Genomic DNA, 114122 nt, shown 5'->3' on the forward strand with positions numbered 1-114122 from the left:
TGTAGAAAAAACATCGTTTTCTCTACAAGCTGAGCACTTGCTATGACAGGTGCTGTTTAGCTACATTTATTTCACTGCTGTAAGAGCTGCATGCTCGACAGCTGCTGCTACCGCATGATGGACTTTTGAATCAAGCGGCTGAGGGACCACATCACCTTGTTTTGTGCAAGCTGCGATAGCCTCTGCTGCTGCGACAAGCATATCATGATTAATTTCCCTGCTTTTTGCATTAAGCGCTCCTCTAAAAATTCCCGGAAAACCGAGTACATTATTGACAGAACGCCCGTCAGCTGCATATGCGGCGCCAGCCTGCAGTGCGGCCTCCGGCTCAATTTCCGGCTTCGGATTCGATAAAGCCAAAATCACTTGACCAGAACGTACAAATGCCGGTTTTATTAAACCTGGAACGCCCGTTGTAGCAATGACAATATCACATGTTTTCATGAGCTCCTCAATACTGGAAACTGCCTGTCCGCCGTATTGTTCGAGACGGTTCATTGCTGACTCTGATTTGTCTGTTCCGTATACAGCATTCACACCATAAGCCATGAACATCCGGCAGATGGCCACGCCTGCTGCGCCAAGGCCGATTTGCCCCACTTTCGCTTCCTTCAGGTCAACCCCCGCACTCCTGCATGCCGAGATGGCAGCTGCCAGCGTCACTACAGCTGTACCATGCTGGTCATCGTGCATAACAGGAATGTTCAGCTCCTCTTTTAGGCGATCCTCGATTTCAAAACAATGCGGCGAACCGATATCCTCAAGAAGGATGCCGCTAAAGCCCGGAGAAATATGTTTTACTGTTTTGATGATTTCTTCAGGATCACTCGTATCAAGCAGTATCGGAATGCCGCTAATACCCGCCAGCTGATCAAACAAAGCAGCCTTTCCTTCCATGACAGGCATGCCAGCCACAGAGCCGATATTTCCAAGGCCTAAAATTGCGGTTCCATCTGTTACAATTGCAACAGAATTGCTGATCGTTGTATAAATAGAAGCTTTTTCAGGTTCTTTTTCGATCAGTCGGCACACGTCTGCAACACCTGGTGTATAGACACGTCCCAGCTCTGCCAGTGAACGGATCGGCATTTTGCTTTTCATTTGAATTTTTCCGCCTTCATGTGCGGACAGGACTTCATCAGATACGGTGTGAAGCCTGATCCCTTCTCCGAGTGCCTGTACAGCCGCGATCACTTCCTGAAGCTGTTCTTCATTCTCCACTTGAACGGTAATATTCCGCATTGTGTAATTGGGTCCGACTTTTACCGTCTCCACTTCACCAATATCTCCGCCCAGAAGGCCGATTGCCGTAGCCACCCTTCCAAGATTTCCGGGAACCGAAGGCGTTTCGATCATCAGTGTCCGAATCATGTGTTTCGCTATCATTCAGTGATCCTCCCCTATTAGCCTAGTTTTTCGGCTTTAACTGTATTGTTTTTCGTATACCATATAAATTTTCCTGTATAACCATAGATAATTGCAAGACCTATTGCTACAAAACTGAGCCACATAAACGGCAGATAAGAGAAGGTAGAAACACCTAAAATACCAGCCATGTAAATCCCATTATCAGACCAAGGAACCATCCCCGAAGTCAATGTTCCCCCGACCTCTGAGTTACGTGATAACACTCTTCTGTCCAGATGTAAGCGATCATAGCTGTCTTCCATAATTTTCGGAGTCAAAATAAGGGATACATACATCGCACAGCCGAAGATGTTTGCTAAAAACGCTACGATCAGCGTAGATAATGTGACATTGCCGGCTGAAGTTAATTTCTTTTCAAACGTTGAAACAATGACTTTTAACACGCCGAGTTTCTCAAGCAGACCGCCAAAACCAAGGCCAAAGATAATAACGACAAGAGAATCAAGCATACCGACAATTCCACCGCGGTTTAACAAGCCGTTCAAAAATTCAACATCAGTTTTAATAGAGAAGCCGTTGTACGCAGTTGCAATCGCATGGGCAATATCCATTCCTTGGAAAACAACAGCCCAGATTGCACCGAGTAAAGCGCCAATTACGATAACCGGCATAGATGGCTTTTTCATCGCCAATAAGACTATGACGACAACTGCCGGGATCAGCATCCAAATATGAATGTCAAACGTGTTTTGCAAAGATGATTTTAAGAATTCAACTTTATCAAGATCGATATTTTTCCCGCCGTACATAAATCCAACAACTGTAAAGAGTATAGCTGTAATGACATAAGCAGGTATTGATAAATAAAGCATTGCTCTCACGTGAGCCAATACATCGACTTTTGATAGTGAAGAAGCTAGAACTGTACTGTCAGACAGCGGAGACAGCTTGTCCCCGAAATAAGCACCTGAAAGAATAGCTCCCGCTACAAGAGGAAGCGGAATGCCTAAACCCTCTCCAATTGCGATCATGGCAATGCCGGCAGTTCCGACTGTTCCCCATGACGTTCCTGTTGCCACAGACATAATGGAACAAATAATTAACGTTGCCAGTAAAAAGATACTTGGGTGAATAAATTCCAGTCCGTAATAAATCAAAGTCGGCACAACGCCTCCGGCAATCCATGTTCCGATGAGCGCACCAACTGAAACGAGAATCAGTACGGCTTCAAGGCCATTTGATATCCCATGTACAATCGCATTTTGCAAATCTTTATAAGAATAACCGAGTCTTATACCTAAAAGCATTGCAATAAACCATGAAACAAAAAGCGCCAGCTGTATCGGCAAGTCGAGAAAGACTGTAAACGATAGAACAAGTGCTAAAAATACTCCTAGTACAATAATAATTTCAAATAGTGTTGGCAATCTTACATCCTTCAAAAGAAGTCCCCCTTCATGTAAAAGCTAAAACGCTTTCAATATATAGTGCAACACGTATACTATACTTCCTCATCCCTATGTTGTAAACAGCTTATTCATCCGACTATTCGGAGATGAATAAGCTGCATTTCGCACAAATTTTATTTTTCTAATAGTTCTTTCCCTGCGATACCTGGTTTGGTCATCTCATATGGGTTTAAAATAATATCCAATTCTTCTTCAGTCAGCACATCATGCTGCAGACAAAGGTCACGGACTGATTGGCCTGTCATAATCGCTTCCCGGGCAATTCTGGCTGCCGCTTCATACCCAAGATGCGGATTGACTGCAGTGATCACTCCAGCGCTTTTTTCTACATATTGCTTCAACCGCTTTTCGTTAGCTTCGATGCCTTTTAAGCAATGATCAGTGAACGAACGGAAGCCGTTGTTCATGATGCTGATGGATTGAAGCAAATTAAAGACAAGCACGGGCTCCATGACGTTCAACTCAAGCTGGCCGGCTTCTGAAGCAAGGCAGATTGTATTGTCGTTTCCGATAACCTGGAACGCAATTTGGTTGATCAGCTCCGCCATAACCGGATTGACTTTCCCCGGCATAATAGATGAACCCGGCTGACGTGCAGGCAGAGAAATTTCCGCAAGCCCGGCGCGCGGTCCCGACGCCATTAAGCGCAGGTCGTTTGCGATCTTCGACATGTTCATCATGCAGACTTTTAATGAAGCTGATACCTCTGTATAGGCATCTGTATTTTGTGTCGCATCAACAAGATGATCAGCGCCGACAAGAGGAAGCCCGCTAATATCAGCAAGGTGCTTTACTACCTGTTTGATATATTCAGGATCAGCGTTCAGCCCTGTACCAACAGCAGTTGCGCCCATGTTGACTTCATACAGGTGCTGGCGCGATTGCTTGATTCGTTTGATATCACGCTCGAGAACACGGCTGTAAGCTTCGAATTCCTGGCCAAGACGGATCGGAACCGCATCTTGAAGGTGTGTCCGGCCCATTTTAATAACAGAGTCAAACTCCTGTGCTTTTTGCTTAAACACACTATGCATATCTTCCATTGTTTTCAGCAGTTTTTCCAAGAGCTTCAATGTGGAAATATGAATAGCAGTCGGGAACACATCGTTCGTAGACTGTGACATGTTCACATGTGTGTTTGGACTTAAATGGATATAATCTCCCTTTTTATGGCCCATGATTTCAAGCGCCCGGTTTCCGATAACCTCATTCGCGTTCATGTTCATAGAAGTTCCGGCACCGCCCTGAATCGGATCGACGATAAACTGATCGTGCCACTTGCCTTCCAGAATCTCGTCAGCGGCTTGTACGATAGCTTGGCCAATTCCTTCATACAGCCGTTTCACGTCCATGTTGGCAAGAGCCGCGGCTTTTTTTACAATCGCCAGTGCGTTAATCATTTCCTCATGGATTTTGTATCCTGTGATCGGGAAATTTTCAGAAGCACGGAGCGTCTGAATTCCGTAATAAACATCTGCTTCAATTTGTTTTTCCCCAAGGAAGTCTTTTTCCACGCGATATTCTTTTTGGCCGTTTAACATAATCTTTAACCTTCTTTCTCTTTGCTGGTTATCGTTTTTACATTTTACAGGACAACGTCATCAGCTATCGGCGTTTCCATAATTCTCTTGACGACAGGAAGATCCGAAGACTGACCTAGCGCCCACATCAATTTTGGCACAATTGCTTCTGTGTTCATATTTCTTGATCGGATAATTAAGTCTTGGTTGACTCTGCGGCCAACTTCGTAAATGCTCATGTCTTCGCCTTCTTCAAGACATTGAGTCGTAATGACGACGACAATGCCGCTTTCGATCAGCTCATTCACTTTTGACAAAATGTCCCTGCCTTCAAACGGCACCCCTCCGCTGCCATAACTCTCAATGACAATCCCTTTATACAAGCTTTTAAGGGCATCAAACATTTCGGGCTTTAAGCCTGGATGCAGCTTCAGCAGACATACATCTGTGCATAGTGAAGTGTCAACTGTGAAGGTGTCGTTCTCAGGTTCCGTTACTTGTTTGTTGTATTCGATCCCGTCTTCATTGATAAAAGCGATATATGGGTAATTGATGCTTTCAAATGCGTCGTAGCTTTTCGTTCTTAATTTGATCGCACGCGTTCCCTGAATGACTCTGCCGTCAAATACAACATAAACGCCGCCCACGCCTTCACAGGCAAATCGAATGGCATCTGTAATATTTTTTTTAGCATCGGTTTTTTGGAACGTGATCGGAATCTGCGAGCCGGTGATGACAATCGGCTTTTTGGCATGCTGCAGCATATACGATAGTGCGGCAGATGTATAGGCCATTGTATCTGTACCGTGAGTAATAACAAACCCGTCATAGGCATCATAATTTTCCTTAACGGCTTCCGCTATTTCCACCCAGTATTCAGGCTGCATATTGGTGCTGTCTATATTCATAAGCGACTGAGTTTCCATTGTGTAATCGTTATCAAGTTTTGATACGTAACTTAATAATTCATCAGCCTTGACTCCGGGAGCCAGCCCATTTTCCCCTTCAACTGAAGCAATCGTTCCCCCAGTTGTCAACATCAATAATTTTTTCATACCATGCACCTCTTCACTGTATCTAAAGATGGGTTGCGAGAAGGTATTCGCTTTTCGCATACTTTTAATGCAATTATAGACACGGAAAATAAAATACGCAAGACATTATTATTCAATTCGCGTACACTTCCTAATACCTATATGATATAATCAGCTCAAGGTGAAAAAGGAGCGGAAGTTCATGAATCTAGATCGTTTAACTGAATTGAGAAAAAAGAAAAATTGGTCGCTTCAATATACAGCTGACCTTCTCGGTATCGCAAAAAGCACATATGCCGGCTACGAGTCAGGCTACCGACGGCCTTCACTTGAAGCGCTTGCCATGCTGGCTGACCTCTTTGACACAACCTGCGATGAACTTTTAGGCCGCGAGAAACAAAAGCAGACTGCTCCTCAGGCCATAGAATTGGCCACGTGGAGCAGCCTTGACTTTACCATTTCTGTTGATGGCCAGCCGCTGAGTGAAGATGAAATCATCCAGCTGATTACCTTTATACGCACAAAAAGAAAAGTACAGGAGGAACTGAGTTAATCATTAGCTCACGGTTTAATTTTACCGTAGGTTCCTCCTCCTCCGGCTTTCAATTCCAGTTTTCCGGATCTCGCTTTTACGATAAGCGCCGCGGTTTTCGGCGGGACAACGCGAGCCAAATCTTCTTCTGCAGCCTCGTGAAGAACAGCCATTTCTGTTCCGAAGGCTTTTTTTAGTTTGTCCAGCGTTTTCGGGCCTACACCCGGAACAAATTGCAGCGGGATCTGATGTACATATCGCGGACGCGGGACGCGAACTCCAAACTGATCACTCAATTCATGCAATCTTTCGCTGACTCCCTTGGTAAATCTGGCATTTCCGCAATTCGCGCACGCTGTTTCCCCGCTCACAGCAGGCTCTCCGCACGCTTCGCAAGCCGTCTGATAATATTTCCCCAATAACGGGTCCAAGCCGTAATTTGCGATAATTTCCCTGTCATCTTGTCCCTTTAATGCAAGAGCAAATTCAGTAAAATCAGCTGACTGCACATATAGTTCATTATATTCTCTGCCGATTTTCCCCAACGAATGCGCATCAGAATTTGTTAAAAAAGGATACGGATTCAATTCAGAAACGTGTGATGCCATGTCTGTATCACAGCTTAATCCAAGCTCCACCGCGTCTATCATAGATGGATCAAAAACCTCAGTTAAGCTTGATTTAACCCCTTTTCCATATAAGCTTTTATGCGGCGTAAAGATATGGGCGGGGATAAACAGGCCGCCCATTCCCTGCACTTTTTTTTGCAGGTTTAAGCCCGTTTCATAAATCCGCTGCGAGCTTAAATGAATATTTTTCAGCCGGGCTGACAGCCAGTTTGAAAACTGCTTCATAGCAGCCAGCGTCGGCATAAATACGAGCACATGGATCGGTCCGCTGCAGGCTTCATCATAAATCTCCAGCTCGCTCCCCAATAAAAGAGTCGTGCTGCGATAACGGATTCCTCCCCCGTCAAGCTCGCGATATTTTCCAGATGAAATGCCTTCCTCAAGCTCTAGAATGACTTCCGGAGAATGACAGTCGATAATGCCGAGGAGTTCAATTCCTTTATGTTCACTGGCTTCAACCAAAATTCTGTCCAGCGTTAATGTTTTGGCGCCTGTTATTTTGACAGCCCTTCCTGTAAAGGTCCGGCCGATATGAATGTGCAAATCCGCGTAAATCTTTTTCATTTTTGTGCTTGGAGCGCTTCTTTCAGCTGAAGATACTGAATCGCGTAGGCTGTTTTAGCATCGTATACTTCACGCGATTCAACCAGCTTTAGCGCATCTTCAAGCGTCACCTCCATCACTTCAACAAACTCGTCCTCATCAAGCTCCCGTTTTTCTTCAAGCACAGAAAGCTCCTCAGCAAGAAAAACGTGAACGATTTCATCTGCAAATCCGGGTGATGTATAAAACGCAGTTATTTTTGTCAGTTTTTTTGCTGTATAACCGGTTTCCTCTTCAAGTTCCCGAAGTGCCGTATACTCCGGCTCCTCACCTTTTTCAAGCTTACCGGCCGGAATTTCAACGATCGTCCGCTCAAGCGGCTTACGGAATTGTTTGACCATGATGATTTTCCTTTCATCTGTAACGGCTAGTACCGCTACAGCTCCAGGGTGTTTCACAATTTCACGTTTACTGGCTCTGCCGTTTGGCAGCTCTACTTCCTCGACATAAAGATCAATGACTTTACCCGAAAAGATCTGTTCTTTGGCAATTGTTTTTTCTTCTAATGATTTCATTTCTTCATCTCCCGTTCTGTCTCTATATGATGCCCCATACATTTTATCATACTAGAGCAAAAGGGGGCTTCTTCGTGAAAGTGCACCGCATGCCAAAAGGTGTTGTCTTAGTCGGAAAAGCATGGGAAATTCGGGCGAAGTTAAAAGAGTATGGACGCACATTTCAATATGTGAAAGATTGGATCTCAAAGCCATAAAAGTTGAAACTTTAGCTCCTTTATATTACGGTCAATACAAAGCCTAAAAAAGGAGTGTGCACATGAGAAAGCGCAAATTGGGTACATCTGATTTAGACATTAGCGAAGTCGGACTCGGCTGTATGTCTCTTGGAACTGAAAAAAACAAAGCATTGTCCATTCTGGATGAAGCGATCGAGCTTGGCATCAACTATTTGGACACAGCGGATTTGTATGACCGAGGACGCAATGAAGAAATTGTCGGTGATGCGATCCAAAACAGACGCCAGGATATTATCCTGGCAACAAAAGCGGGAAACCGTTGGGATGACGGAAGCGAGGGCTGGTATTGGGACCCTTCAAAAGCTTACATAAAAGAGGCGGTAAAAAAGAGCCTTACACGGCTGAAAACAGATTATATCGACCTTTATCAGCTTCACGGCGGCACGATAGAGGACAACATTGATGAAACGATTGAAGCGTTTGAGGAATTAAAACAAGAAGGTGTCATCCGCTACTACGGCATTTCTTCCATCCGCCCGAATGTGATGAAAGAATATGTAAAAAAATCAAACATCGTCAGCATTATGATGCAATTCAGCCTGTTTGACAGACGCCCTGAGGAATGGCTCCCGCTTTTAGAAGAACATCAAATCAGCGTAGTCGCCAGAGGTCCTGTTGCCAAAGGGCTCTTAACTGAAAAACCGCTTGATCAAGCTTCAGGCAGCATGAAACAAAACGGGTACTTGTCCTATTCATTCGAGGAACTGACAAATGCCCGCAAGGCAATGGACGAAGTGGCTCCCGATCTTTCCATGACAGAAAAGTCGCTGCAGTATCTGCTAGCACAGCCGGCTGTCGCTTCAGTGATTACAGGCGCCAGTAAGATTGAGCAGTTACGGGAAAATATTCAGGCAGCAAATGCACGGCGTTTAACCGAAGAGGAAATCAAAGCGCTCCAATCTCATACGAAACAAGACATTTACAAAGCTCATCGCTCATAGCAGAAAAACCAGCACCTGGACGGGTGCTGGTTTATTTATATTGATGCCAATCCATTTGGCTTTCATTTAGGAGTTCTTCAAAGCTCTTATTTTTTTCGATCTCTTTTTTCTTTCTGATCTGTTCTGCTTTTTCTCTTTCCTGCCTCTTTTCATCCTCTTCCTTCAATTGGCTCTTCATCTCCATAAGCTTTGCTTTGATATCGGATTGAAGGCCGTCTTTTAGCTGGTGCTTATCAGCGGATTTTTGTTTTTTCATGCAGACTTCCCCCATGTTTGGTTTTGAAGCCAGTTTATCACGGAGCATATACACTGAACAAGCAGACTCTCTTCTGATCACTTTCTCAGCGGAGCAGTGTTTAGGTATAATGATTTTAAACACGAATTACCTATATTTAGTTGAAAGGTGCTGTGACTTGTTGAAGAAAATCTTTTTGGCCATTGGCGCTCTCGTAACAGCTGTCATCGCAATCGGAATTGTTTTTTCGAATATGATTCTATTCATCAAGAGAAAAACGGATGAAGACATTATCAAAAGAGAGACAGACGACGGACATGATGTGTTTGAATCATTTGAACAAATGGAGAAAACCGCTTTTGTGATACCCTCCGCTTACGGGTACGACATAAAAGGATACCATGTTGCACCGCATGACACACCAAATACCATCATCATCTGCCACGGGGTGACGATGAATGTACTGAATTCTCTTAAGTATATGCATTTATTTTTAGATCTCGGCTGGAATGTGCTCATTTATGACCACCGCCGGCATGGCCAAAGCGGCGGAAAGACGACCAGCTACGGGTTTTACGAAAAGGATGATCTCAATAAGGTTGTCAGCTGGCTCAAAAACAAAACAAATCATCGCGGATTGATCGGAATTCACGGTGAGTCGATGGGAGCTGTGACCGCCCTGCTTTACGCTGGTGCACACTGTAGCGATGGCGCTGATTTTTATATTGCCGATTGTCCGTTCGCATGTTTTGATGAACAGCTTGCCTACCGGCTGAGAGCGGAATACAGGCTCCCGTCTTGGCCCCTGCTTCCTATCGCCGACTTCTTTTTGAAGCTGAGAGGCGGCTATCGCGCACGCGAAGTATCTCCGCTTGCTGTCATTGATAAAATCGAAAAGCCGGTCCTCTTTATTCACAGTAAGGATGATGACTACATTCCTGTTTCTTCAACCGAGCGGCTTTATGAAAAGAAACGCGGGCCGAAAGCGCTGTACATTGCCGAGAACGGTGAACACGCCATGTCATATACCAAAAATCGGGATACGTACCGAAAAACGGTACAGGAGTTTTTAGACAACATGAATGATTCAACAGAATAAAAAAGCGAAAGGCCTCTTCGGCTCTTTCGCTTTTTTATGTTACAGAACGTCGGTAATGCCATCCATATTTTCTCTGATCCATTCAATCGCAAGATCTATCGTTGTAAACTCCTGCGTCTCAAAGGTCATTTCATCCTGCAATAGCCAGACATCTTTCTTGATGGACTCTGCTCCTCCAATTGACCAGTGAAGCAAGGTATAGGGATGGTTTTGATTCAGGAAGGATACCCACGTTTTATTTTGTGCTGTGTTCTTCATTGCCTTCAGCTTTTGTTCCACGTTTCGCGTCTCCTACTTTACTAATATGCTCATTCTGGGGCTGAGCATTTCAGCCGGGCTTTTCAGCGCCAATGTTTTGGCTTTTTCATTGTAATCGATCGTCATTTGATCGTCAAAAAACACTTTTTGCGACGATTGGATATACAGCGGAATGCCGTTCGTTTCCAGCTGCTCGCACTGTCCCGTTAATTCTTCTGCCAGCCAGATTGTCGGGACACCGCTTACCGCGCAGCCGCATCCTTCTGCATCGTAACGAAGCTGGGCTTTTTTCCCCGGGTTGGCATCAAACGCCTGCTGCAGTGCCTGTTTTGCTGCATCTGTCACATGTATGTTCATAAGGTGAAACCCCCGTTTTCATCATTTTCGCTATTGTAGCATACAACACTGCCATTCGCATTGTTTCTGCCTTTTTTCCACCGCTTCGCATTTTCTTCTGCAGTCTTGATCCACTCATCTTTCCCTTGTATGTACTGATTGATGCTGTCAGGATGCTGGGCCGCCAGCCGTTTTTTGAGAACGGCGTATTCCTTCGCTATGTTTGGATGAGCTCTGAGATAATCTCTGAATAACAGATGCCTTTCGATAGCAGGGTTTCCCTGTTCGTACATATGGACATGATGAGTGCGTTTATTTCCGCCCTTTTGGAAATAACGCCTGCCCGCTATGCCGTTCTCACCTTTTGGTATATAGCCGTTAGCCTTCATTTGTTCATCAAATTGGCTCACGGCTTCAATGCTTCTGACTTCAATTAACATATCAATGATTGGCTTCGCTGCCATGTTCGGTATTGATGTGCTTCCGATGTGATGAACAGCGATAATCTCTGGCCCGAACACCAGCTTCAGCCGTTCTTTTTCTTCATCGAAACATTCTGCCCATTTTTCGTTGTAGAGAATGACCTCAACTTTTCTTTTCGGATACAAATGAAAGACCGACAGCAATAGACCCTGCGCTGCTTTGACGGTTTCTGCCTTTTGGAATCCGGCCTGTGTATAGAGTGACACGGCCGGGATATTGTTCTCGGCTGTGACTACTTCGATTTTCTCAGCGTCTTCATTATGATCAATGACAAATTGCAGAAGTGATCGTCCAATTCCTTTTCTGAAACCGTCAGGATGCACAACAAGCCTGCAAATGGTGAGATGATGCATGTTTTTCTCATATGAAATGACACCGATCAGCTTGCCGTTTTCCCGATATCCCGCAAACCGTTCATGAGATGCTTGAACATCCTCCACCTTCTCTTGTAAAGCGGGAATACCGTCAAAACCGATAATCTCTGTTTCCTTTATGTAGGCGGGGATCTGTACGGCTAAAATCTCATGCGCTATAGCGTCTTCCTTATGCTGGAGAAATTCAATCATTCGTGTTCCTCCTGAAACAGCCGCTGTCTGTCGACTTTTGTGACGCGGACTGCATACGACTTGTACCAAACGCTTTTTCCTTTTTCTTTTGCCGCTTGATGTTCAATGTGATGCCTCCAATGGTTAATTGCGTCCATACTGTCCCAATAGGAAACTGTGATGCCCCTTCCATCCGCTTCACGTACGCTTTCCACGCCTAAAAATCCAGGCTGATCCGCCGCAAGCGATACCATCCGCTCCGCTGTTTCTCCATATCCTGTGTCATTTTCGCTTTTAACAGAAGAAAAAATGACTGCATAGTAAGGAGGCTCAGGTGTTTTTGATAAAAAATCCATCATATTTCCCCCTCATATGTTTTTGACAAACAGTACCCTGTCTTGGCCCGGGCCATCATAGTTTGCAAACACTGAGATGCCATTTACCGTCTTGGTGCCCTTTTCAATATCAAACCCCAATTTTGTGTGATATGCGATTGATACCTTATTCACAGGTGAAGTGACGCACTTTACCCGGGTGCAGCCTCTTTGTTTTACTGTTTCGATAAATACATCATACAATTGTTTCCCAATTTGCATTTTTCTGAAATCTGGATGCACACCGGAAAAATGAATGTACGCCGTTTCAGGATCCGATTGCGATTGAAATCCGATTAAAAATCCCGTCATGCTGTTATGTTCGGATGTAATAAAGCTTGTGTCCTGAAAATGCTCAAAAAATAGTCTAGGCAATTTTTCTTTCAGCTGTCTGCCGCCCCACCATTCATTCAGTACAGACGTTACCATTTCATAATCTGAAGACGTGATTGTTCGAATATCCATTACGGTTTGATCTCCCTCCGTCTGGCAAAACGAATGTCAGCTCTTTTTCTCACAATATAAAAATTATATTTTGCCTGGCTGGAATTGTAAATGCCTTCTTTCCTTTATCATACGTTTCCAGACTGCCGAGGGAACAATGTTTGATCATTTTAAACCTATTTCTCCCCCAAGCAGGAGGAGAAACTTTACAACACAATATCAAGCACTTGATCAAGTTTCAGCTTATAAAGCTGATCCTCGTCTCCTTTTATCCATACTGCTTTTTCAAACTCTTCATACCGGCAGATTTTCCCGGTGCAGCGGACAATCTCACCGTCCTGAAAGCAGCTGACAGTGATATCCTGAGCGAACTCCATCGCGGCGCAAAGCGTTTGATTCATCTCTTCCAGCTTATCGGGGTCAAGGATCGGCTTTTGCAGCTTCTGTTTAAGTCGCTTTCTCTCCAGCAGGCTTTGCTTATGTTCCGGCAGAAACATCCTGCTCCCTTCCCACAGCAGGTTGCCCCTTTTTAAATGGTCGTTCATTTATAATGCCCCCCTATTTTAGCCGCACGTTCAAATGCCTGGCCTGCCGCTGTCAGTGACGCCGCCCTGATGATTGCTGTGTCGCCGAATCGATTTTTAATGCCGTCCATCACATAGCCTAGGCTCATTTTCTTTGCATAATCCTGAAATAAATTGAGCTGCCATATGTCATCAGATGAGAGCTGAGACAGATTGACACCGAGACGGCGGACGGGTTTCCCGTCCCAAAATGTAAGAAACAGCCGGCGTACAGCCTCATATACATCCTGCGTAGAATTAGTCGGCTCTGCCAGCTTCACTTGCCGGTTGAAGCCCGTCGGCCAATCAAAATCAGCACCCCGGCAGCTCACTGACACTGTCTGTCCCATGACCCCGGCGTTTCGGCTTCGCCTGCACACTTCTTCACTCAGCTCAAGCAATACGACCTTGATTTCTTTGTCAAAGTGTTCGTAGTCTCTCGGGAGAGTCATTCCATGGCCTATCGCCTTTTGCCCGTCCAGAGACGAAGTTGACACAGGGGAATAGTCGATTCCGTTTGCCGTCATCCACAGCACGTGGCCGTTAATGCCCCATTTCTTTTTTAAAAGATCGAGCGGAAAAGCCGCGAGCCCGCCGATCGTGCTGATGCCCATTCGATTTAAATGATGCTTCATGCGGCTCCCGACACCAAACATGCTGCCCACCGGGAGCGGCCACATTTCGGTTTTCATATTTTCTTTCGTTAAGGTAAAAATACCGTTTTTATTCTTTTTGGCAAAATTGTCACACGCAATTTTGGCCAGCGCTTTGTTAGGGCCGATTCCGACCCGTGCATAAACGCCGATCTCCCGCATGATTCTGCCCTGAATGCTTTTCGCGATCTCCATCGGCGTCCCAAACAGCTTCTGGCTGCCTGTAATGTCCATGAACTGTTCATCGATAGAATACGGCTCCACAAGGTCTGTATACTCCTCGAGAATGGCCGTAATTTGCAGTGATACATCAATATACCGTTGCATACGCGGCCGGAGCACAACAGCCTCAGGACACTTTTCCTGCGCCTCCCACAGCCGTGAAGCATTTACCACACCCTTTTGTTTCGCCAGCGGGCAGGCAGCCAATACGACTCCGCCCCTTTTTTCAGGGTCACCCGAAACAATGACGGGCCTATTTTTCAAATGTGGATTTTCCGCTTTCTCTACAGATGCATAAAACGATTGCATGTCAACGAGAAAAATCACTTTTTCTTTCATCATACACACCTCTAAAAAGAACTTATGTTCGTTTTTCATTATATGCGAAAGTATGTTCGTTTTATACTGGTAAATGATTCTTGTCTGACAGAAAATATGATCCAAGGGTTTGAGAGAAGAAAAACATTTAGTAGAATAAAAGCGAAGCATAAGGATAGGAGAGTCATGATGGAGAAATTTGTCGAAAAAATGATGGGACAGGCATTGCGTCAATACGGCAGAAACGTTGCTATAGATCCGTTAAGCCCGTATGAAAAACAAAGCCTGAAAGCGGCTCTACAAGAGAGACGGAATGAAGAACCGGATGAGGATTTGCATGCGCATATAGAAGATATCATTTATGACTATGTCACAAACCAAGGCCTGTTCTCTTAAACGCATGACTGTCAGTTCGTTCAGCCGCTGATGCGGCTTCCCTTTGAAAACACCGCCCGAAACAAATAAACAGTTTCAGGCTTACAGAAAAAAGCAGGATTTTCTCACGCTCCATAGATTCATATGGCCTGGCATAAAATTTCCCTCAATGTTCGCGTAAAACGGAATAAGCTGTCCATGATCACGCGTATACACTTTTTCTAAGAGATGTGCTCTCTTGTTCTGTCATGCGGTCCATCGGTTTTCAGCTTACATCTTGATCTCATAGCCGGTTTCACTGCCGATATGATCTACGTCCTGGCGGCTTAAACTAACACACTCTCACTGACCAATCGCTTTGCTTTTCATCGGACATCCCGTCATTTTCCTTCTTCAATTTCAAGATGTAAACTCCGTCAGCCACACGCATCCTCAACGCATAGTATATTGCCATCAATACAATCAGGCATACTACATGTCAAAAACGAAATATTTTGAATGATCTATTGGAGAAGGAAATTTTTTCATATATGATAGACAGGAGAGAATATAATTCATGAAGAAATGGAAAGATATCCACCCGATCAGCTGGACAATTATAATCGGAACCATTTTCGGCAGAATGGCAACATCGATGAGCATTCCTTTTTTAGCGATTTATTTGACAGCCGTCCAAGGCGCATCAGCTTCCTATGCAGGGCTGGTCATTGCCGCGAGCTCATCAGTCGGCATCCTCGCAAGCTTTTACGGCGGATATATCTCAGATAAATTCGGCAGAAAAAACATGATGCTTGTATCGATTTTTGGATGGATGCTGGTATTTGCAGGCTTTGCGGCGGCATCTCATCTCTGGGTGTTTTTTGTAGTTAACGCATTAAACGGTCTTTGCAAATCACTGTTTGAGCCCGCTTCAAAGGCCTTGCTGTCTGATATGACAGAAGAAAAAACGAGACTGCTAGTTTTTAATTTACGCTATGCAGCTATTAATATCGGCGTTGTCTTCGGACCTGTGCTTGGCCTATATTTCGGCTCATCGCAATCGACTACGCCCTTTTTGGTGCCTGCAGTCATTTACGGACTATACGGAATTGTGCTTGCCCTCCAATTTAAAAAACATCCATCCTTATCAGCACCAGCCCAGTCCCGAAATATGAGCGTGCGGGAAGCGTTTATGATCACGCAAAAGGATTATCTTTTTACCATTGCTTTGGTCGGCATTACGCTATGCACCTTCGGCTACTCACAATTGAGTTCCACATTCCCTCAGTATATGGCGCAGAGCCCCTTGATCGGCAATGGAACGAAGCTGTATGGGCTGATGCTGACATTAAACGCAATCGTTGTGTTGGCGACGCAATTTCCCATTGTCCATTTTGCAAAACGGTTTTCGCCGCTTTGTTCTCTGATGCTCGGTAATGTGATGGTTAGTATCAGCATGGCCATTTTCACCGTATCGCACGGTGTTCCATCTATTGTGATGATTGTCATCACATTTACAATCGGCGAAGTTCTTTTGTTCTCTATGATGGATTTGTATGTAGACCAGATTGCAAAACCAGGATTAAAAGGCACTTATTTCGGGGCAATCGGTTTTTCACAGCTCGGAAACGTCATCGGCCCTTGGGTCGGGGGGATATGTATAGACCTGTTTGGCGCTGGCCGGCCGATTTATATTTTTTCTGTCCTGAGCGGCATTACCCTGCTCGGCCTGCCATTTTTAGCGTTCGCCTATCGGCAAATGAAAACAGAGACCACAAAACACCGTTCCCGTCTGGAAAAGCCGCTTTACATAAAAAACGGAAGAGAATGAATCTCTCCCGCAAACACGAGGTGAAGAACATGAATATAGGTGATGTAATGTTTCAGCTGTTTGTATTTATTATATTTGCTGCTGTCGTCTTTGCGGCTGTTACAGGCTTCAAGTATGCGAAAAACCGAAAGGCGCAGCTGGATCGCATTGAGAAAAAGCTGAACAGCCTGTCCGAAGATCACGATTAACAGCTTGGGGCAACGAGCTCTACCTTAATCCGGTCTGGATCCTCACAAAAGACTGCATAATGCCCGTCTCCTCCGGCAAAAGGATGCCTGTCTCGGTACAACACACGATAACCTTTTGCCGTCAATTTTTCAGTCATCTGATCGACTTGAAGCTTGGATTCAGCATGAAATGCGAGATGGTTCAGACCGACTCGGCATCTATGGTATTTCGGCTCTAGAAATGGCTCTTTCGCCTGCACAATCACTAGGTAAAAACGATCTTTCTTCCAGCTGATGCCTGAGCTCCATTTTTGATACTCTTTATAGCCAAGTTCTTTTAAGAACCAGCCCCAAAACCGCCTAGACGCCTCCAAATCAGAGACATACAGTTCGATATGATGCACAATTTCATACCCTCCTTACCAGCACTTCCTCGACCTTATGCCCGTCTCCCTTACGCAAAATGAGATCTGACCTGAATTTAGTCGGCAAAATATTTTCATATAAATTCGGCCGGTTGACACTCTCCCAAATCGAGGCTGCCATCTCGTCAGCCTCCTGATCGGACAAGTCTTTAAATTTATGAAAATATGAATCAGGATTTTGAAAAGCAGTTTCCCGAAGCAGGCGAAAACGCTCTAAATACCAAGTGAAAATCCGGCTTTCCTCCGCATCCACATAAATCGAAAAATCAAAGAAATCGGAAACAAAAATACGCGGGTTTTCCCGGTCATCCTCCAAGGTGGGCGACTGAAGGACATTAATACCTTCAATAATCACAATATCCGCCTGTTCTACAACCTCGAACACACCTTCCTCGCGGTCATAGGTTAGATGGGAATACACCGGGGCCTTTACGCTGTCCTTTCCTGATTTTAAGTCATTCAAAAATTCGAGCAGCGCCTTTACATCATAGCTTTCAGGAAACCCTTTTCTAGACATCATATTTTTCTTTTTCAGCTCGGCAGTAGGAAATAAAAAACCATCTGTCGTGATAAGGCTCACTTTTGGACGGTCAGGCAAACGCGAAAGCAGCTTCTGCAAGATCCGCGCCGTCGTGCTTTTTCCGACTGCGACACTGCCGGCAATGCCGATAATAAACGGAATTTTAGCTGAATGTGGGTGCTTCAGAAAAACATTGACATGCTTATTGCGTTCAGCCGCAGACTTGACATGCAAATGAAGCAAGCGAACAAGCGGAATATAGATCGTTTCCACTTCTTCAACAGATAGATAATCATTCAATCCTTCCACAGCTTTTGCCTCTTCTTCAGATACAGCAATCGACAAATGCCCCCCAAAACCAGACCAAGACTCCCGATTGTGCTGTGTATATAAAGTATGTAAGTTAAGTTCTTTATTTTTCACTGTTTACACCTGACTCTCTGTAGGTTAAAACCCTTACAAAGATTGTAACGGAAAACCTTTTCACTGTCTGCTTATTTTTCATTTCGTTTTTTTAGCAAATCAGCACCAATTCGGTTATACGCAGCCATTTCATCTTTTGGAACCATGCTTCCTCCCGTTCCCCAGACGACATGTACGGCATGTTCCATCTTATATTTCTGACCATAGCGCCTTCCCTCTTCTGTCGAAAAAAGCTGAACCGGCCCGAACATGCCGGCAAGAGCAGAGGGCTCTAAATATTTATTTTCAGATACAGCCAGCATATGAAGCAAAGTATAAAGCGTATTGTCCTCTACCGTATAACAGCCGCTCAGAAGCGGTTCAATCAGCTTGCCGACAAATCCTGACGGCCTCCCTACGGCAAGTCCGTCAGCAGCCGTCTGATTATCCAGGCCGATATCCTGGACGGAGATCTTCTCGTGAAGTCCTGAATAAAGCCCTAACAGCATACAAGGTGAATGAGTTGGTTCTGCGAAAAACACATGAACATCATCTCCGTATAAAAGCTTCAGCCCAAATGCTACACCGCCCGGTCCTCCGCCGACGCCGCACGGCAGATACACAAACAAAGGCGTCTCAAGACTTGGCTTTATATTCATACAGTCAAGCTGTGTTTTTAATCGGCTTGCAGCAACAGCATATCCTAAGAACAGCTGACGAGAATGTTCATCATCAATAAAATAACAGAATGGATCTTGTTCCGCCTGCCGTCTCCCTTCGTTCACCGCTTCGCTGTAATCTGTTTCGTACTCCATAACAGTGACTCCCTTTTGGCGGAGGAGATCCTTTTTCCACTGCTTAGCATCGGCGGACATATGCACTGTCACGCGAAACCCGAGTGCCGCGCCGATGATGCCGATGCTTAAACCTAGATTTCCTGTCGAACCGACAGCAATCGAATAGCGGGAGAAAAACCCGGTAAATCGCTCTTCCTGTAAGATACGGTAATCATCGGTTTCCTGAAGCATTCCTTCTTGAAGCGCTAGATTTTCAGCATGCTTTAACACTTCATAAATCCCGCCCCTCGCTTTAATCGATCCTGAAATCGGAAGCTCATGGTCGCACTTTAAAAGCCATCTTCCCGGAAATGGCTGCTGATATGCCGCTTCCAGCTTTTCCTTCATATGCTGCACCTCAAAAAGCGGAGACTCGATGATTCCTTTAGCGCCTTTCGTCTCAGGAAACACCTCGGCAATGTAAGGTGCAAACCGCCGCATTCTTTTTTCCGCTTCCGCTATCTCGGTTGCCCACTCATCTGCACGGGGTAATGGCCCCTCTTTCTTGCCTGAATTTGCCCAGAATACAGGCTCTGCATCAATCAGTTTCTGAATAAACGGATCTTTAAGCAGAGCATGAAGGACTTCTGAATGAACTGACATTCAACAATCTCTCCCTTCCACTATCAAAAACTGCCTCGTGAGAAACAAGCCACTCCACCACAGGCAGTTCCATCATTATTTTTTCATGAGCGCGCGTCCTGCCAGCTTTTCTACAAGAGCTGGAAACAGCTGATACAGCTTAGTGCCGGCATTCATTAAACGCGGAAGATTGATCTCCCGCTTTTTCGTAAAAATTGCAGCTGTAATTTGAGCTGCCACGTCATCAGGATCAAGCATCCAGCGGCCGACATTTTTGGCGTAGTCCCCGCCTTTATCAGCAATGGAAAAAAAGTCCGTCTGAATCGGTCCCGGGTTGACTGTCGTCACATAAATGCCGGTTCCCGAAAGCTCCATCCGCAAAGCGTTTGAGTAACCTAACACGGCATGTTTGGTCGCGGAATACAGGCTAGACTTCGGTGTTGCGATTTTCCCCGCTTGAGAGGCGATATTGATGATATGGCCCTTTTTTTGCTCAAGCATTTGCGGAAGCACCGCTTTTGTACAGGCGATCAGGCCGAAGACATTCACATCAAACATCGCTTTCATGTCATCCAATGTAGAGTCTAAAACCGTTTCAAATATACCGAAGCCCGCATTGTTAATCAGTACATCAACCGAGCCGATCTGATCGCGGACCCGGGCGATATCCTCTAGGCGGCCGATATCCAGAGGAAAAATCTCACATTGTCCGCTCCATTCCTCGGTTATTTTCCTTTTGATTTCTATCAAACGATCCTCGCGTCTAGCCGACAGCAGGACATGGGCTCCTTCAGCCGCGCATAAATATGCGATTCTTTCACCAAGCCCTCCTGAAGCGCCGGTTATCCAAATCCTTTTTCCCGCTATATGTTTCACCCATTTCACCTCTTCATTGTTTTAAAGTATGCGGTATTTCCTTCCCAATATGACGTGATGGCTTCTTCAGCCTCCAACACATCAAGGTGACCTGCCGTTTCTGACATCGTTAAAAACAATTCCTTTTCATATACAGCAGGAAAAAGCTGCTGACAGACCTGAAAAGCGGTCATCGGCTTTTCATCCAGCATGCGACGCACATCCTCCGTCCTGTTCCTCTGCTTGTCAAAACGCTTCTCAATCAGCGCTTGTACACTGGTGATAGGCTCGCCGTGACCAGGAAATACGATTGTTGGATCAAGTTGAGACAGCCTTCGCAATGACCGCTGATAATCCACTAAAGGCTTTGACCTGACGTCTCCCGTTTTCGGCGCTTCCAAAATCGGATTAGACGAGCTGTTGGCCAGCAGTAGATCGCCGCCAAGCATCCTTCCGCTTTTTTCATGGAACAGAACGATATGCGATTCAGCATGTCCAGGCATCTCCAACACAGACCAGCCCTCAAGCCCATCTATGCCCATACCTTCTCTGATTGATTTTGTCAGAGATCTCGTACAGGAAAATGCGTACGCTGATCGAATCAGCTTTTCCGCCTTCCCCGTATCAAATGGAACGCCTAATTCAGGCAGCAGCTTTTGAAAAAAACGTTTTTGCCAATCCATAAAGGCTTGATTTCGGCTGATATAAGGTTCGTTGAATGCATGCCCAATCACTTCGATTTCATCTGAAAAGACATCAAGCAAGCCTGCATGATCAGCATGATGGTGAGTCAGTACAATCTGCTCGATATCTGACATTTTCACATTTACAGCGGCAAGCTGCTCTTGTAAGGCTCTGGCAGCCTCTTTTGTATTCGGTCCGGCATCGATAAGTGTCAGTGCATCACCTTTTACGAGGTAAACGATAACATCGCCAACAGCAAACGGCGTCGGGACGCGGATCGCAATTACATCTTCAGTTGTCATCCTTTCGCTCCTTGTCTTCATTCATTATTCATATTTTAGCTTTTTCTCGGTCTTGTGTCATTATTGCAGAATGAGAACAAACCTTTTTGAAAAAGCTATTGACATTAGCTTATCCGCCATTGCATAATGAACAACAAACTAAAACGAGAACCATTGGAACGCTATGACGAGGAATAGTATACAAGGCAATGGCCTAAGAGAGCGATACCCCCGGCTGAAAGGTGTTGCGGCCCGCTTGTTTGTAGAACCTGCCCTCAAGTCGCGGTTAGGAAAACCTAAACGTTTCCCGCGTTACGGGATTTGAGCTGAGCACAATTTGTGCTAATGAGGGTGGTACCGCGAACCTTTTCGTCCTTTACGTGATGAAAAGGTTTTTTGTTGTTCTGATAGAAGGAGGATATCAATGAAAAAGATAGGATTTGTCGGCGCCGGGTCAATGGCAGAAGCAATGATCAACGGCATTTTGCAAAGCGGCATCACAAAACCAGAACATATCTATATTACAAATCGCTCAAATGACGAGCGCCTGATTGAATTAAAGGAAACGTACGGCGTGCGTCCATGCAGAGATAAAAATGAGTTTTTCACTCACACCGATATCATTATCCTCGCTTTCAAACCGAAAGACGCGGCGGAAAGCATCGACAGCATCCGGCCGTATATCAAGGACCAGCTTGTAATTTCAGTACTTGCAGGCCTTACCATTGAAACCATTCAGCATTATTTTGGCAGAAAGCTCGCGGTCATTCGCGTCATGCCTAATACATCAGCGGCAATCAGAAAATCAGCAACCGGATTTTCCGTAAGCACGGAAGCAAGCAAGAATGATATTATTGCCGCAAAAGCTCTATTGGAAACAATCGGTGATGCAACACTGGTTGAGGAGCGGCATCTTGACGCTGTCACTGCAATCGCAGGCAGCGGCCCGGCCTACGTGTATCGTTATATTGAGGCGATGGAAAAAGCGGCACAAAAAGTAGGATTAGATAAAGAAACGGCAAAAGCACTCATTTTGCAGACAATGGCAGGGGCAACAGATATGCTCCTTCAAAGCGGCAAACAGCCGGAAAAGCTGCGTAAAGAAATCACCAGTCCTGGGGGCACTACAGAGGCAGGTCTTCGCGCTTTACAGGACTCCCGCTTTGAAGAAGCAATTATTCACTGTATTGAAGAAACAGCTAAACGGAGCGCAGAAATCAAAGAACAGTTTGCCGGTGCCGCCTTAGAGAGACATTCTTAGATGTAAGACAGAAACAGAAGGCACAGTGCCTTCTGTTTTTTATTTTTCCCGCAACAGCTGGCCGGCAGATTCTGATTGCTTTAATAGCGCGGAGATCGTAAATGAAAGCAAATCGGGAAGCACTTCAAAGGAATAAGGCATATACAATCTTTCCGTCCATTTATGCGGGTCTTTACCAGCCGGACCGACATTTAAAACCGGGACATATAAAGCCTGATTTTTACCGCTTGGCAATGAATATCCTCTGTTAAAGAGCGGCATATTGCTTGTGTATGCATCAACCTCCTGCTTTTCCAGCTGAAGATAACTCAAGTCCGAAAGTCCGGGGAAGTACTGAACCTCCCGTAATGCAATGCCGTATCGCTCAGCCGCATAATGCTTTAACTGATCTGCTGTATTTCTGATCAATTGATCATCCTTTGAAGAAACAGCTGGATAAAGCGGCGGACTATAAAACAGAACGATGAGCGGCGCATCCTCCTTACAAAGCGAAGCAAGCTCAGAAACAATTTTCGTCGAAAAATCCCTGTCTCCAAGCTCCCCCCTGTTAGCAAAGGCATAATTTAGAGCCCGCTCTGTTTCCGAGATCCCCGCACGCTTTTTTGCACGCGAGACCAACTCATCAAATGTCAAAACAGTGACGTCCCGCTCAATCGGCTGAAATGGCGCAAATTGTTGAAAATCCTGTGTTTTCTTCCGAACGTTCGACATGATTTTCTCCGCCGCCTGTTCTGCTGTTTTAAGCAGCATCTGATGCAGCTCACTAGCTGAGCGTTTCATTGACAGCACATTAAATAATGTGACAGCTGTATGCGGTGTCTGGACTGAATATGCCTCTTTCAAGTCCTTTTGCATTAAGTTTACCGGCGGCGGAGTGACCTCGCCATCAACCTTTTCGCAATAATCAGCATTCAGTTCAAGCAAACGGTTAATCTCAGATACCATTAAATTTGCGTTTAGGCCTGAAAACGGCTCTCCAACATGTGTCTCAATCCCCTTGCAGAAAAAACCCGCAAGCACCTTGCCAATGCTTCCTGTATAAAAATATTGCTGCTGATCGCCGGGAAATTTTTCAAACATCGGTTCGGCATTCAGGCAAGCGGTTAATGTGATATCATGCTTTTTCTCCATTTCCTTCAATGCAGGAATCGCTTCAATCATGCCTCTAGAATTCACTTCCTCGTCCGGAACCGTTATCAACAGCAGATTGCCCTCAAAATGTCCGTTCATTGCCCTCTCCAGCATCGACAGTTGAACACAAAGCCCCGCTTTCATATCCATCGTCCCTCTTCCGAACAGCCAGTCTCCGCTTTCGGCATCTCTTCTCACACGTTCCGGGAGCAGCTCTTTTTTCTCTAAAAAGGAGCTCAAAAGCTCAGCAGGCTTGCAAGCCATATGTTTAAATTCGCCGTAATCTTCTATGTCAACGACATCAAAATGACTCAGCAGAAGCACTGTCTTTTTGACATTCTTCTTTTTGACTAGAGCCGTAAGAAAAGATCTGCCATCGTCCATCGGATGAAGTGTTACATCATCAGGGTGCTTTTGAAAATAGGGCTTGTCCTTCAAAATAAAATAAAGATACTCTGCAAGTGCTGCCTCGCCCTTTGAACCGGTGATGCTTTCGTATTGCACAAGAGAAGTTAAAAGTGCCAGCAATTCGTCCTTCGTCTGCCAATTCATTGATTCCGCCCCTCCTATGAATAAAAATGCTTCTATACTGAAAAATAAACTGATTTCTCGTCTATTATACAGAAATGTTTGACAAAAGCGGTTCTTTTGAGCAGTTTATATGACGGGAAAGAAATGACTTGATATAATCAATCTCTAAAAACCTTACGGGAGGCGAAAGAAATGGCCAGAAAATTATTTACACCTATTACAATTAAAGATATGACGTTAAAAAACCGCATTGTCATGTCGCCAATGTGCATGTATTCTTCTCATGAAAAGGACGGAAAATTAACACCGTTCCACATGGCACATTACATATCGCGCGCAATCGGCCAGGTCGGACTGATTATTGTAGAGGCGTCAGCGGTTAACCCTCAAGGACGAATCACTGACCAAGACTTAGGCATTTGGAGCGACGAGCATATTGAAGGCTTTGCAAAACTGACTGAGCAGGTCAAAGAACAAGGTTCAAAAATCGGCATTCAGCTTGCCCATGCCGGACGTAAAGCTGAGCTTGAAGGAGATATCTTCGCTCCATCGGCGATTGCGTTTGACGAACAATCAGCAACACCTGTAGAAATGTCAGCAGAAAAAGTAAAAGAAACAGTTCAGGAGTTCAAGCAAGCGGCTGCCCGCGCAAAAGAAGCCGGCTTTGATGTGATTGAAATTCATGCGGCGCACGGATATTTAATTCATGAATTTTTGTCTCCGCTTTCCAACCATCGCACAGATGAATACGGCGGCTCACCTGAAAACCGCTATCGTTTCTTGAGAGAGATCATTGATGAAGTCAAACAAGTATGGGACGGTCCTTTATTTGTCCGTGTATCTGCTTCTGACTACACTGATAAAGGCTTAGACATTGCCGATCACATCGGTTTTGCAAAATGGATGAAGGAGCAGGGTGTTGACTTAATTGACTGCAGCTCAGGCGCCCTTGTTCACGCAGACATTAACGTATTCCCTGGCTATCAAGTCAGCTTCGCTGAGAAAATCCGTGAACAGGCGGACATGGCTACTGGTGCCGTCGGCATGATTACAGACGGTTCAATGGCTGAAGAAATTCTGCAAAACGGACGTGCCGACCTCATCTTTATCGGCAGAGAGCTTTTGCGGGATCCATTCTTTGCAAGAACTGCTGCGAAACAGCTCAATACAGAGATTCCGGCCCCTGTTCAATACGAAAGAGGCTGGTAATGCCCATAAGAGATATCCTGTTGAGGATATCTCTTTTTTTATTTTTAGAGAAACGATCGGCTAAGGTTCTCCGTCTCCCTAGTAGAACCAATTAGAGGAGATGACTCCAATGAAATCAGCTTGGATGGAAAAGACATATACAATTGACGGATGTGCGTTTCATACACAGCACCGGAAAGGATCAAGCGGTGTAACGATTGTCTTTGAGGCCGGCTATGGTACTTCTTCTGAGACGTGGAAACCATTAATGGCGGACATTGATGATGAATTTGGCATTTTCACATATGATCGGGCAGGCATAGGAAAAAGCGGGCAAAGCAGAGCTAAACGAACAGCTGATCAACAAGTGAAAGAATTGGAGAGTTTGCTTAAAGCAGCTGATGTAAAACCTCCTTATTTGGCTGTTTCACACTCATACGGAGCTGTCATCACCGGTTTATGGGCCTGCAAAAACAAGTATGATATTATCGGCATGGTCCTTCTTGACCCAGCTTTAGGCGATTGCGCCAGCTTTACCTTTATACCCGAAGAAATGCACAAATCACATACGAGAAAGATGATGCTTGAGGGCACACATGCAGAGTTTTCAAAAAGTCTGCAGGAGCTCAAAAAGCGGCAAGTCCACTTAGGAAACATGCCTCTTCTTGTGTTGTCATCAGGTGAACGGACTGAGAAATTCGCTGCTGAACAGGAGTGGCAAAACTTGCACAGCAGCATATTGTCTCTATCTAACCAAAGCGGCTGGATTCAAGCTAAAAACAGCTCCCACAACATCCATCATGATGAACCTCATATCGTTCACTTGGCTATTTATGACGTATGGTGCGCAGCGTGCCAGCAGGCCGCTCCTCTTTACCAGGCAGTCAATTAACGTAAAAAAAGACCGGGCCGTAAGGGATTCCCGGTCTTTTATATTATTTTGTTTCACGGTGAAGGGTATATTTCTTTAAACGCGGTGAATATTTTTTCAGCTCCAAACGGTCTGGATTGGTGCGTTTATTTTTTGTTGTGATGTAATTTCGGTCTCCCGTTTCAGTGCAGGCTAAAGTAACATTTACTCTCATAATTAACATCTCCTTATAAAGCGTAATGATTACGTTTTATTATACAACGTCATCATTAATTGTCAAATAAGAGCTCTGCCTTCAGCCTCGCGGGACGTTTACCTCTAAGAAATCATATGCCGCCACGCTATTGGGGAAAACGTCAACCGCTTCTTTTTGAAGCTCCAAAGAAGCATCTCCCTGATATCTTGCGCTGATATGGGTTAAAATGAGCTGCTTCGCTCTTGCTTCTTTCGCTGTTACAGCCGCTTGTTCCGTTGTACTGTGATAATAATCATAAGCAAGTTTACGGTCTTCCTTAGCAAAGGTTGCTTCATGAACAAGCACATCACAATCCCTCGCAAGCTCTTTTAGTTTGTCACTTACTCTCGTATCACCGGAGAACACAACAGATCTTCCCTTTTTAGGAGGCTCCAGAAAATCATTCCCATTGATGATTCGTCCGTCTTCAAGCGTTACCGTTTCGCCTTTTTTGATTTTCTGATATACAGGTCCGGGCGGGATGTTCATTTCTTTTAATACATCAGCCTTCAAGGAACCCGGTACGTCTTTTTCCTGCACACGGTACCCAAAAGCTTCTACTCCATGAATAACAGATACCGCTGTGACAATAAACTGATCGTCTTCAAACACGATTCCTTCTTCAATTTCTTGTATCGCAAGCGGATATGTCAAATGGGTTTTCGTAACGGCAAGGCTTGTTTCAATAAACGCCTTGATCCCTTTAGGTCCGTACACTGTCAGCTCGTCCTCTCCGCCTTGAAAGGAACGGCTCCCCAGAAGCCCCGGAAGTCCGTATACATGATCGCCGTGCATGTGTGTAATAAAGATTTTCTCTATTTTACGAGGTTTAATCGTTGTATGTAAAATTTGATGCTGTGTGGCTTCCCCGCAGTCAAAAAGCCATACCGAACGCCTTTCTTCAAGCAATTTTAATGCCACCGACGTTACATTTCTCGCCTTGGCGGGAATGCCGGCTCCTGTCCCTAAAAAAAGTAATTCCACGTTTCCTTCCTCCTACTAGAACCAGATACCTACAAGAATACAGGATCGAGCGCAAAATGTGAATCTTGCCTCTGAAAAGAACAATCCTTTCGGGCTAGAAACATTTTTTCAGCATTCTGCTTAAAAAAGGGCTTAAATGTTTGCTTTCGTTGAATTTTAGATTTAAAATGAAGGAAATATACGGGGTGTACTAAAATAAAGCTTCGAATAAAGTGAGGTACTTTTAGTGAAAACAAACCAACAACCAAAAGCAGTAATTGTCATATTCGGTGCAACTGGAGATTTAGCAAAACGAAAATTGTATCCGTCTATTCACCGTTTATATCAAAACGGACAAATCGGAGAAGAGTTTGCAGTGGTAGGAGTTGGAAGAAGACCTTGGTCTAATGAGGATCTTCGCCAAACTGTTAAAACATCCATTTCCTCAGCTGCAGATAAGCATATAGATGATTTCACGTCTCATTTTTACTATCACCCGTTTGACGTGACAAACCCTGGCTCTTATCAAGAGCTTAACGTATTGCTTAACCAGCTGGAAGATACATATCAAATTCCTAACAACAGAATGTTCTACTTGGCAATGGCTCCTGAATTCTTTGGAACGATTGCAAAAACATTAAAATCAGAGGGTGTAACAGCTACAACCGGCTGGTCCCGCCTTGTCATCGAAAAACCGTTCGGCCATGATCTGCCAAGCGCACAGGCATTGAATAAAGAAATCCGCGAAGCATTTACGGAAGATCAAATTTACAGAATCGACCATTATCTAGGCAAACAAATGGTTCAGAACATTGAAGTGATTCGATTTGCCAATGCGATTTTCGAACCGCTTTGGACAAACCGCTACATTTCAAACATTCAAATCACATCTAGCGAATCACTAGGCGTTGAAGACCGCGCAAGATATTACGAAAAATCAGGCGCCCTTCGCGACATGGTGCAAAACCATATTATGCAGATGGTTGCCCTTCTTGCAATGGAGCCGCCGATCAAATTGAACACAGAAGAAATCCGCAGCGAAAAAGTGAAGGTGCTAAGAGCACTGCGTCCTATTGCAAAAGATGAAGTGGATGAATACTTTGTGCGCGGACAATATCAAGCCGGTGAAATTGACGGTGTGCCTGTTCCTTCTTATACAGAAGAAGATAATGTCGCTCCTGACTCCAATACAGAAACCTTTGTTGCCGGCAAGCTCTTGATTGACAACTTCAGATGGGCTGGTGTTCCATTCTATATCCGTACCGGAAAACGAATGAAAGAAAAGTCCACAAAAATTGTCGTTCAATTTAAGGACATTCCGATGAACCTGTACTACGGCAATGAAAACAACATGAATCCGAACTTGCTTGTCATTCATATTCAGCCTGACGAAGGCATTACGCTTTACTTAAATGCTAAAAAGCTTGGCGGAGCAGCACACGCGCAGCCAATCAAACTCGATTATTGCAGCAATTGCAATGACGAGTTGAACACCCCTGAAGCATATGAAAAACTTATTCACGACTGTCTTCTTGGCGATGCAACAAACTTTGCACACTGGGATGAAGTTGCCCTTTCTTGGAGCTTTGTCGACTCCATTTCTGAAACATGGGCAGCAAACAAAACCTTATCTCCTAACTACGAATCAGGCTCAATGGGACCAAAAGAATCAGATGATCTTTTGGCGAAAGACGGCTTGCACTGGTGGAATATATAAGTAAGAAAAAAGCCGAAAATGCTCACAAGCATTTTCGGCTTTTTTCAGCTATCACAGAGGTATAGCACTCTCTTTAATAACAAAACCCCCAAAGCTCTAAAGCTTCGGGGGTTTCTATTGATTACTTCATCCATTCAGTATGGAAGATGCCTTCTTTGTCGGTACGCTCATATGTATGAGCGCCAAAGTAGTCGCGCTGTGCTTGGATTAAGTTTGCAGGCAGTACGGCTGTGCGGTAGCTGTCATAGTAGGCTAATGCGCTTGAGAATGATGGCACCGGCACACCTTGGGCAACTGCAAGTGAAATCACTTGGCGAAGCGCTCCTTGATAGCTTTCTACAATATTCTTGAAATAGCTGTCAAGAAGCAGGTTGTCAAGCTCAGGCTCGCGATCGTAAGCTTCTTTGATCTTCTGAAGAAATGCCGCGCGAATGATGCAGCCACCGCGGAAGATCATAGCGATTTCACCATATTTCAGGTCCCAGTTGTATTCTTCAGAAGCAGCTTTCATTTGGGCAAATCCTTGCGCGTATGAGCAGATTTTACTCATAAACAACGCTTTTCTGACCGCTTCAATCAGCTCTTCTTTATTTTCTGTAACAGGCTTCACTTCTGGTCCTGAAAGAAGTCCGCTTGCTTTCACACGCTCTTCCTTCATAGCTGAGATAAAGCGTGCGAATACAGATTCAGTAATAATCGGAAGCGGAACGCCTAAGTCAAGTGCGCTTTGGCTTGTCCATTTTCCTGTTCCTTTTTGCCCTGCTTTATCAAGAATCACATCAACAAGCGGTTTGCCTGTCTCTTCGTCTTTTTTTGTGAAGATGTCAGCCGTAATCTCAATCAAGTAGCTGTCAAGCTCGCCTTTATTCCATTCAGCGAAAACTTCATGAAGCTCATCAGCAGAAAGGCCCAGCACCTGTTTCAGAATGAAATATGATTCAGAGATCAGCTGCATATCTCCGTATTCAATTCCGTTGTGCACCATTTTTACGTAATGGCCGGCGCCGTCCGGACCGATATATGTCGTACAAGGTTCTCCGTCAACTTTTGCAGAAATGGCTTCAAGAATCGGTTTTACAAGCTCATGTGCTTCTTTTTGTCCACCAGGCATGATAGAAGGTCCTTTAAGCGCTCCTTCTTCTCCGCCGGAAACGCCTGTTCCGATAAAATGAATGCCGCTTTCAGCGAGTTCTTTGTTACGGCGCTGTGTATCTTTATAGTATGTATTACCGCCGTCAATTAAAATATCATCCTTCTCTAGATGAGGAAGAAGAGATTGAATTGTCGCATCTGTTGCAGTTCCCGCTTTAACCATTAATAAGATTTTGCGCGGTGTTTCCAAGGATTGGACAAATTCTTCAATGCTGTATGTGCCAACAACATTTTTTCCTTTTGCCTCCTGTAAAAACTCCTCAGTTTTACTGCTTGATCTGTTGTAAACAGAAACAGAAAATCCCCGGCTTTCGATATTTAAAGCCAGATTTTTACCCATGACCGCAAGTCCGATAACGCCGATTTGTTGTTTTGACATATTCTAACGTCCCTTCTGCAAACGTTTAATCATTTTAAAATTTAAATTAAAATAAAATGATATTTATAATAAAGAAATTACCATACATTCACCCTTTTTTTCAAGCGATTCAGCTTTTCTTTTCATCTTGAAAAAAATCTTTATTAAAGCTTGTTCCCTTTGTTTTGCTCTCCTCTTTTTTTAACGTTGCCCCTTTTCTGATCAGTTTGGTACCGTACTTTTTATTCAGCTTTTCCATCATCTGCTGAATGGGCTCATCCTTCGCATCTTCATTAAAGCTGAACAAATCGAGCTGTTTATATGCCTGCTCTTTTTCTACTAAATCCGTTCCGGTAATGCCAAGCAGCCTGACAGGATTTTTATTCCAATGTTTAAAAAAGAGGTGCTCCGCTTCTTTCAAAATGTCATTTTTTTGATCAATCGGGTTTCTCAACGTGGTGCTTCTTGTGATGGTTTTCCAATCCGCATATCTAATCATAATAAAAAGCTTCGAAGCCATGACTTCCTTACGCTGTAAACGGTCACTCACAGAAGCCGCAAGCTTTCTAAAGACGCCTAACAGCTCTTCTTCATCACTGGAATCATGGGAAAGTGTCGATGAGTTGCCGACGCTTTTAAATTCGTAAATGCGCTCCGGGTCAACCGGCGCATGGTGAATGCCATTTGCTTTATTTTTAAGGCGCGGACCGTTGATGCCAAGCAGGCGCTTCAGCGAGTGTTCATCAGCTGCAGCTAGCTCTCCGATTGTATGGATGCCGAGTCCCTTCAGTTTTTCCGCTGTCTTTTTGCCGACTCCGTGCATCTCTCCAACAGGAAGCGGCCACAGGATATCAGGCACTTGCCTCTTTCTTAAAATCGTGATTCCAAGCGGTTTTTTCATATCAGACGCCATCTTAGCGAGAAATTTATTCGGCGCGATCCCTATGCTTGACGGGAGCAGCAGCTCTTTTTGCAGCCTGCTTTGGATTTCTTTTGCCGTCTCCAGCGCCCGGCTGCTGTATGGTGTATCGGTCATGTCCATATAGCCTTCGTCGATGGAGACAGGCTCCACCAGGTCAGTATATTCACGAAGAATGGTAAACATCGCTCGTGAAGAGTTTCTATAGCGGTCAAAGTTCGGCGGAAGAACGATGAGCTCAGGACAATGGCGCTTCGCTTCCCAAACCGGCATCGTTGTTTTGACGCCGCGCGCTCTTGCTTCGTAGCTGCATGTTACCACGATGCCCTTTCGCTCCTTTACGTTTCCGGCAACTGCGACCGGCTTTCCCCGGAGAGCCGGATCATATGCCATTTCAACCGACGCATAAAAGCTATTCATATCAATATGGAAAATAATTCGGCTCTTTCCCGGCATAAACAAATCTCCTTTTCGTTCATTAGACAACAGCTTGTACATATAGTAAAATGAAGGTATTGAATGGATGTGGTGACAATGTTTGTGGAATCGATAAATGACGTTTTATTCTTAGTCGATTTTTTCACAATTATTCTTCCTGCTCTGACGGCAATCGGGATTGCATTTCTCTTACGGGAGTGCCGTGCGGGCGAGCAATGGAAATCAAAACGAACAGATGAACATCAGACGGTCTTTCACATTAACCGAACAGACTTTCTTATTATTATATATCATCGCATTACAACTTGGATACGTAAAGTCTTCCGAATGAATTCGCCTGTGAACGATGATGAAGACGCCGGTTCTCTTCTTTTATAAACTGCATTTATAAAAAGGAGGAGAACAAAATTGTTAAAAACATATCAAAAATTTTTGGCTATGGGTATCTTTTTGATCGTATTATGCTCGGGTAATGCTGCATTTGCAGCGACTAATCAGGTGGGAGGCCTCAGCAACGTAGGTTTTTTCCACGATTATTTAATCGAACCGTTTTCCGCTCTGCTTAAGGGTGTTGCCGGGCTGTTTCACGGAGAATACGGACTCTCTATTATCCTCGTAACCATTATTGTGCGTATAGTTGTATTGCCTTTGTTTGTCAATCAGTTCAAAAAACAGCGCATCTTCCAAGAGAAAATGGCCGTTATTAAACCTCAGGTTGACAGTATCCAGGTTAAGTTGAAAAAGACGAAGGACCCTGAAAAACAAAAAGAACTGCAAATGGAAATGATGAAGCTGTATCAGGAGCATAATATCAACCCGCTTGCGATGGGCTGTCTTCCAATGCTGATTCAGTCTCCGATTATGATTGGGCTTTATTACGCGATTCGCTCAACACCTGAAATTGCGTCACACTCGTTTCTATGGTTCAGTTTAGGGCAATCTGATATTCTCATGTCCCTTAGTGCAGGGATTATGTATTTTGTTCAAGCCTATATCGCTCAAAAACTGAGCGCGAAATATTCCGCTGTCCCGCAAAACCCTGCGGCGCAGCAATCCGCAAAATTGATGGTGTTCATCTTCCCAGTGATGATGACGATTTTCTCGCTTAATGTCCCGGCAGCCCTTCCGCTGTACTGGTTTACAAGCGGACTGTTTTTGACAGTGCAAAACATCGTCCTTCAGATGACGCATCATAAAAGTAAAAAAACAGCCGCTCTTACTGAGTCGGTGAAATAAAAAAGCAACCCCGCGCGAAAAGCCGGGGTTGTTTTTTGTTACTTGCAAAGCATACCGCGCCAAACAGTCTTGTTTATCATAGCTGAAGCAGAAATGGCCATCCAAAAAATAGCCGTATCGTTTAAAAAGAAGGAAATAGGGAATACCTTTACTCACCTCCAAACGAAAGGAGCATATACGTTGGCGGAACACTTTCAGCAAAAAAACATTTCTGTACCTGAAGGAATCTGGATCATGAGACAAACCTGGAATGATGTCTTATTTGCTCACTGGCCTGTTGATGTTTCTATCCTTCGCGCTTTGGTACCGTCCGCTTTAGAATTAGATACATATAACGGGCAAGCTTGGATCAGCATGCTTCCCTTTATGCTCACGAACCTAAGGGCGCGTTACCTTCCTGCCATTCCCGGTGCGCGTGCATTTCCTGAGCTTAACCTCCGCACCTATGTCACGTATAAAGGCAAGCCTGGCATTTATTTTTTCAGCTTAGATGCCGATCATCGGCTGGCGGTCCTTGGCGCTCGCACATTCTTTCATCTGCCTTATTTTTACGCGGATATGAAAACCGAAAAAAACGGTGATGGCATTGACTATATCAGCAAGCGGAAAGATGACAAAGAAGCAGCATTCCACGCCGCATACCGGCCCATTTCAGCGCCTTTTACAGCGGAAGAGGATTCGCTCGATTATTGGCTGACGGAACGATACAGACTCTACACCACTTATCGCAACAAGCTCTATTACGAAGACATCCATCATCATCCTTGGCTGCTGCAACATGCCGAGGCCGAGTTTTCCGTCAATACGGTGGCTGATGCTCACGGCATTACATTGCCAGAGTCAGACCCCTTGCTTCATTACGCTAAAAAACAGGATGTGTTATTTTGGCCGCTTAGGAAATGGAGCTAAAAAAACCCGATGCGGGAAATCGCACTCGGGTTTTCTTTTTTTATTTTGCCGCCTCTTCAATAATGGCAACAACCATTTCTGCCGTTTTAACGAGCTCTTCGATCGGCATTTTTTCATTTTTTGTATGGATTTGCTCATAACCGACAGCAAGATTGACCGTCGGGATGCCATGGCCAGCGATTACGTTCGCGTCGCTTCCGCCGCCGCTCGTTTGCAGCTCGCTTGGACGTCCGATTTTAGCAGCCGCTTTTTTCGCGATTTCAACAACTTGGTCGCCGTCTTGATATTTAAAGCCCGGATACATAACCTCAATTTCGACTTCTGCGCGTCCGCCCATATCAGCAGCTGCCTCTTCAAAAGCAGCTTTCATTTTTTGAACCTGAGCTTCCATTTTCTCAGGAACTAAAGAGCGCGCTTCAGCAAGAATATGAACTTCGTCGCACACAATGTTTGTCTGTGTGCCGCCTTCAAACCGGCCGATATTAGCTGTTGTTTCTTCATCGATACGTCCCAATGGCATTTTTGAGATGGCTTTGCTAGCGATTGTAATCGCTGAAATACCTTTTTCAGGTTCAACCCCGGCGTGAGCGGTTTTCCCGAAAATTGCCGCTCTTACCTTCGCCTGTGTCGGCGCGGCCACAATGATATTTCCGACTTTTCCGTCTGAATCAAGAGCATAGCCGTAGGATGCAGTGATCATAGAACGGTCAAGCGCCTTCGCTCCGATCAGACCCGATTCTTCGCCTACTGTGATGATGAATTCAATCGTGCCGTGTTCAATGTTTTCTTCTTTCAGCACCTTAATCGCCTCAAACATTGCAGCCAATCCCGCTTTATCATCAGCGCCTAAAATCGTCGTGCCGTCAGTTTTGACGTAACCGTTCTCTACAACTGGTTTTACGCCGTTTCCGGGTACAACTGTGTCCATATGAGATGTAAAATAGATCGTATCTGTTTGTTTTGTCCCTTTTAGCGTGCAAATCAGATTACCGGCTCCGTGGCCCGTGATATCCATTGTATCGTCTTCTTTAACGTCCACACCTAAATCAGAAAATTTTTGTTTCAGCACTTTGCAGATTTCAGCTTCGTGCTTTGTTTCTGAATCAATTTGGACAAGCTCTAAAAATTCTTCCAGCAGGCGTTTTTCATTCACCATTTGTAAGTCCCTCCATATTAAAGCGGTATGTTACCGTGCTTTTTTTTCGGTCTCTCTTCTGTCTTATGTGCAAGCATATGAAAAGCTTGTATCAGTCTTCCCCTTGATTCTTCCGGCAAAATGATGTCATCGACCATTCCACAAGCGGCCGCTTTGTATGGGCCGGCGTTTTGCTTTTTGTATTCAGCTGTTTTTTCGCGTTTCGTCTTTTGCGGGTCAGCTGAAGCTTTGATTTCCTTTTCATACAAAATCGATGCCGCACCTTCTGGACCCATCACTGCGATTTCAGCATTCGGCCATGCAAACACAAGGTCCGCTCCGATCGCTTTGCTGTTCATGGCCACATAGGCGCCGCCGTACGCTTTTCTAATGATGAGTGTGACTTTTGGGACAGTCGCTTCAGCATAAGCAAACAATAATTTTGCTCCATGCCTGATGATTCCATTGTGCTCTTGCTGAATACCCGGCAGAAACCCTGGGACATCTTCGACAGTCAATAGCGGGATATCAAATGCATCACAAAAACGGATGAACCTTGCTGCTTTATCAGCAGCGTCAATCGTCAGGCTTCCCGCCAGATGCTTCGGCTGGCTCGCCACGATGCCGATTGCTTTTTCACCCAGCCTTGCAAACCCAATGACAATGTTCTTCGCAAAAAATGGCTGAATCTCAAAAAAAGACTGCGGGTCGGCCAGCTCCCTAATCACCTTCCGAACATCATAAGGCTTTGTCGTATCAGCAGGGACAAGATGGTTTAATAACGGTCTGGACGCCTCTTTCTCTAGCTTCGGCTCTGTTGTCCGGCCATTCAGCGGCAAATAAGACAGCAGTTTTCTCACCCCTGTCAGAACCTCCTTCTCCGTATGCCCGGAAAAGTGGGCGTTTCCGCTGACGGCATTATGTATCCCCGCTCCGCCTAAGCTCTCCGCATCAACCTGTTCCCCTGTCACTTTTTCAATCACCTTCGGGCCGGTAATAAACATCCGGCCGGTCTGTTCAGCCATAAATATAAAATCTGTGAGTGCCGGAGAATATACAGCGCCTCCAGCGCACGGCCCTAAAATAACCGATATTTGCGGAATGACTCCGGAATATAAGACGTTTCGGTAAAATATGTGACCGTATCCATCTAATGATACCACACCCTCTTGAATTCTCGCACCACCTGAGTCATTCAGCCCGATAATCGGCGCCTTATTTTTTGCTGCCAGATCCATCAAAGCGCAGATTTTCCTGGCATGGGTTTCGCCAAGCGCCCCTCCGAACACTGTGAAGTCTTGTGCAAATACATAAACTGAGCGGCCGTCAATTGTGCCGTACCCTGTCACGACCCCATCCCCTAACATGCGCTGTTCTCTTGTTAGCACTTGACTTTCCATGAAGGGATGTAATTCGATAAAGCTGTCCTGATCTAGAAGAAATATGATCCTTTCCCGAGCAGTGAGCTTGCCCTTTTGCCGCTGCTGAGCCAGCTTTTCCTGTCCTCCGCCTTCTTCTGCCTGCTTGCGTTTCGTGTATAAATGATCCATGTGCTCATTCATGTTCATTGTGTTGGTCTCCTTTCGGTTCACAAAGCTCTACAAGAACACCGTTTGTTTCCCGAGGGGAAATAAACGCGATCTTTTTCCCATTTGCCCCCTGTCTTGGATACCTGTCAATCAATCGAACATGCCGGTCAGACAATGCTTGAAGCTGTTCAGATAGGCCGTTGCACAAAAACGCAATATGATGCAGTCCCTGCCCTTTCTTCTCCAAAAATAAACGGACGGGGCTGTCAGCTGTCAACGGCTCTATCAGCTCAAGTTTGACGCTACCAGCTTGAAAAAAAGCAACATTCACCTTTTGCTCTTTAACCGTTTCTTGATGAAGAAATGCAAGCCCCAATACATTTTCATAAAAGCTTCTAGCATCTTTTATCGAAAAAACGGCTATCCCGATATGGTCAAGCCTGTTCATTTGCATCCCTGCTTTCGCTAATAGATATCGCTTGTCCACCCATTCAAAACACGCTAAAATATAGACAGATTGTTTAAGGAGTGAAAATCATGTCTCAAAAACTGATGAAAAGCGTTTTGATCGTGATTTTGGGAGTTTTTATTCTTTCAACTGTACTCTCAGGAATCGTCATGTTTCTATAACGATAAAAAAGCAGGCGCCTTATTCAATGGGAATATCCTGCTTTTTTATCAGAGCTTTATGCTCGATGGCAATCTCCTCAAAAGAGCGGTTATCGTCCGTAATCAGCACTCTCGTTCCTACTGGTATCGTTTGAAACAAATGAACGACCTCATCGTTATGCATACGTATACAGCCGTTAGACACAAATTTTCCTACTGATTCCTCTCGGTTTGTCCCATGAATTCCATAAATCCGCCCGTCCGTTCCTTTCGCGTCAAATCCGATCCATCTGGCCCCAAGCGGGTTGTCAGGAGATCCCCCTTCAATATTTTTCTTTCTGTAGTAAGGATTTTCAGCTTTTACCGTTACCGAAAACTCTCCTTCAGGCGTCAAATCATCTGTTTTTCCAGTCGCCACACTGTACACGCCTTCTACTTTGTTGTCGAGGATAACAGCAAGTTCATTTGTTTGCTTGTTGACAATAACATATGGATCACCCGGCAGCGGATTTTCGCCGAGCGGCCAAATCGGTGAAATCATCATAAAAATCGAACATAAGAAAAAACGCATAAGCTCCTCCTTTTTCATTAGGTTGACCAATGAAGGAAGAGCTCATGCGAATCATCCGAGTGATTTTTGCGCTTTTATTCCTTTAAAATAACTTTTAATCACTAAATATTGTTCCATTTCGCCGAGAAGATGGAAGAGAGCGGCCCTCGCTTCAAATTCCTCTCTAGTCGCCGGAAGCGGCATCTCCTCAAATTCTTTTCTCATGTCAGCAAGTCTTTTCAGAAATTTGTACGCTGTATTCCCAGGGTGTATCGCCTCCCGCAAATCATGAATAAATTCAGCGATCATTTTTCCCTGATCTACCGTAATGGAGATCGATGTCACTTTAGGGAGAAGGCGTTCGATAATTTCAAATTGCTTTTCTCTCATTTTAAAATAATGATAATGCAGATTTTCATAACGCAAAATGTGGTTTTGCACATCTCGATATGCCAGGTTTTTAGCCTCCGTAATGAGCTGGTGCGTTTCCGGAATTTCTTTTCCTGACCAATCTTGCTCACCAGTTAACAAATACCGTTCGATTTCTGCAAAAATGACAGCAAAGTTATCCTCTATCTTTTTACGGTAGGCAATCAGTTTCCGGTCAAGACTAGGCATATACAAGTTCATCAATAGAGCGACGCCGATGCCAACCGTAATCAGCTGAACTTCATTCCAGATGAAAGCAAGCGTAATGCCGCCGGACATGTATAAATGAAGGATAATAACGGAACTGGTGACGATACCCTCGTTAATTTTTAACAAAACCGTTATCGGAATGAATATCAAAAGAAGCGCTCCGATAACAAACGGGTGGTAGCCAATAATCTCGAAAAAGAGATAAGAAAAAACAATTGCCAGACAGCATGCCGCAAAGCGGGCCCATGAGGCCTGAAGCGACCGTTTTTGTGTGATTTGTATGCACAAAATGGTGATGATTCCTGCTGATGCGAAGTTTTGCAAATGCAATAACTGGCTTATATAAATAGCCAAAGCTGTTCCAAGCGCGGTCTTTATTGTGCGGTAACCAATTTTAAACATGTCGGACTCCATTTCTATTTGTTTCTTCAATAAAAAAGAAGAGGCGGCCAGCCTTCTTCTTTTTTATATTCTATAATATTTTCTCTAAAAAGTCCTGCGCTCTTTTGGATTTTGGCGACATAAAAAATTCCTTCGGGTTGCCGTCTTCGACAATCATTCCTTGGTCCATAAACAGCACACGGTCTGCCACTTCTTTTGCGAAGCCCATTTCATGTGTGACAATCACCATGGTCATGCCGGTTTCGACCAGCTCTTTCATCACCTGTAGCACTTCTTTGACCATCTCCGGATCAAGGGCAGATGTCGGCTCGTCAAACAGCATGATGTCCGGATTCATCGCAAGAGCCCTGGCAATCGCGACACGCTGTTTTTGTCCGCCAGACAAACGGTTTGGATAGTCATTTCGCTTTTCAAACAAACCAACTTTGCGGAGCAGGTCCTCAGCTTTCTCCTGTGCAGCCTGTTTTGATTCTTTTTTTACATTGACAGGCGCGTACATGATGTTTTCGAGAACCGTTTTGTGCGGAAAGAGATGAAAATGCTGAAAAACCATCCCGATGTTTTCCCGGACCTTTAATGTGTTGGTTTTCGGCTTCGTAATCTCTGTGTCTTTTATTGTAATGGTTCCGCCGTTAGGCTTTTCCAACAGGTTTAAACAGCGTAGGAACGTTGATTTGCCTGAGCCTGAAGGACCGATCACGGCCACAACCTCACCCTCAGCGATTGTTGTTGAAATGTTTTTTAATACTTCGTGTTTCCCAAATGATTTTGACAGCTTTTCAACCTTAATCATTGGATTTCAGCTTCCTTTCTACAGCCTTGCCGATAAACGTTAAAATCAGGACAAGCACATAATAAATCAATCCCGCGATAATGAGCGGCTCAAGGTAATTGTAAGTGGCGGCGCCAGCTTGATATGCGCGTCTCATGACATCACCAAGCCCGATGACGGTGACGATCGCCGATTCTTTTGTTAACGTAATTAATTCATTCACAATTGCAGGTGATATATTTTTGAAGGCCTGCGGCAGCAGCAGATCCTTCATCATTTTTCCATACGGGACACCGAGTGCAACAGCAGCTTCTTTTTGCCCTTTATCAATGGCATTGATTCCGGCTCTGATAATTTCCGATACATAAGCGGCGGAATTCAAAGACAATGCGACAACCGCAGCCCAAAACTGGTCAATTTGAAACCCGAGCAGCTGAGGAAGGCCAAAATAGACAATCATAAGCTGCAGCACTAAAGGCGTGCCTCGGAACACTGATGTATAAAAATCAGCGATCCAGATAAACGGGCGGAATGTGCTGATCTTGCATAAGCTTAGCACAATACCGAGTATAAGTCCGATAATAGCAGATACAACAACAATTTTTAATGTAATTGCCAAGCCTTCTAATATAAAAGGAATTTGGGGGATCGTTGCTGAAAAATCCAAATTCATAGCCTTTGTCTCCTTTTCTTACAGGAAAAAAGATTTCCTATTCAATAAAAAGGCTCAACGAAAAAGTTGAGCCGCTTTTTTTACTTCTCGCCAGTGAACCATTTTTTCTTCAATTTCTCAAGCTCTCCGTTATCTTCCATTTTCTTGAGCGCTTTATTGAATTTGTCTGTCAGTTCACTGTCCTTTCTGAAAGCAATTGCTGAACCGGCTTCTTCCGCTTTCGCATCAGGAATCACAAAGCCTTGCAGGTCATCATTTGATCTGAAATACCCTTCTGCAACAATGTCTTCAATAATCGCGGCATCGAAGCGGTCAGATTTGATTTCCTGCACCAAATCAGAAATTCTGTTGCGGTCTTCTGTTTTAAAACCATATTCCGGAGAAAGCTCTTTCCCCTTCTCTTCCTGAATAGAGCCAAGCTGAACGCCAACTGTTTTTCCTTTCAGGTCTTTCAAAGATTGAATGCCGCTGTCTTTTTTGCTGACAATCATATGGTTCGCTGTATAATACACATCTGAAAAATCAACTTGTTTTTTACGCTCAGGCGTTGGTGTCATTCCTGACAGAACAAGATCCACCTGTTTTGATTTAAGCGCTGTAATTAAGCTGTTGAAGTCCATATCCTGCACTTCAATTTCATAGCCTGCCTTCTTCGCCAGAGCTTTTGCCAACTCTACATCAAAGCCGACAATATTATCGCCTTCTTTATATTCAAACGGTTTGTAATCCGCCGAAGTACCCATAATTAATTTTTTCTTGCCGCCTTCTGATCCTGAATTGCTTGAGCCGCAAGCAGATAATGCAAAGGTAATGCAGGCAGCTACAAGTAATAAGAGCCATTTTTTCATGATCCATTTCCCCCATATTCATTACTTTTGGTGTATTTGAATATTTATTCGTTAATTTGTATTTTAAACAGTTTCTTATTTTTATGCAATACTATTTTTAAAAATTATCTTCAAGCTTATCTTTCCAGTGATCTCTTTTTGAAATTACTAGATAAAAATAAAATCACTGTACAATCCGATTGAATAATCCTTTAATATTTATTCATATACCCTTGGAAATTTATGCACAAAAAAACCCGGGCCGCTTGGGCATCCGGGTTGTTCGTCTTATACTTCTTCACAATATTCTTCAAAGGCTTCCTGCAGCTTTGCCACTACGGCCATCGGCTCGTGGCCTTCAATTTCATGGCGCTCTACCATTTTCATGATCTTTCCGTCTTTCAAAATCGCAAAGGACGGAGAAGATGGCGGATAACCTTCAAAATAGTCACGCGCACGCGCTGTCGCTTCTTTATCCTGTCCGGCAAAAACGGTGACGAGCTGATCAGGTCTTTTATCATAGTGAACGGAATGGTAGGCTGCCGGTCTTGCAATTCCTCCGGCGCATCCGCAAACAGAGTTTACCATGACGAGCGTCGTTCCTTTTTTCGTAAGTGCCCCATCCACCTCTTCGGCTGTTTTAAGCTCGGTGTATCCGGCAGCTGTTATTTCTTGTCTCGCTTGGCGGACAATATCATTCATAAATAAATTAAAGTCCATGTTCAATGAAGACCTCTCCTTTTTCATCATCTGTTCTTATGATAGCAAGGAAACGTCCATATCGGCAAATGACTTTGCTTCGCCGTGCACTTTTTTTGCTCTTCGTTTACTGCTTACAGAAAAAGGGGATTATATAACCAGAAGTAAAATAAAGGAGCAGTTGTATATGAGCCACCGGAAAGCGTTACTGATTCATAACGGAAATGCCGGCAACAAAAATATAGAAAAAGCACTTGGTGCTGTGGTGCCGGTTTTATCTCACCATTTAGATGAGGTGATTATTAAACAGACAAAGAAAAAGGATGATGCGTATCATTTTTGCCGATCCATTGATGATACTGTCGACACCGTCTTCATTCTCGGCGGCGACGGCACGATCCATCAATGCATAAATGCTATCAGCGCTCTAGAAAGAAAACCCGCTGTCGGAATTTTGCCCGGCGGCACGTGCAACGACTTTTCAAGAGTGCTTGGCATCCCTCAAAATCTTGCAAAGGCTGCGGAAGCACTTATGTCAGGAAAAAAAAACAGCGTAGACGTATGTCAGATGAATGACCGTTATTTTTTAAATTTCTGGGGGATCGGCTTAATTGCAGAAACGTCGAATCAAATCAACGAAACGGAAAAAGCATTATTGGGAAAAATCAGCTATTTTACAAGTGCATTGCGAACCGTCTCATCCGCTGCATCGTTTCCGATGACATTAAAAATTGATGGAGAAGAAATTAAAGAAGAAGCCGTTATGCTGCTTGTGATGAATGGCCAATACATTGGAACGAATCGAATTCCTCTGCCCGATGCCAGTATTGAAGACGGCTTACTTGATGTTCTCATATGCCGCAACACCAACCTCACCGCGCTGCGGGAGCTGATGAGCATGGAACAGGGCTCAATTGATCGTTTTACCGGAGAGCTGTCCTATGTCCAGGCCTCCCGTATCGAGATTGAAACAGACACTGCCAAAAAGGCGGATATGGATGGAGAAGTTTATACACATACACCCGCAGTCATTCAGGTCCTGCCGCAGCATATCGACATGCTTGTTCCCGCAAATGAATAACTGTCATAAGGCTTTAGAAAGATTTTGCAAATCCGTTGACTCTCCCCTAGGAGGAGGTCTTACAGTATAAGGGATACACACTTGAAAAAGGGGAAGTCATATGGAGAAGAAAAATATTACCTTAACTATATTATTAACCAATTTATTTATTGCTTTTTTGGGGATCGGGCTTGTGATTCCAGTAACGCCGACCATTATGAATGAATTGCATTTATCGGGGACCGCGGTCGGCTATATGGTTGCCTGCTTCGCTATTACACAGCTCATTGTCTCACCAATAGCCGGACGATGGGTTGATCGCTTCGGGCGCAAGATCATGATCGTGATCGGCCTGTTGTTCTTTAGTGTGTCGGAGTTTTTATTCGGCATTGGAAAAACAGTTGAGATGTTATTTATCTCCCGTATGCTGGGCGGTATCAGCGCAGCCTTCATTATGCCTGGGGTCACGGCTTTTATCGCAGATATCACGACCATTAAAACACGGCCAAAAGCGCTCGGTTATATGTCAGCCGCCATTTCAACAGGATTTATTATCGGCCCCGGCATCGGGGGATTTTTAGCAGAAGTCCATTCCCGGCTGCCTTTTTTCTTTGCGGCAGCTTTTGCACTGATAGCAGCCATTTTATCAATCCTCACGCTGCGCGAGCCGGGACGAAACCCTGAAAACCAGGAAATAAAAGGGCAGAAGACAGGCTTTAAACGGATTTTTGCCCCCATGTATTTCATAGCTTTTATCATTATCTTGATTTCGTCTTTTGGTTTAGCATCATTTGAATCTTTATTTGCATTATTCGTGGATCATAAATTCGGTTTTACGGCCAGCGACATTGCCATTATGATTACAGGAGGAGCGATTGTTGGCGCCATTACGCAAGTCGTCTTATTCGACCGCTTCACAAGATGGTTTGGCGAAATCCATTTAATTCGGTACAGCTTAATTCTCTCGACGAGTCTGGTATTCTTGCTGACAACGGTACATTCATATGTTGCGATTCTGCTGGTTACAGTCACCGTATTTGTCGGATTTGATCTCATGCGGCCTGCGGTAACGACTTACCTGTCAAAGATTGCGGGAAATGAGCAGGGGTTTGCCGGCGGTATGAATTCAATGTTTACAAGTATCGGCAATGTATTCGGGCCAATTATCGGCGGAATGCTGTTCGATATTGATGTAAACTATCCCTTCTACTTTGCAACGGTCACCTTGGCTATAGGGATTGCACTGACCATTGCTTGGAAAGCGCCTGCACATCTTAAAGCCAGCACGTGATAAGAAGCGCATTCTTTGTGTACTGCAAAGAATGCGCTTCTTCTTTATACTGATGATAGAAGGAGTGATGGCATGAAGGAATCGTATTACTCAATTGGGGAAGTTTCAAAACTGGCAAACGTGTCGATTAAAGCGCTCCGTTATTACGATAAAATTGATTTATTTAAACCCGCCTACGTCGACCCGAATACCAGCTACCGCTATTATACGGATTCTCAGCTCATTCATCTGGATTTGATCAAATCATTGAAATATATCGGCACACCTTTAGAGGAAATGAAAAAAGCACAGGACTTAGAGATGGAAGAACTGTTTGCTTTTTATACCGAGCAGGAAAGGCAAATCAGGGAGAAATTAGACTTTTTATCAGCACTGGAGCAAACCATTTCATTGGTGAAAAAGAGGATGAAACGGCAGATGGAATATCCCGCGCTCGGTGAGGTATTTGTTTTAGATGAAGAAGAAATACGGATCATTCAGACAGAGGCAGAAGGAATCGGGCCTGAAAACGTGCTCAACGCCTCCTACAGCAAATTAAAAAAATTTATCGAGTCAGCAGATGGATTTACGAACAATAGCTACGGCGCTACTTTCTCTTTTCAGCCCTACACCAGCATTGATGAAATGACTTACCGTCATATTTTCACGCCTGTATTGACGAATAAACAGATTTCATCAATTACGCCGGATATGGAAATCACAACAATCCCTAAAGGGAGGTATGCGTGTATCGCGTATAATTTTTCGCCTGAACATTATTTTCTCAACTTACAGAAGCTTATCAAATATATCGCGGACCGCCAATTAACAGTAGTCAGTGATGTATACGAGTTAATCATACCGATTCATTACTCCCCGAAAAAACAAGAAGAATATCGGGTTGAAATGAAAATACGGATCGCTGAATAATACAGCATAGTAAAAGAGCATTTTTTGAAACAAAACTTCAAAAAATGCTCTTTTTGCTTATTTAGTAAACAGATGTCTTCTCGTCAATCGATTCTAAAATTTGTTTCACACGTCCCAGGAATCGTCCGCACACGAGACCGTCAAGCACTCTGTGATCTAAGGACAGACACAGATTAACCATGTCTCTGACAGCAATCATGTCATTCTCCATGACAACCGGGCGTTTGACGATCGATTCTACTTGAAGAATCGCAGCCTGAGGGTAGTTGATAATGCCCATCGACTGAACAGAGCCGAACGAACCTGTGTTGTTGACGGTAAACGTGCCTCCCTGCATGTCATCTGCAGTGAGTTTTCCGTCTCTTACTTTTTTAGCTAGGCCGGTAATGTCTTTCGCAATGCCTTTAATTGTTTTTTCATCAGCGTTTTTAATCACCGGAACAAATAAAGAATCCTCTGTGGCAACTGCAATTGAAATATTGATATCCTTTTTCTGAATAATTTTGTCGCCCGCCCACATGCTATTCATTTGCGGGAATTCTTTTAACGCCTGAGCGACCGCTTTTACAAAAAAGGCGAAGAACGTTAAATTAAAGCCTTCTGTCTTCTTAAAGGAATCTTTTATACTGTTGCGATATGCAACCATATTTGTGACGTCGACTTCCATCATCGTCCAAGCATGCGGAATTTCTGTTTTGCTTCGCTTCATATTGGAAGCAATTGCTTTTCTTACACCTGTGACAGGGATTTCTTTATCACCGGCTGCAGACGCAGGATATGACGTCTCTTCTTTTGGCTCAGGTTTTGATGCAGACTTCGGTGCAGGAGCTGCTGTTTTCGGCTCCTCAGGATTCTGTTCTTGCACGCCGCCTGTTTCAATTAAGCGCTGAATGTCTTTTCGTGTGATGCGCCCGCCGGCACCTGTTCCTGTTACTTGTTCAAGATCAATGCCATGCTCTCCGGCCAAACGGAGTACAGCTGGCGAGTAGCGCTTTTTATTGGGCTGATCAGCTGCTTCGGCACTTTTTGCAGCAGGCGTCTCAGCGGCTTTTGAAGCAGCTGGCTGTTCTTGTTTTTGTTCAGCCGGATTCGCGCCTTCTGTTTCAATTTTGCAAATCACTTCTCCGACTTGCAGGGTTTGGCCTTCTTCTCCCACAAGCTCTGTTATCGTACCAGTAAAAGAAGACGGAACCTCTGCATTTACCTTATCTGTCATGACTTCCGCGATTGGATCGTATTTGTTCACTTTATCACCGGGGGCGACAAGCCATTTGCTGATCGTCCCCTCTGTTACGCTTTCTCCAAGCTGCGGCATCGTCATTTGTTCAATTGCCATGATTGTATCCTCCCTTACGTCTTTAAAACTCCGCTAATTCTCTCATCGCCGCTTCCACTTTATCAGGGTTGACCATAAAGTATTTTTCCATTGTCGGCGCATAAGGCATAGCCGGAATATCAGGACCTGCAAGCCGTTTGATCGGCGCGTCTAAGTCGAACAGACAATGCTCGGATATAATTGCGGCTACTTCGCTCATGATGCTGCCTTCTTTTGTATCTTCTGTAACCAAAAGAACCTTTCCAGTTTTGGACGCAGCTTCGATGATGGCTTCTTTATCAAGCGGGTAAACTGTTCTTAAATCCACCACATGCGCTGAAATGCCATCTTTTTCGAGACGTTCTGCAGCTTGTAAGGCGAAGTGGACACACAGGCCGTATGTGATCACTGTGATGTCGTCGCCTTCCCGTTTTACGTCAGCCTTGCCGATTGGCAGGACATAATCATCAGCCGGAACCTCTCCCTTTATCAGACGGTACGCCCGCTTGTGCTCAAAAAACAGCACTGGGTCTTCGTCACGAACTGCGGCTTTTAATAGACCCTTGGCGTCATATGGTGTTGATGGCATGACAATTTTCAGTCCGGGCTGGTTGGCGAAAATTGCTTCGACTGATTGAGAATGATACAGGGCTCCGTGCACGCCTCCGCCGTATGGCGCTCTGACGACAATCGGACAGATCCAGTCATTGTTGCTGCGGTAGCGGATTTTAGCCGCCTCAGAAATAATTTGGTTGACTGCCGGCATAATGAAATCAGCAAACTGCATTTCAGCAATCGGTCTCATTCCGTACATTGCCGCTCCGATACCGACTCCTGCGATCGCAGATTCAGCAAGCGGCGTATCCATAACGCGCTCTTCCCCAAATTGTTCATAGAGTCCGGCTGTTGCTTTAAACACACCGCCTTTTCTTCCTACATCTTCCCCAAGGACGAAAACGCGAGAATCTCGTTCCATTTCTTCTTTCATCGCCAAATTGATTGCATCAATATATGACATTACTGACATTTGTTCTTCCTCCCTACTTCGCATACACATAATCAAGCGCTGACTCAGGAGCTGCATAAGGGGCGTTCTCCGCTTCATCCGTCGCTTCATTTACGATTGCCATAATTTCATCCAGCATGGTTTGTTCTATCTCATCGGACAGCAGGCCTGTTTCCTTTAAGTAAGCTTGATAAGTAAGCAGGGGATCACTTTTTTTCGCTTCCTCTACTTCTTCACGGCCTCTATAGCTGCTGTCATCGTCATCACTGGAATGTGGTGTAAGGCGGTAAGAAATCGTTTCAATTAATGTCGGGCCTTCTCCTCTGCGCGCCCTTTCGCGTGCTTCTTTAACCGCTTGATAAACTTCCAGCGGATCATTTCCATTCACAGTTACGCCAGGCATCCCATAGCCTATGGCACGGTCGGAAATGTTCTCACATGCGACTTGCTTATCGTAAGGCACTGAGATTGCGTATTTGTTGTTTTCACACATGAAAATAACCGGCAGCTTATGGACAGCGGCAAAGTTCGCCCCTTCATGGAAATCGCCTTGGTTTGAAGACCCTTCCCCGAATGTAACAAAGGCTGCGATATCCTTTTTCTCCATACGTCCCGCAAGCGCAATACCGACTGCGTGCGGCACTTGCGTTGTAACCGGAGATGATCCCGTCACAATGCGGTTTTTCTTTTGTCCGAAATGCCCCGGCATCTGGCGGCCTCCTGAGTTCGGATCTGCTGCTTTTGCAAACCCGGACATCATTAAGTCCTTTGCTGTCATGCCAAACGCGAGCACGACACCCATGTCTCTGTAGTACGGCAATACATAATCCATTTCACGGTCAAGTGCGAAAGCCGCTCCTACCTGTGCTGCTTCCTGCCCTTGACAAGAGATTACAAATGGAATTTTGCCAGAACGGTTTAACAGCCACATTCTTTCATCGATTTTTCTTGCTAACAGCATGGTTCTATACATATCAACGGCTTCCTGATCAGTCAGCCCTAGTGCTTGATGTCGGTTTGTACTCATTCAAGCCCCTCCTTTATGCTTTTAAAAATGAATGGCTTTGCCATCTGCGGCAAGCGCTGCTTCTCCAATTGCTTCAGAAAGCGTTGGATGCGGGTGAATCGTTTGCCCGACCTCCCACGGCGTTGCGTCCAGCACTTTGGCAAGACCCGCTTCAGAAATCATGTCGGTGACATGCGGGCCGATCATATGAACGCCGAGAATATCATCTGTATCTCGGTCCGCCACGATTTTGACAAAACCGTCGCTTTCACCGTATACAAGCGCTTTTCCAATCGCCATAAATGGGAACTTGCCGATTTTGACATTATGCCCGTTCGCCTTTGCTTCGTCTTCGGTTAAGCCGACACTGGCAGCTTCAGGGCTTGAGTAAATGCACTTCGGCACAAGCGTCGGATCAAGCGGATGCGGATTGAGACCTGCAAAATGCTCAACAGCAATAATTCCCTCATGTGAAGCAACGTGAGCTAACTGGAGGCCACCGATTACGTCTCCGATTGCATAAATATGAGATTCCTTCGTTTGGCAGCTTTCATTGACTGAAATCATGCCATTTTCAGTAACAATATCGGTGTTCTCTAGGCCGATGCCTTCGATATTTGCCTGTCTGCCGATGGAAACAAGCATTTTCTCAGCAGAGTAGGTAACGGTTTCTCCGTCTTTTTCCGCTTGTATGCTGATATCGTCTGATGTTTTTGTCATTGTGTCAGGCAGCACTTTTGCCCCTGTTATGAACTGGATGCCTTTTTTCTTAAGAAGACTTTCCATTTCTTTTGAAATCTCTAGATCTTCAGTCGGCAATATGCGATCCGCGTATTCAATAACCGTTACCTTCACACCAAAATCATGAAGCATAGACGCCCATTCGATACCGATAACACCTCCGCCGACGATGATGATTGATTGTGGCAGCTCCTCCATTTGGAGCGCCTCATCTGAAGTCAGTACAGACTTACCGTCCGCTTCAAGACCCGGAAGCATTCTCGGTCTTGATCCTGTTGCAATGATCACTTGTTTCGGGATCAGCATGTCATTTTCTTCGCCATTTCCCCGCTCAACAGAAATTGTTCCCGGCAGCGGAGAGAAGATTGACGGTCCAAGGATACGTCCATATCCGGTGTATACGTCAATTTTTCCTTTTTTCATTAAATGATTTACACCCGCTGCAAGCTTATCAACAACGGCTTGCTTACGCTGCTGCACTTTTTCAAAGTTGAGGGACACGCCAGCCGTTTCCACCCCAAATTGATCGGCTTCACGAGCTGTCCGGTATACCTCTGCGCTTCTAAGCAGCGCTTTACTCGGGATACAGCCTTTATGCAGACATGTTCCCCCGAGTTTTTCCTTTTCCACAACGGCTGTTTTTAAGCCGAGCTGAGCGGCTCTGATGGCCGCAACATAACCGCCGGTACCGCCGCCCAGAATGACTACGTCATACTCAGTTGCCATGGTGACTCACTCCTGTCTGTCTATTCAATACGATATTGTTTGGATTGCTCTTCGCCCTGCAATACTCTGAGCGCCCCTTGGGCAAGAGACTGCAGTTCATTTTCACCCGGATAGACTAAAACGTCTGAAATCCAATCTATGTATGATCTGATAGCAGAAACAAAGCTTTTGCCGTACGCAAGGCCTCCCGTCAGCACAATCGCTTCAACTTCGCCTTTTAACGCCGCGCTGGCTGCCCCGATTTCCTTTGCTACCTGATATGCCATGGCATCATAAATGAAGCGGGCTTTTTCATCGCCCCCTTGAATCATCTGTTCCACTTTTACTGCATCATTTGTACCGAGATAGCCTAAAAGTCCGCCGGTGCCAACAAGCTTTTTCATGATTTCTTCTTTTGTATATTCCCCTGAAAAACATAGATCAACAAGATCTCCCGCAGGCACTGTTCCTGCTCGTTCAGGACTGAATGGTCCCTCGCCGTGTAGGCCGTTATTGACATCTACCACTCGCCCGCGGTCATGGACGCCAATTGTAATACCTCCGCCCATATGGGTAATAATCATTTTCATGTTCTCATATCGTTTGCCAAGGGAGGCTGCCGCTTTACGAGCGACAGCTTTTTGGTTTAACGCATGGAAAATGCTTTTCCGTTCAATTTCAGGCATGCCTGAAACTTTCGCAAGCACTGACATTTCGTCTACGACAACAGGGTCGACGATATACGAAGGGATATTCAGGCCGTCAGCGATTTCCCTCGCGATAATGCCGCCGAGATTAGAAGCATGCTGACCGGCGTAACCGCTTTTCAAGTCCTCAATCATTTCATCATTCACTACGTAGGTCCCGCCTTCAATTGGCCGAAGAAGGCCGCCTCTTGCGCAGACTGCATCAAACTTTGAGATATTGATTCCCTGTTCATGAAGCGTTTCGAGAATATGGTTTTTACGAAATTCATACTGATCAATAATTCGGTCAAATCGCTGCAGCTCTTCTATGTTGTGTCTCAATGTTTTTTCAAAAATGCTTCTTTCGTTATGAAAAACACCGATTTTCGTTGAAGTTGAGCCTGGATTAATTGTGAGAATGCGTTTTTCGTCAAGTAGCACTTTCATAACCTCCAGATCAATTTCTTAACGTCTGCTTAATACACTGTGGCCGTTTTGCAAAAACTGGCTTCTTGAGCGGCGCATGCGTTCAATCCGTTCCTCTGCTAAGCGGTCAGCCGCTAAATATGCAGGAATGCCGTCACGCTGAGAAATCTCAAGTACACGCTCGATATTGCCGTAAATGCCTTCGACTTTTTTCAATGCACGTTCTGCATTATAGCCGTAAAGCTCATCTGCCACGTTGATAACACCGCCCGCGTTAATCACGTAATCCGGTGCATAAACGATGCCCATTTCGTGAATTTGATCACCATGGCGGGTTTCTTTTAATTGGTTGTTAGCCGCACCTGCGATCACTTTCGCCTTCAGCTGTTTAATGGTATCGTCGTTAATAGTCGCACCAAGGGCACACGGCGCATAAATATCGCAGTCTTGTGAATAAATGTCATCAGGATCTACAGCACGGGCGCCAAAATCTTCAACTGCACGCTGTACAGATTGTTTGTTGATATCCGTAACGATTAAGTTTGCTCCTTCTTCATGCAGGTGGCGGCAAAGGTTATAGGCTACGTTCCCAACACCCTGTACAGCAATGGTTTTTCCTTCAAGAGAGTCGGTTCCGAAAGCAGCTTTAGCTGCTGCCTTCATTCCTCTATACACCCCGTACGCTGTGACTGGAGAAGGATTTCCAGAAGAGCCGAAAGCAGGAGAAATCCCTGTAACGTAGTCTGTCTCATCATGAATGATATCCATATCCTCGACCGTTGTACCCACATCTTCAGCCGTGATGTATCTGCCGTTCAGCCCTTGAATATAGCGGCCAAACGCGCGGAACATTTCTTCATTTTTGTCTTTGCGCGGATCGCCGATAATGACTGTTTTTCCGCCGCCAAGGTTTAAGCCTGCCGCCGCGTTCTTATAGGTCATGCCTCTAGCCAATCTGAGCGCATCTTCAATTGCCGCTTCTTCATTTTCATATGTCCACATTCTCGTTCCGCCAAGCGCCGGACCAAGCGTTGTATCATGAATCGCGATAATCGCTTTTAATCCAGATTGTTCATCATGGCAGAATACCAATTGTTCGTAATCGTATTTCTCCATATATTTAAAAAGTTCCATGTTCGTTCCTCCTAATGTGTGTATTCTTCAGATGCGCATATTGCCAGCGCAATGGAATACAGTTTATTTTCAGCAGAGTCCGCTCTGCTTGTTAAAGCAATCGGTGCTTTTGCTCCTGTAATGACAGCCGCCACGCTGGCCTTGGCAAAATAAATCAGTGATTTATATAAAATATTGCCGGCCTCAATTGTTGGGACGAGAAGGATATCTGCGTTGCCCGCTACGTCTCCCGAAATTTTTTTCTGGGCCGCGGCAATTTGTGAAACTGCGTTATCCAAAGCAAGCGGTCCATCAACAATGCAGCCTTTGATCTGGCCCCTTTTGTACATTTGAGCTAGAGCAGCTGCATTCACGGTCGCTTCCATTTTTGGGTTCACCGTTTCAACCGCTGCCAGAGCAGCTGCTTTTGGCATATTGTTCCCTACTGCATGGGCCACATGAACTGCATTTTGCAAAATCTGCCGAAGCTCTTCCAGCGAAGGGGCAATATTCATTGCCGAATCTGTTACAAACATCATTCTGTCAAAATCCGGTATATCAAACACAGCCACGTGGGAAAGGACACTTGATGACCGAAGCCCCTCCTGTCTGTTCAATACCGCTTTAAGCAAAACAGAAGTCGGCACATTCCCTTTCATTAAAACGTCCGCTGTTTTATGATGTACAGCACGAACCGCTAATTTCGCCGACTCCTCAGGTGTATCGGCATGGACGATTTCCACTTGATGCCCTTGCATGGATGATGTCAGCTCGTTCAGTTTTTTGCTGTCGCCCGTTAACAAGAAACGGGCGGATAGGTGCTCGGCAGCCAGCTTTACAGCCCGGATCACTTCCTCATCCTCAGCATGAGCAACCGCAATAGTCTTGTTTTTGTGCATCGACGCTTTGCCGATTAAATCTTTCAGCTTCATCTGCTACCACCTTTCTTGTTTCGACTCCGCCTTTTATTATGCAAGTTCCGTGCCAGCTCTTAAGGGTGCTGTCATACCAGATATATTGAAACATTCGTGCAGATGTTTGCGTTTATTCTGCAAATTATTGCATGCCTTCATTTGCAAGGCCATATTTATCCATTTTGTAATATAAATTCCGAATGCTGACACCGAGGGCTTTCGCTGTTTTTGTCCGGTTAAAATGATGCTTTTCGAGCGTTTGCTGGATCAAATGCGCTTCAAATTTTTCTACTGCGACAGACAGCTTTTCCCCTTCAATATCCGGAAAATCAAAACCTGTCCCCTGATCTGTGTCATTTTCTTTTTGCTCAAGTTCAAATATAGGCAAATGATCTTTTTCAATCCATTCCATATGCGGATTGAGAAAAATCATGGCTCGTCCAAGGACATTTTCAAGCTCGCGGACATTCCCAGGCCAATGGTAAGCAGATAAGGCGCGCAAGGCTTGCTGCGAGAGCCCTTTTACATTCCTGCCGTAATCCCGGTTGATCTTTTGGATAAGTCTGACGCTTAGTGCTTCAATGTCCTCCAACCGCTGACGCAAAGGCGGAATGGAGATGGGATAGCGGTTGATCCGGTAATACAGGTCTTCGCGAAACTTTCCATCCGCCATCGCCTTTTCAATATTTACATTTGTTGCCGCGATCACTCTGACGTTGACAGGGATCGCTTTCGTGCCGCCCACTCTGACGATTTCCTTTTCTTGAAGGACGCGTAGCAATTTGGCCTGCATATTTTGTGTCAGTTCACCAATTTCATCTAAGAAAATACTGCCGTTATTTGCTTCCTCAAATAAACCCTTTTTACCGCCGCGCTTCGCTCCTGAAAACGCACCATCCTCATAGCCGAACAATTCTGATTCGAGCAGGTTTTCAGAAAGGGCTGCACAATTCACGCGAATAAATTTATTGTATTTCCGGTCGCTTTCGTTATGGATGGCATGGGCGAACAGTTCTTTTCCTGTTCCTGATTCCCCGCGCAGCAAGATGGTTGCCGGTGTTTTCGCACCGAGCTTCGCCTGCTCAAGCGCAACCAGCATTTGCTCGCTTTTGCCGATAATGTCGTCAAACGTGTATTTCGCTTCAAGCGTGCGAATAATTTGTCTGGCGCGATTAAGCTCCGCTGTCAGCATTTTAATTTCGGAAACATCGTGAATCACGCCGACGCTGCCTTTCAAAATCCCGTCCACAATCACTGGTGCTACATTAACGATGACCTCTTTTTCATTCGGGCCGACCTTCATTCTGACACCGCGGACAGGACGTCTTGTTTCAAGCACCTTTAAATGCATGCTTTCGCCTTCGGAAATATCAGTGTTTGCAGGCTTGCCGATGACTTCTTTTTCAGAAAGCCCCGTCATTTTCGTATACGCTTTATTGATTAGCAGGCCAATGCCGTTTTCATCAACGACAGAAATCGCCTCATCGGAGGATTGAATAATTGCCTCCAGCATCGTACGGACCTGCTTTAAGTTGGTCACTTCCTCTGCCAGCTCGACCGCATCAGTGATATCTTTAAACACACAAAGAGCCCCGAGCAGACGTCCGCCTTCATCAATAATCGGCAGCCTTGTGGTCACAATTTGCAAATGATCGCCTAACAGCTGCTTCTGGTTGTATTCAGGCACTCTTGTTTTTAAAATCCGCGGCATCTTAGTGCTCGGAATCACTTCTTTTATTGGGCGCCCAATGACTTCCTCACGTTTTTTCCCGACCATTTTTTCGGCCATATGGTTAAAGAGAATGATTTCTTCATTGATATCAATAAAAATCATTCCATCATGGGTGGAATTAAAAATTCTGTCATATTTATAGGTTTGCTCTTTTAGCATTTGAATCAGGTGCTGCTTTTCTTCCATCAGCTGAAAAACGATGTATGCCATTTTTCCCGGCATGACAATGGTATCTTTATGCTTTTTTTGAAGGAGCTCGTCAAACACGGCTTGATCGCCGGTGGTATGAATGACGATATCCGGTTTTTGTTGTATGTAAGGTTTCCAATCAGATGAAACGGCAATCCCATACTGTTCTGCTTCTTTCAATCCCGGCGCCTCGGGGTCTTTGTCAACTACGGCAATGATATCTATGATGGCTGTTTTAATCAGAATATGTAATAACGCCGTTCCCCTTTTGCCGGCACCTACTATCAGTACCTTTTGCATCCCGATACCCCTTTGCATGAAAAAATTTGCACACCTATTTATTCCGTTGCAATAATTTGCACAACCCTATGTTACCACGTTTTCTTCTCTTGACAAAATATTTTTTCCGCTGGACAATAAAGGAAATGAAAAGATAAAGGGGTTTTCTGAAGATGAGCCGACTTCTTGCGCTTTTAATATTAGTCATCCCCGGGGCTATTTCTGCTTTAGGCATTAAACTGATGAGAGATACACTTTTCGGCCATACAATCAAGCCATTTTCAGCTCTTTGGCTCCAAGGGTTGTCAGGATTCATCTTTTTTGCGATCGGCCTCTATGTGCTGGCCGGGTTCATTTTATACAGAGACAGAAAACGCAATCAAGTCAGCCCGCGATTCAGAAAACGATAGCTGAAAAAAAAGCCGGAGAATGCTCCGGCTTTTTTGTTACACTATTCGTCAGGCAAAACGGTCTTGGCAATCGTTTTGTCTAACGCTTCATAATCATAATAAGAAATCGTATCGTACAGTTCTTTTCGTGTCTGCATATCTTGAAGTCCTTCTTTTTGTGACCCGTGCTCCTTCATCAAACCAAACATCCGCTCACAAGCTTTTGCCGCCGCCCGAAGCGAGGTGACAGGATATATCACCATGTGAAACCCCATATCTTCGAATTCATCGGCACGATAATACGGCGTTTTCCCAAATTCAGTCATATTCGCAAGGAGCGGAACGGGGATACGCTCAGCAAACTGGCGGAATTCATTCTCCGCCTGTAGCGCTTCCGGGAAAATTGCGTCCGCTCCCGCCTCAATGTAAGCCTCTGAACGTTTTATTGCGGCATCAAGCCCTTCCTGCGCCCTGGCATCAGTACGGGCAACAACAATAAGGGAGGGTGCCGTTTGTTTAATGGCTTTTATTTTTTGCGCCATTTCCTTTATCGGAACTAGCTGTTTGCCATTTAAATGTCCGCATTTTTTTGGGAGCTGCTGGTCTTCTATTTGAACGGCTGCTACCCTGGCTTCAAGCATCTCCCGGGCGGTTCGGGCGGCATTTAAGACACCGCCAAATCCCGTATCGATATCCACAAGCAGAGGCAGATCAGCTGCACGCACAAGATCTTTGGCCCGTTCAGCTATCTCTGCCGATGTGATGATCCCTAAATCAGGCAGCCCCCTGCTGGCTGTATAGGCAGCACCGGACAAATAAATAGCAGAAAAACCGGCTTCTTTCGCAAGCAAAGCGGCCATCCCGTCATGGGCGCCGGGAATTTGAAGAATGTCCGGTGCTGACATCAGCTTGCGGAAACGCCCGGCAAGCTCCTCTTGTGACGATTGCTTATTGACGATCCACGACATGAAACAAATCCCCCTTTTACATGCAGAACATGTCTACGAATTCATTTACGCGCATCGTTTGTAATGTCTCATAGCTGGTACAGCGCTCATAAATGTGTTTGTGCTGTTTATCAGGAAAATGGGTTTTGAGATTGCCAGAAAACTTTTCCAGCAGTTTCGGCACTGCTTCCTCTCTTCGAAAACGATGGCCGAGGGGAAACTCACATTCCACCATTTCCGTGCTCGTTCCGTCTTTAAAATGAACCTGAACGGCATTTGAGATGGAACGTTTATCAGGCTTCAAATAATCCTCGGTATATGTTTTATTTTCAGTCACTTCCATTTTATCACGAAGTTTATCTATTCTCGGATCACTCGCTGTTTCAGCTTCATAATGCTGTGCCGTGATATCACCAAAAAGCAAACCGATTGCTGTAATGTATTGGAGGCAGTGATCACGGTCTGCCGGATTGTGGAGCGGGCCTTTTTTATCAATGATTCGGATAGCGGATTCATGCGTTCTGATGACAACTCGGTCAATCTCGTCAATCCGGTTCTTTACCTGCGGGTGAAGAATGACGGCGCACTCCGCCGCTGTCTGGGCGTGAAATTCCGCAGGATAAGACACTTTAAATAACACATTTTCCATGACATAAGCGTCGAGCGGTCGGGCAAGCTTGATCTCTTTCTTATTGAATAAAACGTCTTGGAACCCCCAACCCGGTGCACTCAGGGCTGTCGGATAACCCATTTCCCCTTTTAACGACATCAGCGCCAAATGAACACCTCTGCTCGTTGCATCTCCTGCCGCCCATGATTTACGCGAGCCTGTATTCGGTGAATGGCGGTATGTCCTCAATGCTGCATTGTCAATCCATGCATTCGAAAGGGCATTTTTGATTTCTTCTCTTCCGCCGCCCAAAAGCTTTGCCGCAACAGCGGTTGTCGCAACTTTGACAAACAGCACATGGTCAAGGCCAACTCGATTTAAGCTGTTTTCTAACGCCAGCACACCTTGAATCTCGTGCGCTTTGATCATCATCTCAAGTACGTCGCGTACCGTTAACGGCTCTTTTCCTTCAGACAGCCTCACTCTTGATACATAGTCAGCAGCGGCAAGGATCCCTCCCAAGTTATCGGATGGATGCCCCCACTCCGCCGCCAGCCACGTATCATTGTAATCGAGCCAGCGAATCATGCAGCCGATATTAAACGCTGCCCTCACAGGATCGAGAACATATGACGTTCCCGGCACTTTGCTTCCATTCGGCACAGTCGTTCCTGGAACAATCGGGCCAAGCAGCTTTGTGCATTCCGGATACCGTAGCGCCAAGATCCCGCAGCCCAGGGTATCCAGTAATACATGCCCCGCTGTTGTATACGCTTCGGCACTTGTAATCTCTTTTTCAAGCACATAGTCTGTGATTTCTTCGATAACACGATCCGTTTTCGGCATTCTACCAACTCCTTTCATGACTTTGTTTGATATCGCGGGCCCATGTAACTGACACGGGGACGGAAGAGCCGATTATTGGCATGCTGTTCGATCACATGAGCGCATAAACCGGACGTTCTCGCGCTGAAAAAGACCGGCGTATATAAAGGAATCGGTATGCCGAGCATCCAATACACCGGGGCAGCATAGTAATCCAAATTCGGGTAAAGCCCTTTTTCCTTCTCCATCAGCCGCTCACCCGCTTCGCACATCTCATATAAACGATAGTCACCGGCTTTATCGCATAATTGCTGCAGCGCCTCTTTCATCATGAGTGCTCTCGGGTCCATTTTTTTCATATACACCCGGTGGCCGAAGCCCATGATTTTTTCTTTTCTTTTCAGTTTTGTTTGCAGAAGCTGCTCAAAATCAGATGTCGTTTTTGCCTCCAAAAGCAAATACATTACAGCTTCGTTTGCTCCTCCGTGAAGATTCCCTTTCAGGGAAGCGACAGCCCCAGTCAAAGCCCCATAAAGATCTGAATGTGTAGATGCAATGACCCTGGCCGCAAAGGTTGAATTCGGCATCTCATGCTCACTGTACAGGACGAGCGACCGGTCAAAAATCTGTTCTTCCAATGAAGACGGCAGTTTCCCTGTCATCATGTATAGAAAATTCGCACTGTAGGATAGGGTTTGAAGCGGAAGAATCGGCTCTTTCTTATTAATGATCCTGTAGCTGGCAGCAGTGAGGGCAGGCATTTTCCCAAGAAGCTGATAGGCGCGTTCTTTGTTTGCGGAAGGAGACCGATCATCAATTTGCCGATCATAGCCAGCAAGTGCCGACAGGCCGGTACGCAGACTATCCATTGGATGAGTGTCCTCAGGGAGCAGCTCAAGCAGACGGAGATGATCAGCAGGCAGGCTTGAGGCACTGTTTATTTTATGTTCCAGCGTCTCCATTTCACTTTCTTCTGGCAGCCTGCCCTCCAGCAATAAATGGACAAGCTCCAGGTAGCTTTTTGTTTCAGAAAGTTCTATTAAATCATAGCCTCGTATCAAAATCTGGCTGGACTGGGTGTCAAGATAAGAAATATGAGTTTCTGCCGCAATCACACCGTCCAACCCTGGAGAATATTGCTGTTTCTTCTCCATATCCTCAACCTCCGTTTTTGCGTTTTTTGTCTATCAGGTTCCGCCAAGCAAATACTTGGAAATAATCAGTCTTTGAATCTCATTCGTCCCTTCATAGATTTGCGTCACCTTTGCATCGCGAAGCAAGCGCTCAACCGGATAATCCTTCATATAGCCATATCCCCCATAAATTTGAACGGCGTCTAACGCCGCCTTCACGGCTGCATCGGAAGCAAATTGTTTAGCCATAGACGCTTCTTTTCCACAATTTAGGCCACGGTTATGGAGGTCTGCAGCGTGGTAGACAAGATGTCTTGCCGCCTCAGCCCTAGTCGCCATATCAGCCAGCTTAAATGAAATGGCTTGATTGGCTGCGATCGGTCTTCCAAATTGCACTCGCTGCTTCGCATAATTAACGGCATGCTCAAGAGCCGCCTCTGCAATTCCGAGCGCCTGTGCCGCAATGCCGATCCGGCCGACATTTAAATTCGCCATAGCAATGTGAAAGCCATCCCCCTCTTTGCCAAGCAAATTGGCTTCAGGCACTTCTGCATTATCAAAAATCAGTTCCGTAGTATTGGAGCCATAAAGCCCCAGCTTTCTTTCTTTTTTTCCAACGGTAAAACCGGGTGTGTTTTTTTCAACAATAAAAGCCGAAATCCCGTGCCTGCCTTGATCTGGAGCTGTTAAAGCAAATGTGATATAGATATCAGCTGCTCCGCCATTCGTTATGAATATTTTCGATCCGTTTAATAGATATTTGCCGTTCTTTTTGATTGCTGTTGTGCGAAGGCTCCCGGCATCCGACCCCGAGTGAGGCTCCGTTAGTGCAAATGCGCCCAAATGGTCTCCTGACGCGAGCTTTGGTATATATTTCATCTTCTGTTCTTCGTTTCCGAAATACAGAATCGGATTTGTGCCGACTGAGGTATGAACGGAGAGAATCACACCGACAGCCGCGCTGATTCTAGAAATCTCATGAATCGCCAAAATATAAGAAACAACGTCCGCCCCGGCACCGCCGTATTGTTCCGGCACCGGTATTCCCATCAGGCCGTATTCGCCCATTTTTTTGATCAGCTGAAAGGGAAATTCGTCCGTTTTCTCCATGATTTCCGCAGCGGGAGCAATTTCTTTTCGTGCAAAATCACGCACCATTTTTCGCATCATGACTTGCTCTTGGGTTACATGCAACTCGGCCACCCCCGGATGGAATAGACTTCAGGAAGTCCTCTCCTCATAGTCATAAAAACCGCGTCCGCTCTTTTTGCCAAGCCAGCCTGCTTTGACATACTTGCGGAGCAGCGGGCAAGGACGGTATTTGGAATCGCCAAGGCCTGATTGAAGGACTTCCATAATTGATAAACACGTATCCAGTCCGATAAAATCCGCTAATGCAAGCGGCCCCATCGGATGATTCATGCCCAGCTTCATCACTTCGTCTATTGCCTCCGGCTTAGCCACTCCCTCATACACGCAATAGATGGCTTCATTAATCATTGGAAGAAGCACACGGTTGGAAACAAACCCAGGAAAATCATTGACTTCTACCGCTGTTTTCCCCATCTTCTCCGCTAATGCCATAACATCTAAGGCCGTTTCTTCTGATGTAGCCAAGCCGCGAATCACTTCAACCAGCTTCATTACAGGGACAGGATTCATAAAATGCATGCCAATAACCCGTTGAGGACGGTTTGTTACAGCAGCGATTTCTGTAATAGGCAAGGAAGATGTATTGCTGGCCAAAATCGTATGAGGCGGGCACATGCGATCAAGTGTTTTAAACATCTCAGTTTTTGCCGCCATGTTTTCTGCGATAGCCTCAATCACAATGTCCGCATGCTCTGCCTCCTCAAGCGTTTGAGAAATCGAAATGCGGCTGATTACGCTCTTCACTTCCGTCTCGGTCCTTTTTCCTTTCTCAGCATCACGGGCCAGCTGTTTCTTCAGCCGTTTCAATCCTGCCTCCGCAGCCTCTTTATTCACATCATACATCCGCACATAAAAGCCCGCGTCGGCGGCTGTTTGAGCAATTCCGCTTCCCATCTGACCTGCGCCAGCTACCATGATTTGTTTGATTTCCATTCAAATCCCCTTTTTCATCATGTTTTAATGAACCTGCACTAAGACGGCGTCTCCCTGTGCTGCCCCGCTGCAAATAGCGGCAACGCCCAGCCCCCCTCCCCGGTGCTTTAATTCATAAACAAGCGTCATGAGAATTCTTGCCCCGCTCGCGCCGATCGGGTGGCCGAGCGCGATGGCACCGCCATTTACATTTACTTTTTCAAGATCGAAACCTACGATTTTTTCACATGTCAAAACAACTGAAGCAAAAGCTTCATTTACTTCAAACAAGTCAATATCTTGGACAGTTAAACCGTTCTTTTTCAGGAGCTTGTTAATTGCAAATCCCGGCGCTGCCGCCAGCTCGTGCGCTGGCATTCCCACAGTTGAAAAACCAAGAATTGTAGCCAGAGGCCGTTTGCCAAGCTCAGCAGCTTTTTCCTCAGACATCAGCACGAACGCGCCGGCTCCGTCATTGACCCCAGGAGCATTGCCGGCTGTGATAGAACCGTCACTTGCATAAATCGGAGCAAGTTTCGCGAGCTGATCCAGACTTGTGTCACGGCGAATCGCTTCATCTTTATGAACAACGTTTGGTTTTCCTTTTCGACCGATCCAGTTGACGGGAACAATTTCATCCTGAAACTTCCCTTCATCGGCTGCCTTAGCTGCCCTTGCATGACTTCTCAACGCCCATTCGTCCTGCTCTCTTCGTGAGATTGCATATTCCTTGGCAGCTGTATTTCCGTGAATAGCCATGTGCACCTCGTCAAACGCGCACGTTAATCCGTCATACACCATTAAGTCCCTAAGCTCGCCGTCCCCCATCCGTGCTCCCCAGCGCCCGGCGGGAACGGCATACGGGATATTGCTCATGCTTTCCATTCCCCCGGCAACAAGTATGTCCGCATCCTGCGCCCGAATCATTTGATCACATAAAGTGACAGCGCGAAGGCCGGAAGCACAGACTTTATTCAGTGTTTCTGACGGCACACTCCAAGGCATTCCCGCCAGACGGGCAGCTTGACGGGAAGGTATCTGCCCTGAGCCGGCCTGGACAACCATGCCCATGACGTTTCCTTCTACATCATCTCCAGAGACTCCAGCCCGTTGCAGCGCCTCCTTCATCACAATGCCCCCAAGCTCAGCAGCTTTCACCTCTTTCAATACTCCGCCGAATTTGCCAAATGGCGTTCTTGCAGCACTTACAATGACTGTTTTCCTCATGGTTTCACCTCATTCAGAAGATAGACAGCGCTTACAATTTCTAGTTGTCTTCTATGAATGTATGCTTTGAAACGGGCATGAATGAATGAAAAAAGAAGGCTGCGTCAAACAGCCTCCTTCTAAACAACTATTCATTTTTCAGCAATGCCGCAGCCTTTTCTGGAAAGTCGGTAAACATGCCGTCTGCTCCCGCTTCAATGAGACGCTTCATATCTTCCGGACGATTGACTGTATACGGCCTTACCTTAATCGAACTGTTCCTCATTTTCTTCAGCACTTCATCTGTGGCCCCTGGGCTGTTTAGCTTCGGGTGATAGCCGGAAGCCGGAATAGATATGATATATTGATCTGCCTGATAAAGCACATCTGAAGTTAATACTGCCCGTTCGATATGCGGTGCAAGCCGGGCGCATAGCGCCAAGCTGTCATGATTAAAGGTGGATAGGATGACTCTCTCCTCTACATTGAATCGCTTCACTGCCTCCAGCACTTTTTCTTCCATTCCCTCATAGCGGATCACGCTGTTTTTTAATTCAATGTTGATGAGAAAATCCTTTTTTACCGCCCACGAGAGCACATCTTCTAGCAGCGGCACTTTTATATCGCTGTACGCTTGATCGTGACCAGCGGCCGCATTCGCAGTCTTTACCTCATCATAGGTTGTATCCTTCACGAATCCTTTAAGTGATGTCGTGCGGTTAAGTCTTTCATCATGAATCACAACAATGCGTCCGTCTTTCGTCAGCTGTACATCAAGCTCTATCCCATCTGCTCCGGCTTCAATTCCTTTTTCAAATGCAAGCATTGTATTTTCGGGAAATTGACCTGATGCCCCCCGGTGGGCAAAAATCTTTGTCATCGTTTCACCTCAAACCCTAAAGTTTTCTCCATTATACTTATTTTGTCGGCTCCACTCTAGGATTAAGGCAATCTACTGATCATAATAAGAATCAATGCCGTTGACAATCGCATCGGCGGCCTTTTGCTGGTATTCTTCACTTCCCAGCTTGTCCGCATCAGAGCTGTTAGTGATAAACCCAAGCTCCGCCAACACGCTTGGCATTTGTGAATATGTAATGACGTAAAAGTCTGATTCTTTCACGCCCCTGTCTCTCGTTTGTAAGGAAGAAACGAGCTCTGACTGAATATCGGATGCCAGACGCCGGCTGTTCTCCCCTTCATAATCAGATTGAAAATACGTTTCTGTTCCTGAAGCTGAAGCAACCCCAGAATTCACATGAATGCTGACAAAAAGGTCAGCCTGATTGGCACTTGCCTTAGCCACTCTTTCCTCCAAGGTCAGAAAATGATCGTCAGACCGGGATGCAACAGGATTGGCTCCCTCCTCTTTTAGTTTGTCTGTCACATGCTCTGAGACAGCCAAATTAATATCCTTTTCAAAGAGCCCGTTTCCGACCGCTCCACTATCTTCACTGCCGTGTCCGGCATCAATATACACCGTTTTCCCTTCTATCGGCTCTGCTGCCTGTGCACAAGGCGCGAGCGTCAAAGCCAATCCGCACAGCGCCAAGCTCCTCCATAACATTCTCAACTTACTCCCTCCGGTCTTTTTATGACGAGTTCTTTCGCAGCTGAATATCTTCCAGCTGTAAAGTTCCATTATCCTTCTTTGTATATTTCACCAGGACATGTGTCTGATCTGGCAGTGATTCACATTCATCACGTTTATCCTTCGGAACTTGTATCATGGTTTCTTCTCCATTAAGAGAAACCGCAATCGTATGAGGATCAGCCGAGCCAATGTATTTTCCCTCTTCGGTAAACCTTGGCACTGAGTCATCCGCACTTGCAACACTGCACCCCGAAAGAAAGAGCGCAGTAAACAGCAAAAGAACCGTTTGTTTCACATGACCACCTCTTCCTGATGTTTGGCTTTTATCTTTGACCAGAATGGCGAATTTGTAAAGACAACGCGAATGCAGGCGAGCAAGTTCCATGATTTTCAAAAGGGCTATACGACCCGATCATTTCCTGTTGTTAGAAAGATAACGAGCAGATTTGTCTATGAGGATGGCTCTAATTGAGGCGCCAATTAGAAAAAATTAGCGGAAAGAAGCAACTTTTTATTCATTTTAAAAAATTTGAGAATAGGGTGAGCAAATCGTTTGACGGGTGGGTCAGCCAAGCGTAACCTTTTAAAGGATATTTACTTTATTGAAAGAAGTTAAAGCCATGAAAAAATTCGTTCTGCTGCTGGCGGCAGCTGTCATCACATGCTCCATCGGCCACCAAATCAGCGGCGGCTACAAAGGTCCCGAAAAAGAGCGGCGAAAACATCACTCTGCATTCAAGATATTCAGTCGGTAAAGCAGATCAATTGCATTAATTTTTACATATAGGCTAGAATATGTGCGAATCCAAACGAAAGAAGATGATCAAATGAATCCTAAGTATAAGCCACTGTTTGAACCATTTACGTTTAAAAGCGGCGTTACAATCGACAACCGGATCGCGGTAGCACCGATGACTCATTACGCTTCTAATGAAGACGGTACAATATCTGAAGCGGAGCTCGACTACATCATCCCCCGTTCAAAAGAGATGGGAATGGTGATTACAGCCTGCGCAAATGTTACACCGGACGGAAAAGCATTCCCCGGGCAGCCGGCCATCCATGACGATTCCAACATTCCAGGTTTAAAAAAGTTAGCACAAGCCATTCAGGCACAAGGCGCTAAAGCCGTTGTACAAATTCATCACGGCGGTATTGAGTGCCCGTCTGAGCTCGTTCCTCAACAGGATGTTGTGGGGCCAAGTGACGTGTTTGATAACGGCAAACAAATTGCTCGCGCATTAAAAGAAGAAGAAGTGGAAAACATTGTGAAGGCGTTTGGAGAAGCGACAAGACGCGCCATTGAAGCCGGCTTTGACGGTGTCGAAATTCACGGGGCAAACGGCTACTTGATTCAGCAGTTTTATTCTCCGAAAACCAATCAGCGCACGGATCGCTGGGGAGGAAGCGATGAAAAACGATTAGCCTTCCCGCTCGCTATTGTCGATGAAGTGAAAAAAGCCGCTTCAGAACATGCGAAGGGTGCGTTCCTAGTCGGATACCGTCTGTCTCCGGAAGAACCTGAGACACCGGGATTGACAATGACTGAGACTTATACGCTTGTTGATGCTTTAGGGGATAAAGAATTGGATTATCTTCATATCTCACTGATGGACGTGAACTCAAAAGCGCGCCGCGGTGCAGATCCGACTCGCACACGCATGGACTTATTGAATGAACGTGTCGGAAACAAAGTGCCGCTGATCGCCGTCGGTTCCATCCATTCCGCTGATGACGCGCTTGCCGTCATCGAAAACGGTATTCCGCTAGTCGCTATGGGACGCGAAATTCTAGTTGACCCTGACTGGACGGTAAAAGTAAAAGAAGGCCGTGAAAAGCAAATCGAAACAGTGATCAAAGGCACAGATAAAGAAAAATATCATTTGCCTGAACCGCTATGGCAAGCAATTGTGAACACGCCAGGCTGGGTGCCTTATAAAGATTAATATGCAAAGACTGCCGTACCGATTCGGCAGTCTTTTTTCCCTTTATATAAATAGTTTGTGTACACATCTAAACAGCAAAAGAAAGAGCTCCCCACCTACTTCGAAAAGAAAATCTAGGAAAAACCCCTCACGCTTTCTTGCTTTTTTCTTTTTCATTCGTACGTCTCCTTTTTACATTAATACGCCTTACTTACGATTTTGCAGGAGAAAGGTTTCATTTTATAACGGACACATCTGAGTCGATCATGCTTCGTGATCCTATAAGATGTATGAATGAACCAAAAGTGCAGGTAATACCGCCATTAGCTTTCCTTACTTTTCAAACCTATCCTTTACTATATGCGGATACTTACTATTCTTCTCCCATACTAACAAATGTCCCCAAAACAAAACGCCTCCTATTTATCAGCGCAAACTAATAAATAAAAGACGTTTGATTTAATGACCACTTAATAAGCTCATGTTTAAGAAGCCTTATGTTCTAATCTCAGCTTATCCGCAACCATTGCAATGAATTCACTGTTGGTAGGTTTAGCTTTTGTCATGCTGACTGTATAACCGAACAACGAGGAAATGGAATCAATGTTTCCTCTGCTCCATGCCACTTCAATTGCATGGCGGATCGCTCTTTCTACACGGCTTGCGGTTGTGTTAAATTTTTTGGCGATGTCCGGATAGAGGACTTTTGTAATGCTGCCGAGCAATTCGATGTCATTGTATACCATTGAGATTGCTTCGCGCAGATAGAGATAGCCTTTAATATGGGCTGGGACGCCGATTTCATGGATAATGCTTGTGATGCTCGCGTCGAGATTTTTCTTCTTTGGTTCAGGCTGGCTGCTGCGTATAATACTGCTTTGCGATGATGGCGCACGATGCGTCACACTGCTGGCATTTCCGCTGACCTGGCGGATATGGCCGACAAGGTTTTCCATATCAAACGGTTTGAGAATAAAGTAGGACGCGCCTAAATCGACGGCCTTTTTCGTGACATCTTCCTGTCCAAAGGCTGTCAGCATAATGACATTCGGCTGTTTTTTCAGATCTGATTCCCTCAGCCTCTCTAAAACCGCAAGTCCGTCTAAATGCGGCATAATAATATCTAATACGAGCACATCGGGATCTTTTTCTTTAAACAACGACAGGCATTCCTGTCCGTTATAAGCAACGCCAATCACTTCCATGTCTTCCTGTCCTTCTATATATTCACTTAACAGGCTTACCAGCTCTCGATTATCATCAGCAACACAAACTTTAATTTTCTCCACGTTTCTTCCTCCCCAAATGTAGTTAACAGGATTCACCCTTGCTACATGTTTACATTCGACAAAACCGCTATATACCCTTTAAAAAAATCATAATCACCAATATTAGTGGCATATCTTTGTTATTCTATGTTTTTCTCTGTTTTTCGACTAAAAATGAAATTTGACAAACAAGGAAACGTGAATTTGTCGAAAAATCTTCTTTTGTATATTTTACCTTATGTATTCTGAGAAGTGAAGAGGGATCAAAATAAAAAAACTGCCGGAAACTCCGGCAGTCAGCTTGCTTTTTCTTTTCCGTAAATATCGATTCCTGCTTCTGACAGCATCCATTCAATATGAACACCGTAGCCGCTTGTCGGGTCATTTACAAACACATGGGTGACAGCGCCGATCACTTTTCCATTTTGAATGATCGGGCTTCCGCTCATCCCCTGTACGATGCCTCCTGTTTCTTTCAACAGCCTTGGATCGGTAATTTTCAACACCATTCCTTTTGTCGCAGGGAATTTTTGCGGCGTTGTACTGACGATTTCAATATCGAATTTTTCTACTTTGTCATCATCAATAACGGTTAAAATTTCAGCCGGTCCTTTTTTGACTTCGGTAGAAAACGCAACCGGCAGTGCTTGATCTGATATGTTGTTTTGAATCGGCTGATGCAGCGTGCCGAAAATTCCAAATGGGCTGTTTCTGTTAATATCCCCGATCGTTTTGCGTTCTGAGGAAAATCGCGCCAGTTTTTCTCCCGGATTACCGCCTGTCCCTTTTTCAATTGATGTTACAGTGGATTTAACGATTTCTCCATTCTCCACAACAATTGGTTTCTTTGTGTCCATATCGGAAATCACGTGGCCAAGTGCTCCGTATTTTTTTGTTTTCGGTTCATAAAAGGTCATAGTGCCGATGCCGGCAGCAGAATCTCTGATATATAACCCGATTCTGTATTTACCTTCTCCTTCATCCTTTTCTGGGATCAGCTTCGTTTTGATTTTCTGTTTATCACGTTTGATCAGTAAGTCTAAAGATTCACCAGTTTTCCCAGCCTTTTGAATAAATGGGGCTACATCATTCATTTTTTCAATTTTCTGTCCATTCATCTCAATAATGATGTCGCCCGCTTCAATTCCGGCCGTTTCTCCCGGAGATTTTTTGCCTTCACTTGTATTAATTTGATGAAATCCGACGACAAGAACACCGACGGAATGAAGTTTTACGCCGATTGATTGTCCGCCAGGTATAACTTTTAAATCAGGAAGAACGTGCACTTTTGTTTTTTTAATTGGAAATCCGGCAAGATCGTATACTAATTCTGACTCACCAGATTTTTTGCCCGTCACCTTGATTTCATGCGGATCTTTCTTTACTGTAAACGCTTCTGAGGATTCTGATGTCTGAGCGTTTACCGATAAACTCGTTTCAATCGCTTGTGTTTGGGTTTCAAATACTCTCATTTGCGTTGGAATCAGTAAATATTCTTTTAGCGGTTTGCATAAACCTACACTTAATAACGAAACAAGGAGAATTAAACCTACTGCTTTTCTGATGTTATCGGGCATTCACTACTTCACTCTCCTCGCTCCTATCCCACACCTTCTTTATGACTTGCTGCTACATCATTTAATTTTGCCTTCTGACGGCTTATTTATAACTGTCATATGAAGAAAAACATTGGATATACTGATGAACGAATGGATGTGCACGAAAAAAAAAGCTGCGCTTCTCACGCAGCTTACCCAGTTGTTTTGACTTGATCCGCTTGTTTTAAAAGTTCTTTCGCATGGCGTTTCGTTAAATCGGTTACTTCGACACCTGCAATCATGCGCCCGATTTCCGCTACCTTTTCCTGCTTAGAGAGCGGCTTGACACGTGTCGTCGTTCTGCCGTCTTTTAAATCCTTCGCAATATAAAGATGCGTATCGGCCATGGCAGCCACCTGAGGGAGGTGTGTAATACAAAGCACTTGTGATCCTATTGACACCTTATGGATCTTCTCAGCGATTGCCTGTGCGACCCTCCCGCTTACACCGGTATCAACCTCATCAAAAATGATCGATGTCACATCCTGTTGTGAGGAAAAAATGCTTTTTATGGCAAGCATCACCCGTGACAGCTCTCCACCTGAAGCAACTTTCGAAAGAGATTTCAGCGGCTCGCCTGTATTGGTTGAAATTAAAAATTTCACCAGGTCAATCCCTTGTTCAGTCAGCTGAACGGGCTGGCCGTTTACAAGCGGCGCCTCTTCATTGCGTGACGCTGTTCTGACCTTAAATTCCGTATCAAAAGTTGATTTTTCCATGTACAGGCTTTTTAATTCCCGATGAATCTCATCAGCCAGCTTTTTCGCCCATGTTTTTCGGATTTGTGACACATTTGCCGCTTCCACTGCGACATCTTTGCCGACGGAGTCAAGCTCCTTTTTCAAGCTTTGAAGGTGGCTGTCCCTATTTTCAATTTGGTCAATCTCTTCTTCAATTTTAGAAGCATATTCCAAAATGTCTTCAACAGTGGCACCATATTTTCGTTTCAGCTGTTTGATTTCATTAAGTCGCGTCTCAATATAGTTCAGGCGTTCCGGATCAAATTCAAGCTCATCCAGCATATTTCTCATCTGAAATGTGGCATCCTCAAGCAAATAGTAGGAGTTCGAAACACTTTCAGACATTTTTTTCAGCGGTTCGTTAATATCAGATATATCTTCTAGCTGCGCTGATGCCATTCCGACCCAGTCCAATCCGCCATGCTCACTGCGAAGCGCGTTATATGCATTTTGCAGCGACTCATATATCTTCTCAAAGTTTGAAATTTGCTGGCGCTCTTCTTGGAGCTGTTCATCTTCGTTAAGCTCAAGCTTTGCCGATTCGATTTCTTCGAGCTGAAATTGAATAAGATCAAGGCGATGGGCCATTTCCTGTTCGCTTTCAGAAAGCTGCTTAAGCTTTTTGAGAAGCTTCATATACCGCTGGTACCCTTCCTGATACGTTTTGAGCGCGCTTTCCACTTCGGCCCCGGCAAACTTGTCCAAAAGCTGGAGATGATTTTCGTCTTCCATTAACAGCTGGTTATCGTGCTGCCCGTGAATATCTAATAAAAGCCTGCCGATCTCTCTTAGCGAAGCAATCGTGACAAGCTTGCCATTGACACGGCAAACGCTTTTCCCGCTCGTGCTGATATCCCTTCTCATGACGATCATTTCGTCTGAAACGTCAATACCCTGCTCAGCGCATACGCCTAAAACAGGATGGCCGCTCTCCAACAGAAACAGCCCTTCAAGTTCGGCTTTTGCTTCCCCATATCTAACAAATTCAGATGATCCGCGGCCTCCGACTAAAAGAGAAATGGCATCTATGATAATGGATTTGCCGGCTCCGGTTTCTCCTGTTAAAACCGTAAGCCCGCGTTCAAAAGAAACCGTCAGTTCCTCAATAATGGCAAAGTTTTTAATCGATAGTTCAGCTAACAAACAGCATTACACCTCTTATCTTTGTTAGATTTTCTGTTACAGCAGTTCAAGGAGCCTGTTTTTTACACCGTCTGTATCTCCAGGAGTCCGGCAAATAATTAAAATCGTGTCATCTCCGCAAATGGTTCCCATAATTTCATCCCAGTCCAAATTGTCCATCAGCGCCCCGATTGCCTGAGCATTGCCCGGCATCGTTTTCAGCACGATCATATGGCTTGCTGAGTCTATTTTCACAAATGCGTCCATCAATGCCCGCTTTAGCTTAGACAGCGGATTGAAACGCTGGTCCGCCGGAAGACTGTATTTATAAGAACCATTATTTGTAGGCACTTTTACAAGGTGAAGTTCTTTAATATCCCGTGATACCGTGGCCTGCGTTACTTTGTATCCATCCTGCTTTAGCATGTCGACCAATTCATCCTGCGTTTCGATTTCATTGCTTGTAATGATCTCTCTGATTTTAATATGCCTCTGGCCTTTGTTCATGTAAGCACCTCTATTTCCAAGCTTATCTGTTCTTTTATGTTATATGATTCTCTGCACATTGTACATGAATGCAGAAAAAAGGAATAATAGCGCCCTATTATTCCGGTACATCTGCTTTTTTTTTCTTTTAACGTCTTATGTGCTTCTTCTACAACGCGCATGATCTCTTCTTCCGGCAGCTCCTGGCCTTCCTGTCCCTCTCCCGGCCAATGCAAATGAAGGAGAAACTCAATATTTCCGTCTCCTCCCGTGATTGGAGAAAATGACAAGCCTTTACAGATATAGCCTTCAGCGGCAGAAAAACTGATCATTCGCTTGAGCACATCAGCATGCACTTTAGGATCTCTGACAATCCCTTTTTTGCCGACGGATTCCCGTCCCGCTTCAAACTGAGGCTTAACTAGAGCCATGCAGTCGCTGCCCGGTACGAGTAAAGTCCTTAGGACAGGCAGGATGAGCCGCAGTGAAATAAAGGACACATCAATTGTGGCAAACTCCGGCATGCCCTTTGTAAAGTCTGCCGGTGTTGCATACCGAAAGTTCGTCCGTTCCATCACGACGACCCGTTCATCCTGTCTAAGCTTCCACGCAAGCTGATTATAGCCTACATCCACAGCGTATGACTGTTTAGCTCCATTTTGCAAAGCGCAGTCCGTAAAACCGCCGGTGGAGGAGCCAATATCAATCATAATTTTATCTTTGACAGAGACGGGAAATTCCTTCAGCGCTTTTTCGAGCTTTAAGCCGCCCCTGCTCACATACTTCAGTGGGTTTCCTTTGACTGTTAGCGGAAGGTCGCGATCAATTTTTTCTCCAGGCTTGTCCAAGCGGTTTTCGTTTGAATAGACGATCCCCGCCATAATGGCTCTTTTGGCTTTTTCACGCGTTTCCGCCAGCCCTCTTTCCACTAATAATACATCTAATCGTTCTTTCTTTGACGTCATGATCCAATTCCTTTGTGTGTCTTTGGCGGCATCAGTAATCTAATACGATTTGCCACCTGCTGTTTTGTCAGTCCAATTTCCTCAAGAAGCGCCGTTACGCTTCCGTGTTCAATAAACCGATCAGGTATACCCATTCTGTCGATCGGAGTATGATATTCACCATGATCATGAGCGAATTCTAAAATCGAGCTTCCGAAACCGCCTTCTAAGACCGCTTCTTCAATTGTTAAAATTGGCAAGCCTTCTTTTAGGATACTCTTCATCATCTTTTCATCAATCGGCTTAATAAAACGCGCATTCACAACGCGCACGGAAAGGCCTTCTTTCTGCAGCTCTTCGGCTGCTTCAATCGCCATTTCGATTGTTGTGCCGAATGTTAAGATGACAGCATCGTTCCCTGGACGCAGCACCTCCCACGTACCGATCGGAATCGTTTTCAACTGTTCATCCATTTTTACGCCGAGTCCGTTTCCGCGCGGAAAACGCATCGCTATCGGGCCTTCGTCATAGCTAAGTGCTGTATGAACCATGTGCTGGCCTTCATTTTCGTCTTTCGGCATCATTAAGACCATGTTTGGAATGTGGCGCATAAACGCAATATCAAACACGCCTTGATGTGTCTCTCCATCAGCGCCGACGAGTCCTGCACGGTCAATTCCAATAAACACATTGGCGTTTTGGCGGCAGATGTCATGAACAACTTGGTCATATGCCCTTTGCAGGAAGGTTGAGTAAATCGCCAAAAACGGCTTCATACCCTGCATTGCCATAGCTGCCGCCATCGTTGCGGCATGCTGTTCTGCGATTCCTACGTCGAACATCCGGTCAGGGAATTCCTTTGCGAAACCTTCAAGCTTTGAACCGACAGGCATAGCCGGCGTAATGGCTACAATGCGTCCGTCCTCGCGCGCCATTCGCTGCACAGTTCCGCTGACAAGGCCGCTCCACGAAGGAGCTGCGGCTTTCGGCTTTACAAAGTCGCCGGTATTAATTTTATATGGTCCGGTACCATGCCATGTCCCAATCGTATCGGTCTCAGCCGGTTTGTACCCCTTCCCTTTTTTCGTGATGACGTGCAGAAGAACAGGGCCTTTCGTTTTTTTGGCGTATTGAAGATTCTCAATCAGCTCATGATAAGAATGTCCGTCCACTGGGCCCAAATACGTAAAACCGAGCTCCTCGAAAAACATTCCGGAGACGAGCATGTATTTCAGGCTGTCTTTGACCCGTTCCGCCGTGGCGGCAAGCTTGCCCCCAACTGCCGGAATCTTTTTAAATAAGTATTCAAGCTCATCTTTGACCCACTGGTATTTCCCCGCAGTACGGAGCCGTCCGAGCATAGAGTGAATGGCACCGACATTTGGCGCAATACTCATTTCATTATCATTAAGGATGACAATCATGTCTTTTTTCTCGTCGCCGATGTGGTTAAGGGCTTCGAGCGCCATACCGCCGGTCAGCGCGCCGTCACCAATGATCGGAATAATATATTCATCCGTTCCTTTAATATCACGGGCAGCTGCCATTCCCATCGCGCCTGACAGAGAAGTCGAGCTGTGCCCGGTTTCCCAAACATCGTGCTCGCTTTCACTCCGCTTTGGAAATCCGCAAAGCCCTTTGTACTGGCGAAGCGTCGCAAATTCTTTTCCGCGTCCTGTCAGCAGCTTATGGACATACGACTGATGGCCTACATCCCATAAAAATTTGTCTTTCGGGCTGTTAAATTCCTTATGCAGGGCAACAGTAAGCTCTACGACACCTAAGTTTGGGCCGATGTGGCCGCCGGAAGCGGATAAACTTGTAATTAAAAACTGACGGATTTCATCACTTAATTTCTCTAATTCATCAATGGACATGTTTTTTAAAAACGACGGGTCCTGTATTGATAAAAGATCCAAAGCGGATCAACTCACTTTCAGCATGAATTTCTGCAATGATACATGTCTTTTGCATGCCGAGCTGACAATAATCTCAGACATAAAAAAAGACAAACGCGCTTTTCCTTTTCATTTTTCATATAAACTGCTTACATTTTACCATATCTCGTGCAGCCGCTTCAAATTAGGATCGTTTTAGTGATCTCTTGCCGCAATTAAATCACAAAGCTCATATAAAAGGTCTTTTTGAAGAGAGAGTCCGCCGATCAATCGCTTCGCCTCTTTTATATGAACATCCAATTTATGTTTGGCCCCTTCCAATGAAAGAAGCGACGGGTATGTCGATTTGTCATTTGTGGTATCCGAGCCGACACGTTTGCCGATTTTCTCTTCACTGCCTTCTAAATCTAAAATATCGTCTCTGATTTGAAATCCGATTCCAATGTGGCTGCTGAAGGTACGCAGTGTTTCAATGTCTTCCTCAGGCGCATCAGCCAAAATAGCACCAGCGATTACACAAAAGCCAAGAAGCTTGGCAGTTTTCCGTTCATGAATGGATTCGAGCTCTTCAAGCGTGACTTGTCGGTTTTCCGCTTCCATATCAGCTACTTGCCCCCCGACCATGCCTTCGGTGCCTGCCGCTGAAATCAGTTCATTCACAAGCCGCAGGCGCTTTTCTGCTGACACCTCGTCTGACACGTGGGAGGTAATCAGCTTAAAGCTTTCTGTGAGCAGCCCGTCACCCGCTAATACTGCCGTCGCTTCACCAAACACTTTATGGTTTGTCGGCTTCCCGCGGCGCAAATCGTCATCATCCATGCATGGAAGATCATCGTGAATTAACGAATACGTGTGAATCATTTCGACAGCACAGCCGACCGGAATGCCGTCTTTTTCGCTTTTTCCATATGCGTTTAAAACAGCCAGTACAATCAGAGGCCGCAACCGCTTTCCGCCGGCCTCTAGAGAATACAGCATAGATTTCTTTAATGAGTCCGGCATATCCAGCTTTTCTGTATAGACAGAAAGCTGATTTTCAATTGTTTTTTTCCGGTCCGCCAGAAAGCTCGTTAATTTATTTGTCACCTTCGTCTTCCTCCTGAACACTGAAAGGTGCCAGTTCGCCGTCTTCTTTTAAAATGAAATCCATTTGCTTTTCGACTTTTTGCAGCTTTTCATGGCACATTTTTGACAGAGCCATGCCTTCTTGGAAATAGTTAATGGCTTGCTCTAGAGGCACATCTCCCTCTTCAAGCTTTGATACGATGCTCTCAAGCCCTTTCATCGCCTCTTCAAATGTCATGTTTTCATTTTTTTTCACGTCTGTCATTTTTCTTCCCCTCTCTTTTCTAATACTTCACAGGTCAGCACGCCATCCTTCAGCTTGACTTCAAGCCGGTCCTGCTCTTCTATCTGACTGACACTTTTAATGAGTTTATCTTCTTTATAAGCCAAGCTGTATCCTCTTTCCATCACTTGAAGAGGACTTAGTGCATTCAGCTTGCCAAGAACGGTTTGAAATTGGGAATGCAGCTGCTTCATTTGGATATTCATATTTTTTCTCAGCTGATTTGTTTGTTCCTGGTATCGTGTTCTCGCTTGTTTCAGCTGTTCATGAGGATGCAGTGCCTCTAATCTGTACGTTTCACGCTCCAGCTGTCTGCTTTTCCGATCTAAAAGAGCGGTCAGCTGTGCTTGAAACTGCTGGTACGCGAGGTCAAACTGCTGCTCTTTTTGCGCATACAAACGCTTTGGAAAACGAAAGGCATAGGACGATTGCAGCGTTTGAATCCGTTCTTTTTTCTGGCCGAGATGCTGCTGCATTGCTCTTGTCATTCTGACTTCCGCTGTTTTTGTCCGTTCGATTAAATCAGTGGTATGAGGCACAGCAATCTCAGCTGCTCCTGTCGGCGTTGCGGCTCTGATATCGGCGACAAAATCACTGATCGTAAAATCCGTCTCATGTCCGACTGCCGATATAATCGGAATATTGGAAGCAAAGATGGCGCGTGCTACAATTTCTTCATTGAACGCCCACAGTTCTTCTATCGAACCGCCGCCTCTCCCGACAATTAGTACGTCGCAAATCTCTTTTTCATTTGCCTCTTCAATGCGCGTAACGATGGATCTGCTCGCATTTTCACCTTGTACGAGCGCTGGAAGAACAATGACTTTTACAAGGGGATATCTTCTTTTTAGAGTTGTAATAACGTCTCTGACAGCGGCACCCGTTGGAGATGTCACAACCCCGATTGTGGCTGGAAATGCGGGGATTTGTTTTTTGTAGCGGTCGTCAAATAAACCTTCTCCGGCAAGCTTCTTTTTTAATTCTTCGTACGCTAAATAAAGCGCTCCAACCCCGTCAGGCTGCATTTCTTTGGCATATAATTGATAGTTTCCGCTCGGTTCATATACGGAAATTCCGCCTCTTACCAGCACTTTCATTCCGTTTTCAGGTTTAAAAGGCAGACGCTCGCTTTGTCTCGCGAACATCACCGACTGCATTCTTGCGTTTTCGTCTTTTAAAGTGAAATAAATATGCCCTCGTGTGTGTATCTTTACATTCGACAATTCGCCTTTAATCCAAATATTTTCAAGGTGAGGATCTACATCGAATTTTCGTTTTATATACTTTGTCAGCGCTGAGACGGTCACATACGCTGCTTCACCCATGTCTAAAAACTCCTCTCCTAAGCATTCCTGCACCATAACTAAAGAAAACCCGCCCTGGCTTTAGGAGCCTGAAGAAGCGGGTATCGTGCTCATATTCAAGGCGGGTAAACATTTCGCCTGTGAATATCTCCAATTATCTATGATAACGTACGTTTCGCAGATTTAACAGTATTATGCGCAAGCATCGTGATGGTCATCGGACCTACTCCGCCCGGAACCGGCGTGATGAAGGACGCTTTTTCCTTCGCCCCTTCAAATTCAACGTCTCCGCAAAGCTTTCCGTTTTCCAGACGGTTAACGCCAACGTCAATGACAACAGCGCCCTCTTTGATCTGGTCTGCACTGATGAAGTTGGCTCTGCCGACTGCCACCACCAGGATGTCCGCTTTTTTCGTATGTTCAGTAATATTTTCTGTTCTTGAATGACAGTAAGTAACCGTCGCGTTTTCATTTAATAAAAGCTGGCCGACAGGTTTGCCGACAATGTTGCTTCGGCCGACTACAACAACCTCTTTACCGGAAAGGTCAATATTGGTTTTCTTCAAAAGCTCAACAATTCCATGAGGCGTGCAAGGAAGAAACGTATCTTCGCCAAGCAGCATTTTCCCTACGTTTAACGGATGAAAACCGTCTACATCTTTATCAGGAGAGATACGTTCGATCACCGCTTTTTCAGAAATATGGTCTGGGAGCGGAAGCTGAACGAGAATGCCATGAAACTCAGGGTTTTGGTTATATTGATCAATAACGGAAAGCAGTTCAGCTTCTGTGAGGCTGCTGTCAAATTGATCGAGCTTGAAATTCATTCCCATTGTTTCTGCTGCTTTTTTCTTTCCTCGCACGTAAGAGTGAGAAGCAGGGTCATCTCCAATCAATATAACCGCCAGTCCGGGAGTGACGCCTTGCTTTTTAAGCTCTTCTACCTCTTTTGCCAATTGTTCGCGTTTTTCTCTAGCCGTTTCTTTTCCGTCGATGATTGTTGCAGTCATTTTCTTTCCTCCTATGATTGTTCAATATCAGATTTAATGTTAGAAAGAACCCCGTTTACAAACTTTGTCGCTTTGTCATCACCAAACCGTTTTGCCAGCTCAATCGCTTCGTTCATGGAGACATTCACCGGAATGTCTTCGGCATATGCCATTTCATATGCTGCCAAGCGCAAAATCGCACGGTCAACATTGGCAATCCGATCGAGCTTCCAATTCACCAGATGCTTGGAGATCATTTCATCCAGCTGGTCTTGGTGTTCCAATACCCCGTGTACAAGCTGTTCAAAGAAAGGATCTGTTTTTTCTTCATCCAGTGCGTGTTCTATGGCTTCATTCACTGCAATATCGCTGACATCAATTTGAAATAGTGCCTGCAAAGCTTTTTCTCTTGCTGTTCTTCTTTTCATTTTCTTTCTCCTTTGATCCTCTTTATCCGCTTGTCGTTAAGCCACAAAGAGATCATAACATATTTTTTTCGTATCCGCATATTGAAATCAAGGTTTTTTTACCCTATTACCGAATATTTTCACACACCTTAATATGATCATTCGGATTTCACGATCATGAAGAAACTCGGCTATTTAAGCCGGCTTTCTTCATGCTTTGAAATAAAGGGTAACGTGTAAAAAAACCAAAGGGCCGCCCTCCCCTTGGTTTCGTGTTAAGCCATTTACATTTCTTCGTCGATTTGGACTTCTTGGGCTTTTGTGTCAAATTGAATGCCGACGATGTGAATATTGATCTCGTTAATCGAAAGAGACGTCATATTTAATAAGGTTTGACGAATGTTTTCCTGAACGGATGCTGCAACTTTCGGAATCGAAACGCCAAATGTAACGACACAGTATACATCGATCGTAATTCCGTCATCCGCCAGGTCGACTTTGACACCTTTGCCATGATTCACTTTGCCAAAACGCTCGACGACGCCTGTCGCAAAGTTTCCGCGCATTTCGGCAACACCATCAACTTCTGATGCTGCAATGCCGGCAATGACCTCAATGACCTCCGGTGCAATCTCAACCTTACCCAAATGCGTATCTTCGTGATCCATTTTAAGCAAGCTGTTGTCTTTCATTCAATTCACCTCCGTAAAAATTATGAGCCCATTACATCATATGTTTCTAAAAATTTCGTATTAAACTCTCCGCTCACAAATGTTTCGTGTTCAAGCAGTTTTAAATGGAAAGGGATTGTTGTCTCAATGCCTTCGATGACGAATTCGCCCAATGCGCGCTTCATGCGGGCAATCGCTTCATCCCTCGTTTTTCCGTATGTGATTACCTTTGCAATCATGCTGTCATAGTACGGTGGGATGGAATAGCCAGGGTACGCAGCTGAATCGACACGGACACCAAGACCGCCAGGAGGCAGGTACATCTTAATTTCACCAGGTGACGGCATGAAATTTTTACTTGGGTTTTCTGCGTTGATTCGGCATTCGATAGCCCAGCCTTCAAATTCAACATCTTCTTGCTTGAGGCTCAGTTCCATTCCTGATGCCACTTTGATTTGTTCCTTGATCAGGTCAGTTCCCGTCACCATTTCTGTGACTGGGTGCTCTACCTGAATTCTCGTGTTCATTTCCATAAAGTAATAGCGCTGTTCATTGTAGTCATAGATAAATTCAACTGTTCCAGCACCTGTATAGCCAACCGCTTTTGCAGCCTTTACCGCTGCATCTCCCATTTGCTCCCTGATTTCTGAATCAAGGGCAGGAGATGGTGATTCTTCCAAAAGCTTTTGCAGGCGTCTTTGGATCGAGCAGTCGCGTTCGCCCAAATGAATCGTATTTCCGTAGTTATCAGCAAGCACTTGGATCTCAACATGGCGAAAATCTTCTATGTATTTTTCGATGTATACACCTGGATTCCCAAATGCAGTTGCCGCTTCCTGCTGTGTAATCTTAATGCCATTAATCAGTTCCTCTTCAGTGCGGGCAACCCTAATTCCTTTTCCGCCTCCGCCTGCGGTGGCTTTTATAATTACAGGATACCCAATTTCATTAGCAAGCGAAACCGCTTCTTCCACATTTTCTATAATTCCCTGTGAACCCGGTACGATTGGCACGCCGGCCTGTTTCATCGTTTCCCGCGCAACGTCTTTTGTTCCCATTTTTGAAATGGCGTCAGCGCTCGGACCGACAAACGTGACATTAACTTCTTCACATAATTCAGCGAAATCAGCATTTTCAGCTAAAAATCCGTATCCCGGATGAATGGCGTCCGTGCCAGTCAGCTTTGCAACACTCACAATATTTGTAACGTTTAAATAGCTGTCTTTTGATGCTTTCGGTCCGATACAAAAAGCTTCATCGGCCATTTGAACATGAAGGGCATCTTTATCAGCTTCTGAATAAACAGCGACAGTCTCAATTCCGAGCTCTCTGCAGGCTCTGATGATTCTGACAGCAATTTCTCCTCTGTTGGCGATCAATAGCTTTTTAATCATGTTAAGTCTCCTTACTCCGCTTTTACAAGAAATAGAGGTTGTCCGTATTCGACCAGCTGGCCGTTTTCTACTAATACTTCAACGATTTCGCCTTTCACTTCTGCTTCGATTTCGTTGAAAAGCTTCATCGCTTCTACAATGCAGACAACTGTGTTTTCATTTACTTTTGAACCGGCTGTTACATACGGGCCAGCTTCCGGTGATGAAGAAGCATAAAATGTTCCTACCATTGGTGAAGTGATTTTATGCAGATTCTCATCTTGTTTTGGTGCTTCTTGGGCAGGTGCCGCTGCTTGCTGCGCTTGCGGCTGAACTGCCTGCGGAGCCTGTGCTTGTACAGGTGCTGCCGGTGCCTGCTGCATGACTTGAACCGTGCCTGCTTCGTGTTTTTTCAGTTTTAAGGATACACCTTCATTTTCATATACGAATTCGTCAATTGTAGACTCGTCAATTGCTTTAATCAGCTCGTGGATTTCTTTGATATTTAACATTCAATCGCACTCCTATGTATGAAATTTCTTTTTTTATAGGTTACTACTAAAAGTACATACTATGTTCATCTTACAGGAGCGGACTTTTGAATTCAACTCTAATATGACAGCAACGCAAAAAGCCCGCTTGTTTAGCGGGCTTCTTTTTCCTCTTTCTTACTTGGATGGTTCAAATGTGACAGCGACATCTTTCATTGTTTTGATTTCTTTTGCGACAAGGTCTATAATGGCTGTCGCCTTCGATTTGGAGTGTTTGTCTGATTTGACTGTAATATTGATTTTATCTCCTTCAGCATTAACGAGCGCATCCTCGTAACCTTGTGTTTTAATCAGCGTTTCCAGCTGTTTTTCTGTTCCTTCCACTTCACTGAGAGCCGTCATTTTATCGTATGCTTCACTTTTCTCCTTGGCTGTTGCATCATCGCTTGACACAATGGCATTCAGCTCTTCTCTTTCTTTGCTTCTGGCATCTTCTAAATCAAGACGGTACGTCGTAAACAAATCATCATCGGCTGTTTCCGTAACAACAGTTCCTTTTTCACTGGCTTCAGCGGATGTTTCCTTGTCTGCTGATGAATCTTTCGTTCCCTTTGTTCCATCTTCTTTTCCTTTTTCAGTTTCTGTACCGCTTTTTTCCTTCGTGTCTTGCTTGGCAGGCGCTTTTTCAGTTGCGACCTCTCCGCTGTCAGACGCGCTTTTTTCACTTTGCATCTGCACGGCGTTTTTGCTTTCCGGCGACATGATATAGTAGACGCTTAACACCACGACAAGACTGAGCATTGTTAATAGCCAAACGGTTTGTTTTTTAAGCATTTATGAATCCTCCTTTATTTTTTTAGGGGCAACCGCAACCCGGTGGCTTGGAACATCCAGGACCCGTGTCACCGCTTCGATAATGGTTTGTTTTATTTGAACGTTGTCCACTCCTTGAGCAACAACGAGTACACCACGTATATCAGGTTTTTTCGTTTGGACGACGACAGGTGTTTCTTTATCGCCGTTTTTGATCATGACGATTTCTTCCTCCGATGTTTGGTCTGTAACGCTTCTTGTTCCGCCTTCTTTGTCAGTTTCTTCAGTGGTTGTATTTTTGTTTGATTTGTTTTTTTCGTATACTTTCAGCGACGTTGCATCTACGTTCACGACAACCGAGACATCGTCCACACCAATGATTGTTTCAAGAATTTCTTTCAGCTGATTTTCGTATTCTTTTTCATAGTCATCGATCGAGTCTTTAGGTTTATCAGATTTTGAGGCTTTAAACACTTCAGCTGTTTTCTCTTTGCTGTCTGCGGAATGTTGCGATGATACGGCCGTTATCGTTTTGGCGTTTTCTGTTTTCTCAGGTGAAGAAAACAGCTGGCTGACAAGCATAAAGGAAACTCCGAGAACAAAAACGAATAGAAAGTAATGATATTTGGTCAGCTTCGGCTTTTCGCCGTCCTTCGTTTGTCCCGGAAGAAACTGCTTTTTCAATACATTCCATAATCCGTTTTTATTCATTGCCGACATTCTCCCCGCCTTCCATATGAACCGTAATTTTCTCACTTCCGATTTCCCAAATGTCCGCGAGCTGCGTTTGTATCTGTTTGGCTTCTTTTTGTTCGGCTGCTTCTTTCGTTACGTATGCATGATCTGTATCAATGTGGACCGGCGCGACCGTTTGGACCGTTTTTTCAGAAGACGGGGCCATATACACGCTGATTGTTTTAATATCCTCTTCTGAATCTACCTTTTCTCCTGCCGTGAGTTTGATGCGGCCTACTTTATATTCATCATGACTGAATCTCTCCTCCGCTTTCTTTTTTAGTTGGACAGCCATTTCTTCTAGAATATATGCGCGCTGGGAAGCTTGTATTTCTATTTTTTTTGAATTGATTTGATTTTTTATGTCGGCAGACTCTGACTGCCCGTTTTTTGTGAGATATTCAAAGATGATTTCGGGGTCTGTCTTGAAAAGTTTAAAAATCGGCGTAAGCATGACGACAATCAAGAGCAGGCTGACTACCATTTTTGCGTACTTTTGCATGCTGGAGCTCGGCAGCAGCATATCAATCACAATTGCAAATAGGATAAACAACACGATGGTGGTAAGCCATTCCGTTAAAAAATTCATTCGCCTGCCTCCTTCATTTCATCATCATCGTGAGGTTTCCGGCTGTGATTATGACAGTAAGGCTTAAAAAAAACATGAGAGACACAATGGCGAGAGCTGCAAAAATATAAATGACGCTTTTGCTGATGACGTCGAGGCAGGTGATGACGGGCCCGCCTCCAAGCGGCTGAAGAATCGCGGCTGCCAGCTTATAAATAAAAGCGAGGGAAAGCACTTTGATTGCCGGAAATGCCGCGATACAGATCAAAATAGCGACACCGAGAATCCCTACCGTATTTTTCAGCAGTAAAGAGGCGCTGATTACTGTATCTGTTGCGTCTGTAAACATTCGGCCAAGCACAGGAATAAAATTTCCGGTTATAAATTTAGCCGTCCTGAGCGTAATGCCGTCTGTCACTGCAGCTGAGGCTCCCTGAACAGAGATGACGCCGAGAAAGATGGTAAGAAAAACAGCCAGTGCCCCGATGGCGATATTTCTGAGCAGGTTGGCCAGCTGCGTTACTTTGTATTGTTCAGTCATCGTGCTGACAATGCTCAGAATCGCTGATAAAAAAATCAGCGGCATGACGATATTCTGAATCAAGAGACCGCTCGTGTTCATCAGGAAGAGGATAACAGGATGAAAGAAGGCAGCAGATACAGCTCCGCCTGAGGAAGCCAAAAGCGCCAAGAGGAGCGGAATGAGCGCCAGGATAAAGCTGGTCATCGTCTGAATCGCCTCAGTTGCATAGTTAATTGCCACATGAAAGCTATTAAGAGCAAGAATAATCAGCACCATGTACACAATTGAGTAAGCGACCTTACTGACGGTGCTTTGCTGAAAAGCATTTTGCAGAAGCTGCAGAATGACGCAAAAAATCGTGAGCAAAATCAATGTGCCCAGCAGCTTTCCGTTGGCAAGCACTTCATGAAACAAATAAGAAAAGAGAGCTTTCAGCCATTCTTGCGGTGAGAATGATTTATCGCCATTGATAAACTCCATTAAGCTGCCTTTTTGGCTTTCCGGCAGCAGTCCGCCGTATTCTGTCATAATGTCATTCCAAAATTCCCCGATCTTATCTGTTTCAAGCGAGGCTGCTGTCCTTTCCGCTAATTGCTCGGCTGTTTCAGCATGGTCTTCCGTTTGTTCTGCATTACCAGCTGCTTGTACAATTTCTGCACGGCCTGCTATGATCAGGACGGCCAAAAGCAAAACCCATTGAAAGCGCTTCAATCTACCGCCTCCTTTCGGTTATGACATAGAAGGTATAAGTCCGAGAATCGTTTCGATAATGACGGTTAAAATAGGCACAGCCATAACGAGTATTAAAATTTTCCCCGCCAATTCTATTTTCGAGGCGATGGCTCCTTGACCGGCATCTTTTGTGAGCTGTGCCCCGAATTCAGCAATATAGGCGATTCCGATGATCTTTAAAATGGTTTCAACATAGACCATGTTGACATTTGCATTAATCGCAATTTTTTCTATCATTCGAATAATGTCGTAGATTTGGTCTACCAAATAAAGAAAAATGGCACATCCGGCAAAAACGACGATTAAAAACGCAAAAGTCGGCTTTTGTTCTTTTACAATTAAAGAAAGGAAGGTGGCGATCAGCCCTAAACCTACAATTTGAACAATGTCAATCTGCAAGCCCCCCTATCCTTGGAATAAAAACACAGCTTTTATCTTTTTAAATAGGTCATCTACAATCGTGGCGACCATAAATAAAATATAGATAAAACCTAACAGCGTCACCCACTGAGCGTATTCTTTCTTGCCCATCTGATCCAATATCGTGTGTAAAAAAGCGACCACGATTCCCACTCCGGCGATTTGAAATATGACATTCACGTCTACTCCCATTTTATTTTTGCTCCCCTCACGTTTACATCAATAGAAGAATGAGTAACAAGCCCGCTAAAAAGCCCAAACTTTTTATCATCTTTTCATTTTTCGCTTGCGCCTGCTCAGCATCCGCTTCCGAGGCTTCCAAATGTGTCAGCGCCAGCTTGATGTGCTTTTGCTGAGAGATTCGATCATGAATCCCGAGCGTCTCGCCAAACTGCTTCAGTACTTCGTATTCGCTTTTTTTCAAAGACAGGGTGTCCCATACCTTCTTTAAGCTTTGCTCCCACGCCGTTTTCGCGGAATCACTTCCCTTGTCCAGCTGATCACTGAATGCGGAAAAAAGAGCTGAAACAGGCTGTGCGAGCTGTTTGGCAATCTGCTGTGAAGCAGTATGAAGCGGTGTATGGCCGTACATGATTTCAGCCTCGAGGGATTGAAGCGCCGCACGCAGCTGGCGGATTTGCCGCGGCCGTTCTGTATAAATCTTCGCCATCTCAAAACCTGTCCATGTTGTCGCTACCACAATGAATACAGCGCCCAGCAGCTTCAGCATGTTTTCACGCCCGTCGTCCTAGACAGCACATTTCCGTCTTTGTCATAAATTTGGCTCACTGTGCCCGGCCCTTTTGCTCTTGATAATTCCAAATAGCGGTCAAAGGCTCTTTCTTCCCACAAACGCTTCAATGAAGGCCGCTTCATCAGGTCGGATATGCTCCAGCCATGCGCTGATACGATTACTGAAACACCAGCATGCAGTGCCTCCAGAAGTGCATCTGTATCTTCCATACGCCCGATTTCATCGACAATCATCACCTCAGGGCTCATGGATCGAATCATCATCATCAGCCCTTCAGCTTTTGGACAGGCGTCTAACACGTCAATTCTCTGACCAAATTGATGCTGCGGAATGCCGCGAAGACATCCGGCAATTTCTGACCGTTCATCGACGATTCCTGTCTTTACGGGCAGCATGTTTTTTTTGCCGGTGCTTGAGAGCCTCGCAAGGTCCCGGAGAAGTGTTGTTTTGCCTGTTTGGGGCGGTCCGATAATCAGCGTATTCAGCCAGCTGTTTTGATATAAGTATGGAAGCAGCGGCTCCGCAATCCCCAGCTTTTGCCGGGCAATTCGTATATTAAAAGATGCGATGTCACGGAGGCCTTTCACACCTCCGTTTTCCGTAATGACTCTGCCCGCCAGTCCGACTCTGTGGCCGCCTCTGATCGTGACATACCCTTTCTTCAGCTCTTCTTCTAGTGTATACATACTATAGTTGCTGAGCCGGCTCAGGATCAGATGAGCATCCTCGGCCGTGCCCGCATAGGACAAATAAACAGGTTGTCCTCTTCGAATCAATTCAACAGGACGGTTGATCCGAATTCTGACTTCTTCGATTTCCAGCCATTGTTGTTCCGGTATTTCAGAAAGGGCGTTTTTCATGGATTCAGGGAGAACCTCAGCGATTTCATTCAACAGAGCCTCCTCCTTTCTACCGATTGGCTTCTTTAAAATGTATGATGTGAGGCAGACTTTATGACAAGCCTCTCTTTATTTATGAACACCCGCCAAAATCAAAACAACACCCGTAAAAATCAGAATCAGCTTTGCATACGAAAGCTGCCCTGCAATTTGGTAGATTCCGACAGTCATCGTAATGATAAAAATCAACGGACCGACAATAGCGAGAATGCTGTTAACCACAACCGCCTTCCGGACATCGTTGGTCACAAGCATGACAATTGCTGCCGTCAGCTCAATCATAGAGGATAAAACTCGTAATCCCGCCATTGTTAAAACAGTAGAATTGATATTTCCAAGTAAAAATTTCATAGCACTCTCCCAACCTCCCATTTTTTTATATGATATGCTCTAGCTTGCTGAAGTAGTCTTGTCATTTTCGTATAAAAGAAAGATTCTGTTTTTGGGCACAAAAAAAGCCTGCTCCCATTTGGGAACAGACTTCTTTTTTCTTTCTATGCTCTTGAAACGTAAGAACCGTCTGATGTATTGACAACAAGTGTGTCGCCTTCATTCACAAAGAACGGCACGTTTACAACAAGCCCGGTTTCAGTTTTCGCAGGTTTTGTACCGCCTGACGCTGTATCACCTTTAATACCAGGTTCAGTTTCAACAACTTTCAGCTCAACTGTGTTTGGAAGTTCGATACCAAGTGTTTCATCCTGGTACATCATGATATGCACAGACATGTTTTCTAGCAGGTATTTTAATTCTTCTTCGATTTGAGTTGCGCTCAGTTCAAGCTGCTCATAGGAAGAAGTATCCATAAATACGTGCTGATCTCCGTTTGCATATAGATATTGCATTGTTTTGGTTTCGATTTGCGCTTTCGCTACTTTTTCACCAGCGCGGAATGTTTTTTCCTGAATCGCGCCAGTGCGAAGGTTGCGGAGTTTAGAGCGGACAAATGCCGCACCTTTTCCAGGTTTTACGTGCTGGAAGTCAACGACGCGCCAAATGCCGCCATCTACTTCAATTGTTAATCCTGTACGGAAATCGTTAACTGAAATCATGTTTAATGTCCTCCTATATTCCAATCACAAAATAATAAGTTCTTTTGGGGAATGGGTGATTGTCCGGTTGCCGTTTTCTGTAATCACGATGTCATCTTCAATGCGGACACCGCCTGTTTCTGGTATGTAAATGCCCGGCTCCACTGTGACCACCATACCCGGTTCAAGGATAGCTGAAGATCTGACGGATAATCCCGGCGATTCATGAACTTCCATGCCGAGCCCGTGCCCGGTTGAATGGCCGAAATAGTCACCGTAGCCTTTTGCAGCAATATGATCCCTTGTGAGGGCGTCAGCCTCTTTTCCTGTCATTCCCGGCTTAATATGTGCGACGCCGAGCGCCTGAGCATCAAATACAACCTGATAGATCTCCTTCAATTGATCACTGGGCTGACCTACAGCGACCGTCCGGGTAATATCAGAACAATATCCTTTATAATAAGCGCCAAAATCAAGCGTAACAAGGTCTCCGCTTTCAATCAGTTTGTCACTGGCCACACCGTGCGGAAGGCTTGAACGAAGGCCTGAGGCGACAATCATATCAAAAGAAGAGCTGTCTGCTCCCTGGCTTCTCATATAAAACTCCAGCTCATTGGCAACAGCGATTTCAGAAATGCCGGGTTTCATAAACGTCAAGATATGTCTGAAGGCATCATCTGCAATCTTCGCAGCTTCCTCTAATATCTTAATCTCTTCACTAGACTTAATCAAGCGCAACTTTTCCACGGATTCAGCCACAGGCACTAATTCGGCATCACTGATAACGGCGCTGTATGAAGCGTAAGTGCCATATGTCAAGCTGTTCTGTTCAAAGCCGAGACGCTTGATGCCAAACGATTCAACAGTGTCGGCAGTGGTCTGAATCAGGCTGCCGCCATGTTCAATGATCTCAAAACCCTTTACCTGAACCTTCGCCTGCTCAGTATAACGAAAATCCGTAATAAACGCTGCTTTGTCACCCGATATAACAGCCAAACCCGCTGAACCTGTAAACCCTGTCATATAGCGTACATTCGTGCTGCTTGTAATCAGCATGCCGTCAATTCCCAGCTGTCCAAACAGGTTTCTTAATTTCTCTAGCTTCATCTTGATTCTCCCCCTTGCTGGCTTAATAAGTAGCGAACAGCAAGCTTGTAGCCTTCAGCTCCAAGACCGACAATCTGCCCTTTCGCAACAGGAGCGATAACCGACTGATGCCTGAATTCTTCCCTGGCGTATAAGTTTGATAAATGCACCTCTACCACAGGAAGACTGATACTTGAAACAGCATCCCTGATCGCATAGCTGTAATGACTCAGGGCGCCAGGGTTCAGAACAATCCCGCTGTATTGCTCCTCAGCCTCATGTATCGCATCTATCAAATCACCTTCGTGATTAGACTGGAAGAAAGTGAGCTGGATATGTAAGGCTTCAGCAAACTGAAAAAGATCTGTTTCAATATCGGTCAGTGTCTGGCGGCCGAATACTTCAGGCTCACGCTTCCCCAGCCGGTTAACATTCGGTCCGTTCAAAATCAAAAAATGAGGCACATAATCTCTCCTTTTCGCGAGGGTTTCTCATGTAAAAAATGTTCACTTCTCGTGAACATTTTATCATACTGGAAAAGGATTATACACTATTCTCTATGCATTCCCAGCGCACGTGCAAGCTTTTCCGAATTCAGCTCATTGTATTCAAATGAAATGGAATACCCGACAAACAGCCCGTAAAGCAAATAAATGCAAATGGTCGTAATAATTGTATCTGATGTCAGTTCGGTCACCGTGCGCACATCTGGAAAAATCGGATTAAAAACAAAAAACACGAGCAGCCAAAGCACCAAGCCGTATAAAATACCCGGCCACATTGTTTTTAAACGTTTCAATAGAAGAAAATAAAGAAACGCTGCGCCAATTGAAATTACTCCAATCAAAATGATGCTGATTACCGTTCCCAGCCCATGTTTTTTCCACTCTCCGAGCACAAACGGCTGCAATATCATATTCGGGCTGATTTCGGAAAAATGGAACAAATATGCGATATAAGCAACGAAACTCCAAAGTACGCCTCCGCAAAAACCTGTTGCCGCCACCCTGCCGGCCATTGAAACAGGCGGCTGTTGCTTCTCATTCAATTCTTCATTTTGTTCTGTATCTTTTTCGCTTGTCATCATGGCACCTCCAGTTAAAGTGTGCCCAAAAAATGAAATGTCAATAAAAAAGCTCACACTTTTTGACAGCTGCGAGTAAAATTTGAAAATAACGGGTATAATGCATGTAGAAAAAGCAAGGCTATGGCAATTTTTTCAGCCTGTCAATCTAGAGGTTTAGCGCTGTTTCCTGTACAATAGAGTGAAAGGAAATGGTTAGCAATCCTAAAGAAATAGGCAGGTTGATAATATGTCAAAACATAAAGTTCCGCCCGCTTACGGCGGGCAGGCTGTTGTGGAAGGCGTTATGTTTGGCGGAAAGCATCATTACGTTACAGCCATCAGAAGAACGGATGGAAGCATTGACTTTTTTAAGCTTCCACGCAAACACAACCCGAAACTGAACATCGTGAAAAAGATACCGTTTTTACGGGGGATCGCGGCCATTATCGAAGCGAGTGCAAACGGCACAAAGCATTTGAATTTTTCAAGCGAACGTTACGGGCTCGATCCATCTGAAGACGAGACACTTGAGCAGGAAGAAAAAAAAATCCTCCGGGCTGTCTATGTATCTCAGCCTCGCAGTTATAGGCGTCCTATCATTTTTGTTCAGTAAATTCGTATTTACATTGGGACCAGTTTTCTTAGCTGAACTGACAAGGCCGATTTTTTCCTCGGACACGGCGCAAATCGCGGTTGAAAGCCTGTTTAAGTTGATTTTGCTGCTCGGTTACATCTATTTTTTGTCCATGACACCGCTTATTAAAAGAGTGTTTCAATATCATGGAGCCGAACATAAAGTCATAAACTGTTATGAACAGAATTTGCCAATTACTGTGGAGAATGTCCAAAACCAATCTCGGCTTCATTACCGCTGCGGATCAAGCTTTATTTTATTTACGATTATTGTCGGCATGTTTGTTTATTTGCTCGTTCCGACAGATCCGCTTTGGCTGCGTGTTATAGATCGTGTCGCACTGATACCGGTCGTGCTTGGTATATCCTTTGAAGTTCTGCAGCTGACAAACAAAGTGCGTGACATTCCCGGTCTGAAATTACTTGGATACCCGGGTCTTTGGCTTCAGCTGTTAACCACAAAGGAACCTAAGGATGAACAGGTTGAAGTTGCCATCGAAAGCTTTAACGAACTTCTCAGACTCGAAGCATTGTCTGAGCAAAATCAGAAGCCTTCTCACAACGTCATCTAAAATCCGTTGCCCTGCTATTACTTTCGGAGGTGGACAGTTATGAATCATCGTGTACAACCTATTATTGCTGTATTAATTGCGCTGGGAGCGTTCGGTTTCCTCTATGTGCTGGTAACCAATCCCGGAGAAATGGCAAAAATGGCGGTAACCGTCATCGTGGCAGGTATCATTATTTATTTTATTGTGAAATATGTAATGAATCGAAATGCGGGCAGCGAAGGAGCAGCCTTCAAAAAAGCGGCGAAACAATCGCGGCGCCGGATGAAAGAACAAAAAGCAAAACACCGCGCCGGACATAAGGGACGTGTCAGCCACCTGCGAAGCGTTCCGAGCGCCAGCAAGCCTAAGCCGATGATTCTCAAGAAAAAAAGCCAGACTCAGCTGACTGTTATAGAAGGGAAAAAAAATAAAAAGAAAAACAGAGCGCTTTTTTAATAGGTCCACTGCTTTAAAAACAGCTCTGTCCGTCTTTTACCTAGCTCAATCAGGGCTAGTTTTTTTTGTTGTGTTAAATGAAAATCAGTGGCCATTACGTCATCGACAGGGAGAAAAATAATATTTTGTTCATAGCGTGACGCAATGTGCCTTGCGTCATGAGCATCCTTCATCGTTTCAAACAGGGCGCCGAACAGTTCAAAAGCGTTGCGGATATTTTTTTTCGGACGCTCTCTTTCACGCGGCGCAAGCGTGACACCGATCACAGGGCGCTTTCTTTCCTTTGAAAACAGCCAGATTGGAAAATTGCTTAACACGCCTCCGTCGACAACCGTGGCGGTGCCTGTGTCCGTTTTTAATTTTATCGGTTCAAAGAAATACGGAATGCTGCAGCTCATTCTGACCGCTCTGGCAACCGGGAACATATCAGGATTTAACCCGTAACGGGCCAAATCGTCCGGCAAAACAATCATGGTGCCGTTTGTCAGATCAGAAGCAATAAGGCGCAGAGACCCTCTCTGCAAATCGCCGAAAACCCTTATGCCTTTCGCTCTTAACAGATCAGCAATCCATTTTTCTATCGTATCGCCTTTGTATAAGCCAAGACGCCAATAGATGGACACCCACTGGAGCATCTTTAAGGGGAGAAATGAGTACCTCTGGTCCAGCAATTTCTCTCCGTCCACTTCTTCAATTAAAGCGTGGATTTCCTTACTGGTGTAACCTGACGCAATGAAAGCGGCAATAATGGCGCCGGCGCTTGTACCCGCAACTCTTCTAAAGCGGAAGCCTTTTTCCTCAAGCACTTCATAAGCGCCTGCGAGCGCAATGCCTTTTACTCCTCCGCCGGAAAACACACCGTCAATATACATCTCTTCCCTCCCCCTCCATCCGATCGTTTATTACCATTTTAAGAAAACACGCGAAGAAATAGACCAACGAATGACGGGTGGCGTCAGCGTATCAAAAAAGACGGCCTCCTTCGAGACCGCCTTTTTACTGATTATGATGTTCTGTTTTCTTTTGGATTGATTTCAGATCTTTTTTACGGGCATCATCTTCTTCAAAATATTGAACAAGATCCCCGATGCGATCAATACTGTTCCAGCTTAAATGATGTTCGATTCCTTCGACATCGTTATATATTTTCTCTTCATCAACACCAATGATTCTTAAAAACTGCTCAAGCAATTCATGTCTGTATACCAGCCGTTTGCCTATTTTTTTCCCTTTAGACGTTAACACGAGACCGCGATATTTTTCATAAATTAAATATTCGTCTTTATCTAGTTTTTGAACCATTTTTGTTACAGAGGAGGGATGGACTGCCAATGCTTCCGCGATATCGGAAACTCGTGCATATCCTTTTTCTTCAATCAGCATATAAATCTGTTCAATATAATCTTCCATACTTGGTGTTGTCATCGAAACCCTCCCAAAAAGCACCTTAACTTTATAAACCATTACAAGTTTACACTAATGAACTTGAAAAAACAAGGATGCTCCGCGGGTCAAAAGCCCTGTTTACCGCTTATAATTCCATTCATCTGAAGCGTACTTTGTTTCAGCCAAGTGATGAACAAAATCAAGCTCTTCCTGAGAAAGTTCATATGGCTCCAAATGAATGTTAAGACCTGTTTCAAATCCTTCTTTAAAAGCTTTACGAGCCTCATCCATCGTCACCCGCTTTTCAGTGAGTTCATTAATGGCAACCGCTTTATTTTTGAAATTGCGCTGCATCCGTTCTCTTACTCTTTCACTCGGATATAAGAACAGATCGAACAGCTTGTCCTCATCCAAATCAAGCAGAATGGAGCCATGCTGAAGAATCACGCCTTTTTGTCTCGTTTGCGCGCTTCCCGCCACCTTGCGCCCCTCAACTACTAGCTCATACCACGAAGGCGCGTCAAAACAAACAGATGACCGCGGATTTTTTAAGCTTTCTTTTTCTTTTTCAGTTCTCGGGATGGCAAAGTAAGCGTCCAGACCGAGATTTCTAAAGCCTTGAAGTATGCCTTCTGAAATAACCCGGTAAGCCTCAGTAACAGTCGCCGGCATCTCGGGGTGCTCTTCCGAAACAATTACGCTGTATGTCAGTTCCTGATCGTGCAGCACACCTCTCCCGCCGGTCGGGCGTCTGACGAATCCGAGATTATATTTATGTACTGCTTCAAAATTGATTTCCTTTTTAATATTTTGAAAATACCCTACAGAAAGTGTCGCCGGATTCCAGCCGTAAAAACGGATAACCGGGGGGATTTTCTTTTCGCTGTGCCAATATAAAAGCGCTTCATCAAGCGCCATATTGAATGCAGGACTTGCATTGCCTGAGTCTATAAACCGCCAAGTTTCTTTTTGCATTTTAAGACCTTCCTTACCGTTTTAATAGAATCAGTTTATCAAACTGTCGGGAAAATGAAAAATATTTTAGTTCCATTATAGATGACAATCACGCTGTGCTTTACTATAATAGTATTTGTCGAAAACGGCTCTATGACCTTGTTTTATGAAGCAGGGTTTTGATTTTATATGCTAAAGGAGTAGAATCACATTGTCTAATATGATCGTTTTGATTATTTTTGCTGCGTTTATCATCTATATGATTGCTTCATATGTCTATCAGCAGCGAATTATGAAAACACTTACCGAAGAAGAATTCCGCGCGGGTTACCGCAAAGCGCAGCTTATTGACGTTCGTGAGCCAAATGAGTTTGAGGGCGGACATATTTTAGGCGCCCGCAACATCCCGCTTTCCCAGCTGAAACAGAGAAAAAATGAGATCCGTACGGACAAGCCTGTTTACCTGTACTGCCAAAACAGTGTCCGCAGCGGACGCGCGGCACAAACCCTGCGCAAAAACGGCTGCACTGAGATTTACAACCTAAAAGGCGGCTTTAAAAAATGGGGCGGAAAGATTAAAGCGAAGAAATAAAGCAAACAGCTGTCTGGTAGACAGCTGTTCAGGCTGTCGAGAAAATCTCAACAGCCTTTATTTTTTCTTAAAATATCCATTCTTCTGTAATAAAATAAAAGAGAGACTTCAAAAGGACGGTGTCTTTCCCATGTTCCACACAAGAAATTCTTCTCAAAACGCAGCTGAATTTGTTCTTCTCGACCAACTTGTCGAAGAGGATCATCTGCTTCGAAAAATCGATAAATACATAGACTTTTCTTTTATCATTGAAAAGGTTAAACCTTACTACAGTGAAAACAAAGGCCGCCCCTCACTTGATCCGCTGATTTTATTCAAAATGATGTTTATCGGATACCTCTATGGTATCCGTTCAGAAAGACAGCTCGAAAAAGAAATTTACTACAATATGGCGTACAGATGGTTTCTCGGATTGAACATAAACGATCCAGTTCCGCACCACTCCACCATCAGCTGGAACAGACGCACACGTTTTAAAGATACAACCATCTTCCAAGATATTTTTGATGAGATCGTTCTTCAGGCCATCAATCATGACATGGTGGGCGGACGTGTCCTATTCACCGATTCCACTCACCTTAAAGCCAATGCCAACAAGCATAAATACACAAGAAAAACGATTGAACAGGATACACAAAACTATATCAAAGATTTAAATGAAGCCATCCAAGAAGATCGAGAGGAACACGGAAAAAAGCCACTAATAGTCAAAGAGGAGGTGAAAGCTGAAAAAGAGATCCGCCACAGTACAACTGATCCCGAAAGTGGATATCTGTATCGCGAAAACAAACCAGAAGGTTTTTTCTATTTAGATCACCGCACAACGGATATGAAATACAACATTATCACCGATGCCCACGTCACACCGGGAAATGTCCATGATTCTGTGCCTTATCTTGACCGATTAGATCACCAAATCGCACGATTTGGTTTTCAAGTAGAAGCTGTCGCCCTTGATTCCGGATATTTAACAGCTCCTATCTGTAAAGGATTATCTGACCGTCATATTTTTGGCGTCATTGCCCACAGACGATATCACCCTACTAGAGGCTTGTTTCCAAAATGGAAATTTCATTACGACATTGAAAAAGACAGGTACATTTGCCCGAACCAGCAAACACTCACATACTCAACAACTGACCGAAAAGGATACAGGTCATATAAATCAAATCCTGAAACATGTTCCTCATGCCCTTTTCTTGAAAACTGCACAAAATCAAAAAAACATCAGAAAGTCATCACCCGGCATGTATGGGAAGACCACAAAGAAAAGATCAGGCAAAATCGCTTGTCTGTTTCAGGAAAAAACCTCTACAAAAAAAGAAAAGAAAAAATAGAGCGAAGCTTTGCAGATTCAAAACAACTGCACGGGCTTCGCTATTGCAGGTTGAGGGGAAAACGGAATGTGAGTGAACAAGTTCTCCTCACAGCCGCATGCCAGAACATGAAGAAGATTGCCACATACCTAGCCAAGCAAAGCTAGGTATGTGGGAGCTCTTTTTCTGTTTTTGAAATCAGCTGAATACCTAAAGAAACAGCACACAACAAAAAAGCTTGTAGAAAAAACATCGTTTTCTCTACAAGCTGAACAGCTGTCTGGTAGACAGCTGTTTTTATTTATCTTTCTACCGCCTCGTATCTGAGCACCGGGTGTCTCGCCGCTTTTGTTTCATCCATTCTTTTTACAATCGTTGTATGCGGGGCCTCCTGAACAAGCTCCGGATTCTCCTCCGCTTCTTTTGCGATTTGAATCATAGCATCAATAAACGCATCCAGTGTTTCCTTTGATTCTGTCTCTGTCGGCTCGATCATGATGCATTCTTCAACATTAAGCGGGAAATAAATCGTCGGCGGATGATAGCCGAAATCAAGGAGCCGTTTTGCAATATCAAGCGTACGCACTCCCAGCTTTTTCTGCCGCTTCCCTGATAATACAAATTCATGCTTGCAATGGCGGTCAAACGGAAGATCGTAATAAGGCGCGAGCTTTCTCATCATATAATTGGCGTTTAACACTGCGTTCTCAGTAACAGCCTTTAATCCGTCAGGCCCCATGGAGCGAATATACGTATACGCTCTCACATTAATGCCAAAGTTGCCGTAATACGGCTTCACACGGCCGATCGCATGAGGGCGGTCATAATCAAACGTAAAGCGCCCTTCTTTTTTGACTATAACTGGCTTTGGCAAATAAGGAATCAGATCTTGTTTTACGCCGACAGGGCCTGAGCCGGGGCCTCCGCCGCCATGAGGGCCTGTGAATGTTTTATGCAGGTTGAGGTGCACCACGTCAAATCCCATATCACCAGGTCTCGCTTTGCTTAAAACAGCATTTAAATTAGCGCCGTCATAATACAGTTTCCCCCCCGCTTGGTGTACAATTTCCGCCATCTCTGTAATCTGCTCCTCAAACAAGCCGAGCGTGTTTGGATTCGTCAGCATAAGAGCTGCAGTTTCTTCATTCACTGCTCTTTTTAAATCCTCTAAATCAACAAGCCCATTTTCATTCGATTTCACCGTAACGGTTTCAAAGCCTGCTACTGTCGCTGATGCAGGATTCGTCCCGTGCGCGGAATCAGGGACAATGACCTTCGTCCGCTTGAAATCCCCGCAAGCTTCATGATAGGCACGGATCATCATCAGCCCCGTCCATTCGCCGTGCGCTCCGGCAGCAGGCTGAAGCGTAACCTCATCCATTCCCGTTATTTCTTCAAGGTGCTTGCTTAAATCATATAAAAGTTCTAATGCGCCTTGCACCGTGTCTTCATCCTGAAGGGGATGAATCGCAGCAAAACCAGGTATACGCGCAATTTTTTCATTGATTTTCGGATTGTATTTCATCGTGCAAGAACCGAGAGGATAAAAGCCGGAATCCACCCCGTGATTGCGTTTGGACAGCGCTGTATAATGGCGCATGATGTCCAGCTCTGAAACCTCCGGCAGCGCTGCGTCTTCGTCACGAATATAGGTGTCTGACAAGAGGTGCCCCAATTCGATTTCCGGTACATCGAGCTCCGGCAGACTATAGCCGATTCGGCCTTCTCTTGAAAGTTCAAAAATAAGTGCCTGGTCCTGATTACTCATGGCGATCCCCCAATTCCTGAATGAGTGCGTCAATTTCTTCTTTTGTTCTCAGCTCCGTTACAGCAATCAGCATATGGCAGTCCAGCTCCGGATACGTCAGCCCAAGATCATATCCGCCAATCATGCCTTTTGCCAGCAAACGCTTGTTCACAGCTCTCACCGGCTCATCCAGTTTGATGACAAATTCATTAAACATCGGCCCGTCAAACATAACGGTAAGGCCTGCTTTTTTTGCTTCTTGCTTTGCATAGTTGGCTTTTAAGAGATTTTGGCGGGCTATATCTTTTACGCCGTTTTTTCCGAGAGCAGTCATGGCCACTGATGCTGCCAGCGCATTTAAAGCTTGGTTCGAGCATATATTTGATGTTGCTTTATCCCGGCGGATATGCTGCTCCCTGGCTTGCAGGGTAAGCACAAAGCCTCTTTTTCCGTTTTCGTCTTCCGTTTGTCCGACGAGACGGCCCGGCACCTTTCTCATTAATTTTTTAGTAACGGCAAAAAAGCCGCAATGCGGGCCGCCGTACGCTGAAGGAATGCCGAAAGGCTGCGCATCACCGACGACGATATCAGACTGAAACTTGCCCGGCGGAGTGAGAAGACCTAGCGCCAGCGGGTTGGCTGAAACAATAAACATGGATTTCCCTTGATGAGCGATAGGCTCAATATCCTTTAGCGGCTCGATCCGGCCGAAAAAATTCGGGTACTGAACGATCACTGCGGCTGTGTTCTCGCAAACGGTTTGGCGCAATGCATCAAGATCCGTAACGCCATCCGCAGCGGGTACTTCAACAACATCAATATACTGACCTTTTGCGTACGTTTTCAGCACCTCTCGCGATTCAGGATGCACGGTTTTTGACACAACGATTTTTTTCTTTTTCGTGTGGCCTGAAGCAAGCATTGCTGCTTCTGCCAAGGCTGTTCCGCCGTCATACATCGAGGAGTTGGCGATATCCATGCCTGTCAGTTCACAGATCATCGTTTGGAATTCAAAAATAGCCTGGAGCTCTCCTTGTGAAATCTCTGGCTGATAAGGCGTATATGCGGTATAAAACTCAGAGCGCGAAATGACATGATCCACAATGACAGGCTGATAGTGGTCATATACACCCGCTCCTAAGAAAGAAGCGTATTGAACGGTATCACGATTTTTAGAGGCCAGCTTTGTCAGTTCTCTTGTTAATTCTGTTTCTGATTTCGCTTTTTTGATTTGATACTCTTTTTTATATTTGACGTTTTCCGGTATATCAGCAAATAAATCATCGATGCTGCTTACGCCGATAGTGGCAAGCATCTCCTGTTTATCCTCTTCTGTTGCGGGCAAATAACGGTGCTTCATGTGTTGTCTCCTCTCTCCAAGAAAAAATATTAGCGTTTATAAAATGGTGTTTTAACAACCTTTGCTTTCACTAATTTTTTGCGAATCTCTACATCTACAACAGTCCCGATCTCACTCGTTTCCGAATCAATTAAGGCAAGGCCGACGTTTTTCCCTAATGTCGGTGACTGCGTGCCGGTTGTCACCTTTCCGACAGACCTGCCATTTTGGAAAACCTCATATCCGTGCCGCGGTATCCCTTTTTCAATCATTTCGAGACCGACAAGTTTGCGCTTTGCTCCGTTTTCTTTTTGTTCACTCAATACTGACTTACCAAAAAAGTCAGACTCCTTTTTGTGCTTTACAGCAAAGCCTATACCTGCTTCAATCGGTGTAATATCCCGGGTCAGCTCCTGACCGTAGAGCGGGAGCTTCGCTTCAAACCGGAGTGTATCACGTGCACCGAGACCGCATGGAATCAATCCGTATGCATCCCCTGCATCGATGATTTTTTCCCAAATATGCATAGCATCATCACTGCGGCAATAAATTTCATACCCGTCTTCTCCCGTATAGCCAGTGCGTGAAATAAGTGCTTTGCGGCCGCTGATATCGGCTTCATCAATAAACGCAAACGGCTTTAATGCAGACACATCTGCATCTGTCAGATTTTTCAAGATCGCTTCTGCTTTCGGTCCCTGTACAGCCAAGAGCGCGATTTGGTCTGACTGATTGTCAATCTGCACATCACCTGCTGCATGTTCTTTCATCCAAGCCAAGTCTTTATCTATATTAGAAGCATTAATGACAAGCAGATAGCGGTTCTCTCCTTTTTGATAGATAAGCAAATCATCGACGGTTCCGCCATCCGGGTAACACATCGCTGTATATTGAGCACGGCCTGGCGTTAACGCGGAAACATCATTTGTCATCAATCTTTGCAAAAAAGACAGACAGTCGTTCCCTGACACTTCGACTTCTCCCATATGAGATACATCAAACAAACCGGCTGCAGTTCGGACAGCCTCGTGTTCTTTTTTTATAGAAGAAAATTGAACAGGAAGCTCCCAGCCTCCGAAATCAATCGTTTTTCCTCCATATTCCTTATACAGGTCAAATAACGGCGTTCTTTTCAGCATCTAATTCCTCCCCTTTTTCAACGGCGCAGCTAAAAAACATACAAAAAAAGGACAGAGAAACACCTCATGTAAAATGAAGGTTCTCTGTCCTGGCACCTGAAAGTTTACTTTGCATACGCAAAGACGTCCCCTTTGGTGGTTTGCGCATCCGCACAAACACTCTCCAGAGTTGCGTCGAGCAAGAGTTCTTTTGCCTGAGAGATTCACTCCGCAGTTTGCTCCTTCGGCGCCTGTATCCCGAGGTTTTCGGTCAGGTCTCTCCCCTTGCTGTCATTCGCTCATATTTTCATGCTGTTATGGACATACTATAGCAATATCTTACATCAAATACATACTCATATCCTACCATCATCACTATATGCTGGGCAACAGCAATTTGGGCAGATTTTTCTTATATTATTCATCTTAAGAATCGAAGAATAAGAAAGGCGGTTTCAAAGCAATGAATACAGAAATGATCTACGATGCAAAATGGCCTGAAGAATTTGCTGAAAGACTGAAAAACGATGGCCCTTGGGCAAACTGGGAACTGTACAAGCTCTCTGCAGAAATCCAGAAAACATTAGCAATTCCAGAGTTTGAAGGCTTACGGGCTCCTTTATATCTGCCTTCCTTTACGCCGCTCCCCCACCAGCTTGAAGTGGCGCAAAAAGTGGTTGAAAAAATGAACGGGAAAGCAATTTTAGCAGATGAGGTTGGTCTCGGGAAAACGGTTGAAGCAGGACTGATTCTAAAAGAATATATGATTCGAGGGTTAGCAAAAAAAATTTTGATCCTTGTGCCCGCTTCCCTTGTGTCACAATGGGTCAAAGAGCTTCAGGAAAAATTTTTGATTCCGGCTGTTGAACAAAAGAAAAGCTATGTGTGGGAGCAATGCGATATTGTCGTCTCATCAATAGACACCGCGAAGCGTTCGCCCCATCGAGAAATCGTTCTGTCTATCCCATATGATCTTGTCATTATTGATGAGGCACACAAACTGAAAAATAGCAAAACGAAGAACTATGAATTTGTCCGGAATCTCGTAAAAAAATATTGCCTGCTTCTTACCGCGACGCCAATCCAGAACCGTATCGAAGAGATTTTCAATTTGGTGTCCTTATTAAAACCCGGCCATTTAGGCAGTCAGAATCACTTTCAGGAGGAGTTCGCCAAGAAGAAATCCAGTTTAGAAGCGCATGAACATTTAAAAGATCTTGTGAATAAAGTCATGATCCGTAACAGGCGGCATGATACAGGGCTGAATTGGAAACAGCGCCATGTTGAAACAGTGCCGATTCAATTTTCTCCATCAGAGCAGGCGCTTTATGATGAAATTTCTCGCTTGAAGGAAAGTATCAATAAACCAGCCAGCATGTTCTCGATTATGACCTTGCAAAGAGAATGCTGTTCGAGCAGAGAAGCGGTGTATATGACGCTGAAAAAGATGCTTGATCAAAAAGAGAAACAAGCACCTGCCATTGATGAGGATACGATTTCAGTTTTAATAGAGCGCATCAATCAAGTGACACAAAACTCTAAAGCGCTTCAAGTTGTTGATTTGATCAAAAAGATCGACGATAAGGTCATCATTTTTACAGAATACCGCGCAACCCAGATTTATCTGCAGTGGTTTCTTCAGCAAAACGGCATCAGTTCTGTGCCGTTTAGAGGCGGATTTAAACGTGGGAAAAAAGACTGGATGAAGGATCTTTTCCGCGGAAAAATCCAAGTCCTTATTGCAACTGAAGCAGGCGGTGAGGGAATTAACCTGCAATTTTGCAATCACATGATCAACTATGACCTGCCATGGAATCCGATGCGACTTGAGCAAAGAATCGGAAGAATTCACAGACTCGGGCAGGAGCGTGACGTGCATATTTATAACATGGCGACAAAACATACGGTGGAAGAGCATATTCTAAAGCTTTTATATGAAAAAATTCATTTGTTTGAAAAAGTGGTCGGTGAACTTGATGATATTTTAACGAAAATTCAAGTGAACAATTTTGAAGAGCACCTTCATGACATTTTGTATCACTCAGCAACAGAAGAAGAAATGAAAATAAAAATGGATAACTTAACCTCATTTTTGTCTTATAAAAAACAGCTGCCTGCTGAAAAAAGAGGATCTTAGCCTGTAAGGAGGTTTTATTAGTGAGACAGCAAGAGGTTCACGATTTTCTGCTGCGTTTTTTTCAAGCAAACAGCTGCCAAATCGTCGATCAAGGCTTAGGCTATATGACAGTGCAGCTTACAGTTGAAATGGACAAACAAATCATGAACCGCCCTTTCTACTGGCATTGGCGCGAGAAGACAGGCGGTGATCCGAATCCAATGAAAATCACTTTTATTACAGATAAAGAAAATGCACCAAAAGACCTAGATGGTGAATTTATATATTTTGGGGCCCCGCGTCTTTTTCAAATATTTAAAGCTGTTAAACAAAATGGGAGATTTACCAGAATGTATGAGAAAATTGAATCAGCCGGAGCTAAAGTCCCACTTCAGCCTTGGCTTGGTATAAATGTCACGATTTCATACCAGTCCGACATGAAAAAGGATAAGTTATTGTCACTAGGTCTTCACCTAGTCTCTGGAACGATAATTGAAGATTTTCAAAGCAAGCTGACCCAGTTTTCACTGACGTCTCAAATATGTGACTATTGCTTCACCATTTCACCTATGATCAAACCAGAAAGCGGACTTAAGCGTATGGAAAACTATATTTCCAAATCCGCTATGCAGGAGCCGTCCGACTGGGCGGAACAGGCGGTTAACAGGTGGAAGAATGATATGACATTGCTTGATAAGTTTTACGAGCATATAGAAGAAAAACCAGAAGAATACCATCTAGAAAAACAGGCGCTGAAAACCTTGTATCAACCAAAGATATCAGTTGAAATTGAAAATGGCGGATTGTTTTATCTGCAAAATAATATTTCAAGCTAACTTTTTTACCATTCGACATCATTCTCGTTTTTTTTGAGAAAATACGATTATAATAAAGGTATACTGGAAAAAAATTCTGGCGATTTAATGGCAAATGACTTCCAGAGACTAATGAAGCATACAATAAGTCATGGCCGGACTGGCTGAAATACATAAACAAGTATTTTAGGAGGAGAAACTGCATGAAGAATGCAAAACAAGAGCACTTTGAATTGGATCAAGAATGGGTTGAATTAATGGTGGAAGCCAAAGAGGCAAATATCAGCCCGGAAGAAATACGAAAATATTTACTTTTAAACAAAAAGTCTGCTCATCCTGGTCCGGCAGCCAGAAGTCATACCGTAAATCCTTTCTGAATGTGCTATAATATCACAAGGAAGGTGATGACATTGATTGGCCAGCGTATTAAACAATACCGTAAAGAAAAAGGCTACTCACTATCAGAACTAGCTGAAAAAGCTGGGGTAGCGAAGTCTTATTTAAGCTCAATAGAACGAAATCTACAAACGAACCCCTCCATTCAATTTCTCGAAAAAGTCTCCGCTGTTCTGGACGTCTCGGTTCATACTTTGCTCGATGAGAAACATGAAACCGAATACGATGGTCAATTAGATAGTGAATGGGAGAAATTGGTTCGCGATGCGATGACATCCGGGGTATCGAAAAAACAATTTCGTGAATTTTTAGATTATCAAAAATGGAGAAAATCTCAAAAAGAGGAGTAGTGCCTGAGCAGAGGCACTAACTCCTCTTTTGTCAATAAACATCGAGACGGCCCAGTATATGAATACTGGGCCGTCTCTTTTTATGGCTGTTATTAATTTTTATCCTCGCTGTGCGCTTTTTCATTTTCTTTCACATAGCCGTCTTTATCAGTATGGTCCTTTTTGATTGTCAAGCCGTTCCACTGTGTAGCTTCGAACGAGAATTGAAGCTTAATGGAGTTGCCTTGATATTTATTTTGAACCATAAGCCCATTTTCATCTTTTGTTTTATCATCTTTGAATTGGATTTCCATTTGAACCTGATCGAAGTCAGTTGGTGTTTTTGGAACACCATCATATTCAGGAGCGGTTTTACCGTCAATTGTTGCTACATTGACTTTACCGCTTGCATTTAAGAATTTAGGGTCAATTTGTTTTTTGATTTTTTCAGTAGCCGCTGCATCATTTTTAGCAGACATCAAATACAAGTCTTTAAGGTTGGCATCATCTAAAATAATGTTTTTCGGGTAACCATTGCCGCCCTCTTTTCCAACTGTCAACAATGTCACTTCAAACTGGCTGAGGAAATCTTCTGGAGATGTATTGCTGCCGCCGTTTGCTTTAAAATCTCCATAATTAAGCGCCATTAAAACTTCTTTGATCGCAAGTGATCCGTTATTTTCAAATTGGAAATCCTTTGTCAACTTATCTCCCGGCTTTAGATTTGATAGGTTCACACTCGCTGAATTCTCTTTAGCAGATAAATCAAGCGTACCTGATGCAAAAGTAGCATCCTTTGATTTAATGTCGTTAAATGCTGCCCATGTTCCTCCTCCAACTAAAGCTAATCCTAGTGCTGCAGAAGCAACTCCTAAACTCAATTTCTTTTTCATACCCATGGTAAACTCCCCTTTTATTGAATGATTTTATATCGAAACCTGTTGCCAGGTTTACAACTGAAGTTAAGTAGACATGGTGCTGTCCTTTGTATCTGTTTCCAAGGCTTTTGTCTTTCTTTCAATTTCTCTAATGGCGCTGCTGATCGTCACAAAAGCGTACACTAACAGCATCACGCCGGGAACAATCAATAATACAGCCGTTCCAATCGGCTGGCTGGCAAAATGAAGCATATAGCCTGCATATGGAAGCTGAAAACCTGTGTATTGCGCGCGAACATTTTCGTCCGATACAGGGGCTGAATCAGCTGCTGCATTATTATCACCTTTTGTTTTAAATAACAAATGGTCTTCTTGCTTTGTTATGTCAACTATTCTGTGGGTGACTGCCGTATTTGCATCCTGCATAAATGTAATAACGTCTCCTTTTTGGAGCTCTTTCACATCAGCGATTTCTTTTACCAATATTAAGGAACCTGTATTGAACTCCGGCTCCATCGAACCTGACAGAACTGATTTCAGCGTATACCCAAACACCGCCGGCTCTCCCCCGGATGAACGTGTTGAAATCACGACAAGTGTCAGCACAATAATAAGAGTAAAGATGATCACGTATAAAATATTACTGATCAGCTTCATTGCTTTTTTCATCCTCTTCCCCGCTTTCCTTCTGGTCTGATTGAGTTTCATTTTCTTTGGTTACAGCTTCTTGAGATGTTTCTTCTTTCATTGTTTTTTCCTGTATATCCTTTTGTGTTGTTTCATTCTCCTTTTTGACGTCCGACTTTGTTTCTTTTTTAGGGACTGTCGGTTTTTCATCGCATTTTGCAAGCGTCATAGGCTCCGACCACTCAAATGTACTGCCGTTTGCCGGGTAGCCTGCCGGTTTATATACTTTAAATGCATAAATGCCGGGTTTCTTTTTTTTTCTTCGTCTCAATTTTATAAAGTGAATCGCCAATTTGATTGGAGACAAATCCTTTTTCGATCACGTTCCCATCCTCTAACGGTTTGCGGGCATTTTTAAGCTTATGAAGCTCCCACTTCCACTTTGATTTCTTAAGTTTCTCACCTGTATTTTCGAGCACAGCAAATAAGGCGAAAGGTGAGCATACAGTGCCTTTCGTATCTGTTTGATCTGATATGTGCAAATCACTTTGATCCCAGCGTTTATCATAATGGCAGTTTTTATCTGTATGCTGAAAGTCTTTACACGTTTGAAGTGAGAAATCAAATGTTTCAATATCATGAAAAGCAGCGCTTGTATCATCGGAAAATTGTAAGCATATTGCGGCAGTCAGACTGAAAATGACTGAAAGCTGAAAGATAAGCAGAACTTTCAGTTTCGTCTTCGTCTTTTGCTGATTGTGAAACAATCGAAACATATCTTACCTCCTGTAAAACACTGTAACTTGATATGACAGTCGTTCTCTTTAAAGAACCGCACAAGTAGAGTATAATCAACGATTTATAGATTTTAAAACACCGAAATCGCTCATTTTGTTCGTTTAAAAGAATGTTTTCGTCATATTACAAAGTCTTGCTCAGTATTGCTCATCTTTTCATTTTTTGAAATTTTTGGGATTGTTATGTGAGAATTTAAATGCATATCCAATTATTATTTGGTAATAATAAATAAAGAAAGGGTGACAGCATGATGATCAAACAATGTGTGATTTGTCTACCTCTTCTCGTCTTTGGCACCACAGCCGCTCACGCAGAAGAAATACCGCTTGTAACCGCCCGCCACATGTCCAAATGGGAAGAGATTGCTGTAAAAGAAGCAAAAAAAAGGTACCCGCTCGCACAGGTACTGTTCAAACAAAAAGTATGGGACCGTAAAAGAAAAGATGAAGCAGTGAAGCAATACCATTTAACTCTGAGGGAAGGGTCAAAAGAATTCGGCGTTTTTGTGACGATTTCATTTGATCCTTATAGCCAAAAGGTCAATAAAATTGCCATATTAGAAGAATATCAATAAGGTCCTCCATTTTTTGAAGGACCTTATTCGTTTATTTGCGGTTATTTTTTCCGTTTCAGCCAAAGTCGGAAGCCATAGGGTAAAATACCGAACCACTGCTGGGAAACAGGCGTTTTTGTTTCTTTCCGCACCTCTTTTCGTTCTTTTCGCTCATCTCTCGGAGTATCTATATATTTGACAAATTGCTGCGTCATATATTTAACATAATCATTCGTTTTCACGTGATCACCTCATCATTCAATTATTATGAAGTGTTGTCTCACATGACTTTTTTTATACCCTTTACACTGTTTTATTCTGTCCATCTCAGCAGTTTTTTCTGTTTTTGATCAAACACGATCTGTGCAGTTCTTTCTGTTCCCGACTCCGTTGACACTCTTAAGTTGATTTCTTTTTGTTCTTTTATCGATGTATCATGAATGTAATAAGAAACCCGTCCATATGGAAATTGCTGCGTACCCTCCTGGCCTTTCCGTTCCTCTAGAACATGCCGAATCGAAAGAAGCACCCCATTTTGAAGCAAGTTCTCTCCTATGTATAACTCTTTTGTTTCCTTCTCAAACATGCAGCGTGAAATATATTGAGCAGCAGCAAAGTTCACGATTAACAGCACAAGCGCTGACACAAAAAGAACAGCTGGATAAATAAACCCTCTTGTACGGTACATTCACCCCCCTCCTAAATACGAATAGACTGGAAAAGCAGTTTGATACACTTTTTGGTCCTCACTCTCAATTTTCAGCAAAACAACACCATTTTCAATATCAGCTTTCATGGCAGTAATATGATCTAAAATCGGAACATGCCCTTTGCCATCCACTCTTTTTCTTATCATTGAGTGATAAATGTCAAAACGGATGTCTTGTCCGGAAAGATTGGTGCAGATTAACACGCTCCCATCCTCGGCTGTCTTAACTGCCTGTGACTCCTTGCATTCATTCATCATCTGTTCTATCGAAATCATCCATTCTTGCTGTGTGAAACCGTCATGTTCCTGCTGTCGAGACAAAAACAGATGGAAAATCGCAGCTAACGATCCTGATATGAGCAAAAAGACTGAGAGCGAAAATAATACGTTAAGAAGCGTGTAGCCATTCTGTCTGCAGGATGCTGAGGCAATATGATTTTTCTTTATAAGCTGTGGCTTTGATACATACGTTTTGATATTCACCCTCCTCCTTCCACTTCATTGCATAGATATGATTGTTCTTTGTAATCGTTTTTGACGCGGCTCCTTCACCACTCATGACATATTTGCTAATGCTCTCATTCATCATCTGATAGCCAATTTCTCGTGATTCCGCCATTTTTTCATCAGACATCAGCTTGTCCCACAAGGGGACGACTGTCAGCAGCACAAACAGCCACAGGCTTAGCGCTGACATTGTTTCTATTGTAGAAAAACCTTTATTTTCTCTCCACATTGACTCTCCCGCTCCCTAGATAAACTGTTATGTCATAAACGGCATGGCCATTTACTCGTATTTTTCCGCCTGCATTCGGGTGCCCTTTCTCATTAAATTCCAAACGGTCTTTTAATGTCAGCAGTTCTATAGATAGTCCCGTTGCATACGGACGTTCAATGACCGTATCACCAATGACTAATTGATATTCTTTTTTATGAAAGAGAATTTTTGTTCTTTGTTGACGGGAAATAGCAGTCTGCTGTGTGAGCATAATATCATTTTTCAGCTGCCTTGCTGCCTGTCGGACAGCTGTATTGTCATAAGCAGGAGGAAGTGTAGTGAAGACGGCCACCAGGAGGATAGAGGCAAGGCTTAACACAAGCAAACTTTCTAAAAGGGTAAACCCCTCCTCCTCGTTTAATTTAATGTTCAACCTTAACTTCTCCGCCGGTGATGATAATGTGCTTCCCATTTGGACAGACAGCATCCTTTTTCACATAGCCCTCTGACTGTAAATCGGCAAGGCTCGGAGTTTGTCCTTCATGATCAAGCTCAAATGCGGTCATTTGTGCCTTAACCATGTTTTGTAGGCCTTCACAGCCCTTTTTTTGAATGGTTTGATTATGTTTCGTGACGTTCGGTATCGTAATTAAAAGCAAGATCGAAATAATAAAGAGCACAATTAACATTTCAACAAGTGTAAATCCTTTCTCATTCATCAGCCTCTTCCTTTCACATTTGATTCATCATCTGATACATAGGCACAAGCATAGATAAATACACAAGTAAGATCATCGCTGCAACAAATCCATAAATCATCGGCTGAAGGATGCCTGTCCATTTTTGCGCTTTGTGTTCCAGCCGCTGCAATATGAACTGACTGTATGTGAAAAGCTCTCGATCCAATCGGCCGCTCAGCTGGCCGTGAGATATGACTTTTGAAAAATCAACTTCATAAAAAGGGCTTCCACAAATAGCGGCTTCAATTGACTCACCGGCTTTTAGCCGTTCAATCAATTGTTCAGCCTCGCAGCGGTAGAAAGGGAGAAACGTTTGATGTTTAAATGCATTAAGGCTGTCATAAATTGAGAGGCCCGATTTTAAAAGGCTGCTTAGCTGCAAAGAAAAAAAGTAGCTGTTAAACAGCTTGACAAGCTTTCCAATCAAAGGAATCCTGACACAAATCAGCATTTGCCGGGCAGGTGATTTTTTCTTAAACACAAGCCAATAATAAATCCCGATACCTGCTGTAAAAAGAGCCAACAAAATGATCACAAGATCAATATGCTGAAAAAAAGCAAAAAGCATATCGGTTGAACGTGAGGTTTCCATATTCATCGATTGATAGATACCGGAAAACTGAGGAATGATGATGGACTGTAACATATAAAACATGACAGCGACCGTAAAAATGAGGAAAAGCGGATAGCGCAGCACTCTTTTCAGCTGGTCTGACTGTGCAATTTTTCGTTCCAGCAGCTCTCCGCTCTGGATCATGGAAGCGGGCAGTTCACCATGTGTTTCAGCAAAATAACAAATACCTACGGCTTCCTTATGAAATGACAAACTCTTTAGTACTTGATAAAACGGAGCCCCTTCCCTCAAACAAGTGACCGTATCAGTCAAGTCAGCAGCCTGCCTCTTATTCATCTGAAGTTCCATCAGGCGTAATCCATCCAGAAGCGTATATCCGCCCGCAGTCATTTCACCAAGCCGCTTTAATAACCTGGCTTGATCCTTTAACGACCAGACTTTTCTAATCTTTTTCATGATAAACCCACCGGTCATAGTTGTTTGTCGTTATATAGCCGAGCGCAATTCCTTTTCTGATAATTTGACGAAGCGTTTGATATTGGTAATTTGCATGATTTCCTTTTGCCTCCTGGATACATTGCTGAAGATTTTTCCCGTAAAGAAGCTCATAAACGCTAGCTCTCCTGGTATTTCGTGACTGGCGGCAATACACTGATGAACATCCGTTTTCACAAAACGGGCAAGCCAAATCAACTAAGCGCTGAGCCGCTATTGCAATGACAGTCTGTTCGATTTCATTCATATTGATACCGAATTCAAGCAGTCTGTAAATTGCGCCCTTTGCGTCTCTCGTATGAAGGCTCGTCAGTACCAGATGTCCCGTCATCGCTGCCCGCACCGCAATTTCAGCTGTTTCCGCGTCTCTGATCTCACCTAAAATAATCATATCGGGATCATGGCGCAAAATTGCTTTCAGACCTGCGGAATAAGTTACACCGGCTTTTTCATTCACCTGAACCTGAAGAACATCTTCGTCCCTTGTTTCAACAGGGTCCTCTAATGTGACAATATTTCGATTAAAGTGTTTTTTTGCATATTGAACGAGAGAGTATAATGTGGTAGTCTTCCCTGAACCAGTCGGCCCGGTAAAAATGAGCATGCCATGGGAATGTTTTAAAAATGAGAGTAATGTGGCTCCTGTCTTCGGAAATAGCGACAATTTATCAATCGAAGGGATATTGTATTGGGGCATCACTCTGATCACGAGGCTTTCTTCATTAATTGTGGGCAGCGTTGACATTCTTAAATGAACATTTCCCTCTTTCAGCTTTAACGTAAGCGAACCGTTTTGCGGCTTTCGCCTTTCACCTATATCCATTGCTGAAAGAAATTTAAAATGTGAAATCAGCCTTACGCACTCTTCTTTTTTCATGTCCCTTTTTTTCAGCAAGGCATGATCGACACGAAAATGAATGATAGCGTCCCGCTCCCTCGGCACGATGTGAATATCAGAAGCCTTTGTTAGATATGCCTCTTCAATCAAGTTTTTGCTTACCTTTTCTATTGAATCCAATTTGATTCCCTCTCCTTTCAACGCATATTGTAGAAAAAGAAGAAACGGTAATCAAACAGGGAAAACGTGATTTTGTGAGATGTTATATGCTGAAAAACCAATTCTTTCTGGCAAGAAAAAAACTTTCAACTGAATGTGCCCCTTTCATTACAATTTTCCCAATAATAAAAAAGCAGACATGGTCACCATGCCTGCTTGATTCCATTTTCATTATGCTGTTTTCGCTTTTTGACCAGTATCTTTTTCAACGGAAAGGTCGCCTAATGCAACAATACCGGTCATTTGGTCATTTTCAAGAATCGATAAACTGTGGATTTAATGCTCTGCCATAAGCGCCTTGACATCGTATCCGGTCACCCTGATATGTCTGGTGAAAAAGCGGGGCACACTGCACAAAATATGAAACATCCTATAGAGTCCGCCTTTTCCGAGGTTTCTTTTTCTTCTTCCGTTCCTGCAGCATATCTCCCGTCCAGCCTTTTTTCCTCAAATAGAGGTAGATCAGAACTGTAGATGTGACAATCAATAAGAGAGAAAAGAGATATCCGTATTTCCAATTCAGTTCCGGCATCACTGAAAAGTTCATCCCCCATAAGGCACCCAGAGCTGTAATCGGCGTAAAAAGCGTCGTGAAAATGGTCAGTGCTTTTACAATTTCATTCCCCCTATGTGAGGTAATGACTTCCTCTGAATGCAGCAGATTGTTAAGCTCTCCTTCAAATTCGCTGATGTATGTAAATCCCCTGTCAATTTTCAGTTGTGTCCGCTGATAATCCTTTTTCTCTTCATTTTGAGGTAAAAAGGTTTCTTTCAACGCCATTTCAATTTTTTTAGCGCTTAATATCAAGTTTTTCCAAATCATCAGTTCATGGCGCAGGAGATGGACGCGGTTTAAAATGCTTTTGCTATTGTCGTCTTTAATCTGCCATCTAAGCTTTCTCAGCTTTACTTCAAATTCATCAACACCGATTAAATACGCATTCATTAGCTCGCCGAGAAGAATTAAAAACCCCTCTATCGCATTGTCCGCTCTTTCCATTTGCCGGACAGCTTCTTTTCCTTTAATCTCTCTCAAAATCGAAAAGTCAAAGTTGATTGTAAAAAAATATTGTCTGGTGATATAAAAGTGAAAAACAGTATGGTCTTTTTCTTCACCAAGCCCCTGATCATAAACAATCGACCCAAATACCGCTTCATTTTCCGTCTCAGTTGTATCTACTCGCAAAAAATTAACGTGATGGTTATTTTCAAACCACTTTTCACACTGAGGCCAGTGAGAAAAATGGATTAGATCCCTTGCCTTACTTCTTTCTTGAGGCCCCATTTGGTACCAAAACCAATCCTTTCCTGTATGTGCCTTCATGTCAAGATCCTCCAAACTTTTGTTCTTTATTCTTTAATTGCCCAATAACCGCGTCACTAAACCAGTCTGCCGCTTCAACACATGTTTTATGAGCATTTTCAGGTGGTATGGAATGTAGAAGGACATCGGAAAAGGGAGGTGCATGCCTTCCTTGGAGAAGGCAGTTGTTTTGGAATTTGTCAATTTACTAGCAGTCGCTATTCTCATTTTGTTAACAGGATTTTTTGTTGCCGTAGAATTTTCAATCGTAAAAGTGCGGCGGTCCAAAATTGATCAGCTTGTCGCAAAAGGAAAGAAAGGTGCTAAAGCGGCAAAGCATGTCATCACTCACCTTGATGAATATTTATCAGCCTGTCAGTTAGGCATCACAGTCGCAGCTTTAGGACTGGGATGGCTTGGGGAACCGACTGTGCAAACTCTGCTTCGACCGCTTTTTCATAAAGCAGGCTTAAATGAATCGCTTACCCACCTGCTTTCACTCGTCATCGCATTTTTAGCGGTTACGTATTTAAATGTCGTTATTGGGGAACTGGCGCCAAAGAGTTTCGCCATTCAAAAAGCAGAAAGCATTACCTTGTTGTTCGCTAAACCGCTTATTTGGTTTTATAAGATCATGTTTCCATTCATTTGGCTGTTGAACCACTCTGCCCGATTGATTACAGGAGTGTTTGGGCTGAAGCCGGCATCAGAGCATGAGCTGGCTTATACAGAGGAAGAACTTCGGGTCCTATTGGCTGAAAGCTATAAAAGCGGCGAGATCAGAAAAAGTGAATTAAAGTACATGAATAATATCTTCACCTTTGATAAACGAATGGCAAAGGAAATTATGGTGCCGCGAAATGAAATGGTTAGTTTGTCACTAGATGAAGACTCCATTTCAAATCTTCAGGAAACAGTCAAGCAAACAAAATATACCCGGTACCCGGTTGTAAGAGAGGATAAAGATAACGTCATTGGCGTGATTAATATGAAAGAAGTGCTGTTTTCCATGCTGACGAAAGATTTTTCAATCAAGAAGCATCAAATTGAACCTTTCGTACAGCCCGTTATCCATGTCATTGAGACGATTCCTATTTATAAACTATTGCTGAAAATGCAAAAGGAACGCACTCATATGGCGATCCTCATAGATGAATATGGCGGGACGTCCGGTTTGGTCACTGTCGAAGATATTATCGAGGAAATTGTAGGAGAAATCCGTGATGAATTTGATGCGGATGAAGTGCCTCATATCCGCGAACTTGGAAAGGATCACTACTTGTTAAATGCAAAATTATTAATCAGCGATGTTAACAGCCTGCTTGGAACCGATTTATCAGACGCAGAAGTAGACACCTTGGGCGGCTGGTTTTTGACACAAAACATAGACGCTGAGCCTGAAAGTACCATAGAATATGATGGCTACTCTTTTAAGGTAAAAGACATCAACAGCCATCACATTTTATTTATAGAAGTTAAAAAAGCTGAATAGCCCGTGAAAGGCTGTTCAGCTGCTATCTTTCAAGATAAACATGGCAAAGGCATCAACACTCTTTTATTTTAAACCCTTTATTGGCCAGGGCTTTAGCAAGACTTTGCTCGGTTTTCACATTCGAAAAATCCAGACCCAGCTTCACGACAGTTTGGGCAATTTCCGGCCTGATTCCTGAAATAATCGTCTCAATGCCGAGCAATTTGGTGCTGTCAATCACTTTAAAAATTTGATAGGCTACCATGGTATCAACGATAGGAACGCCCGAAATATCTAAAAATAAATACGAGAGCTTTAACGCTGAGCACTGCTCCAGCACAGACTCCAAAATCGTCCTCGCTCTGTACGTATCAATTTCACCGACAAGCGGAAGAATCCCAATTCCATCAGTAATCGGCATAATCGGCGCACTCAATTCATTAATCATTTCTTTTTGCGCGTTTAATTGTATCATGGTCACCTGGTGATATTCTTCCGTAAACACTTCGATGATCTCATCAATGTTTTGATTCAAGATCCGGCTCCACTCATAAAAATCCTGAATGCTGATGTCTTGAGAAGAAGCTTCGCTGAATTTCTGAATCCGTTCAAACATGATGTGCCTGAAGGTGTTAAACTGGCCGACACTTTCTGTTACCGTCACTTCATGAACGGCACGGTCTCTGGCGCATTGAAGAGACCACCGGTTGAGCTCATCCTCTACGTCTTCTTTTCTAAGGGATTTTGCTACGATGGTCACCAATAATTCATGCTGGTCTTTTAACTTTTGTTCTAGTTTTTGCTGATCTTTCGCTGAATACAGCCAGCTGCCTTTTGACGTACAAACTTCCAGCCATTGTTGCGTGATATCTTCTTTGTGCTCTGTTAAGTGCTGATCAAGAGCTATCATCTTAATGAGTTACCTCCTGTTTTTGAAAAATGTACGCTATATATGTATAACGCGTCTGCCTTTACACATACTATGTTTACATTCAATGGGCTATAGCCAAGCGGTAAGGCAATGGACTTTGACTCCGTGATCGTTGGTTCGAATCCAGC

At 44.4% G+C, this 114122-nt stretch carries 123 protein-coding genes, 1 tRNA gene, 4 pseudogenes and 1 riboswitch (1 of these 129 running past the window's edge); of the genes and pseudogenes, 32 read left to right on the forward strand and 96 right to left on the reverse strand.

Features of this window, described 5'->3' with window-relative positions; genetic code table 11:
• Positions 1–66 precede the first annotated feature (66 nt).
• The 4 genes from AC0OMU_RS08775 to ansA form a co-directional block, all read right to left on the reverse strand.
• Complete coding sequence (locus AC0OMU_RS08775; RefSeq protein WP_015384017.1) at positions 67–1386, reverse strand: malic enzyme-like NAD(P)-binding protein; 1320 nt, start codon at positions 1384–1386, stop codon at positions 67–69.
• 17 nt (positions 1387–1403) lie between these two features.
• Positions 1404–2810, reverse strand: coding sequence for a malate-H+/Na+-lactate antiporter MleN (gene mleN, locus AC0OMU_RS08780; RefSeq protein WP_014480178.1), 1407 nt, complete (start codon positions 2808–2810; stop codon positions 1404–1406).
• 140 nt (positions 2811–2950) lie between these two features.
• On the reverse strand, positions 2951–4378 hold the full coding sequence (aspA, locus tag AC0OMU_RS08785) for an aspartate ammonia-lyase (RefSeq protein WP_014480179.1): 1428 nt from the start codon (positions 4376–4378) through the stop codon (positions 2951–2953).
• Between the two features lie 44 nt (positions 4379–4422).
• Positions 4423–5412, reverse strand: a complete 990-nt coding sequence (gene ansA, locus AC0OMU_RS08790) for an asparaginase (RefSeq protein WP_015384018.1) — start codon at positions 5410–5412, stop codon at positions 4423–4425.
• Positions 5413–5593: 181 nt separating this feature from the next.
• Here ansA and ansR point away from each other — a divergent pair, with 181 nt between their 5' ends.
• On the forward strand, positions 5594–5944 hold the full coding sequence (gene ansR / locus AC0OMU_RS08795; protein ID WP_004399024.1) for an HTH-type transcriptional regulator AnsR: 351 nt from the start codon (positions 5594–5596) through the stop codon (positions 5942–5944).
• An 8-nt stretch (positions 5945–5952) separates the two neighbouring features.
• Here ansR and AC0OMU_RS08800 read toward each other — a convergent pair whose 3' ends face one another.
• Together AC0OMU_RS08800 and nudF are read right to left on the reverse strand one after the other, a co-directional pair.
• Positions 5953–7116 carry a TIGR00375 family protein gene (locus tag AC0OMU_RS08800; protein ID WP_181219700.1) on the reverse strand — a complete coding sequence of 388 codons (1164 nt, stop codon included), beginning with the start codon at positions 7114–7116 and terminating at the stop codon, positions 5953–5955.
• Positions 7113–7670 carry an ADP-ribose pyrophosphatase gene (gene nudF, locus AC0OMU_RS08805; protein ID WP_181219702.1) on the reverse strand — a complete coding sequence of 186 codons (558 nt, stop codon included), beginning with the start codon at positions 7668–7670 and terminating at the stop codon, positions 7113–7115. The genes AC0OMU_RS08800 and nudF overlap by 4 nt, the downstream gene beginning before the upstream one ends.
• 74 nt (positions 7671–7744) lie before the next feature.
• On the opposite strand from nudF, the gene mciZ reads away from it, so the two are divergent.
• Positions 7745–7867: a Z-ring formation inhibitor MciZ gene (gene mciZ, locus AC0OMU_RS08810; RefSeq protein WP_003230420.1), complete on the forward strand. Its 123-nt coding sequence runs from the start codon at positions 7745–7747 to the stop codon at positions 7865–7867.
• Between the two features lie 62 nt (positions 7868–7929).
• Positions 7930–8850 (forward strand): aldo/keto reductase, encoded by a 921-nt coding sequence (locus AC0OMU_RS08815; RefSeq protein ID WP_181219704.1) that lies wholly within the window; start codon positions 7930–7932, stop codon positions 8848–8850.
• Positions 8851–8881: 31 nt separating this feature from the next.
• Here AC0OMU_RS08815 and AC0OMU_RS08820 read toward each other — a convergent pair whose 3' ends face one another.
• Positions 8882–9106, reverse strand: a complete 225-nt coding sequence (locus AC0OMU_RS08820; protein WP_003230416.1) for a YqkE family protein — start codon at positions 9104–9106, stop codon at positions 8882–8884.
• A gap of 160 nt (positions 9107–9266) precedes the next feature.
• On the opposite strand from AC0OMU_RS08820, the gene AC0OMU_RS08825 reads away from it, so the two are divergent.
• Complete coding sequence (locus AC0OMU_RS08825) at positions 9267–10184, forward strand: alpha/beta hydrolase (RefSeq protein ID WP_181219706.1); 918 nt, start codon at positions 9267–9269, stop codon at positions 10182–10184.
• A gap of 39 nt (positions 10185–10223) precedes the next feature.
• Here AC0OMU_RS08825 and AC0OMU_RS08830 read toward each other — a convergent pair whose 3' ends face one another.
• The 7 genes and pseudogenes from AC0OMU_RS08830 to AC0OMU_RS08860 form a co-directional block, all read right to left on the reverse strand.
• A complete protein-coding gene (locus tag AC0OMU_RS08830) occupies positions 10224–10463 on the reverse strand; it encodes a YqkC family protein (RefSeq protein ID WP_003230411.1) in 240 nt (79 codons plus the stop codon).
• A gap of 12 nt (positions 10464–10475) precedes the next feature.
• Positions 10476–10799, reverse strand: coding sequence for an iron-sulfur cluster biosynthesis family protein (locus AC0OMU_RS08835; protein ID WP_003226552.1), 324 nt, complete (start codon positions 10797–10799; stop codon positions 10476–10478).
• Complete coding sequence (locus AC0OMU_RS08840) at positions 10796–11827, reverse strand: GNAT family N-acetyltransferase (RefSeq protein WP_322839690.1); 1032 nt, start codon at positions 11825–11827, stop codon at positions 10796–10798. Before AC0OMU_RS08840 ends, AC0OMU_RS08835 begins: the two co-directional genes overlap by 4 nt.
• Positions 11820–12165 (reverse strand): annotated as a pseudogene (locus AC0OMU_RS08845) (antibiotic biosynthesis monooxygenase family protein). The gene AC0OMU_RS08840 and the pseudogene AC0OMU_RS08845 overlap by 8 nt, the downstream one beginning before the upstream one ends.
• 9 nt (positions 12166–12174) lie before the next feature.
• Positions 12175–12645: a GNAT family N-acetyltransferase gene (locus AC0OMU_RS08850; protein ID WP_004398668.1), complete on the reverse strand. Its 471-nt coding sequence runs from the start codon at positions 12643–12645 to the stop codon at positions 12175–12177.
• Positions 12646–12830: 185 nt separating this feature from the next.
• Positions 12831–13169: a YolD-like family protein gene (locus AC0OMU_RS08855; protein WP_014477255.1), complete on the reverse strand. Its 339-nt coding sequence runs from the start codon at positions 13167–13169 to the stop codon at positions 12831–12833.
• The gene (locus tag AC0OMU_RS08860; RefSeq protein WP_010886562.1) at positions 13166–14404 is read right to left on the reverse strand and encodes a DNA polymerase IV; all 1239 of its coding nucleotides are present in this window, start codon (positions 14402–14404) and stop codon (positions 13166–13168) included. The genes AC0OMU_RS08855 and AC0OMU_RS08860 overlap by 4 nt, the downstream gene beginning before the upstream one ends.
• A gap of 165 nt (positions 14405–14569) precedes the next feature.
• Here AC0OMU_RS08860 and AC0OMU_RS08865 point away from each other — a divergent pair, with 165 nt between their 5' ends.
• From AC0OMU_RS08865 to AC0OMU_RS08875, 3 genes are all read left to right on the forward strand, one after another.
• Positions 14570–14776: a YqzH family protein gene (locus tag AC0OMU_RS08865; protein WP_015251766.1), complete on the forward strand. Its 207-nt coding sequence runs from the start codon at positions 14570–14572 to the stop codon at positions 14774–14776.
• Positions 14777–15311: 535 nt separating this feature from the next.
• Complete coding sequence (locus AC0OMU_RS08870; protein WP_181219709.1) at positions 15312–16565, forward strand: MDR family MFS transporter; 1254 nt, start codon at positions 15312–15314, stop codon at positions 16563–16565.
• 29 nt (positions 16566–16594) lie between these two features.
• On the forward strand, positions 16595–16753 hold the full coding sequence (locus tag AC0OMU_RS08875; protein WP_004398585.1) for a hypothetical protein: 159 nt from the start codon (positions 16595–16597) through the stop codon (positions 16751–16753).
• Here AC0OMU_RS08875 and AC0OMU_RS08880 read toward each other — a convergent pair.
• From AC0OMU_RS08880 to AC0OMU_RS08900, 5 genes are all read right to left on the reverse strand, one after another.
• A complete protein-coding gene (locus AC0OMU_RS08880; RefSeq protein ID WP_085186446.1) occupies positions 16750–17136 on the reverse strand; it encodes a VOC family protein in 387 nt (128 codons plus the stop codon). The genes AC0OMU_RS08875 and AC0OMU_RS08880 overlap by 4 nt on opposite strands.
• A 4-nt stretch (positions 17137–17140) precedes the next feature.
• Entirely contained in the window at positions 17141–18100 is a 960-nt protein-coding gene (coaA, locus tag AC0OMU_RS08885) for a type I pantothenate kinase (protein WP_003245966.1), read from the reverse strand.
• A gap of 71 nt (positions 18101–18171) precedes the next feature.
• Positions 18172–19518 (reverse strand): D-serine ammonia-lyase, encoded by a 1347-nt coding sequence (gene dsdA / locus AC0OMU_RS08890; protein WP_322839691.1) that lies wholly within the window; start codon positions 19516–19518, stop codon positions 18172–18174.
• Between the two features lie 75 nt (positions 19519–19593).
• A complete protein-coding gene (locus AC0OMU_RS08895) occupies positions 19594–20373 on the reverse strand; it encodes an SDR family NAD(P)-dependent oxidoreductase (RefSeq protein ID WP_181219713.1) in 780 nt (259 codons plus the stop codon).
• 5 nt (positions 20374–20378) lie between these two features.
• Positions 20379–21338 carry an MBL fold metallo-hydrolase gene (locus AC0OMU_RS08900; protein WP_181219715.1) on the reverse strand — a complete coding sequence of 320 codons (960 nt, stop codon included), beginning with the start codon at positions 21336–21338 and terminating at the stop codon, positions 20379–20381.
• A 403-nt stretch (positions 21339–21741) separates the two neighbouring features.
• Between AC0OMU_RS08900 and proC the strand changes: the two genes are divergently transcribed.
• Positions 21742–22578, forward strand: coding sequence for a pyrroline-5-carboxylate reductase (gene proC / locus AC0OMU_RS08905; RefSeq protein ID WP_014477264.1), 837 nt, complete (start codon positions 21742–21744; stop codon positions 22576–22578).
• A 39-nt stretch (positions 22579–22617) separates the two neighbouring features.
• Here proC and AC0OMU_RS08910 read toward each other — a convergent pair whose 3' ends face one another.
• Complete coding sequence (locus tag AC0OMU_RS08910) at positions 22618–24261, reverse strand: M20/M25/M40 family metallo-hydrolase (protein WP_047182845.1); 1644 nt, start codon at positions 24259–24261, stop codon at positions 22618–22620.
• Positions 24262–24432: 171 nt separating this feature from the next.
• On the opposite strand from AC0OMU_RS08910, the gene namA reads away from it, so the two are divergent.
• A complete protein-coding gene (namA, locus tag AC0OMU_RS08915) occupies positions 24433–25449 on the forward strand; it encodes an NADPH dehydrogenase NamA (RefSeq protein ID WP_003230377.1) in 1017 nt (338 codons plus the stop codon).
• Between the two features lie 109 nt (positions 25450–25558).
• Positions 25559–26320 (forward strand): alpha/beta fold hydrolase, encoded by a 762-nt coding sequence (locus AC0OMU_RS08920; RefSeq protein WP_014477266.1) that lies wholly within the window; start codon positions 25559–25561, stop codon positions 26318–26320.
• Between the two features lie 43 nt (positions 26321–26363).
• Here the strand turns inward: AC0OMU_RS08920 and rpmG are convergent, their stop codons facing one another.
• On the reverse strand, positions 26364–26513 hold the full coding sequence (gene rpmG / locus AC0OMU_RS08925; RefSeq protein ID WP_003226511.1) for a 50S ribosomal protein L33: 150 nt from the start codon (positions 26511–26513) through the stop codon (positions 26364–26366).
• A gap of 81 nt (positions 26514–26594) precedes the next feature.
• Positions 26595–27518, reverse strand: a complete 924-nt coding sequence (rnz, locus tag AC0OMU_RS08930; protein ID WP_004398681.1) for a ribonuclease Z — start codon at positions 27516–27518, stop codon at positions 26595–26597.
• Positions 27519–27744: 226 nt separating this feature from the next.
• Between rnz and zwf the strand changes: the two genes are divergently transcribed.
• Entirely contained in the window at positions 27745–29214 is a 1470-nt protein-coding gene (zwf, locus tag AC0OMU_RS08935; RefSeq protein ID WP_047182847.1) for a glucose-6-phosphate dehydrogenase, read from the forward strand.
• A 121-nt stretch (positions 29215–29335) separates the two neighbouring features.
• Here the strand turns inward: zwf and gndA are convergent, their stop codons facing one another.
• Both gndA and AC0OMU_RS08945 read right to left on the reverse strand, forming a co-directional pair.
• A complete protein-coding gene (gene gndA / locus AC0OMU_RS08940; protein WP_003230365.1) occupies positions 29336–30745 on the reverse strand; it encodes an NADP-dependent phosphogluconate dehydrogenase in 1410 nt (469 codons plus the stop codon).
• A 109-nt stretch (positions 30746–30854) separates the two neighbouring features.
• On the reverse strand, positions 30855–32099 hold the full coding sequence (locus AC0OMU_RS08945) for a DNA polymerase IV (protein ID WP_181219719.1): 1245 nt from the start codon (positions 32097–32099) through the stop codon (positions 30855–30857).
• A 72-nt stretch (positions 32100–32171) separates the two neighbouring features.
• Between AC0OMU_RS08945 and mifM the strand changes: the two genes are divergently transcribed.
• The 3 genes from mifM to AC0OMU_RS08960 all read left to right on the forward strand — a co-directional run bounded on the left by mifM (position 32172) and on the right by AC0OMU_RS08960 (position 34226).
• Positions 32172–32459, forward strand: coding sequence for a membrane protein insertion/folding monitor MifM (gene mifM / locus AC0OMU_RS08950; RefSeq protein ID WP_082022602.1), 288 nt, complete (start codon positions 32172–32174; stop codon positions 32457–32459).
• Positions 32460–32489: 30 nt separating this feature from the next.
• Positions 32490–33317, forward strand: a complete 828-nt coding sequence (locus AC0OMU_RS08955; protein WP_181219721.1) for a membrane protein insertase YidC — start codon at positions 32490–32492, stop codon at positions 33315–33317.
• 180 nt (positions 33318–33497) lie between these two features.
• Positions 33498–34226, forward strand: a complete 729-nt coding sequence (locus AC0OMU_RS08960; protein WP_474241095.1) for a YqjF family protein — start codon at positions 33498–33500, stop codon at positions 34224–34226.
• 40 nt (positions 34227–34266) lie between these two features.
• Here the strand turns inward: AC0OMU_RS08960 and AC0OMU_RS08965 are convergent, their stop codons facing one another.
• The 3 genes from AC0OMU_RS08965 to mce are packed head-to-tail and all read right to left on the reverse strand — an operon-like array spanning position 34267 to position 37338.
• Positions 34267–35382, reverse strand: coding sequence for a tripeptidase T (locus tag AC0OMU_RS08965; RefSeq protein ID WP_044445375.1), 1116 nt, complete (start codon positions 35380–35382; stop codon positions 34267–34269).
• 17 nt (positions 35383–35399) lie between these two features.
• Positions 35400–36923, reverse strand: a complete 1524-nt coding sequence (locus tag AC0OMU_RS08970; RefSeq protein ID WP_080030739.1) for an acyl-CoA carboxylase subunit beta — start codon at positions 36921–36923, stop codon at positions 35400–35402.
• Positions 36916–37338, reverse strand: a complete 423-nt coding sequence (gene mce, locus AC0OMU_RS08975) for a methylmalonyl-CoA epimerase (protein WP_047182849.1) — start codon at positions 37336–37338, stop codon at positions 36916–36918. Before mce ends, AC0OMU_RS08970 begins: the two co-directional genes overlap by 8 nt.
• Positions 37339–37427: 89 nt before the next feature.
• On the opposite strand from mce, the gene prli42 reads away from it, so the two are divergent.
• Complete coding sequence (gene prli42 / locus AC0OMU_RS08980) at positions 37428–37520, forward strand: stressosome-associated protein Prli42 (protein WP_003226489.1); 93 nt, start codon at positions 37428–37430, stop codon at positions 37518–37520.
• Between the two features lie 19 nt (positions 37521–37539).
• On the opposite strand, the gene AC0OMU_RS08985 is transcribed toward prli42, so the two are convergent.
• The 6 genes from AC0OMU_RS08985 to brxB form a co-directional block, all read right to left on the reverse strand.
• Positions 37540–38070, reverse strand: coding sequence for a L,D-transpeptidase (locus tag AC0OMU_RS08985; RefSeq protein WP_047182850.1), 531 nt, complete (start codon positions 38068–38070; stop codon positions 37540–37542).
• 51 nt (positions 38071–38121) lie between these two features.
• A complete protein-coding gene (locus tag AC0OMU_RS08990) occupies positions 38122–39090 on the reverse strand; it encodes an aromatic acid exporter family protein (protein ID WP_047182851.1) in 969 nt (322 codons plus the stop codon).
• A 70-nt stretch (positions 39091–39160) separates the two neighbouring features.
• Positions 39161–39883, reverse strand: a complete 723-nt coding sequence (gene artR, locus AC0OMU_RS08995) for an arginine ABC transporter ATP-binding protein ArtR (protein WP_004398740.1) — start codon at positions 39881–39883, stop codon at positions 39161–39163.
• On the reverse strand, positions 39876–40535 hold the full coding sequence (gene artQ, locus AC0OMU_RS09000; protein ID WP_003230340.1) for an arginine ABC transporter permease ArtQ: 660 nt from the start codon (positions 40533–40535) through the stop codon (positions 39876–39878). Before artQ ends, artR begins: the two co-directional genes overlap by 8 nt.
• Positions 40536–40615: 80 nt before the next feature.
• A complete protein-coding gene (gene artP, locus AC0OMU_RS09005) occupies positions 40616–41383 on the reverse strand; it encodes an arginine ABC transporter substrate-binding protein ArtP (RefSeq protein ID WP_474241096.1) in 768 nt (255 codons plus the stop codon).
• A gap of 267 nt (positions 41384–41650) precedes the next feature.
• Entirely contained in the window at positions 41651–42088 is a 438-nt protein-coding gene (gene brxB / locus AC0OMU_RS09010; RefSeq protein ID WP_474241097.1) for a bacilliredoxin BrxB, read from the reverse strand.
• Positions 42089–42248: 160 nt separating this feature from the next.
• On the opposite strand from brxB, the gene AC0OMU_RS09015 reads away from it, so the two are divergent.
• From AC0OMU_RS09015 to bmrR, 3 genes are all read left to right on the forward strand, one after another.
• Positions 42249–43142, forward strand: a complete 894-nt coding sequence (locus AC0OMU_RS09015) for a diacylglycerol kinase family lipid kinase (RefSeq protein ID WP_474241098.1) — start codon at positions 42249–42251, stop codon at positions 43140–43142.
• Positions 43143–43242: 100 nt separating this feature from the next.
• Positions 43243–44412, forward strand: coding sequence for a multidrug efflux MFS transporter Bmr (bmr, locus tag AC0OMU_RS09020; protein ID WP_100506317.1), 1170 nt, complete (start codon positions 43243–43245; stop codon positions 44410–44412).
• A gap of 72 nt (positions 44413–44484) precedes the next feature.
• Complete coding sequence (gene bmrR, locus AC0OMU_RS09025) at positions 44485–45321, forward strand: multidrug efflux transcriptional regulator BmrR (protein WP_327844515.1); 837 nt, start codon at positions 44485–44487, stop codon at positions 45319–45321.
• A 61-nt stretch (positions 45322–45382) separates the two neighbouring features.
• Here bmrR and bfmBB read toward each other — a convergent pair whose 3' ends face one another.
• The 8 genes from bfmBB to AC0OMU_RS09065 form a co-directional block, all read right to left on the reverse strand.
• On the reverse strand, positions 45383–46657 hold the full coding sequence (gene bfmBB, locus AC0OMU_RS09030; protein WP_474241099.1) for a branched-chain alpha-keto dehydrogenase complex dihydrolipoyllysine-residue (2-methylpropanoyl)transferase: 1275 nt from the start codon (positions 46655–46657) through the stop codon (positions 45383–45385).
• Positions 46658–46679: 22 nt separating this feature from the next.
• Positions 46680–47663 carry a 3-methyl-2-oxobutanoate dehydrogenase subunit beta gene (gene bfmBAB, locus AC0OMU_RS09035; RefSeq protein WP_474241100.1) on the reverse strand — a complete coding sequence of 328 codons (984 nt, stop codon included), beginning with the start codon at positions 47661–47663 and terminating at the stop codon, positions 46680–46682.
• Positions 47664–47676: 13 nt separating this feature from the next.
• Positions 47677–48669 (reverse strand): 3-methyl-2-oxobutanoate dehydrogenase subunit alpha, encoded by a 993-nt coding sequence (gene bfmBAA, locus AC0OMU_RS09040; protein ID WP_004398565.1) that lies wholly within the window; start codon positions 48667–48669, stop codon positions 47677–47679.
• A 21-nt stretch (positions 48670–48690) separates the two neighbouring features.
• Entirely contained in the window at positions 48691–50115 is a 1425-nt protein-coding gene (gene lpdA / locus AC0OMU_RS09045; protein WP_015384052.1) for a dihydrolipoyl dehydrogenase, read from the reverse strand.
• 20 nt (positions 50116–50135) lie between these two features.
• Positions 50136–51227, reverse strand: coding sequence for a butyrate kinase (buk, locus tag AC0OMU_RS09050; protein WP_047182852.1), 1092 nt, complete (start codon positions 51225–51227; stop codon positions 50136–50138).
• Between the two features lie 18 nt (positions 51228–51245).
• The gene (gene bcd, locus AC0OMU_RS09055; protein WP_474241101.1) at positions 51246–52340 is read right to left on the reverse strand and encodes a branched-chain amino acid dehydrogenase; all 1095 of its coding nucleotides are present in this window, start codon (positions 52338–52340) and stop codon (positions 51246–51248) included.
• 11 nt (positions 52341–52351) lie between these two features.
• Positions 52352–53251 (reverse strand): phosphate butyryltransferase, encoded by a 900-nt coding sequence (gene yqiS, locus AC0OMU_RS09060; protein WP_015384054.1) that lies wholly within the window; start codon positions 53249–53251, stop codon positions 52352–52354.
• Between the two features lie 124 nt (positions 53252–53375).
• Positions 53376–55454 carry a sigma-54 interaction domain-containing protein gene (locus AC0OMU_RS09065; RefSeq protein ID WP_046340248.1) on the reverse strand — a complete coding sequence of 693 codons (2079 nt, stop codon included), beginning with the start codon at positions 55452–55454 and terminating at the stop codon, positions 53376–53378.
• Positions 55455–55606: 152 nt separating this feature from the next.
• Between AC0OMU_RS09065 and AC0OMU_RS09070 the strand changes: the two genes are divergently transcribed.
• Positions 55607–55843 carry a DUF2627 domain-containing protein gene (locus AC0OMU_RS09070; RefSeq protein WP_003230304.1) on the forward strand — a complete coding sequence of 79 codons (237 nt, stop codon included), beginning with the start codon at positions 55607–55609 and terminating at the stop codon, positions 55841–55843.
• A gap of 41 nt (positions 55844–55884) precedes the next feature.
• Here AC0OMU_RS09070 and prpB read toward each other — a convergent pair whose 3' ends face one another.
• From prpB to AC0OMU_RS09115, 9 genes are all read right to left on the reverse strand, one after another.
• Positions 55885–56790, reverse strand: a complete 906-nt coding sequence (gene prpB, locus AC0OMU_RS09075) for a methylisocitrate lyase (RefSeq protein ID WP_015384056.1) — start codon at positions 56788–56790, stop codon at positions 55885–55887.
• A gap of 16 nt (positions 56791–56806) precedes the next feature.
• Positions 56807–58225 (reverse strand): bifunctional 2-methylcitrate dehydratase/aconitate hydratase, encoded by a 1419-nt coding sequence (locus tag AC0OMU_RS09080; protein ID WP_474241102.1) that lies wholly within the window; start codon positions 58223–58225, stop codon positions 56807–56809.
• Positions 58226–58239: 14 nt separating this feature from the next.
• Entirely contained in the window at positions 58240–59358 is a 1119-nt protein-coding gene (gene mmgD / locus AC0OMU_RS09085; RefSeq protein WP_474241103.1) for a citrate synthase, read from the reverse strand.
• Between the two features lie 33 nt (positions 59359–59391).
• Entirely contained in the window at positions 59392–60531 is a 1140-nt protein-coding gene (locus AC0OMU_RS09090) for an acyl-CoA dehydrogenase (RefSeq protein ID WP_047182857.1), read from the reverse strand.
• A 27-nt stretch (positions 60532–60558) separates the two neighbouring features.
• Positions 60559–61422 carry a 3-hydroxybutyryl-CoA dehydrogenase gene (locus AC0OMU_RS09095; RefSeq protein WP_474241104.1) on the reverse strand — a complete coding sequence of 288 codons (864 nt, stop codon included), beginning with the start codon at positions 61420–61422 and terminating at the stop codon, positions 60559–60561.
• A 24-nt stretch (positions 61423–61446) separates the two neighbouring features.
• Positions 61447–62628, reverse strand: coding sequence for an acetyl-CoA C-acetyltransferase (locus AC0OMU_RS09100; protein ID WP_474241105.1), 1182 nt, complete (start codon positions 62626–62628; stop codon positions 61447–61449).
• Between the two features lie 127 nt (positions 62629–62755).
• Positions 62756–63487: a glycerophosphodiester phosphodiesterase gene (locus tag AC0OMU_RS09105; RefSeq protein WP_047182859.1), complete on the reverse strand. Its 732-nt coding sequence runs from the start codon at positions 63485–63487 to the stop codon at positions 62756–62758.
• A 72-nt stretch (positions 63488–63559) separates the two neighbouring features.
• A complete protein-coding gene (locus tag AC0OMU_RS09110; protein WP_327830715.1) occupies positions 63560–64180 on the reverse strand; it encodes an N-acetylmuramoyl-L-alanine amidase in 621 nt (206 codons plus the stop codon).
• A 19-nt stretch (positions 64181–64199) separates the two neighbouring features.
• Positions 64200–64496 carry a hypothetical protein gene (locus AC0OMU_RS09115; protein WP_014480225.1) on the reverse strand — a complete coding sequence of 99 codons (297 nt, stop codon included), beginning with the start codon at positions 64494–64496 and terminating at the stop codon, positions 64200–64202.
• Between the two features lie 307 nt (positions 64497–64803).
• On the opposite strand from AC0OMU_RS09115, the gene AC0OMU_RS09120 reads away from it, so the two are divergent.
• Positions 64804–64956 carry a hypothetical protein gene (locus AC0OMU_RS09120; protein WP_015384065.1) on the forward strand — a complete coding sequence of 51 codons (153 nt, stop codon included), beginning with the start codon at positions 64804–64806 and terminating at the stop codon, positions 64954–64956.
• Positions 64957–65028: 72 nt separating this feature from the next.
• On the forward strand, positions 65029–66147 hold the full coding sequence (locus tag AC0OMU_RS09125) for an NADH-dependent flavin oxidoreductase (protein WP_017696437.1): 1119 nt from the start codon (positions 65029–65031) through the stop codon (positions 66145–66147).
• A 464-nt stretch (positions 66148–66611) separates the two neighbouring features.
• On the opposite strand, the gene spo0A is transcribed toward AC0OMU_RS09125, so the two are convergent.
• The 27 genes and pseudogenes from spo0A to AC0OMU_RS09260 all read right to left on the reverse strand — a co-directional run bounded on the left by spo0A (position 66612) and on the right by AC0OMU_RS09260 (position 89413).
• Positions 66612–67415, reverse strand: coding sequence for a sporulation transcription factor Spo0A (gene spo0A, locus AC0OMU_RS09130; protein WP_003226427.1), 804 nt, complete (start codon positions 67413–67415; stop codon positions 66612–66614).
• A 275-nt stretch (positions 67416–67690) separates the two neighbouring features.
• The gene (gene spoIVB / locus AC0OMU_RS09135) at positions 67691–68971 is read right to left on the reverse strand and encodes a SpoIVB peptidase (RefSeq protein ID WP_004398697.1); all 1281 of its coding nucleotides are present in this window, start codon (positions 68969–68971) and stop codon (positions 67691–67693) included.
• 173 nt (positions 68972–69144) lie between these two features.
• Positions 69145–70875, reverse strand: coding sequence for a DNA repair protein RecN (gene recN, locus AC0OMU_RS09140; RefSeq protein WP_474241106.1), 1731 nt, complete (start codon positions 70873–70875; stop codon positions 69145–69147).
• Between the two features lie 36 nt (positions 70876–70911).
• The gene (gene argR, locus AC0OMU_RS09145) at positions 70912–71361 is read right to left on the reverse strand and encodes an arginine repressor ArgR (RefSeq protein ID WP_015384067.1); all 450 of its coding nucleotides are present in this window, start codon (positions 71359–71361) and stop codon (positions 70912–70914) included.
• Positions 71362–71458: 97 nt separating this feature from the next.
• Positions 71459–72305, reverse strand: a pseudogene (locus AC0OMU_RS09150) (TlyA family RNA methyltransferase).
• Entirely contained in the window at positions 72302–74203 is a 1902-nt protein-coding gene (gene dxs, locus AC0OMU_RS09155) for a 1-deoxy-D-xylulose-5-phosphate synthase (RefSeq protein ID WP_474241107.1), read from the reverse strand. Before dxs ends, AC0OMU_RS09150 begins: the two are co-directional and overlap by 4 nt.
• Positions 74204–74377: 174 nt before the next feature.
• Complete coding sequence (locus AC0OMU_RS09160; RefSeq protein WP_015483424.1) at positions 74378–75268, reverse strand: polyprenyl synthetase family protein; 891 nt, start codon at positions 75266–75268, stop codon at positions 74378–74380.
• Positions 75258–75512, reverse strand: a complete 255-nt coding sequence (locus AC0OMU_RS09165; RefSeq protein ID WP_003226409.1) for an exodeoxyribonuclease VII small subunit — start codon at positions 75510–75512, stop codon at positions 75258–75260. Before AC0OMU_RS09165 ends, AC0OMU_RS09160 begins: the two co-directional genes overlap by 11 nt.
• On the reverse strand, positions 75509–76855 hold the full coding sequence (gene xseA / locus AC0OMU_RS09170) for an exodeoxyribonuclease VII large subunit (RefSeq protein WP_015251733.1): 1347 nt from the start codon (positions 76853–76855) through the stop codon (positions 75509–75511). Before xseA ends, AC0OMU_RS09165 begins: the two co-directional genes overlap by 4 nt.
• 137 nt (positions 76856–76992) lie before the next feature.
• The gene (folD, locus tag AC0OMU_RS09175; RefSeq protein WP_474241108.1) at positions 76993–77844 is read right to left on the reverse strand and encodes a bifunctional methylenetetrahydrofolate dehydrogenase/methenyltetrahydrofolate cyclohydrolase FolD; all 852 of its coding nucleotides are present in this window, start codon (positions 77842–77844) and stop codon (positions 76993–76995) included.
• An 11-nt stretch (positions 77845–77855) separates the two neighbouring features.
• The gene (gene nusB / locus AC0OMU_RS09180; RefSeq protein WP_003230256.1) at positions 77856–78251 is read right to left on the reverse strand and encodes a transcription antitermination factor NusB; all 396 of its coding nucleotides are present in this window, start codon (positions 78249–78251) and stop codon (positions 77856–77858) included.
• Between the two features lie 263 nt (positions 78252–78514).
• Complete coding sequence (yqhY, locus tag AC0OMU_RS09185; protein ID WP_003230254.1) at positions 78515–78922, reverse strand: fatty acid biosynthesis protein YqhY; 408 nt, start codon at positions 78920–78922, stop codon at positions 78515–78517.
• A gap of 20 nt (positions 78923–78942) precedes the next feature.
• Positions 78943–80295 carry an acetyl-CoA carboxylase biotin carboxylase subunit gene (gene accC / locus AC0OMU_RS09190; protein WP_014477306.1) on the reverse strand — a complete coding sequence of 451 codons (1353 nt, stop codon included), beginning with the start codon at positions 80293–80295 and terminating at the stop codon, positions 78943–78945.
• Positions 80296–80306: 11 nt separating this feature from the next.
• A complete protein-coding gene (gene accB / locus AC0OMU_RS09195) occupies positions 80307–80786 on the reverse strand; it encodes an acetyl-CoA carboxylase biotin carboxyl carrier protein (RefSeq protein WP_003230252.1) in 480 nt (159 codons plus the stop codon).
• Between the two features lie 156 nt (positions 80787–80942).
• Positions 80943–81599, reverse strand: coding sequence for a stage III sporulation ratchet engulfment protein SpoIIIAH (gene spoIIIAH / locus AC0OMU_RS09200; RefSeq protein ID WP_003230250.1), 657 nt, complete (start codon positions 81597–81599; stop codon positions 80943–80945).
• Complete coding sequence (gene spoIIIAG, locus AC0OMU_RS09205) at positions 81600–82289, reverse strand: stage III sporulation protein AG (RefSeq protein WP_014477307.1); 690 nt, start codon at positions 82287–82289, stop codon at positions 81600–81602. It abuts the gene before it with no gap.
• Positions 82282–82902: a stage III sporulation protein AF gene (gene spoIIIAF / locus AC0OMU_RS09210; RefSeq protein ID WP_047182863.1), complete on the reverse strand. Its 621-nt coding sequence runs from the start codon at positions 82900–82902 to the stop codon at positions 82282–82284. Before spoIIIAF ends, spoIIIAG begins: the two co-directional genes overlap by 8 nt.
• A gap of 13 nt (positions 82903–82915) precedes the next feature.
• The gene (gene spoIIIAE / locus AC0OMU_RS09215; RefSeq protein WP_003230230.1) at positions 82916–84115 is read right to left on the reverse strand and encodes a stage III sporulation protein AE; all 1200 of its coding nucleotides are present in this window, start codon (positions 84113–84115) and stop codon (positions 82916–82918) included.
• Positions 84116–84133: 18 nt separating this feature from the next.
• Positions 84134–84535 carry a stage III sporulation protein AD gene (spoIIIAD, locus tag AC0OMU_RS09220; RefSeq protein ID WP_003230228.1) on the reverse strand — a complete coding sequence of 134 codons (402 nt, stop codon included), beginning with the start codon at positions 84533–84535 and terminating at the stop codon, positions 84134–84136.
• A gap of 6 nt (positions 84536–84541) precedes the next feature.
• A complete protein-coding gene (gene spoIIIAC / locus AC0OMU_RS09225; RefSeq protein ID WP_003153142.1) occupies positions 84542–84748 on the reverse strand; it encodes a stage III sporulation protein AC in 207 nt (68 codons plus the stop codon).
• Positions 84749–84770: 22 nt separating this feature from the next.
• The gene (spoIIIAB, locus tag AC0OMU_RS09230; protein WP_014477309.1) at positions 84771–85286 is read right to left on the reverse strand and encodes a stage III sporulation protein SpoIIIAB; all 516 of its coding nucleotides are present in this window, start codon (positions 85284–85286) and stop codon (positions 84771–84773) included.
• On the reverse strand, positions 85280–86203 hold the full coding sequence (spoIIIAA, locus tag AC0OMU_RS09235; protein ID WP_003230226.1) for a stage III sporulation protein AA: 924 nt from the start codon (positions 86201–86203) through the stop codon (positions 85280–85282). Before spoIIIAA ends, spoIIIAB begins: the two co-directional genes overlap by 7 nt.
• A 75-nt stretch (positions 86204–86278) precedes the next feature.
• Positions 86279–86560 (reverse strand): YqhV family protein, encoded by a 282-nt coding sequence (locus AC0OMU_RS09240; protein ID WP_004398639.1) that lies wholly within the window; start codon positions 86558–86560, stop codon positions 86279–86281.
• Positions 86561–86703: 143 nt separating this feature from the next.
• Complete coding sequence (gene efp, locus AC0OMU_RS09245; protein ID WP_003226377.1) at positions 86704–87261, reverse strand: elongation factor P; 558 nt, start codon at positions 87259–87261, stop codon at positions 86704–86706.
• A gap of 24 nt (positions 87262–87285) precedes the next feature.
• Positions 87286–88347 carry an aminopeptidase PapA gene (gene papA, locus AC0OMU_RS09250; RefSeq protein WP_015384074.1) on the reverse strand — a complete coding sequence of 354 codons (1062 nt, stop codon included), beginning with the start codon at positions 88345–88347 and terminating at the stop codon, positions 87286–87288.
• Positions 88344–88790, reverse strand: coding sequence for a type II 3-dehydroquinate dehydratase (gene aroQ / locus AC0OMU_RS09255; protein ID WP_015384075.1), 447 nt, complete (start codon positions 88788–88790; stop codon positions 88344–88346). Before aroQ ends, papA begins: the two co-directional genes overlap by 4 nt.
• An 86-nt stretch (positions 88791–88876) precedes the next feature.
• A complete protein-coding gene (locus tag AC0OMU_RS09260; RefSeq protein WP_080030676.1) occupies positions 88877–89413 on the reverse strand; it encodes a YqhR family membrane protein in 537 nt (178 codons plus the stop codon).
• Positions 89414–89639: 226 nt separating this feature from the next.
• On the opposite strand from AC0OMU_RS09260, the pseudogene AC0OMU_RS09265 reads away from it, so the two are divergent.
• Positions 89640–90597, forward strand: a pseudogene (locus AC0OMU_RS09265) (DUF1385 domain-containing protein).
• 39 nt (positions 90598–90636) lie between these two features.
• Entirely contained in the window at positions 90637–91032 is a 396-nt protein-coding gene (locus AC0OMU_RS09270; RefSeq protein WP_003226367.1) for an SA1362 family protein, read from the forward strand.
• On the opposite strand, the gene AC0OMU_RS09275 is transcribed toward AC0OMU_RS09270, so the two are convergent.
• The 3 genes from AC0OMU_RS09275 to lipM all read right to left on the reverse strand — a co-directional run bounded on the left by AC0OMU_RS09275 (position 91029) and on the right by lipM (position 93393).
• A complete protein-coding gene (locus tag AC0OMU_RS09275; RefSeq protein WP_474241109.1) occupies positions 91029–91904 on the reverse strand; it encodes a patatin-like phospholipase family protein in 876 nt (291 codons plus the stop codon). The genes AC0OMU_RS09270 and AC0OMU_RS09275 overlap by 4 nt on opposite strands.
• A 124-nt stretch (positions 91905–92028) precedes the next feature.
• Positions 92029–92457: a transcriptional regulator MntR gene (mntR, locus tag AC0OMU_RS09280; RefSeq protein WP_003236923.1), complete on the reverse strand. Its 429-nt coding sequence runs from the start codon at positions 92455–92457 to the stop codon at positions 92029–92031.
• 99 nt (positions 92458–92556) lie between these two features.
• Positions 92557–93393 (reverse strand): octanoyltransferase LipM, encoded by an 837-nt coding sequence (lipM, locus tag AC0OMU_RS09285; protein ID WP_014664579.1) that lies wholly within the window; start codon positions 93391–93393, stop codon positions 92557–92559.
• 190 nt (positions 93394–93583) lie between these two features.
• Here lipM and AC0OMU_RS09290 point away from each other — a divergent pair, with 190 nt between their 5' ends.
• Both AC0OMU_RS09290 and AC0OMU_RS09295 read left to right on the forward strand, forming a co-directional pair.
• Positions 93584–93964, forward strand: coding sequence for a rhodanese-like domain-containing protein (locus AC0OMU_RS09290; RefSeq protein ID WP_004398485.1), 381 nt, complete (start codon positions 93584–93586; stop codon positions 93962–93964).
• 130 nt (positions 93965–94094) lie between these two features.
• Positions 94095–95447, forward strand: coding sequence for an IS1182 family transposase (locus tag AC0OMU_RS09295; protein WP_474241110.1), 1353 nt, complete (start codon positions 94095–94097; stop codon positions 95445–95447).
• Between the two features lie 134 nt (positions 95448–95581).
• Here AC0OMU_RS09295 and gcvPB read toward each other — a convergent pair whose 3' ends face one another.
• The 3 genes from gcvPB to gcvT are packed head-to-tail and all read right to left on the reverse strand — an operon-like array spanning position 95582 to position 99505.
• The gene (gene gcvPB, locus AC0OMU_RS09300; protein WP_015384079.1) at positions 95582–97048 is read right to left on the reverse strand and encodes an aminomethyl-transferring glycine dehydrogenase subunit GcvPB; all 1467 of its coding nucleotides are present in this window, start codon (positions 97046–97048) and stop codon (positions 95582–95584) included.
• Positions 97041–98387, reverse strand: a complete 1347-nt coding sequence (gene gcvPA, locus AC0OMU_RS09305; RefSeq protein ID WP_015384080.1) for an aminomethyl-transferring glycine dehydrogenase subunit GcvPA — start codon at positions 98385–98387, stop codon at positions 97041–97043. The genes gcvPB and gcvPA overlap by 8 nt, the downstream gene beginning before the upstream one ends.
• 29 nt (positions 98388–98416) lie before the next feature.
• Complete coding sequence (gene gcvT / locus AC0OMU_RS09310) at positions 98417–99505, reverse strand: glycine cleavage system aminomethyltransferase GcvT (RefSeq protein ID WP_015384081.1); 1089 nt, start codon at positions 99503–99505, stop codon at positions 98417–98419.
• Between the two features lie 172 nt (positions 99506–99677).
• Positions 99678–99779, reverse strand: a riboswitch (glycine riboswitch).
• Positions 99780–99947: 168 nt separating this feature from the next.
• On the opposite strand from gcvT, the gene AC0OMU_RS09315 reads away from it, so the two are divergent.
• The 4 genes from AC0OMU_RS09315 (at position 99948) to sinR (ending at position 103161) form a co-directional block, all read left to right on the forward strand.
• Entirely contained in the window at positions 99948–101621 is a 1674-nt protein-coding gene (locus AC0OMU_RS09315) for a DEAD/DEAH box helicase (protein WP_100506308.1), read from the forward strand.
• 20 nt (positions 101622–101641) lie between these two features.
• Positions 101642–102436 (forward strand): YqhG family protein, encoded by a 795-nt coding sequence (locus AC0OMU_RS09320; protein ID WP_003230200.1) that lies wholly within the window; start codon positions 101642–101644, stop codon positions 102434–102436.
• 182 nt (positions 102437–102618) lie between these two features.
• Positions 102619–102792 carry an anti-repressor SinI gene (sinI, locus tag AC0OMU_RS09325; RefSeq protein WP_003230187.1) on the forward strand — a complete coding sequence of 58 codons (174 nt, stop codon included), beginning with the start codon at positions 102619–102621 and terminating at the stop codon, positions 102790–102792.
• Between the two features lie 33 nt (positions 102793–102825).
• Positions 102826–103161, forward strand: a complete 336-nt coding sequence (gene sinR, locus AC0OMU_RS09330) for a transcriptional regulator SinR (protein ID WP_003226345.1) — start codon at positions 102826–102828, stop codon at positions 103159–103161.
• Between the two features lie 92 nt (positions 103162–103253).
• Here sinR and tasA read toward each other — a convergent pair whose 3' ends face one another.
• The 3 genes and pseudogenes from tasA to tapA form a co-directional block, all read right to left on the reverse strand.
• Positions 103254–104039 carry a biofilm matrix protein TasA gene (gene tasA / locus AC0OMU_RS09335; RefSeq protein WP_003230183.1) on the reverse strand — a complete coding sequence of 262 codons (786 nt, stop codon included), beginning with the start codon at positions 104037–104039 and terminating at the stop codon, positions 103254–103256.
• A 63-nt stretch (positions 104040–104102) separates the two neighbouring features.
• Positions 104103–104675 carry a signal peptidase I SipW gene (sipW, locus tag AC0OMU_RS09340; RefSeq protein WP_080030740.1) on the reverse strand — a complete coding sequence of 191 codons (573 nt, stop codon included), beginning with the start codon at positions 104673–104675 and terminating at the stop codon, positions 104103–104105.
• A pseudogene (gene tapA, locus AC0OMU_RS09345) lies at positions 104659–105421 on the reverse strand (amyloid fiber anchoring/assembly protein TapA). Before tapA ends, sipW begins: the two are co-directional and overlap by 17 nt.
• A gap of 269 nt (positions 105422–105690) precedes the next feature.
• On the opposite strand from tapA, the gene AC0OMU_RS09350 reads away from it, so the two are divergent.
• Positions 105691–106017, forward strand: coding sequence for a YqzG/YhdC family protein (locus AC0OMU_RS09350; RefSeq protein WP_015384086.1), 327 nt, complete (start codon positions 105691–105693; stop codon positions 106015–106017).
• Positions 106018–106058: 41 nt separating this feature from the next.
• On the opposite strand, the gene AC0OMU_RS09355 is transcribed toward AC0OMU_RS09350, so the two are convergent.
• From AC0OMU_RS09355 to corA, 9 genes are all read right to left on the reverse strand, one after another.
• A complete protein-coding gene (locus AC0OMU_RS09355) occupies positions 106059–106238 on the reverse strand; it encodes a YqzE family protein (RefSeq protein WP_003230176.1) in 180 nt (59 codons plus the stop codon).
• 71 nt (positions 106239–106309) lie between these two features.
• Positions 106310–106684, reverse strand: coding sequence for a competence type IV pilus minor pilin ComGG (comGG, locus tag AC0OMU_RS09360; protein ID WP_014480253.1), 375 nt, complete (start codon positions 106682–106684; stop codon positions 106310–106312).
• Positions 106685–107188, reverse strand: a complete 504-nt coding sequence (gene comGF / locus AC0OMU_RS09365) for a competence type IV pilus minor pilin ComGF (RefSeq protein WP_464097236.1) — start codon at positions 107186–107188, stop codon at positions 106685–106687.
• The gene (gene comGE, locus AC0OMU_RS09370) at positions 107094–107441 is read right to left on the reverse strand and encodes a ComG operon protein 5 (RefSeq protein WP_015384088.1); all 348 of its coding nucleotides are present in this window, start codon (positions 107439–107441) and stop codon (positions 107094–107096) included. Before comGE ends, comGF begins: the two co-directional genes overlap by 95 nt.
• On the reverse strand, positions 107425–107856 hold the full coding sequence (gene comGD, locus AC0OMU_RS09375) for a comG operon protein ComGD (protein ID WP_015384089.1): 432 nt from the start codon (positions 107854–107856) through the stop codon (positions 107425–107427). Before comGD ends, comGE begins: the two co-directional genes overlap by 17 nt.
• Positions 107846–108142, reverse strand: coding sequence for a comG operon protein ComGC (gene comGC, locus AC0OMU_RS09380; RefSeq protein WP_014477332.1), 297 nt, complete (start codon positions 108140–108142; stop codon positions 107846–107848). The genes comGD and comGC overlap by 11 nt, the downstream gene beginning before the upstream one ends.
• 13 nt (positions 108143–108155) lie before the next feature.
• Positions 108156–109193, reverse strand: coding sequence for a comG operon protein ComGB (gene comGB / locus AC0OMU_RS09385; protein ID WP_047182873.1), 1038 nt, complete (start codon positions 109191–109193; stop codon positions 108156–108158).
• A complete protein-coding gene (comGA, locus tag AC0OMU_RS09390; RefSeq protein WP_015483431.1) occupies positions 109180–110250 on the reverse strand; it encodes a competence protein ComGA in 1071 nt (356 codons plus the stop codon). The genes comGB and comGA overlap by 14 nt, the downstream gene beginning before the upstream one ends.
• Before the next feature lie 409 nt (positions 110251–110659).
• Positions 110660–111613: a magnesium transporter CorA gene (corA, locus tag AC0OMU_RS09395; RefSeq protein ID WP_474241111.1), complete on the reverse strand. Its 954-nt coding sequence runs from the start codon at positions 111611–111613 to the stop codon at positions 110660–110662.
• Positions 111614–111755: 142 nt separating this feature from the next.
• Here corA and AC0OMU_RS09400 point away from each other — a divergent pair, with 142 nt between their 5' ends.
• On the forward strand, positions 111756–113084 hold the full coding sequence (locus AC0OMU_RS09400) for a hemolysin family protein (RefSeq protein ID WP_003230150.1): 1329 nt from the start codon (positions 111756–111758) through the stop codon (positions 113082–113084).
• A gap of 52 nt (positions 113085–113136) precedes the next feature.
• Here the strand turns inward: AC0OMU_RS09400 and rsbRD are convergent, their stop codons facing one another.
• Entirely contained in the window at positions 113137–113973 is an 837-nt protein-coding gene (gene rsbRD, locus AC0OMU_RS09405) for an RsbT co-antagonist protein RsbRD (RefSeq protein ID WP_474241112.1), read from the reverse strand.
• A gap of 86 nt (positions 113974–114059) precedes the next feature.
• On the opposite strand from rsbRD, the gene AC0OMU_RS09410 reads away from it, so the two are divergent.
• Positions 114060–114122: transfer RNA gene (locus tag AC0OMU_RS09410), tRNA-Gln, on the forward strand (it continues 8 nt past the right edge of the window).

It is taken from the genome of Bacillus sp. FAU18 (genome assembly GCF_056033885.1).

Bases quoted from the DNA above. Each gene is read 5' to 3' on its own strand.
- sipW (WP_080030740.1), bottom strand. From the start codon at position 104,675: ATGAAGCTGATCAGTAATATTTTATACGTGATCATCTTTACTCTTATT.
- ansR (WP_004399024.1), top strand. From the start codon at position 5,594: ATGAATCTAGATCGTTTAACTGAATTGAGAAAAAAGAAAAATTGGTCG.
- AC0OMU_RS09015 (WP_474241098.1), top strand. From the start codon at position 42,249: ATGAGCCACCGGAAAGCGTTACTGATTCATAACGGAAATGCCGGCAAC.
- lipM (WP_014664579.1), bottom strand. From the start codon at position 93,393: ATGCAAAAAGAAACTTGGCGGTTTATAGACTCAGGCAATGCAAGTCCT.
- AC0OMU_RS08860 (WP_010886562.1), bottom strand. From the start codon at position 14,404: ATGATGAAAGAAAAAGTGATTTTTCTCGTTGACATGCAATCGTTTTAT.
- comGG (WP_014480253.1), bottom strand. From the start codon at position 106,684: ATGTACCGTACAAGAGGGTTTATTTATCCAGCTGTTCTTTTTGTGTCA.
- aspA (WP_014480179.1), bottom strand. From the start codon at position 4,378: ATGTTAAACGGCCAAAAAGAATATCGCGTGGAAAAAGACTTCCTTGGG.
- bmrR (WP_327844515.1), top strand. From the start codon at position 44,485: ATGAAGGAATCGTATTACTCAATTGGGGAAGTTTCAAAACTGGCAAAC.
- AC0OMU_RS09350 (WP_015384086.1), top strand. From the start codon at position 105,691: ATGATGATCAAACAATGTGTGATTTGTCTACCTCTTCTCGTCTTTGGC.
- proC (WP_014477264.1), top strand. From the start codon at position 21,742: ATGAAAAAGATAGGATTTGTCGGCGCCGGGTCAATGGCAGAAGCAATG.
- sinI (WP_003230187.1), top strand. From the start codon at position 102,619: ATGAAGAATGCAAAACAAGAGCACTTTGAATTGGATCAAGAATGGGTT.
- nudF (WP_181219702.1), bottom strand. From the start codon at position 7,670: ATGAAATCATTAGAAGAAAAAACAATTGCCAAAGAACAGATCTTTTCG.
- xseA (WP_015251733.1), bottom strand. From the start codon at position 76,855: ATGGGTGAAGCAGCGTATGTGACCGTCTCAGCGCTGACAAAGTATATA.
- AC0OMU_RS09315 (WP_100506308.1), top strand. From the start codon at position 99,948: ATGAATACAGAAATGATCTACGATGCAAAATGGCCTGAAGAATTTGCT.
- AC0OMU_RS08850 (WP_004398668.1), bottom strand. From the start codon at position 12,645: ATGGATATTCGAACAATCACGTCTTCAGATTATGAAATGGTAACGTCT.
- AC0OMU_RS09165 (WP_003226409.1), bottom strand. From the start codon at position 75,512: ATGACAGACGTGAAAAAAAATGAAAACATGACATTTGAAGAGGCGATG.
- artR (WP_004398740.1), bottom strand. From the start codon at position 39,883: ATGATTAAGGTTGAAAAGCTGTCAAAATCATTTGGGAAACACGAAGTA.
- AC0OMU_RS08900 (WP_181219715.1), bottom strand. From the start codon at position 21,338: ATGACAACTGAAGATGTAATTGCGATCCGCGTCCCGACGCCGTTTGCT.
- AC0OMU_RS08775 (WP_015384017.1), bottom strand. From the start codon at position 1,386: ATGATAGCGAAACACATGATTCGGACACTGATGATCGAAACGCCTTCG.
- AC0OMU_RS08870 (WP_181219709.1), top strand. From the start codon at position 15,312: ATGAAGAAATGGAAAGATATCCACCCGATCAGCTGGACAATTATAATC.
- AC0OMU_RS09270 (WP_003226367.1), top strand. From the start codon at position 90,637: ATGAATCATCGTGTACAACCTATTATTGCTGTATTAATTGCGCTGGGA.
- mmgD (WP_474241103.1), bottom strand. From the start codon at position 59,358: ATGGAGAAGAAACAGCAATATTCTCCAGGGTTGGACGGTGTGATTGCG.
- bfmBAA (WP_004398565.1), bottom strand. From the start codon at position 48,669: ATGAGTACAAACCGACATCAAGCACTAGGGCTGACTGATCAGGAAGCC.
- AC0OMU_RS09240 (WP_004398639.1), bottom strand. From the start codon at position 86,560: ATGAAATTTTTACTTGGAAATATCAATTCTACTGTTTTAACAATGGCG.
- comGE (WP_015384088.1), bottom strand. From the start codon at position 107,441: ATGTGGAGAGAAAATAAAGGTTTTTCTACAATAGAAACAATGTCAGCG.
- AC0OMU_RS09095 (WP_474241104.1), bottom strand. From the start codon at position 61,422: ATGGAAATCAAACAAATCATGGTAGCTGGCGCAGGTCAGATGGGAAGC.
- AC0OMU_RS08945 (WP_181219719.1), bottom strand. From the start codon at position 32,099: ATGCCGGGAAAGAGCCGAATTATTTTCCATATTGATATGAATAGCTTT.
- spoIIIAB (WP_014477309.1), bottom strand. From the start codon at position 85,286: ATGCTGAAGCTGCTGGGCGCTGTATTCATTGTGGTAGCGACAACATGG.
- rpmG (WP_003226511.1), bottom strand. From the start codon at position 26,513: ATGAGAGTAAATGTTACTTTAGCCTGCACTGAAACGGGAGACCGAAAT.
- ansA (WP_015384018.1), bottom strand. From the start codon at position 5,412: ATGAAAAAATTATTGATGTTGACAACTGGGGGAACGATTGCTTCAGTT.
- papA (WP_015384074.1), bottom strand. From the start codon at position 88,347: ATGAAGCTAGAGAAATTAAGAAACCTGTTTGGACAGCTGGGAATTGAC.
- gndA (WP_003230365.1), bottom strand. From the start codon at position 30,745: ATGTCAAAACAACAAATCGGCGTTATCGGACTTGCGGTCATGGGTAAA.
- prli42 (WP_003226489.1), top strand. From the start codon at position 37,428: ATGTCTCAAAAACTGATGAAAAGCGTTTTGATCGTGATTTTGGGAGTT.
- gcvT (WP_015384081.1), bottom strand. From the start codon at position 99,505: ATGCTGAAAAGAACGCCGTTATTTGACCTGTATAAGGAATATGGAGGA.
- yqiS (WP_015384054.1), bottom strand. From the start codon at position 53,251: ATGAAGCTGAAAGATTTAATCGGCAAAGCGTCGATGCACAAAAACAAG.
- AC0OMU_RS08970 (WP_080030739.1), bottom strand. From the start codon at position 36,923: ATGAATGAGCACATGGATCATTTATACACGAAACGCAAGCAGGCAGAA.
- artP (WP_474241096.1), bottom strand. From the start codon at position 41,383: ATGAAAAAATGGCTCTTATTACTTGTAGCTGCCTGCATTACCTTTGCA.
- tasA (WP_003230183.1), bottom strand. From the start codon at position 104,039: ATGGGTATGAAAAAGAAATTGAGTTTAGGAGTTGCTTCTGCAGCACTA.
- folD (WP_474241108.1), bottom strand. From the start codon at position 77,844: ATGACTGCAACAATCATCGACGGAAAAGAAACGGCTAGAGAAAAACGC.
- AC0OMU_RS09260 (WP_080030676.1), bottom strand. From the start codon at position 89,413: ATGATGACAAGCGAAAAAGATACAGAACAAAATGAAGAATTGAATGAG.
- spoIIIAG (WP_014477307.1), bottom strand. From the start codon at position 82,289: ATGAATAAAAACGGATTATGGAATGTATTGAAAAAGCAGTTTCTTCCG.
- AC0OMU_RS08835 (WP_003226552.1), bottom strand. From the start codon at position 10,799: ATGAACATACATGTGACAGATGCAGCAAAACAGGCACTGCAGCAGGCG.
- bcd (WP_474241101.1), bottom strand. From the start codon at position 52,340: ATGGAACTTTTTAAATATATGGAGAAATACGATTACGAACAATTGGTA.
- AC0OMU_RS08875 (WP_004398585.1), top strand. From the start codon at position 16,595: ATGAATATAGGTGATGTAATGTTTCAGCTGTTTGTATTTATTATATTT.
- AC0OMU_RS08865 (WP_015251766.1), top strand. From the start codon at position 14,570: ATGGAGAAATTTGTCGAAAAAATGATGGGACAGGCATTGCGTCAATAC.
- bfmBAB (WP_474241100.1), bottom strand. From the start codon at position 47,663: ATGTCAGTAATGTCATATATTGATGCAATCAATTTGGCGATGAAAGAA.
- AC0OMU_RS09275 (WP_474241109.1), bottom strand. From the start codon at position 91,904: ATGTATATTGACGGTGTGTTTTCCGGCGGAGGAGTAAAAGGCATTGCG.
- AC0OMU_RS08820 (WP_003230416.1), bottom strand. From the start codon at position 9,106: ATGAAAAAACAAAAATCCGCTGATAAGCACCAGCTAAAAGACGGCCTT.
- prpB (WP_015384056.1), bottom strand. From the start codon at position 56,790: ATGTCGTGGATCGTCAATAAGCAATCGTCACAAGAGGAGCTTGCCGGG.
- rsbRD (WP_474241112.1), bottom strand. From the start codon at position 113,973: ATGATAGCTCTTGATCAGCACTTAACAGAGCACAAAGAAGATATCACG.
- mntR (WP_003236923.1), bottom strand. From the start codon at position 92,457: ATGACAACACCAAGTATGGAAGATTATATTGAACAGATTTATATGCTG.
- corA (WP_474241111.1), bottom strand. From the start codon at position 111,613: ATGAAGGCACATACAGGAAAGGATTGGTTTTGGTACCAAATGGGGCCT.
- nusB (WP_003230256.1), bottom strand. From the start codon at position 78,251: ATGAAAAGAAGAACAGCAAGAGAAAAAGCTTTGCAGGCACTATTTCAA.
- AC0OMU_RS09125 (WP_017696437.1), top strand. From the start codon at position 65,029: ATGAATCCTAAGTATAAGCCACTGTTTGAACCATTTACGTTTAAAAGC.
- buk (WP_047182852.1), bottom strand. From the start codon at position 51,227: ATGAAAGTGCTACTTGACGAAAAACGCATTCTCACAATTAATCCAGGC.
- comGB (WP_047182873.1), bottom strand. From the start codon at position 109,193: ATGAAAAAGATTAGAAAAGTCTGGTCGTTAAAGGATCAAGCCAGGTTA.
- AC0OMU_RS09105 (WP_047182859.1), bottom strand. From the start codon at position 63,487: ATGACAAAGATTTTTGCCCACCGGGGGGCATCAGGTCAATTTCCCGAA.
- spoIVB (WP_004398697.1), bottom strand. From the start codon at position 68,971: ATGCCCGATAACATCAGAAAAGCAGTAGGTTTAATTCTCCTTGTTTCG.
- AC0OMU_RS09080 (WP_474241102.1), bottom strand. From the start codon at position 58,225: ATGCCGAAAACGGATCGTGTTATCGAAGAAATCACAGACTATGTGCTT.
- AC0OMU_RS09100 (WP_474241105.1), bottom strand. From the start codon at position 62,628: ATGAGGAAAACAGTCATTGTAAGTGCTGCAAGAACGCCATTTGGCAAA.
- dsdA (WP_322839691.1), bottom strand. From the start codon at position 19,518: ATGTCAGTTCATTCAGAAGTCCTTCATGCTCTGCTTAAAGATCCGTTT.
- artQ (WP_003230340.1), bottom strand. From the start codon at position 40,535: ATGAATTTGGATTTTTCAGCAACGATCCCCCAAATTCCTTTTATATTA.
- AC0OMU_RS08800 (WP_181219700.1), bottom strand. From the start codon at position 7,116: ATGAAAAAGATTTACGCGGATTTGCACATTCATATCGGCCGGACCTTT.
- bmr (WP_100506317.1), top strand. From the start codon at position 43,243: ATGGAGAAGAAAAATATTACCTTAACTATATTATTAACCAATTTATTT.
- gcvPB (WP_015384079.1), bottom strand. From the start codon at position 97,048: ATGAGTAATCAGGACCAGGCACTTATTTTTGAACTTTCAAGAGAAGGC.
- namA (WP_003230377.1), top strand. From the start codon at position 24,433: ATGGCCAGAAAATTATTTACACCTATTACAATTAAAGATATGACGTTA.
- accB (WP_003230252.1), bottom strand. From the start codon at position 80,786: ATGTTAAATATCAAAGAAATCCACGAGCTGATTAAAGCAATTGACGAG.
- comGC (WP_014477332.1), bottom strand. From the start codon at position 108,142: ATGAATGAGAAAGGATTTACACTTGTTGAAATGTTAATTGTGCTCTTT.
- efp (WP_003226377.1), bottom strand. From the start codon at position 87,261: ATGATTTCAGTTAACGATTTCCGTACAGGATTAACAATTGAAGTAGAT.
- AC0OMU_RS09065 (WP_046340248.1), bottom strand. From the start codon at position 55,454: ATGCAAAAGGTACTGATAGTAGGTGCCGGCAAAAGGGGAACGGCGTTA.
- AC0OMU_RS09295 (WP_474241110.1), top strand. From the start codon at position 94,095: ATGTTCCACACAAGAAATTCTTCTCAAAACGCAGCTGAATTTGTTCTT.
- AC0OMU_RS08840 (WP_322839690.1), bottom strand. From the start codon at position 11,827: ATGATTGAATTTCTCCAGCATAAGGAAGACGCTATAGCGCATGAGATT.
- AC0OMU_RS08815 (WP_181219704.1), top strand. From the start codon at position 7,930: ATGAGAAAGCGCAAATTGGGTACATCTGATTTAGACATTAGCGAAGTC.
- AC0OMU_RS08855 (WP_014477255.1), bottom strand. From the start codon at position 13,169: ATGAACGACCATTTAAAAAGGGGCAACCTGCTGTGGGAAGGGAGCAGG.
- AC0OMU_RS08910 (WP_047182845.1), bottom strand. From the start codon at position 24,261: ATGAATTGGCAGACGAAGGACGAATTGCTGGCACTTTTAACTTCTCTT.
- bfmBB (WP_474241099.1), bottom strand. From the start codon at position 46,657: ATGGCAATTGAACAAATGACGATGCCGCAGCTTGGAGAAAGCGTAACA.
- AC0OMU_RS08920 (WP_014477266.1), top strand. From the start codon at position 25,559: ATGAAATCAGCTTGGATGGAAAAGACATATACAATTGACGGATGTGCG.
- spoIIIAH (WP_003230250.1), bottom strand. From the start codon at position 81,599: ATGCTTAAAAAACAAACCGTTTGGCTATTAACAATGCTCAGTCTTGTC.
- lpdA (WP_015384052.1), bottom strand. From the start codon at position 50,115: ATGGCAACTGAGTATGACGTAGTCATTCTGGGCGGCGGTACCGGCGGT.
- AC0OMU_RS08965 (WP_044445375.1), bottom strand. From the start codon at position 35,382: ATGGTGAATGAAAAACGCCTGCTGGAAGAATTTTTAGAGCTTGTCCAA.
- yqhY (WP_003230254.1), bottom strand. From the start codon at position 78,922: ATGAAAGACAACAGCTTGCTTAAAATGGATCACGAAGATACGCATTTG.
- AC0OMU_RS09400 (WP_003230150.1), top strand. From the start codon at position 111,756: ATGCCTTCCTTGGAGAAGGCAGTTGTTTTGGAATTTGTCAATTTACTA.
- spoIIIAF (WP_047182863.1), bottom strand. From the start codon at position 82,902: ATGAATTTTTTAACGGAATGGCTTACCACCATCGTGTTGTTTATCCTA.
- accC (WP_014477306.1), bottom strand. From the start codon at position 80,295: ATGATTAAAAAGCTATTGATCGCCAACAGAGGAGAAATTGCTGTCAGA.
- AC0OMU_RS09070 (WP_003230304.1), top strand. From the start codon at position 55,607: ATGAGCCGACTTCTTGCGCTTTTAATATTAGTCATCCCCGGGGCTATT.
- mce (WP_047182849.1), bottom strand. From the start codon at position 37,338: ATGAACAGGCTTGACCATATCGGGATAGCCGTTTTTTCGATAAAAGAT.
- gcvPA (WP_015384080.1), bottom strand. From the start codon at position 98,387: ATGAAGCACCGTTATTTGCCCGCAACAGAAGAGGATAAACAGGAGATG.
- argR (WP_015384067.1), bottom strand. From the start codon at position 71,361: ATGAACAAAGGCCAGAGGCATATTAAAATCAGAGAGATCATTACAAGC.
- AC0OMU_RS08990 (WP_047182851.1), bottom strand. From the start codon at position 39,090: ATGTTTAAAATTGGTTACCGCACAATAAAGACCGCGCTTGGAACAGCT.
- AC0OMU_RS08985 (WP_047182850.1), bottom strand. From the start codon at position 38,070: ATGCGTTTTTTCTTATGTTCGATTTTTATGATGATTTCACCGATTTGG.
- spoIIIAC (WP_003153142.1), bottom strand. From the start codon at position 84,748: ATGGGAGTAGACGTGAATGTCATATTTCAAATCGCCGGAGTGGGAATC.